108 protein-coding genes (1 of these 108 running past the window's edge) are annotated in these 112,196 nt (G+C 59.6%); 61 read left to right on the top strand and 47 right to left on the bottom strand.

Annotated elements, in window-relative coordinates:
- The 5 genes from rapA to ACQUWM_RS08850 all read left to right on the top strand — a co-directional run.
- Positions 1–14, top strand: the final stretch of a protein-coding gene (gene rapA / locus ACQUWM_RS08870; RefSeq protein WP_428921875.1) for an RNA polymerase-associated protein RapA. 2,848 nt of this gene lie to the left of the window's left edge; 14 of the gene's 2,862 nt are visible here — the last part of the coding sequence; the start codon falls outside the window, past its left edge; it ends in the stop codon at positions 12–14.
- Between the two features lie 102 nt (positions 15–116).
- Positions 117–2,564, top strand: a complete 2,448-nt coding sequence (locus tag ACQUWM_RS08865; RefSeq protein WP_428922104.1) for an acyl-CoA dehydrogenase — start codon at positions 117–119, stop codon at positions 2,562–2,564.
- 17 nt (positions 2,565–2,581) lie between these two features.
- Entirely contained in the window at positions 2,582–2,962 is a 381-nt protein-coding gene (gene crcB / locus ACQUWM_RS08860) for a fluoride efflux transporter CrcB (RefSeq protein ID WP_407002906.1), read from the top strand.
- Positions 2,963–3,201: 239 nt separating this feature from the next.
- Positions 3,202–3,408: a cold-shock protein gene (locus ACQUWM_RS08855; RefSeq protein ID WP_008172950.1), complete on the top strand. Its 207-nt coding sequence runs from the start codon at positions 3,202–3,204 to the stop codon at positions 3,406–3,408.
- Between the two features lie 165 nt (positions 3,409–3,573).
- Entirely contained in the window at positions 3,574–4,269 is a 696-nt protein-coding gene (locus tag ACQUWM_RS08850) for a lysophospholipid acyltransferase family protein (RefSeq protein ID WP_407002905.1), read from the top strand.
- Between the two features lie 21 nt (positions 4,270–4,290).
- Here the strand turns inward: ACQUWM_RS08850 and ACQUWM_RS08845 are convergent, their stop codons facing one another.
- Complete coding sequence (locus ACQUWM_RS08845; protein WP_428921874.1) at positions 4,291–5,094, bottom strand: dienelactone hydrolase family protein; 804 nt, start codon at positions 5,092–5,094, stop codon at positions 4,291–4,293.
- 107 nt (positions 5,095–5,201) lie between these two features.
- On the opposite strand from ACQUWM_RS08845, the gene ald reads away from it, so the two are divergent.
- From ald to ACQUWM_RS08830, 3 genes are all read left to right on the top strand, one after another.
- Positions 5,202–6,320 (top strand): alanine dehydrogenase, encoded by a 1,119-nt coding sequence (gene ald / locus ACQUWM_RS08840; RefSeq protein WP_407002903.1) that lies wholly within the window; start codon positions 5,202–5,204, stop codon positions 6,318–6,320.
- Positions 6,321–6,342: 22 nt separating this feature from the next.
- Positions 6,343–6,915, top strand: a complete 573-nt coding sequence (locus ACQUWM_RS08835; RefSeq protein WP_407002902.1) for a glutathione S-transferase family protein — start codon at positions 6,343–6,345, stop codon at positions 6,913–6,915.
- Between the two features lie 86 nt (positions 6,916–7,001).
- Entirely contained in the window at positions 7,002–7,610 is a 609-nt protein-coding gene (locus ACQUWM_RS08830) for a Yip1 family protein (protein WP_407002901.1), read from the top strand.
- Positions 7,611–7,643: 33 nt separating this feature from the next.
- Here ACQUWM_RS08830 and ACQUWM_RS08825 read toward each other — a convergent pair whose 3' ends face one another.
- Positions 7,644–10,058 (bottom strand): xylulose 5-phosphate 3-epimerase, encoded by a 2,415-nt coding sequence (locus tag ACQUWM_RS08825; RefSeq protein ID WP_428921873.1) that lies wholly within the window; start codon positions 10,056–10,058, stop codon positions 7,644–7,646.
- Positions 10,059–10,246: 188 nt separating this feature from the next.
- Between ACQUWM_RS08825 and ACQUWM_RS08820 the strand changes: the two genes are divergently transcribed.
- The gene (locus tag ACQUWM_RS08820; RefSeq protein ID WP_406989438.1) at positions 10,247–10,537 is read left to right on the top strand and encodes a type VI secretion system PAAR protein; all 291 of its coding nucleotides are present in this window, start codon (positions 10,247–10,249) and stop codon (positions 10,535–10,537) included.
- A 24-nt stretch (positions 10,538–10,561) separates the two neighbouring features.
- Here the strand turns inward: ACQUWM_RS08820 and ACQUWM_RS08815 are convergent, their stop codons facing one another.
- Entirely contained in the window at positions 10,562–11,188 is a 627-nt protein-coding gene (locus tag ACQUWM_RS08815) for an HPP family protein (RefSeq protein WP_428921872.1), read from the bottom strand.
- Between the two features lie 106 nt (positions 11,189–11,294).
- Positions 11,295–11,909, bottom strand: coding sequence for a TetR/AcrR family transcriptional regulator (locus ACQUWM_RS08810; RefSeq protein WP_406989436.1), 615 nt, complete (start codon positions 11,907–11,909; stop codon positions 11,295–11,297).
- 96 nt (positions 11,910–12,005) lie between these two features.
- Here ACQUWM_RS08810 and ACQUWM_RS08805 point away from each other — a divergent pair, with 96 nt between their 5' ends.
- The 4 genes from ACQUWM_RS08805 (at position 12,006) to ilvD (ending at position 17,236) form a co-directional block, all read left to right on the top strand.
- Positions 12,006–12,833, top strand: coding sequence for an SDR family NAD(P)-dependent oxidoreductase (locus ACQUWM_RS08805; protein ID WP_428921871.1), 828 nt, complete (start codon positions 12,006–12,008; stop codon positions 12,831–12,833).
- Positions 12,834–12,862: 29 nt separating this feature from the next.
- Complete coding sequence (locus ACQUWM_RS08800; protein ID WP_407002897.1) at positions 12,863–13,786, top strand: ferritin-like domain-containing protein; 924 nt, start codon at positions 12,863–12,865, stop codon at positions 13,784–13,786.
- A gap of 158 nt (positions 13,787–13,944) precedes the next feature.
- Positions 13,945–15,489, top strand: a complete 1,545-nt coding sequence (locus ACQUWM_RS08795) for a flavin-containing monooxygenase (protein WP_428921870.1) — start codon at positions 13,945–13,947, stop codon at positions 15,487–15,489.
- A 70-nt stretch (positions 15,490–15,559) separates the two neighbouring features.
- A complete protein-coding gene (ilvD, locus tag ACQUWM_RS08790) occupies positions 15,560–17,236 on the top strand; it encodes a dihydroxy-acid dehydratase (RefSeq protein WP_428921869.1) in 1,677 nt (558 codons plus the stop codon).
- On the opposite strand, the gene ACQUWM_RS08785 is transcribed toward ilvD, so the two are convergent.
- On the bottom strand, positions 17,220–19,829 hold the full coding sequence (locus ACQUWM_RS08785; RefSeq protein ID WP_428921868.1) for an EAL domain-containing protein: 2,610 nt from the start codon (positions 19,827–19,829) through the stop codon (positions 17,220–17,222). The genes ilvD and ACQUWM_RS08785 overlap by 17 nt on opposite strands.
- 304 nt (positions 19,830–20,133) lie before the next feature.
- On the opposite strand from ACQUWM_RS08785, the gene pbpG reads away from it, so the two are divergent.
- Together pbpG and ACQUWM_RS08775 are read left to right on the top strand one after the other, a co-directional pair.
- Complete coding sequence (pbpG, locus tag ACQUWM_RS08780) at positions 20,134–21,075, top strand: D-alanyl-D-alanine endopeptidase (protein WP_407002893.1); 942 nt, start codon at positions 20,134–20,136, stop codon at positions 21,073–21,075.
- 24 nt (positions 21,076–21,099) lie between these two features.
- Positions 21,100–21,579: an asparaginase domain-containing protein gene (locus ACQUWM_RS08775; protein WP_407002892.1), complete on the top strand. Its 480-nt coding sequence runs from the start codon at positions 21,100–21,102 to the stop codon at positions 21,577–21,579.
- Positions 21,580–21,586: 7 nt separating this feature from the next.
- On the opposite strand, the gene ACQUWM_RS08770 is transcribed toward ACQUWM_RS08775, so the two are convergent.
- From ACQUWM_RS08770 to ACQUWM_RS08760, 3 genes are read right to left on the bottom strand one after another with little or no spacing between them, the layout of a single operon-like run.
- Complete coding sequence (locus ACQUWM_RS08770; RefSeq protein ID WP_428921867.1) at positions 21,587–22,279, bottom strand: pseudouridine synthase; 693 nt, start codon at positions 22,277–22,279, stop codon at positions 21,587–21,589.
- A gap of 2 nt (positions 22,280–22,281) precedes the next feature.
- Positions 22,282–23,313, bottom strand: coding sequence for a metal-dependent hydrolase (locus tag ACQUWM_RS08765; RefSeq protein ID WP_428921866.1), 1,032 nt, complete (start codon positions 23,311–23,313; stop codon positions 22,282–22,284).
- An 18-nt stretch (positions 23,314–23,331) separates the two neighbouring features.
- Positions 23,332–24,510 (bottom strand): lytic murein transglycosylase, encoded by a 1,179-nt coding sequence (locus ACQUWM_RS08760; protein ID WP_428921865.1) that lies wholly within the window; start codon positions 24,508–24,510, stop codon positions 23,332–23,334.
- A 302-nt stretch (positions 24,511–24,812) separates the two neighbouring features.
- On the opposite strand from ACQUWM_RS08760, the gene ACQUWM_RS08755 reads away from it, so the two are divergent.
- Positions 24,813–25,700 carry a response regulator gene (locus ACQUWM_RS08755; RefSeq protein WP_407002889.1) on the top strand — a complete coding sequence of 296 codons (888 nt, stop codon included), beginning with the start codon at positions 24,813–24,815 and terminating at the stop codon, positions 25,698–25,700.
- Here the strand turns inward: ACQUWM_RS08755 and phoR are convergent, their stop codons facing one another.
- From phoR to ACQUWM_RS08730, 5 genes are all read right to left on the bottom strand, one after another.
- Positions 25,701–27,017, bottom strand: a complete 1,317-nt coding sequence (gene phoR / locus ACQUWM_RS08750) for a phosphate regulon sensor histidine kinase PhoR (protein WP_428921864.1) — start codon at positions 27,015–27,017, stop codon at positions 25,701–25,703.
- A 40-nt stretch (positions 27,018–27,057) separates the two neighbouring features.
- Entirely contained in the window at positions 27,058–27,750 is a 693-nt protein-coding gene (gene phoB / locus ACQUWM_RS08745) for a phosphate regulon transcriptional regulator PhoB (RefSeq protein ID WP_406989423.1), read from the bottom strand.
- 235 nt (positions 27,751–27,985) lie between these two features.
- Positions 27,986–28,873 (bottom strand): 4-hydroxybenzoate octaprenyltransferase, encoded by an 888-nt coding sequence (ubiA, locus tag ACQUWM_RS08740; RefSeq protein WP_428921863.1) that lies wholly within the window; start codon positions 28,871–28,873, stop codon positions 27,986–27,988.
- 83 nt (positions 28,874–28,956) lie between these two features.
- Entirely contained in the window at positions 28,957–29,538 is a 582-nt protein-coding gene (locus ACQUWM_RS08735) for a chorismate--pyruvate lyase family protein (protein ID WP_428921862.1), read from the bottom strand.
- On the bottom strand, positions 29,519–30,076 hold the full coding sequence (locus tag ACQUWM_RS08730; protein WP_407002885.1) for a hypoxanthine-guanine phosphoribosyltransferase: 558 nt from the start codon (positions 30,074–30,076) through the stop codon (positions 29,519–29,521). Before ACQUWM_RS08730 ends, ACQUWM_RS08735 begins: the two co-directional genes overlap by 20 nt.
- 263 nt (positions 30,077–30,339) lie before the next feature.
- On the opposite strand from ACQUWM_RS08730, the gene ACQUWM_RS08725 reads away from it, so the two are divergent.
- The 3 genes from ACQUWM_RS08725 to ACQUWM_RS08715 all read left to right on the top strand — a co-directional run bounded on the left by ACQUWM_RS08725 (position 30,340) and on the right by ACQUWM_RS08715 (position 32,637).
- Positions 30,340–30,507: a rubredoxin gene (locus tag ACQUWM_RS08725; protein WP_008173532.1), complete on the top strand. Its 168-nt coding sequence runs from the start codon at positions 30,340–30,342 to the stop codon at positions 30,505–30,507.
- A gap of 42 nt (positions 30,508–30,549) precedes the next feature.
- A complete protein-coding gene (locus ACQUWM_RS08720) occupies positions 30,550–31,704 on the top strand; it encodes an NAD(P)/FAD-dependent oxidoreductase (RefSeq protein ID WP_428921861.1) in 1,155 nt (384 codons plus the stop codon).
- Positions 31,705–31,773: 69 nt separating this feature from the next.
- Positions 31,774–32,637, top strand: coding sequence for an acyl-CoA thioesterase (locus ACQUWM_RS08715; protein WP_407002883.1), 864 nt, complete (start codon positions 31,774–31,776; stop codon positions 32,635–32,637).
- Positions 32,638–32,668: 31 nt separating this feature from the next.
- Here ACQUWM_RS08715 and ACQUWM_RS08710 read toward each other — a convergent pair whose 3' ends face one another.
- From ACQUWM_RS08710 to ACQUWM_RS08700, 3 genes are all read right to left on the bottom strand, one after another.
- Positions 32,669–35,233 (bottom strand): EAL domain-containing protein, encoded by a 2,565-nt coding sequence (locus tag ACQUWM_RS08710; protein WP_428921860.1) that lies wholly within the window; start codon positions 35,231–35,233, stop codon positions 32,669–32,671.
- A 108-nt stretch (positions 35,234–35,341) separates the two neighbouring features.
- Positions 35,342–35,788, bottom strand: coding sequence for a flavodoxin (locus tag ACQUWM_RS08705; protein ID WP_428921859.1), 447 nt, complete (start codon positions 35,786–35,788; stop codon positions 35,342–35,344).
- A gap of 90 nt (positions 35,789–35,878) precedes the next feature.
- Entirely contained in the window at positions 35,879–36,982 is a 1,104-nt protein-coding gene (locus ACQUWM_RS08700; RefSeq protein WP_428921858.1) for a GGDEF domain-containing protein, read from the bottom strand.
- Between the two features lie 250 nt (positions 36,983–37,232).
- Between ACQUWM_RS08700 and ACQUWM_RS08695 the strand changes: the two genes are divergently transcribed.
- Together ACQUWM_RS08695 and ACQUWM_RS08690 are read left to right on the top strand one after the other, a co-directional pair.
- Complete coding sequence (locus tag ACQUWM_RS08695; RefSeq protein ID WP_428921857.1) at positions 37,233–38,792, top strand: inorganic phosphate transporter; 1,560 nt, start codon at positions 37,233–37,235, stop codon at positions 38,790–38,792.
- 134 nt (positions 38,793–38,926) lie between these two features.
- The gene (locus ACQUWM_RS08690; RefSeq protein WP_012137124.1) at positions 38,927–39,193 is read left to right on the top strand and encodes a hypothetical protein; all 267 of its coding nucleotides are present in this window, start codon (positions 38,927–38,929) and stop codon (positions 39,191–39,193) included.
- Between the two features lie 146 nt (positions 39,194–39,339).
- Here ACQUWM_RS08690 and panP read toward each other — a convergent pair whose 3' ends face one another.
- From panP to ACQUWM_RS08670, 4 genes are all read right to left on the bottom strand, one after another.
- Positions 39,340–41,016: a pyridoxal-dependent aspartate 1-decarboxylase PanP gene (panP, locus tag ACQUWM_RS08685; RefSeq protein ID WP_407002871.1), complete on the bottom strand. Its 1,677-nt coding sequence runs from the start codon at positions 41,014–41,016 to the stop codon at positions 39,340–39,342.
- A 222-nt stretch (positions 41,017–41,238) separates the two neighbouring features.
- Positions 41,239–41,577: a DUF503 domain-containing protein gene (locus ACQUWM_RS08680; protein WP_407002870.1), complete on the bottom strand. Its 339-nt coding sequence runs from the start codon at positions 41,575–41,577 to the stop codon at positions 41,239–41,241.
- Between the two features lie 184 nt (positions 41,578–41,761).
- Positions 41,762–43,465, bottom strand: a complete 1,704-nt coding sequence (locus tag ACQUWM_RS08675; RefSeq protein ID WP_428921856.1) for an isovaleryl-CoA dehydrogenase — start codon at positions 43,463–43,465, stop codon at positions 41,762–41,764.
- A 1-nt stretch (position 43,466) separates the two neighbouring features.
- Entirely contained in the window at positions 43,467–44,099 is a 633-nt protein-coding gene (locus tag ACQUWM_RS08670; protein ID WP_428921855.1) for a TetR/AcrR family transcriptional regulator, read from the bottom strand.
- Between the two features lie 275 nt (positions 44,100–44,374).
- On the opposite strand from ACQUWM_RS08670, the gene ACQUWM_RS08665 reads away from it, so the two are divergent.
- The 5 genes from ACQUWM_RS08665 (at position 44,375) to ACQUWM_RS08645 (ending at position 50,494) form a co-directional block, all read left to right on the top strand.
- Complete coding sequence (locus tag ACQUWM_RS08665; RefSeq protein WP_428921854.1) at positions 44,375–44,596, top strand: hypothetical protein; 222 nt, start codon at positions 44,375–44,377, stop codon at positions 44,594–44,596.
- 146 nt (positions 44,597–44,742) lie between these two features.
- Positions 44,743–45,774: a lipase secretion chaperone gene (locus ACQUWM_RS08660; RefSeq protein WP_407002866.1), complete on the top strand. Its 1,032-nt coding sequence runs from the start codon at positions 44,743–44,745 to the stop codon at positions 45,772–45,774.
- Between the two features lie 166 nt (positions 45,775–45,940).
- Complete coding sequence (gene hemB, locus ACQUWM_RS08655) at positions 45,941–46,960, top strand: porphobilinogen synthase (protein ID WP_428921853.1); 1,020 nt, start codon at positions 45,941–45,943, stop codon at positions 46,958–46,960.
- Positions 46,961–47,028: 68 nt separating this feature from the next.
- The gene (gene ppk1, locus ACQUWM_RS08650; protein ID WP_407002864.1) at positions 47,029–49,179 is read left to right on the top strand and encodes a polyphosphate kinase 1; all 2,151 of its coding nucleotides are present in this window, start codon (positions 47,029–47,031) and stop codon (positions 49,177–49,179) included.
- Between the two features lie 25 nt (positions 49,180–49,204).
- Entirely contained in the window at positions 49,205–50,494 is a 1,290-nt protein-coding gene (locus ACQUWM_RS08645; RefSeq protein WP_428921852.1) for a DUF945 family protein, read from the top strand.
- A 48-nt stretch (positions 50,495–50,542) separates the two neighbouring features.
- On the opposite strand, the gene ACQUWM_RS08640 is transcribed toward ACQUWM_RS08645, so the two are convergent.
- The 3 genes from ACQUWM_RS08640 to ACQUWM_RS08630 form a co-directional block, all read right to left on the bottom strand.
- Complete coding sequence (locus ACQUWM_RS08640) at positions 50,543–50,791, bottom strand: YfhL family 4Fe-4S dicluster ferredoxin (protein WP_407002862.1); 249 nt, start codon at positions 50,789–50,791, stop codon at positions 50,543–50,545.
- 11 nt (positions 50,792–50,802) lie between these two features.
- Complete coding sequence (coaD, locus tag ACQUWM_RS08635) at positions 50,803–51,285, bottom strand: pantetheine-phosphate adenylyltransferase (RefSeq protein WP_428921851.1); 483 nt, start codon at positions 51,283–51,285, stop codon at positions 50,803–50,805.
- Between the two features lie 86 nt (positions 51,286–51,371).
- Entirely contained in the window at positions 51,372–52,817 is a 1,446-nt protein-coding gene (locus tag ACQUWM_RS08630) for a coniferyl aldehyde dehydrogenase (RefSeq protein ID WP_407002860.1), read from the bottom strand.
- Positions 52,818–52,995: 178 nt separating this feature from the next.
- Here ACQUWM_RS08630 and ACQUWM_RS08625 point away from each other — a divergent pair, with 178 nt between their 5' ends.
- From ACQUWM_RS08625 to ACQUWM_RS08600, 6 genes are all read left to right on the top strand, one after another.
- Entirely contained in the window at positions 52,996–53,694 is a 699-nt protein-coding gene (locus ACQUWM_RS08625; protein WP_428921850.1) for a TetR/AcrR family transcriptional regulator, read from the top strand.
- Positions 53,695–53,967: 273 nt separating this feature from the next.
- Complete coding sequence (locus ACQUWM_RS08620) at positions 53,968–54,978, top strand: TRAP transporter substrate-binding protein (RefSeq protein ID WP_407002858.1); 1,011 nt, start codon at positions 53,968–53,970, stop codon at positions 54,976–54,978.
- A 63-nt stretch (positions 54,979–55,041) separates the two neighbouring features.
- Entirely contained in the window at positions 55,042–55,626 is a 585-nt protein-coding gene (locus tag ACQUWM_RS08615) for a TRAP transporter small permease subunit (protein ID WP_428921849.1), read from the top strand.
- Positions 55,626–56,942, top strand: coding sequence for a TRAP transporter large permease (locus tag ACQUWM_RS08610; RefSeq protein WP_406989398.1), 1,317 nt, complete (start codon positions 55,626–55,628; stop codon positions 56,940–56,942). The genes ACQUWM_RS08615 and ACQUWM_RS08610 overlap by 1 nt, the downstream gene beginning before the upstream one ends.
- A gap of 1 nt (position 56,943) precedes the next feature.
- On the top strand, positions 56,944–57,462 hold the full coding sequence (locus ACQUWM_RS08605) for a gluconokinase (protein ID WP_428921848.1): 519 nt from the start codon (positions 56,944–56,946) through the stop codon (positions 57,460–57,462).
- Positions 57,463–57,518: 56 nt separating this feature from the next.
- Positions 57,519–58,517 (top strand): substrate-binding domain-containing protein, encoded by a 999-nt coding sequence (locus ACQUWM_RS08600; RefSeq protein ID WP_407002855.1) that lies wholly within the window; start codon positions 57,519–57,521, stop codon positions 58,515–58,517.
- Between the two features lie 11 nt (positions 58,518–58,528).
- Here ACQUWM_RS08600 and yihA read toward each other — a convergent pair whose 3' ends face one another.
- Entirely contained in the window at positions 58,529–59,182 is a 654-nt protein-coding gene (gene yihA, locus ACQUWM_RS08595; RefSeq protein WP_407002854.1) for a ribosome biogenesis GTP-binding protein YihA/YsxC, read from the bottom strand.
- Between the two features lie 175 nt (positions 59,183–59,357).
- Here yihA and ACQUWM_RS08590 point away from each other — a divergent pair, with 175 nt between their 5' ends.
- From ACQUWM_RS08590 to ACQUWM_RS08580, 3 genes are all read left to right on the top strand, one after another.
- Positions 59,358–59,966: a c-type cytochrome gene (locus ACQUWM_RS08590; protein ID WP_428921847.1), complete on the top strand. Its 609-nt coding sequence runs from the start codon at positions 59,358–59,360 to the stop codon at positions 59,964–59,966.
- 142 nt (positions 59,967–60,108) lie between these two features.
- Positions 60,109–60,747 (top strand): thiol:disulfide interchange protein DsbA/DsbL, encoded by a 639-nt coding sequence (locus ACQUWM_RS08585; RefSeq protein WP_428921846.1) that lies wholly within the window; start codon positions 60,109–60,111, stop codon positions 60,745–60,747.
- A 56-nt stretch (positions 60,748–60,803) separates the two neighbouring features.
- Positions 60,804–61,664: an endonuclease/exonuclease/phosphatase family protein gene (locus tag ACQUWM_RS08580; protein ID WP_407002851.1), complete on the top strand. Its 861-nt coding sequence runs from the start codon at positions 60,804–60,806 to the stop codon at positions 61,662–61,664.
- A 63-nt stretch (positions 61,665–61,727) separates the two neighbouring features.
- Here the strand turns inward: ACQUWM_RS08580 and rpmG are convergent, their stop codons facing one another.
- From rpmG to radC, 3 genes are all read right to left on the bottom strand, one after another.
- Complete coding sequence (rpmG, locus tag ACQUWM_RS08575; protein WP_106764759.1) at positions 61,728–61,883, bottom strand: 50S ribosomal protein L33; 156 nt, start codon at positions 61,881–61,883, stop codon at positions 61,728–61,730.
- A gap of 11 nt (positions 61,884–61,894) precedes the next feature.
- Positions 61,895–62,131 carry a 50S ribosomal protein L28 gene (rpmB, locus tag ACQUWM_RS08570; RefSeq protein ID WP_114335425.1) on the bottom strand — a complete coding sequence of 79 codons (237 nt, stop codon included), beginning with the start codon at positions 62,129–62,131 and terminating at the stop codon, positions 61,895–61,897.
- Between the two features lie 197 nt (positions 62,132–62,328).
- On the bottom strand, positions 62,329–63,003 hold the full coding sequence (gene radC, locus ACQUWM_RS08565; RefSeq protein WP_407002850.1) for a RadC family protein: 675 nt from the start codon (positions 63,001–63,003) through the stop codon (positions 62,329–62,331).
- Positions 63,004–63,168: 165 nt separating this feature from the next.
- Here radC and coaBC point away from each other — a divergent pair, with 165 nt between their 5' ends.
- The 7 genes from coaBC to argA all read left to right on the top strand — a co-directional run bounded on the left by coaBC (position 63,169) and on the right by argA (position 72,329).
- Positions 63,169–64,356, top strand: coding sequence for a bifunctional phosphopantothenoylcysteine decarboxylase/phosphopantothenate--cysteine ligase CoaBC (gene coaBC, locus ACQUWM_RS08560; protein ID WP_407002849.1), 1,188 nt, complete (start codon positions 63,169–63,171; stop codon positions 64,354–64,356).
- A gap of 23 nt (positions 64,357–64,379) precedes the next feature.
- Positions 64,380–64,841 (top strand): dUTP diphosphatase, encoded by a 462-nt coding sequence (gene dut, locus ACQUWM_RS08555; protein ID WP_407002848.1) that lies wholly within the window; start codon positions 64,380–64,382, stop codon positions 64,839–64,841.
- A gap of 96 nt (positions 64,842–64,937) precedes the next feature.
- The gene (locus ACQUWM_RS08550) at positions 64,938–67,565 is read left to right on the top strand and encodes a phosphomannomutase/phosphoglucomutase (RefSeq protein ID WP_428921845.1); all 2,628 of its coding nucleotides are present in this window, start codon (positions 64,938–64,940) and stop codon (positions 67,563–67,565) included.
- A 24-nt stretch (positions 67,566–67,589) separates the two neighbouring features.
- Positions 67,590–68,486, top strand: coding sequence for an acetylglutamate kinase (gene argB, locus ACQUWM_RS08545; protein WP_407002846.1), 897 nt, complete (start codon positions 67,590–67,592; stop codon positions 68,484–68,486).
- A 73-nt stretch (positions 68,487–68,559) separates the two neighbouring features.
- Complete coding sequence (locus ACQUWM_RS08540; RefSeq protein WP_428921844.1) at positions 68,560–69,801, top strand: acetylornithine deacetylase; 1,242 nt, start codon at positions 68,560–68,562, stop codon at positions 69,799–69,801.
- A gap of 26 nt (positions 69,802–69,827) precedes the next feature.
- Positions 69,828–70,997 carry an acetylornithine deacetylase gene (gene argE / locus ACQUWM_RS08535; protein ID WP_428921843.1) on the top strand — a complete coding sequence of 390 codons (1,170 nt, stop codon included), beginning with the start codon at positions 69,828–69,830 and terminating at the stop codon, positions 70,995–70,997.
- Positions 70,998–71,021: 24 nt separating this feature from the next.
- Positions 71,022–72,329, top strand: coding sequence for an amino-acid N-acetyltransferase (argA, locus tag ACQUWM_RS08530; RefSeq protein WP_407002843.1), 1,308 nt, complete (start codon positions 71,022–71,024; stop codon positions 72,327–72,329).
- On the opposite strand, the gene ACQUWM_RS08525 is transcribed toward argA, so the two are convergent.
- Positions 72,303–73,373: an aminopeptidase gene (locus ACQUWM_RS08525; protein ID WP_428921842.1), complete on the bottom strand. Its 1,071-nt coding sequence runs from the start codon at positions 73,371–73,373 to the stop codon at positions 72,303–72,305. The two genes, argA and ACQUWM_RS08525, sit on opposite strands and share 27 nt — an antisense overlap.
- Positions 73,374–73,541: 168 nt before the next feature.
- Here ACQUWM_RS08525 and ACQUWM_RS08520 point away from each other — a divergent pair, with 168 nt between their 5' ends.
- Together ACQUWM_RS08520 and ACQUWM_RS08515 are read left to right on the top strand one after the other, a co-directional pair.
- Positions 73,542–77,303 (top strand): DUF1631 family protein, encoded by a 3,762-nt coding sequence (locus tag ACQUWM_RS08520; protein WP_428921841.1) that lies wholly within the window; start codon positions 73,542–73,544, stop codon positions 77,301–77,303.
- A gap of 19 nt (positions 77,304–77,322) precedes the next feature.
- Positions 77,323–78,189, top strand: coding sequence for a phosphoribulokinase (locus ACQUWM_RS08515; protein ID WP_407002840.1), 867 nt, complete (start codon positions 77,323–77,325; stop codon positions 78,187–78,189).
- Between the two features lie 8 nt (positions 78,190–78,197).
- Here ACQUWM_RS08515 and ACQUWM_RS08510 read toward each other — a convergent pair whose 3' ends face one another.
- From ACQUWM_RS08510 to ACQUWM_RS08500, 3 genes are all read right to left on the bottom strand, one after another.
- A complete protein-coding gene (locus ACQUWM_RS08510; RefSeq protein WP_428921840.1) occupies positions 78,198–79,055 on the bottom strand; it encodes a pirin family protein in 858 nt (285 codons plus the stop codon).
- 134 nt (positions 79,056–79,189) lie between these two features.
- Positions 79,190–79,981: an adenosylmethionine decarboxylase gene (gene speD, locus ACQUWM_RS08505; protein ID WP_407002838.1), complete on the bottom strand. Its 792-nt coding sequence runs from the start codon at positions 79,979–79,981 to the stop codon at positions 79,190–79,192.
- A gap of 204 nt (positions 79,982–80,185) precedes the next feature.
- Positions 80,186–80,608, bottom strand: coding sequence for an OsmC family protein (locus tag ACQUWM_RS08500; protein WP_406989374.1), 423 nt, complete (start codon positions 80,606–80,608; stop codon positions 80,186–80,188).
- Positions 80,609–80,849: 241 nt separating this feature from the next.
- Between ACQUWM_RS08500 and crp the strand changes: the two genes are divergently transcribed.
- Positions 80,850–81,491, top strand: coding sequence for a cAMP-activated global transcriptional regulator CRP (crp, locus tag ACQUWM_RS08495; protein ID WP_007153756.1), 642 nt, complete (start codon positions 80,850–80,852; stop codon positions 81,489–81,491).
- A 17-nt stretch (positions 81,492–81,508) separates the two neighbouring features.
- Here the strand turns inward: crp and ACQUWM_RS08490 are convergent, their stop codons facing one another.
- The 5 genes from ACQUWM_RS08490 to ACQUWM_RS08470 form a co-directional block, all read right to left on the bottom strand.
- Positions 81,509–82,393 (bottom strand): alpha/beta fold hydrolase, encoded by an 885-nt coding sequence (locus ACQUWM_RS08490; protein WP_406989373.1) that lies wholly within the window; start codon positions 82,391–82,393, stop codon positions 81,509–81,511.
- A gap of 115 nt (positions 82,394–82,508) precedes the next feature.
- Entirely contained in the window at positions 82,509–83,591 is a 1,083-nt protein-coding gene (gene modC, locus ACQUWM_RS08485; RefSeq protein WP_428921839.1) for a molybdenum ABC transporter ATP-binding protein, read from the bottom strand.
- Complete coding sequence (gene modB, locus ACQUWM_RS08480) at positions 83,588–84,265, bottom strand: molybdate ABC transporter permease subunit (RefSeq protein ID WP_407002836.1); 678 nt, start codon at positions 84,263–84,265, stop codon at positions 83,588–83,590. Before modB ends, modC begins: the two co-directional genes overlap by 4 nt.
- A 159-nt stretch (positions 84,266–84,424) precedes the next feature.
- Positions 84,425–85,348: a PEP-CTERM sorting domain-containing protein gene (locus tag ACQUWM_RS08475; RefSeq protein ID WP_428921838.1), complete on the bottom strand. Its 924-nt coding sequence runs from the start codon at positions 85,346–85,348 to the stop codon at positions 84,425–84,427.
- A 166-nt stretch (positions 85,349–85,514) separates the two neighbouring features.
- Entirely contained in the window at positions 85,515–86,456 is a 942-nt protein-coding gene (locus tag ACQUWM_RS08470) for a sterol desaturase family protein (protein ID WP_428921837.1), read from the bottom strand.
- Positions 86,457–86,587: 131 nt separating this feature from the next.
- Between ACQUWM_RS08470 and ACQUWM_RS08465 the strand changes: the two genes are divergently transcribed.
- The gene (locus ACQUWM_RS08465; protein ID WP_428921836.1) at positions 86,588–87,586 is read left to right on the top strand and encodes a helix-turn-helix domain-containing protein; all 999 of its coding nucleotides are present in this window, start codon (positions 86,588–86,590) and stop codon (positions 87,584–87,586) included.
- On the opposite strand, the gene ACQUWM_RS08460 is transcribed toward ACQUWM_RS08465, so the two are convergent.
- On the bottom strand, positions 87,576–88,313 hold the full coding sequence (locus tag ACQUWM_RS08460) for a glutathione S-transferase family protein (protein WP_407002832.1): 738 nt from the start codon (positions 88,311–88,313) through the stop codon (positions 87,576–87,578). The genes ACQUWM_RS08465 and ACQUWM_RS08460 overlap by 11 nt on opposite strands.
- Positions 88,314–88,486: 173 nt before the next feature.
- Here ACQUWM_RS08460 and ACQUWM_RS08455 point away from each other — a divergent pair, with 173 nt between their 5' ends.
- On the top strand, positions 88,487–89,461 hold the full coding sequence (locus tag ACQUWM_RS08455) for an META domain-containing protein (RefSeq protein ID WP_407002831.1): 975 nt from the start codon (positions 88,487–88,489) through the stop codon (positions 89,459–89,461).
- Here ACQUWM_RS08455 and ACQUWM_RS08450 read toward each other — a convergent pair.
- Positions 89,440–90,273 carry a substrate-binding periplasmic protein gene (locus ACQUWM_RS08450; RefSeq protein ID WP_428921835.1) on the bottom strand — a complete coding sequence of 278 codons (834 nt, stop codon included), beginning with the start codon at positions 90,271–90,273 and terminating at the stop codon, positions 89,440–89,442. The two genes, ACQUWM_RS08455 and ACQUWM_RS08450, sit on opposite strands and share 22 nt — an antisense overlap.
- Positions 90,274–90,421: 148 nt before the next feature.
- Here ACQUWM_RS08450 and ACQUWM_RS08445 point away from each other — a divergent pair, with 148 nt between their 5' ends.
- The 4 genes from ACQUWM_RS08445 (at position 90,422) to ACQUWM_RS08430 (ending at position 93,697) form a co-directional block, all read left to right on the top strand.
- Complete coding sequence (locus ACQUWM_RS08445; RefSeq protein ID WP_428921834.1) at positions 90,422–91,522, top strand: M14 family zinc carboxypeptidase; 1,101 nt, start codon at positions 90,422–90,424, stop codon at positions 91,520–91,522.
- A gap of 2 nt (positions 91,523–91,524) precedes the next feature.
- Positions 91,525–92,259, top strand: a complete 735-nt coding sequence (locus ACQUWM_RS08440) for an alpha/beta fold hydrolase (protein WP_428921833.1) — start codon at positions 91,525–91,527, stop codon at positions 92,257–92,259.
- Positions 92,260–92,345: 86 nt separating this feature from the next.
- Positions 92,346–92,963: a glutathione S-transferase family protein gene (locus tag ACQUWM_RS08435; RefSeq protein WP_407002827.1), complete on the top strand. Its 618-nt coding sequence runs from the start codon at positions 92,346–92,348 to the stop codon at positions 92,961–92,963.
- 35 nt (positions 92,964–92,998) lie between these two features.
- The gene (locus tag ACQUWM_RS08430; protein WP_428921832.1) at positions 92,999–93,697 is read left to right on the top strand and encodes a DUF4202 domain-containing protein; all 699 of its coding nucleotides are present in this window, start codon (positions 92,999–93,001) and stop codon (positions 93,695–93,697) included.
- Here ACQUWM_RS08430 and trpC read toward each other — a convergent pair.
- From trpC to rpe, 6 genes are all read right to left on the bottom strand, one after another.
- A complete protein-coding gene (trpC, locus tag ACQUWM_RS08425) occupies positions 93,694–94,515 on the bottom strand; it encodes an indole-3-glycerol phosphate synthase TrpC (protein ID WP_428921831.1) in 822 nt (273 codons plus the stop codon). The genes ACQUWM_RS08430 and trpC overlap by 4 nt on opposite strands.
- A 163-nt stretch (positions 94,516–94,678) precedes the next feature.
- Positions 94,679–95,707 (bottom strand): anthranilate phosphoribosyltransferase, encoded by a 1,029-nt coding sequence (trpD, locus tag ACQUWM_RS08420; RefSeq protein ID WP_428921830.1) that lies wholly within the window; start codon positions 95,705–95,707, stop codon positions 94,679–94,681.
- A gap of 14 nt (positions 95,708–95,721) precedes the next feature.
- Positions 95,722–96,303, bottom strand: coding sequence for an aminodeoxychorismate/anthranilate synthase component II (locus ACQUWM_RS08415; RefSeq protein WP_407002823.1), 582 nt, complete (start codon positions 96,301–96,303; stop codon positions 95,722–95,724).
- Between the two features lie 16 nt (positions 96,304–96,319).
- Complete coding sequence (gene trpE / locus ACQUWM_RS08410; RefSeq protein ID WP_407002822.1) at positions 96,320–97,807, bottom strand: anthranilate synthase component I; 1,488 nt, start codon at positions 97,805–97,807, stop codon at positions 96,320–96,322.
- 251 nt (positions 97,808–98,058) lie between these two features.
- A complete protein-coding gene (locus tag ACQUWM_RS08405) occupies positions 98,059–98,748 on the bottom strand; it encodes a phosphoglycolate phosphatase (protein WP_428921829.1) in 690 nt (229 codons plus the stop codon).
- On the bottom strand, positions 98,745–99,431 hold the full coding sequence (rpe, locus tag ACQUWM_RS08400) for a ribulose-phosphate 3-epimerase (RefSeq protein ID WP_428921828.1): 687 nt from the start codon (positions 99,429–99,431) through the stop codon (positions 98,745–98,747). The genes ACQUWM_RS08405 and rpe overlap by 4 nt, the downstream gene beginning before the upstream one ends.
- 118 nt (positions 99,432–99,549) lie before the next feature.
- Here rpe and ACQUWM_RS08395 point away from each other — a divergent pair, with 118 nt between their 5' ends.
- Positions 99,550–100,479, top strand: a complete 930-nt coding sequence (locus ACQUWM_RS08395) for a DUF3530 family protein (protein WP_428921827.1) — start codon at positions 99,550–99,552, stop codon at positions 100,477–100,479.
- Between the two features lie 13 nt (positions 100,480–100,492).
- Here ACQUWM_RS08395 and ACQUWM_RS08390 read toward each other — a convergent pair whose 3' ends face one another.
- From ACQUWM_RS08390 to ACQUWM_RS08380, 3 genes are read right to left on the bottom strand one after another with little or no spacing between them, the layout of a single operon-like run.
- Positions 100,493–101,248: a molecular chaperone DjlA gene (locus ACQUWM_RS08390; protein ID WP_428921826.1), complete on the bottom strand. Its 756-nt coding sequence runs from the start codon at positions 101,246–101,248 to the stop codon at positions 100,493–100,495.
- Positions 101,249–101,251: 3 nt separating this feature from the next.
- Complete coding sequence (gene murU / locus ACQUWM_RS08385) at positions 101,252–101,932, bottom strand: N-acetylmuramate alpha-1-phosphate uridylyltransferase MurU (protein WP_407002817.1); 681 nt, start codon at positions 101,930–101,932, stop codon at positions 101,252–101,254.
- Positions 101,929–102,978, bottom strand: a complete 1,050-nt coding sequence (locus tag ACQUWM_RS08380) for an aminoglycoside phosphotransferase family protein (protein WP_428921825.1) — start codon at positions 102,976–102,978, stop codon at positions 101,929–101,931. Before ACQUWM_RS08380 ends, murU begins: the two co-directional genes overlap by 4 nt.
- 337 nt (positions 102,979–103,315) lie before the next feature.
- Between ACQUWM_RS08380 and ACQUWM_RS08375 the strand changes: the two genes are divergently transcribed.
- The 9 genes from ACQUWM_RS08375 (at position 103,316) to slmA (ending at position 111,826) form a co-directional block, all read left to right on the top strand.
- The gene (locus ACQUWM_RS08375; RefSeq protein WP_407002815.1) at positions 103,316–105,646 is read left to right on the top strand and encodes an LPS-assembly protein LptD; all 2,331 of its coding nucleotides are present in this window, start codon (positions 103,316–103,318) and stop codon (positions 105,644–105,646) included.
- A gap of 54 nt (positions 105,647–105,700) precedes the next feature.
- Complete coding sequence (locus tag ACQUWM_RS08370; RefSeq protein WP_428921824.1) at positions 105,701–107,035, top strand: peptidylprolyl isomerase; 1,335 nt, start codon at positions 105,701–105,703, stop codon at positions 107,033–107,035.
- The gene (gene pdxA, locus ACQUWM_RS08365) at positions 107,032–108,033 is read left to right on the top strand and encodes a 4-hydroxythreonine-4-phosphate dehydrogenase PdxA (RefSeq protein WP_428921823.1); all 1,002 of its coding nucleotides are present in this window, start codon (positions 107,032–107,034) and stop codon (positions 108,031–108,033) included. The genes ACQUWM_RS08370 and pdxA overlap by 4 nt, the downstream gene beginning before the upstream one ends.
- 1 nt (position 108,034) lies before the next feature.
- A complete protein-coding gene (rsmA, locus tag ACQUWM_RS08360) occupies positions 108,035–108,865 on the top strand; it encodes a 16S rRNA (adenine(1518)-N(6)/adenine(1519)-N(6))-dimethyltransferase RsmA (RefSeq protein ID WP_407002812.1) in 831 nt (276 codons plus the stop codon).
- A complete protein-coding gene (locus ACQUWM_RS08355) occupies positions 108,858–109,658 on the top strand; it encodes a symmetrical bis(5'-nucleosyl)-tetraphosphatase (protein WP_428921822.1) in 801 nt (266 codons plus the stop codon). The genes rsmA and ACQUWM_RS08355 overlap by 8 nt, the downstream gene beginning before the upstream one ends.
- Positions 109,659–109,671: 13 nt before the next feature.
- Positions 109,672–110,040, top strand: a complete 369-nt coding sequence (locus tag ACQUWM_RS08350; RefSeq protein WP_407002878.1) for a DUF423 domain-containing protein — start codon at positions 109,672–109,674, stop codon at positions 110,038–110,040.
- A 19-nt stretch (positions 110,041–110,059) separates the two neighbouring features.
- Entirely contained in the window at positions 110,060–110,260 is a 201-nt protein-coding gene (gene thiS, locus ACQUWM_RS08345; protein ID WP_407002810.1) for a sulfur carrier protein ThiS, read from the top strand.
- 70 nt (positions 110,261–110,330) lie between these two features.
- Positions 110,331–111,140 (top strand): thiazole synthase, encoded by an 810-nt coding sequence (locus ACQUWM_RS08340; RefSeq protein ID WP_407002809.1) that lies wholly within the window; start codon positions 110,331–110,333, stop codon positions 111,138–111,140.
- Positions 111,141–111,238: 98 nt separating this feature from the next.
- Positions 111,239–111,826, top strand: a complete 588-nt coding sequence (gene slmA, locus ACQUWM_RS08335; RefSeq protein WP_428921821.1) for a nucleoid occlusion factor SlmA — start codon at positions 111,239–111,241, stop codon at positions 111,824–111,826.
- Positions 111,827–112,196: the final 370 nt, after the last annotated feature.

Here is a 112,196-nt window from a genome sequence, read left to right as displayed (position 1 = left end):
TTGTAACTGCCTGATCATGATGTGATTACTGGCCAGGAATCATCTGATCGGTTACCTTGAACGTAACGAAATGTAGTCTTCGATATTCAATCCATGAATGACAGAGAGACCTTATGATGACTTTCATTCTGTTCGTGATCGCGGTGGCCGGTCTGTTGACCGTGGCGCGCCGGGAGTCCGGCGCCAAGCCGGCCATTGGTGTGATGGTGGTGGTGGGGCTGTTGTCCCTGATATTTGCTTCCGGAACACTCGCGCTGATTCTGTTTATCGGTGCCGGCGTAACCGCTGCAGCCGGACTGCCGGGATTCCGCCAGAGCTGGCTGACACCGCGCATTTTCGCCATGTTCAAGAAGGTGGCGCCCAAGGTTTCCGAGACGGAGAAGGTCGCCCTGGAAGCGGGCACTGTGGGCTGGGATGGTGAACTGTTCACCGGCCAGCCGGATTGGCACAACCTGCTGATCAATCGCAACACCGGCCTGAGCGATGAAGAACAGGCATTTGTGGATAACCAGTGCAACCAGGCCATCTCCATGTGTAACGCCTGGGACCTGGCGGTCGAGCGTGCCGATCTGCCGAAAGAACTGTGGGACTTCCTGAAGAGAGAGAAATTCTTCGGCATGATTATCCCGAAGGAATACGGCGGCCTGCATTTCTCGGCCAAGGCTCAAACCGCGGTGCTGCAGAAGCTGGCGGCCAACGAGATGCTGATGGTGTCCGTAGGCGTGCCGAATTCCCTCGGCCCGGGCGAGTTGCTGGTCAAGTATGGTACCGAAGAGCAGAAGAACCACTACCTGCCGCGCCTGGCGGACGGGCGTGAGATCCCCTGTTTCGGTCTGACCGGTCCCCGCGCCGGTTCGGACGCCACCTCCCTGCCGGACACCGGCATTGTCTGCAAGCAGGAGGTTGACGGTAAGGAAGTACTGGGCATCCGGCTCAACTTCGAGAAACGCTGGATTACCCTGGCACCGATCGCCACCGTGGTCGGCTTGGCGTTCCGCATGTTCGACCCGGACGGATTGCTGGGCGATACGGAAGACTACGGCATCACTTGTGCGTTGATTCCCAGAGACACCAAGGGGATGGAAATCGGTCGCCGTCATTGCCCGATTGGTCATCCGTTCCTGAATGGCCCGATCAAGGGCAAAGATGTCTTCATTCCGCTGGATTACATTATCGGTGGTCAGGAAATGGCCGGTCAGGGCTGGCGTATGCTGGTTGAATGCCTGTCCGTGGGTCGCTGTATCACCCTGCCATCCGGGGCGGCCGGTGCTGCGGCTTATGCTGTGGGCACTGCCGGTGGCTTCACCCGGATTCGTCGTCAGTTCAATACTCCGGTCGCGGATATGGAAGGGGTGCAGGAGCCCCTGGCGCGGATTGCCGCCAAGACCTACATTTCCCAGGCAGCGGTAAACCACACCGCCAACATGATCGACAAGGGCGAGAAGCCGGCCGTGCCGTCGGCGATCCTCAAATACCACCTGACCGAGTTCCAGCGCAGTGTGCTGACCGATGCCATGGATGTTCACGGCGGCAAGACGGTCACTCTCGGACCCCGTAACTACCTCGGTATCGGCTTCAGTGGTGCCGCGGTGTCCATCACCGTGGAAGGCGCCAACATCATGACTCGCAGCCTGATGATCTTTGGTCAGGGCGCTATCCGCTGCCATCCCTACGTGCTCAAGGAACTGGCCGCCAAGGACAATGACGACATCGACGCCTTCGATGATGCCTTCTTCGGCCACGCTGGTCTGATCTTTGGCAACGCTGCCCGTGCCTTCACCCAGGCCCTGGGAATAGGCCGTGCGGACGTACCGTTCGACAGCGCCAGCCGCAAGTACGCCCAGGCCGTTGCCCGCTTCAGTGCCGCCTTTGGCCTGTGCGGTGATGCCGCCATGACCACCCTGGGTAGCGAACTGAAAATGCGTGAACTGATCTCCGCGCGGCTGGGTGACATGCTGTCCAACCTGTATCTGGCGTCCATGGTGCTGAAGAACTGGCACGAAACCCAGCCGGTGGAAGGTGAGAAGGAAGTGATGGAGTACAGCCTGGCTCTGTTGCTCCACCGCACGGAAAACGCACTGGATGAATTCCTCCAGAATCTGCCCAACCGTCCGGTGGCGATGGCTCTGCGCGCTGTGACCATGCCTCTCGGTCGCCGCTGGGACGCGCCCCATGATGACCTGGCACGCAGCCTGGCCCGTGCGATCTCCACCGACACCCCGATCCGCAGCAAGCTGATTGCCAGTGCCTGGACCACCGACGGCGAAGGCAAGGTGGAAAATCCGGTGGCCCGCTACAACGGTCTTCTGCAGGATTACGACAAGGCCGAGCAGCTCTATCGCAAGGTTACCAAGGCCTACGCCAAGGGCGAATTGCCAATGACCGCGCTGCATCCTGAAGAGCGCTTCGAAGCGGCCCTGGAAGCCGGTGTATACACCAAGGAAGAGGCAGACTTCATGCGGCAGTACGAGACGGTGGTGCTGGAAATGCTCACCGTGGACGACTTCCCGTTTGATGAGTTTGCCCGTAACAAGGACACGGTGATTGATCATAATCCTGCATAACCGGGCAGTGATCTGATATGTGGCTGTCCTTTGTTGCCGTGAGTGTTGGCGCCGTGATCGGCGCCAACCTTCGTTGGGCGCTGGGTTTGTGGCTGAACGCCAGTTACCACGTCATCCCGCTGGGCACGCTGGCTGCGAACCTTACAGGCGGGTGGCTGGTGGGGCTGTTAATCGGCTTTTTCATGCATGGCAGTTCCCTGGCCCCGGAATGGCGACTGTTTGCCATCACTGGTCTGTGCGGTGCGTTAACCACCTTTTCCACTTTCTCGCTGGAGATGTTCGCCGCCATCCAGGAGGGCAAGTGGAGTATGGCCATTGCCGGTGTATTGGCTCATGTGGTCGGCTCCATCCTCATGACAGCGCTGGGAATTTATACGTTTGGCCTGCTTCGCGGGTGATGGGTATCTATACCTACAGAAATTATTAAAAATACTCTTGGCAATCCCCTGAATCAGGAGTAGAGTATTTTGCGTAGGAAAGATTCAGCAAAGCATTTCATGAATAAGACGTACCTCCGCAGTTAGTAGTGACCGTCCTGTTTTTGATTCCGCGAGTTCTGTATTTCCGTCAAACGCTGACCCTGCACCACGAAGGTGTCTGGCAGCAGATAATATGATTGATTTCAGGAAGTTTAAGTATGTCTACTACTACCGGTACTGTTAAGTTCTTCAACGAAGCAAAAGGCTTTGGCTTTATCACTCGTGAAGGCGGCCCGGACGTTTTTGTTCACTACAGCGCTATTCAGGGCAGCGGTTTCAAAACTCTGGCAGAAGGCCAGCAGGTTGAGTTCACCGTTACCCAGGGCCAGAAAGGTCCTCAGGCGGAGAACGTTGTTGCTCTGTAATCCCTCCCGGATTAAGCAATAACCGCCAAAAAAGGCAGCTTCGGCTGCCTTTTTTTATGCCTTTGGCCCCTCCTGAAATTTGTGATTCCAGGTTCCCTGTGTAATCTTTACGCCCCTGTTGCCCGTTATTGACTGGCGTTGTTGAGATGTTCAGGAACCCCTTCTATGCTGCAATTCGTCAAAGCAATCTGGATTCTGTTCTGGGCTGCCCTGCTGACCCTTCTGCTGTTCTTCCCGATCGTCATTGCTGCCTTGGTGGGCAAGCGTGGTGATGCCGCCTTCCATGGTACCCAGGTCTTTGCGTGGACCATCCTCAAGGTAACCGGTATCCGCCTGGTGGTGACCGGCAGGGAGAACATCGTGCCGGGGCAACGCTACGTGATTCTCAGCAACCACGCGTCCTACTTTGATCCGCCGGCACTGGTCTTGGCGTTGGGACTGCAATATCGCTGGGTCATCAAGAAGGAATTGAGAAAGGTGCCTCTGTTCGGGCTGGCGCTGGAAACCTCGAGAAACCTGTTTATCGACCGCTCAAAAGGCAGCGCTGCCCTGGAGAGTATCAAGCGCGGTGTTGCCCAGTTGCCGGATGGCACCGGAATACTGCTGTTCCCGGAAGGCACGCGTTCCCTGGATGGCCACTTGCTGCCGTTCAAGAAAGGCGGTTTTGTGATTGCCAGGGACGGGAAGTTGCCGATACTTCCGGTGACCATCCGGGGCTCTCACGATCGCCTGCCCAAGGGTACTGCGGCTTTCAGTCCTGGTATTATTGAAATCGTTATCCATCCGCCGGTTACTACCAGTGACAAGTCGGTAGACGAGTTGATGGCGGAAGTGAAGGGCACCATTGCTGGTGCCCTGTAACGCGATTCTTCTCGTGTCCGCTTATTCCGCAAAAATCTCGTTGTAGAAACGCAGTGTGCCGTCCCAGGAACGGTCAGCTGCGGCTTTGTCATAGCCGACAGGCATGCCGAATTCCTTGCCAATCCTGTCGGCCTCCGGGTTGGTGAAAGAGTGCAGAACGCCCGGGAATGACACCAGGGTCAGGTCCACTTCCGCATCCTGCATTTCCGTGACCAGACCGGCAACCTGATCAGACGGCACCATCTGGTCGGCTCCGCCGGTATAGACCTGCACGCGGGCGCTGACCTTGCCGGCCTCGGCCTTGATGGGGCTGCCTAGAGCGCCGTGATAGCTCACCACGCCATCCAGATCGACACCCAGCCTCGCCATGTTCAGTACCACGGCGCCACCGAAACAGTACCCCTGGGCGGCAATGCGGTCGCCATCGACGCTGTCGTGCTCCTGCAGCAATTCCATTGCTGCCACGAAGCGGGATTTGATGTTGTCGATGTCACTGGTGGCTTCCTGCATGAACTGTTTGGCGTCGTCAGGATGGTCGGCGACCTTGCCAGAACCGTACATGTCCAGCGCGAAGGCAGTGTAGCCGGCTTTGGCCAGCTTTTCCGCCTGGTCGCGGGCAAATTCGTTGTGCCCCCACCATTCATGGACGACGAGTACCCCCGGGCGTTTGCCATCGACGTCATCGTCCCAGGCGAGATAGCCGGTGAAGGTGTCCCCGTTAACGGAATATTCGACGGTTTCGGTCTGCATGTCGGCGATTACCTGTGTGCTGGCCAGTGACATTGCGATCGTGACGGCGGATAGGGTGGTTGTGATCATCTTCATGGTCGTTCCTGCTCCTTGCTGGCTTGATGTTTCTTCCGGTATCTCACCTTTTTACTACACTTTGCTTCTGGAAACACCGTCAGTCACGGACCTGAGAGGTACTGGTAATGAAGATAGGCGTCCCCAGGGAAGTAAAGAATCACGAATACCGCGTGGGTATGACTCCGGCGGCCGTGCGGGAATTGGCCTCCCATAATCATGAGGTGTTTGTGGAAACCGGAGCGGGTGCCGCCATCGGGTTTTCTGACCAGCTCTACCGTGACGCAGGCGCTCAGATCCTCGACGATGGTCCTGCGGTGTTTGCCAGTGCCGGTCTGATTGTCAAAGTCAAAGAGCCTCAGGCTGACGAACGCACCTTGCTGACGGCGAATCATACCCTGTTCACCTACCTTCACCTGGCGCCCGACCAGTCGCAGACAGACGATCTGGTGCGCTCCGGGGCCACCTGCATCGCCTACGAGACCGTAACCGACAGCCATGGGCGGCTGCCATTGCTGGCGCCGATGTCGGAAGTCGCGGGGAGGATGTCGATTCAGGCCGGGGCTCACTGCCTGGAGAAATACATGGGTGGGCGAGGGGTGCTACTTGGCGGTGTGCCCGGAGTGGCCCCGGCCCGGGTCACGGTTATTGGCGGAGGTACGGTGGGTCAGAATGCGGTGGCCATGGCGGTTGGGCTGGGTGCGCAGGTGACTGTGCTGGACAGAAATATGGACGTACTGCGGGAACTGGATCACTTGTATGGGAACCGGATCAGCACCCTGTTTTCCACCGCCGAGACCCTGGAGCAGGCGGTTATCGAATCAGATCTTGTCATTGGCGGGGTGCTGATTCCCGGCGCGTCGGCGCCGAAACTGGTGACCCGTGACATGGTGTCCCGCATGCCGGAAGGCAGCGTGATTGTCGATGTGGCCATTGATCAGGGCGGCTGCACCGAGACCTCCAGGCCGACCACACACGATGCGCCCACCTACCAGGTTGATGGCGTGGTACATTACTGCGTGGCCAACATGCCCGGCGCCGTGGCCCGCACCTCAACGCTGGCGTTGAACAATGTCACGCTGCCTTTTATTGTGGCACTGGCCAACAAGGGCCCGGAGCAGGCGATGAGGGAGGACGTTCACCTGCTGCACGGCCTGAATGTCTATCAGGGACGGATAACCTACAGAGAGGTAGCCGAGGCAACCGGGCATGCCTTCACGGACCCCGCTTCGCTGTTCGGGACTTAACCCGCTGACGACTGGAGAGCACATGAAACTGATTGGTTCCACGACATCACCTTACGTTCGCCGTATTCGTATATTGCTGGATGAAGAGCCCCATGACTTCGTCAACCTCGACATTTATGGTGAAGGGCGTGACGAACTTCGCCGCAACAATCCGGCGTTGAAGATTCCGATGCTGGTGGACGGTGACCAGGAGATTTACGATTCCCGCATTATTGCCCGTTATCTGAGTGCCAAGCAGGGCCGGGATCCGCTGACCTGGAACCAGCAGAACCAGCTCACCTTGGTCGACGCTGCCAACGATTCAGCGGTCACGCTGCTGCTCTCGGAGCGCTCTGGCCTGGACACTCAGGCGGATGTGATGTTCTTCAACCTGCAGCGAGAGCGCATCATGACCACGCTGAGAACGCTGGCGGCGATGGTTGATGATGGTCAGTTCGAAGAGTGGAATTACCCGGCAATGTGTCTGTATTGCCTTGTGGACTGGCTGGATTTCCGCGACCTGGTGAGTTTCGAGGGGGTCGAGAGTCTGTTGTCTTTCCGGGATCGCCAGAAGGAGCGGCCCTGGGTCGCTGAAACCGATCCCCGTAATAGCTGAATTAACTGGAGTTTTTTGCCGTTCTGATCTAGCTTTTAAGGTGAAGCGTAATAGATAGCAGTCGATAACAATAATGGAGGGCGGCAATGCTCCTGTCACACGCGTTTGGTCTTTTTACCCACCCCGATGACGAGTGGAATTCCATCCGGAAAGAACACGCGCCACCCCGCCGTCTGTACGTCGCCTATGTGCTGGTTCTGGCGGCGATTGCGCCCATATGCGCCTACATATCAACAGCCTATTTTGGCTGGACCGTGGGTGACGATCGTCTGATCAAACTGACGGAAATCAGCGCCCTGCAGCTCAGTGTCCTGACGTACCTCGCCATGCTGGTAGGTGTGTTTGCACTGGGTTACGCCGTTAACTGGATGGCCAGGACCTACGGGGCCGTGGAAGAGCATGTGCCCTCAAATGGTATAGCCCTGGTATCCTATTCGTGCACCCCGCTGTTCCTGGCCGGTTTTGCCCTGTTGTATCCGGTGCCCTGGTTTAACGCCATCGTATTTCTCGTGGCTGCCTGTTACGGCGCCTGGTTGATGTATGACGGGCTACCCATCGTGATGGGAATCGAGAAAGAGCGTGCTGTCATGTACGGCGGTGCGCTGCTGACGGTGGCACTGGTTATCCTGGTGTCTACCCGTGTCGGATCGGTTCTGATCTGGAATATGGGGTTTGGTCCTGTTTTCACCAGTTGAGGGCTGACCCTTCGCCAGAACCTGGCGCCTTGCCTACGTCCGGTTACCGGTAATCACAGAGGGATTTCCCTGGCCCTCCACGGCAGCGAGTTCGGTGCTGGAAAGCCACTCACCCGGAGGGCGTTCCATGACATTGGCGCACGCTGTCAGGGCGTGGGCCCAGGAACAACGATTGGCAAACAGCATGCCGGCCTCGTTCAGAGTGCCACCTCGGTTGATGTAACCCAGCACCCGGGATTGCCGTGGTTCGGGAAACAGTCGATGCAGGTGCCCGCGGAACACCTCCGGGCGCATGTGGGTCAATGCTACCCGACGGTGAAGCCGGGCGGGAAACAGTCGCTCCCGTTCAAACTCGGAAAGGCAGACCGTTGCTTCGCAAGTGTCCCGTGGCTGGCGGAAACGGGCCGGCTCCTGTAGATAGATCAGCCGAAAGGGTGTGCCAGTCTCCCTCAGCCGGTCGCAGGCGCGCATCAATTCTGATAGCTGGTAGGCGCCGTTGGCAATCAGCAGCAATGGGTCTCCACTGGAAGTGTCCTCGTCCACCACTAACGCGCCGTTGTGGGCCAGTGCCTGTGCTTCTTTCTCGTTAAACAGGCACGGTCGCTCCCGCTTCGGCACTACCATGCAGGTCAGGGTCCCCCGGCCCTGATAAATACCGGGCAAAGCCGCCAGTGCGCTGTTGTAGTCGGCGGGAAAAACCACCCGCGACACGTCGTTCATTTCTGCCAGCAGAGCTTCACAGAAAGTTGTGTCCTGATGGGACTGCTCGTTCTTGCCGTTCTCCCAGGTATGGGATGTGGCAATGATCGGAAAGCCCAGCCAGCGGGCGGGACGGCCCACTTCCTTCTGGTGACGGGCAAAGATCAGTTCCTGGCGAATGGCGCCCAGCATTTTCACGCAGAAGGCTTCATAGCTGGCCACCAGATTCAGCCCCGCCTTGTTGGCGAGACAGGCAGATACCACCGCCTCTTCATTGAGCGCGGTGATTATCCTGCCCTGCACCGATTCCTGATCGCACTCGGGATCATTCACCCGGTGTTTCAGTTGAGCCAGAACGCCGTTGAGCCGATTGCTGGCGAGTTCATCCGGATTGCCTACCCGTGCCCGCAGGTCGGGGTTGGCGGTCACCAGCGCGGTAAAGAAATCGTCGACGGCCTGCATCGGAGAGCAATGGCCGCTGACCCGGGGGATCTCCGGAATGACCGGTTCCGACGGATTGCGCATCGCCAGGGCGTGATCCCGTTCCAGCGGGCGTTGCTGATCGTGATGCTGATTAAGCTGGCGCACACTCCCGGCCAGCTCATCCGGCGCCACCCAAAGCTGGTCGGCGTGGGTCTGGAAAAGTTTCCTGGCCCTGGCATCCACTCGCGGACTGCCGGGCAATGGCAAATTGTGAGCCGCGTTGCGACCGGCGCCGTAGAAGCCGAAGCCCTTGGTGGTCTCGGCAATGCCGTAGGGAACCTGGACCGGATAGGGTTGTTCGCCGCGGGCGGCCTGCCTGCCGTTTTCCGCCAGTGTTTTTTCCATCTCGTATAGCACACAGACAAAGGCTGCGGGGTCGCGGCCGTCAAAACGCACAGGTGCGAAGCCCCGGCCTGACAGGTGCTCTTCAAATCGCTCCAGGCCCGCCTGTGTGCCCAGTTCCGTTCGTTGTTCGATCCTCCGACCGTTGGCAATCATGATGGGCATCACCATGCCGCAGTCTTCAGCCCGCCACCATCGGGGTATCCAGTCGCTGCCCCGTTGCTCCTCGGCGGCACCGTCGGACAGGAAGGCCACCAGGGATTCACCGGGTAGTGGCATGTGAGCATATTGAAGTTCGGCAAATCCCAGGTAGCCGCCCTCGATGATGCCACCGGCTGTATGAGGGTTCACGTGGCTGCCCAGTGGCGCTTCCATGCCGCCATCCGGTCGTTGGCAGTAGCTGTAAAAATCCGATGCCAGTCTCGACAGCCCCTCGGGGCCGAGGTACCGGGCCTGCTGTTCCGGATGCAGGTTACCGGTCAGTACGTTAAGGGCATCGATAGCAGCAACGCAATGCCCCTGGCCCATGAGCCAGCTGCGGGTTTGCCCGGTCAGGTTGTTCAGTGCCAGATAGGCGGCGTAGGCGGGTACCATGTTCAGGGCGCCGCCGGTGTGGCCCTCGGGATGGCTTTTGAAATCTTCTGCCATCAATGGCTGACCACTGATGTCCACCCGCCTGGTGTAGGTCATGTGAGCGACCAGCCATAAGCCCGCGCTGGTAAGGCGATCCAGTGCGCACAACTTGCGGAACACTGCGGCGGTGTCCGGCTGTCGTCCCTCGGTCACCAGTTCTTCAGCCATGGCTCTGGCCCTGGCGCAGGTGGCGGGGGAATGCTGTATGACACCGTAACCCTGGTTCCAGAGATCATAATCCGGGCAACCGGAGGTCGGAGCGGCGGACTCCGAATGGCTGGATGGTGACATGGTGGGCCTCCAATGGCATAAACGTATGACAGAATTGTAGACGAGCCACCCTGGCCCGCCTTTGATGCAGGTCATTTGGCATGCTATCCGGCAGGGGGTGAGACCGGGTCGTTTGGCATGTAAGCGTATTGCCTTTAAGATAGGGCTTCTGGAAATCAGATTGTCACGGAAGAGAAGGAATTCAGGGAATGAGTAAAGCGATTGTATTGCTGGGCGATATCGGAACGGACCATCAGGGCTTTCCGCCCACTCCTGTCATTGCAGGCTCCCCCGACGTGCTGGTTGATGGCAAACCGGTCGCACGGTTGGGCGACCCCCTCGCCATGCACTCCAAACCCAAACACCCGCCTCACCCGCGCGCGATTGCGGCCGGCTCCGGTACGGTGCTGATCAACGGTATTCCTGCAGCCATTACCGGCAGCGCGGTTTCCTGTGGCGGCGTTACCATCGGCAGCGGTAGTGTCATTATCGGAAGCTGAATTGCCGAAGGTATCCGGCGGCTCTCAGGTCCTCGATGCGGCTCCCGCGTCCGGGATGCTTTTCCGTACTGACCACAGCGGATAGGGAATGCCGGACAGCCGGTTCATCACGAAGGCATGTACCAGCAACAGACTGACACCTGCCATGAGAACCGGCAGTTGTGCCGGATCGGGCATGAGCCCGAGGGATACAATCAGCGCCGTCGCGCCCGCTGGCGGATGGGCAATGCGGAACAGCACCATCAGGCAGCCGGTCAGTCCCAGTGAAAGTGCCGCAGCGCCAACCCGGGCCAGGTCCACCCCACTGAGGAAGGCTGAAGGCTGGTTCTGCAGGCCAAACACATACAGGCTCAGCAGCCCCATAGCGGCTCCGACAAAGTGACCGCACAGAGTATTGCGGGGCGAGGCCGGTTCTGCCAGTGGTACGTGGAAAAGAATAAAGGCAGTGGCGCCCAGTGACGGAAAGATAAAAGCCTCCTGGGTGACCAGTGCAACGAACGACACCAGGGCGATGCTGAGCCCGCCATTGATCAGGCTGAAGCCTGCCATCACCGACTTTCGGCTGTAACGCTCAGCGAGCCGCTCCAGATGCAGGGCGGTCAGCAACCCGGACACCAGTTGCCAGCGCAGTCGTTCGTTTCTCTGTCCCATGACCTGTTGCCCATCCTTTTAGGCACCAAAAGGGTGCACGATGGTAGGGCCTGATATAGGTCAAGGCAAATCGTAATTTTCGATATCGGTTACCGATTTGGCACCATTATGGTGCAACCAGTGCCATCTCACGCTCGGTGTAATGGCCAACCATATCCGCCAGCCCCTCGGCAAGCTCGTCAAAGGTGATGGGCGGTGCGGGATCACACAGGTGCCGCACCACGGAATAGATACCGCCATTGATCATGATGTAGCTCATGGTCGGTATGTTGCGGATCTTCAGGGTTTCCGGGTGATGCATCAGGTACTGGGTGACCAGTTCCGACAGGGTTTTCTGCAGTGGTTCCACGTGTTGTTCGAAATCCAGTGCCATGGCGTAGCGGGCGCATTTCAGATAGCGCTCATTGTCGGCCTGGAGAAAATCCCTGAAGTGTCCGAGCAGGTCCAGTACCGCTTCCTTTATCGGTTTCCGAACAATGGTCGGGATCAGTGGTTGGATCATGGCGATGGTGTCAGCCACGAAACGCTCGCTCATGACCTGGAAGATCTCTTCCTTGTTCTCGAAGTATTCGTACAGGGAACCCACGCCAACCCCTGCAATATCAGCAATTTGCCGGGTAGTTGTGGCGGCCGGACCACGGTCTGCCATGGCAATGAATCCGGCTTCGACAATGGCGTCCACGGTGGCTTTGGCGCGTTGTTGAACAGGTTTTCTGGCCATAATTTTTCCGAATTGAATCCGAACAAGCGTTCGCTTTATCGTGGGTGAATCATTCACTGATAATTTAAGTGTAGGTATTCCATGTTCGGAAGTCGTTTGCCCAATAAACCCAGCCGCGGCGCCGCTGCGGTCGTAACCGGGGCCGGTAGTGGTATTGGCCGTGCCTTCGCGCTGGAAATTGCCCGCCGGGGCGGCTCTGTTCTGTGCTCGGACATCAACCTGGCAACCGCGAAGGAAACCGTGGCGCTGGTGGAAGAGCAGGGCGGCCAGGCCTGGGCGTTCAAATGCGACGTCAGCAAGCTCAACCAGGTCGAAGCACTGGCTGAGGAGGCCGAGCGGGTTCTGCCCGGGCCGGTCAGTCTCGTCATCAACAATGCCGGTGTCGGTGTTGGCGGTAAATCCGTGGGCGAGGCGACCATGACGGACTGGAAATGGACGCTGGGGATCAACCTGTGGGGCGTCATTCACGGCTGCCATGTGTTTACCCCGAAGCTGAAACAGCTGGGTTACGGAGGCATTATCAATGTTGCCTCCACCGCGAGCTTTTCCGCAGCCCCGCTGATGGGCGCCTACAACGTCACCAAGGCCGGTGCGCTGGCGCTGACTGAGACCATGGCGGCGGAGCTGGCCGGCTCCGGTATCTCGGTAACGGCGCTGTGTCCCACTCTGGTAAAAACCAACATCAAGGCCAACGGCCGCATTATCGGTGAATCTTCGAAACTGTTTGATCGCCTGATGGACCGATTCGGCATGCCGCCGGAGCGGGTGGTGAACGATGCCTTGAACGCTCTGGACCGGGGCGATCTCTATGTTATGCCGCAGTTCGATGCCCGCATGATCTGGCGGGCCAAGCGTCTGATTCCGCGCACCTACGCTCTGGGTACCGGGCTGATCAACCGTTTTGGCGTTAGCCGGCTGCACTGAATGACTCCATCCGGGAGGGGAGCGAGGTTATGGCGAATATCGATCTCGACAAGATGCTTGTCAGAATCAAGGACAGCCAGTGGGCGCTGGCGGACATCGACTGGGAGGCGCCGGGCGCAGACAAGATCAGCCCGGAGCAGTGGCCCAAGCTGAAGGCGTTCATGGCGGATCTGATGTGGATCGAGCACGTGGGCGCCCGGGGGTTTGCGGCGATGGCCAAGAAAGCCCCCACCGACACGCTGCGTGAAATCTACACCTACTTCCACGCTGAGGAGCAACGCCACGCCAACGCCGAGATGGCGCTGATGCGCCGCTGGGGCATGCTGGACGGGGATGAGCTGCCGGAGCCGAATATCAATCTGCGGCTGACCATTGAATGGCTGGACCGCTACAGCGATGACATGCCGCTGGAGGTGTTGGGTTCGGTGATTCCGATGCTGGAGATCGCCCTGGACGGCGCCTTGTTGAAGTTCCTGCTGGAGGAGGTGGACGATCCCCTGTGCCACGAGGTGTTCGAGAAGATCAACGCCGATGAGGCGCGCCATCTGGGGGTGGATTTCCACGTCATGGAGATGCTGGGTCAGGGCCGGATGCACCAGCTGGCGGTGAAGGCGATTGGTACGGTGGCCAATCCCAAGCTGATTCTTGGTGTGCTGGCCTATGCGCCGCTGCTGAACAAGATGCGGGACAATATTGTGGCCATGGGGCTGAAGGAAGAGCGCCTGTATGACGCGATGAACAAGTATGAGCGGATTGGCGGGCGTACGGCGGAAGGGCGCCGTAATCCGTGGTTCCAGATTATCAGTCAGCACGGGAAGATGGTGGTGAATCGGTCGCATCCTTATCACGTGCCGGTGGATGCGTTGGTGAAGTTGACCAGTTATATCCCCAGTCGGGTGGTGGGGCCGGTGCCTACCTGGGTCAAGGGTCTGACCTGGCGCACAACCGCCTGACTTATTGCCTTTGGGGGAGGGCAAGGAGCGGGGGGCTCTTTTCTTTCGGGAAAAGAACTCGCTGCGCTCAGACACCTTTGTCCCTGCAGAAAAGAGCCCCCCGCTCCTCGCCTGCCGGCATTGGGAGTTAACCGCTGTTAGGAACTGAGAGAGTTTTTATGACGACTGTTGTTGAGAAATCCAAGACCGCTCTACGTAAGAAGAAAGCGAGCCGCAAGGTGGTCGCCGAACCGGTTAAACAGGACGTGCATGTTCACGAGGTGCTGATTGTCGGCGCGGGTTTTGGTGGTCTTGGTACGGCGTTGCGGTTGCAGCAGGACGGTATCCGGGATGTGGTGATTCTGGAACGGGCCGGTGAGATTGGCGGTACCTGGCGGGACAATACTTATCCGGGGGCGGCCTGTGATATTCCGTCGAATCTGTATTCATTTTCGTTTGCGCCGAATCCGGACTGGTCGCGGAGTTTTTCCGGCAGTGGGGAGATTCTGAAGTATGTTCATTATCTGGCGGATTCGTTCAATCTGCGGCGGATGGTGAGATTCAACCAGGATGTCACCGGGCTGGAGTACAGCGAGAAAGAAGGTGTCTGGACGGCGTCGACGGCGGCGGGGGATACTTTCCGGGCGCGTTCGGTGGTGATGGCGCAGGGGCCGTTGTCGAATCCGGGGCTGCCAAAGATTGAAGGTATTGATTCGTTCAAGGGCCACACGGTGCACAGTGCCCGTTGGGATCATGATTACGATTTCACCGGTAAGCGGGTGGCGGTGATTGGCACCGGGGCCAGTGCGGTGCAGATTATTCCGGAGTTGGTGAAGCAGGCGTCGAAGCTCAAGGTGTTCCAGCGCACGCCGGGCTGGGTGTTGCCGAAACCGGATTTTGCCACGCCGGGCTGGAACCGGGCGCTGTTCCGCAAGGTGCCAGCCAGTCAGAAGGCGGTGCGCAAGGCGCTGTATCTGGGCCATGAGTCGGTGGCGTTGGGTATTGTGTGGAATTCGCCGCTGACGCGGGTGGTGGAGAAGGTGGCCGAGGCGCACCTGAACAGTCAGGTGAAGGATCCCTGGATGCGTCGTCAGCTGAAGCCGGATTTCCGCATTGGCTGCAAGCGGGTGTTGATGTCCAGTGACTATTACCCGGCGCTGCAGCAGGACAACTGCGAGCTGATTACCTGGCCGATCGCGAAGATCAGTGAGAACGGTATTCGCACCGCCGAGGGCATTGAGCATCAGTTCGATTGCATTGTGTTCGCCACCGGTTTTGATGTGTGTAATGCCGGTACGCCGTTCCCGGTCAGGGGCGTCGGCAGTCGTGAACTGGGCAAGGAATGGCGACGCGGGGCCCAAGCCTACAAGAGTATCAATGTGTCCGGTTACCCCAACCTGCACATGACCTTTGGCCCCAACTCCGGCCCCGGTCACAATTCGGCGCTGGTGTATATGGAATCCCAGATCGAGTACATCCTGAAAGCGGTGCGGGTGCTGCGCTCCCTGGAGATCAAGGCGCTGGATGTGAAGGCCCATATCCAGGCCCGCCATAACCGGGAGATCCAGAAGCGTCTGGCGAAGACCAACTGGAATTCCGGCTGCAAGAGCTGGTATCTCACCGAGGATGGCTTCAATGCCACCATGTACCCGGGGTTTGCCACCCAGTATGCGCGGCAGATGGCGTCGCTGGATCTGAAGGACTATGCCCTGATCCGCGCCTGATGGCGTTGTTGTGAGCCGGTTTTTCTGACAATCTGAAGCGAACCTGTACCCGCTCAGTAAGGAGACACCGATGACCGAGGACAAACGCCGTCGACATTCCGCCCCGGTGGTGGATGGCATCGGCAAGTCCGCCAGCCGCGCCATGCTGCGGGCGGTGGGCTTTAACGATGAAGATTTCCGCAAACCCCAGGTGGGCATTGCGTCGACCTGGAGCAATCTGACCCCCTGCAATATGCACATCAACCGCCTGGCGGAAGAGTCGGCGGCCGGTGCTGACGATGCCGGTGGCAAGGCCCTGATCTTCAACACCATCACCGTGTCCGACGGTATCGCCAATGGCACCGAGGGCATGAAGTACTCGCTGGTATCGCGGGAAGTCATCGCCGATTCCATCGAAACCACCGCCGGTTGTGAGGGCTTTGATGGTCTGGTGGCGATTGGTGGCTGTGACAAGAACATGCCGGGTTGCATCATGGGCCTGGCGCGGCTGAACCGCCCGTCGGTCTTTGTTTATGGCGGCACCATCATGCCCGGGGAGAACCACACCGACATTATCTCGGTGTTCGAGGCGGTGGGCGCCCACGACCGTGGCGATCTGGACCTGATCGAGGTGAAGCAGATCGAGGAAACCGCGATTCCCGGCCCTGGCTCCTGTGGTGGCATGTACACCGCCAACACCATGGCGTCGGCCATCGAAGCCATGGGCATGAGCCTGCCGGGCAGTTCGGCGCAGAACGCGGTGTCCGACTCCAAGGCGGAGGACTGCCGGGCCGCCGGGGCGGCGGTGCTGAATCTGCTGGAAAAGGACATCAAACCCTCGGACGTCATGACCCGGGAGGCGTTCGAGAACGCCATCACCGTGGTGATCGCCCTGGGTGGCTCCACCAATGCGGTCCTGCACCTGCTGGCCATGGCCAGCACCGTGGGAGTTGAGCTGTCGCTGGACGATTTCGTCGAGATTGGCAAAAAGGTGCCGGTACTGGCGGACCTGCGCCCCAGCGGGCATTACATGATGTCCGAGCTGGTGGCCATCGGCGGTATCCAGCCGCTGATGAAAATGCTGCTGGATCGCGGGCTGCTGCACGGTGACTGCCTGACGGTGACCGGCCAGACCCTGGCGGACAACCTGGCGGACGTGGCGCCGTATCCGGAAGGGCAGGACATCATTCATGCCTTCGACAATCCCATCAAGGCCGACAGCCACCTGCGGATTCTGTTCGGCAACCTGGCGCCCACCGGTGCGGTAGCCAAGATTACCGGCAAGGAAGGCACCCACTTTACCGGTCGGGCGCGAGTGTTCCATTCCGAGGAAGAGGCCCAGGAGCGGATCCTGGATGGCACGGTGGTGGCCGGTGATGTGCTGGTGATTCGTTACGAAGGCCCGAAAGGTGGCCCCGGAATGCGCGAGATGCTCAGTCCCACCTCGGCGATCATGGGCAAGGGCCTGGGCAGCGATGTGGCGTTGATTACCGATGGCCGGTTCTCAGGTGGCAGCCACGGCTTTGTGGTCGGTCATATTACCCCGGAAGCGGCCGAGGGCGGTCCTATTGCCCTGGTGGAAGATGGTGACACCATTACCATCGATGCGGTCACCAATCGCATTGAGCTGGATATATCGGAGGCGGAGCTCGAGAAACGGCGCAAGGCCTGGAAAGCACCGCAACCCCGCTTTACCCGGGGCGTGCTGGCGAAGTATGCCCGCACTGTCAGTTCCGCATCACTCGGCGCGGTTACCGATTTGCCGTAACCCGCTCCGGCCGGGCCCAGTAATATCCCTGGCCATGGAGGCCGGGGAATTGCTGGAGCCAGACGGCAACGGCTTCGTCTTCCACGCCTTCCACGACCACGTCCAGATCCAGCGCTTCACCCAGCTCCAACGCTGCGCGGAAGATGCGCTGGCGGGCCGGGTGGTCGAGGATATCCTCAAGAAAGCTACGGTCGATCTTGAGCTCGTCCAGGTCGAAACTCGCCAGGGTGCCCAGGGATGAGTGGCCGGTGCCGAAGTCATCCAGGGCAATACGGAAGCCCTGTTGGCTCAGGATGTGAATCATCGCCCGTGCCGCTTTGGGGTCCGCCATCATCGCGGTTTCGGTGATTTCCAGAATGAGATCCCGGGGGCGCATGTTATGGCGTGTGATGATCTCCAGTACTTCCTGGTCAAACCTCGGGTGGGCCAGATCCTTGGCGGATATGTTCACCGCTACCGAGATATTCCTCCCGAATTTCGAGGTCAGGTGTTCGTAGTCATCGCAGGCCTGGTTAATCACCCACAGCGTGACCGGATGAATCACGCCCACCTGTTCGGCGAGGGGGATCCAGTGGTCCGGCGGAACCCTGCCAAATTCGGGATGCTGCCAGCGGATCAGCGCTTCCACCGAACTGACCCGGGCATCACGAATGCCCACCTTGGGCTGGTATTCCAGCCACATGCTGTCGTTGGTCAGGGCTTCCTCGACGTCCAGCATCAGGATTTGCTGCCGGTACTGCCACTCGGCAATGGACGGATCATATTCGCACAGGGTCTGATCGGCCTTGAGGGAAGCAAAGCCAGCCGATGAAAGAATGCCCGGTGCATCGGGGCCGTGTTCGGGCGCGTGGGCAATACCCACCGATGGGCTCCAGGAGAAGGCAAAGCGCCCCTCGCGGAAATGGGTGTCGAGCCAGGTCTCCAACTCTGCCATGAAGTACTGTTCATCGCCGCTGTCACCATGCCGGTGGAAAGCAAAGGCGTGATTGAGGGTGTCGATGCTGGCGAGGGCGTGGCCGTTGATTCTTATCAATCGGACGTCGAAGGTACGCTCAAGGAAACGGCTCATGCGTCGCAGGTAGGTTTTCAGCAGTTCCTCGGCGGTGCGATAACCCAGAGTCTGCTCAATTTCGTTAAACCGGTGTAGGCGGACCAGGCAGAGGGTATAAGGAATCTTTTTGCTGTTGAGCGTTTCCAGGGATTCTTCCAGGATTGCCCGGTTGGGTTTACCGGTGACCCGGTGGGTTTTCAGCAGCCGGTCGTAATCCTTTTCGATTCTTGCCCTCAGTTGCCCCTCCTGTCTCGCCCGCACATCGGCGCTTAGCCGTTTTTTACGCTCCTCCAGCAGTAGCCGACCCACACCGCTGGTCAGGATCAGTGACGCGAGGGCGGCACCGAGGAAAAAGGCAGAATCTGTGAAGCTGTTAACCGGGAGCCATCCGATCGTGCGCAGCGACGACACAATCGCGCCACTGAAAATGGCCAGGATCGACAGGCCGTAATAGCGGGCGTAGACATGTCGGCGAAGCTGTTGCACCACCACCGCAAGGATGAATACGCCTGTAGCCGTTGCCAGTACCAGCAGGGAACCCTGCCCGGGGAACGTCAGGCCCAGCGGGGTGACAACGGCCAGGGCGAGGGCGATCAGACTGATGGCATTGAGAATGCCGGCAATCGCGCGGGGGATGGACAGGAAGTGAGGCGTGAACTGGCACAGTGCGATCAGGCACAAGGGCAGCGACACGCTGAGCAAGGCATTTAACTGTGGCCATTCAGGCCACAGGAACCAGAGCCCGAATCCGTCCATAACCAGTTGGCTGTGCATGACCCCCACCATCAGCACACTCAGCCATGCCAGGCCCGGGCGTCGCAGCATGATGACAATACTGATGTTGAATAGCAGGGCGAAAGCGAGCAATCCGCCGATGAAGGCCTTCCATGCCAGGGTGAAGGCGGTGTCACCGAGAATGGTCTCCGGCTCGTGAATGGAGAGCGGCAGCAGGGTCGGGCCGGAGTTTTCAACCTCAAACAGGAATGTGGTTGTGCCCGGTTCGAGGGTGACGGGCCAGATCCATTGTGGCAGGTCAAAGAGGCGGTTGTGGAACGGGTGGACATCGCCCATGTGTGGTAGCCGTTCAACTCGTCCGGCCGGGGTGATCATCGCCGGCGTAATGTGATCAAGGGAGGGGGCGGCAACCACCAGTAGCTTGCGCCTGGGTTGCGAATCCGGATTGTCCAGAGTGAAACGGAAGGTGGCCGGCTGGTTCAGGTAGCCAATGCCGGTGTGGTTCTCTGACGTGGCGGTCCAGGACGGGGCAGACGAAGCCGGCGCGGTCAGTATGTCTTCCAGCGGGTGTAGTGTGAATGCCATTCCCACGTGGTCGGCGTGATCTTCTGTGCCCAGTTCCGCCAGCTCGTATCCTGGCGTGATATCACGCTCTGAAGCGAGGAATGATACAGCGAGCAGTCCGTAAGACAGGCCGAAAACAAGGAGGCTAAGGGGTAACCAGCGCCGGATCAGACCCGGGATTTTTCGCCAGGTATTGGCAAGGAGGATGCCCGGGTGAGTTTGCTGGTTTGCCGATGAGTCCATTCAGGGAAATGGTCCTGTGGTCTGTCCGATATGCCAGAGTTGGCCGTTACACAGTGATTACAAATATAAATATTGTGTAACATTATGAATTCCAAGTAATTTTACGGCATTTTATAGTGTTTTGCATTTGCCGTTTAAAACGGATGAGTGAAAAGTGTGATCGCGGGCACGATATTCGCGGACCGTGCATTTCTGAAAGAGTGTTAATGCCCGATTCCTTCAGGGGGCAGTCCATCGCCGGGATTCGCTGGTATAGTAGGCGGCACCTTTGCCACCGTTAACGAGATGTCCCCGAGGTAGATTGATGCTCCGAATTGTCCTGTCCGGCATGATGCTTCTGATGTGCGGTATCGCAGTATCCCAGGCCCACGCCCATAACCGTGATGGGGAGCCCGTTCAACTGGCGTCCGTCAATGCTGCCGTGGCACACGCGGGCGATAACGGGCTGCTGTTCGACAAGCACGCGAACAGGGTTGTGCCCATCGCATCGGTCACCAAACTGATGACCGCACTGGTCGTGCTGGACTCGGGGGAACCTCTTAATGAGTGGCTGGAATTCCGGGAACGCCATGTGCCTGCAGCGGCCAACGCCTACACCCGAATTCGCGTGGGCTCGGAAATGCGCCGTTCGGACATGCTGCGGATTGCCCTGATGTCATCGGAAAACTTCGCCGCCTACACCCTGGCGCGTCATCATCCCGGCGGATACGACGGTTTTGTCCGGGCGATGAATGAGAAGGCCCGGGAGCTGGGCATGACCCGCACACAGTTTGTGGACCCAACGGGGTTGTCCCTGGAAAACACCTCCACCGCCTCGGATCTGGTCAGGCTGGCGAATGCGGCGGCCAGGCACCCGCAGATCGGGGACTATTCCACCACACGCTACTTCACTGGTCATTTCCGCCAGCCCCGTTACAGCCTGTCGTTTGGTAACACCAACGTTCTGGTTCACCGGGATAGCTGGGGCGTGTCGCTTAGCAAAACCGGTTATCTGTCAGAGGCTGGACGCTGTCTGGTCATGGTGTCCAATATGAATGGTGAGCAGGTGGTGACCGTGCTGCTTGATTCGCTGGGGACTCGTTCGCCCATGGGGGATGCCGGTCGTATCCGCCGCTGGCTGGACACTGGCGCGGTCGGCAAGGTGGCCGCGGCGGCGAAGGCCTATGAACGGGAAAAGAACGCTGCCTACGCCGCAGCGGCGAATAACACGGCGGTCGGTGAGCATTCGACAGCCGACGTCAACTGATAAAGGCAGGCGGGAAACAAACCGATGATCGAGATAATGACGACCGGTGGCACCATCGACAAAGTTTATTTCGATGCCAACAGCGAGTTCGAAGTCGGCGACTCCCTGTTGCCGGAGCTGCTGAGTGAATCCAATATTCACGACGGGTATAAGATCACCGGCTTGATGCGAAAGGACAGTCTGGAAATCAACGATGAGGACCGAGAGCAGATCCGGCAGGCGGTGGCGTCGTCGGAGTCCGGTCAGATCCTGATAACCCACGGCACCGACACCATGGCGGAAACCGCGCAGGCGCTGGAGACGGTCGGTGACAAAACCATCGTTCTGCTCGGGGCGATGCAGCCGGCGAGAATGCGGCGCAGCGATGCTGTGTTCAACCTTGGCTTTGCCTGGGCGGCGGTCCAGCTGTTGCCCGCGGGTGTCTACATTGCCATGAACGGCGAGGTATTTGAGGCCGGGGCGGTTCGCAAGAACCTGAAAGCCCAGCGCTTCGAACGAATCTGAGGGTTTGTCAGGGGATGGCGTTGATTTCCGCTTCGGTCAGTTCCCTGAACTCGCCCGGCGCAAGACGGCTGTCCAGCTCAATGGCGCCTATGCGTAGCCGGTGCAACGCCGAGACGCGGTTGCCGGTGGCGGCCAGCATCCGTTTGACCTGATGGTAACGACCCTCCGCGATGGTGAGTTCAATCTCTTGCTCACTGAGCCAAAGCACGTCGGCCGGCTTGGTGGGTTTGGGATCGTTCCTCAGTTCGATGCCGTCCCGCAGCTGTTGAAGAGCGACTTCAGTAATCGGATCGCAGAGAGTGACGCGGTAGGTCTTGGGGCATTTTACCCGGGGGGAAGTCACGCGGTGCGACCACTGACCGTCCGATGTCAGTAATAACAACCCGGTGGTGTCGGCATCCAGGCGACCGGCGATGTGAAGGTCAGGCCGAAGCCCCGAAGGCAGCAGGTCCAGAGCCGTGGGGTGGTCGCTGTCGGTGGTTGCGCTCACTACGCCTTGCGGCTTGTTGAGCATCAGGTAGCGGTCTCCGGGCAAGGCCAGCGGATGATCATCCAGAGATACCCTGGCATCGGTGCTGATGTGGGTGGCTACCTGACGACACGCCCGACCGTCCACAATCACGCGCCCCTGCCCGATGGCCCGCTTGGCTTCCTTGCGGGACAACGGAGTTGTGGTGGCAATGAACTGGTCCAGTCGCATGATTACGAGCAGCCTTCCCCCGGCGGTGGCAATTCCAGGCTCGCCAGGCACAGGACCGGTGCCGCGCCGGTCAGCCTGGCCCAGAGCGCGCCCAGCAACTCGCGGCGCAGGGCTGGGCGGTCCTGGCGATAACTGGGGGCAGGTTCCAGAGCATCGCCATTATACCTTGCCAGCACAAAGGTAAACGGATGCGCGCCGGGCACACCCAGCCGCACATCGGTGGCCAGCAGCAAGTCATCAACCTGTTCATAATGAAGGAACCCATCGGTGAACCACGCCAGGCGCTGACCCTCCTTCAGAGTGCTTGCCTGCTCCGCCAGGGCCGGATCCCGGGGGAACGACTCCAGCGTCAGTGGCGTGTCCCCATCGAGGAAGCCGGTCACCATCTCTACCCGGCGATCGTCACTGACGACGGTGACACGCCACAGAATGGTGTTGAACGGCATTGGCTGGACCATGCGCGGTGCATCCGCGAGTCCCGCATCGGCGAGCGCAGGTTCAACCCGGTTGGATATGACCTGTTGCGCGACCAGGGTCCACACCAGGTAAAGCGTGGAAACGCCCAGGCCGGCCATCAGGCTTCCGGTTTTTTCCGGTCTCACCAGGAAGCAGGCAATGGCCGCCAGCAGTGGCACGGTATACAGCGGGTCAATAATAAAAATGCTGTTCAGGGCGATGGGCGGCCCCAGTGGCCAGAACAGCTGGGTGCCATAGGTAGTAAAGGCATCCAGTAGGGGGTGGGTCAGCAGTATCAGCCCGGTGAGCGCCAGCCAGCGCTGGTAGCTGATTACCGGTTTCCAGCGCCACAGTGCCCAGGCCAGCGGCAGAGACAGAAGCGCCAGTATGAACAGTGAGTGGGTGAATCCGCGGTGCTGGGTGAAATTGGCCACCGCGGTCCCGTAATCTATGACCACGTCCAGATCCGGAAGGGTGCCAAGGACCGCCCCGGCCAGGAGTGCGGAGCGTCCGAGTGTCTTGCCTGCCACGGCGCCGGCGATGGTGGCGCCCAGGGCTGCTTGTGTTATCGAATCCATGGGCTCAGCTATGCTTCATCAGAGATCAAGGTCGAGCCTGGAAAAGACCGTTTCTCCCGGGTAACCATCAGCGACCATGTCATGCCTTGCCTGGAAACTACGGATGGCCGAGCGTGTGGCCGGGCCCATGATGCCGTCAGGTTCGCCACTGTCGAAACCGTTGTCGTTGAGGGCCTGTTGCAGGGCCAGGATATCGTCCCGGGACAGGTTTGGCTGATCCTCCGGTGGCGGGTTCCGCAGTGCGCCGGCACCGGCAATCCGGTCCGCCAGGTGGCCGACCGCAATGGCGTAGAATTCCGAGCGGTTCCAGCCCATGATCACGTTGAAGTTCCGGTACGCCAGAAAGGCCGGGCCCCGGTGGCCGGATGGCACCACCAGCGCGGCTTTGATCGGTTCGTTCGACAGCGGGTCGCCAAACGCGTCGGTCACTCCCAGTTTGTTCCATTCGTCCAGAGTGAGGCGGCGCCCATCGGCCAGTTCATAATCGAAGTCTTCCGGCAGCAGTACCTCCCGACCCCAGCGGTAGTCGCTGTCCCAGCCCAGGTCTGCGAGGAATTTGCCAGCGGACATCATCGCGTCTGGCAGACTGTTCCAGAGGTCGCGCTTGCCATCGCCATCGGCGTCCACGGCGTGTTTCAGGAACACGGTGGGCATGAACTGGACGTGGCCCATGGCGCCGGCCCAGGAGCCTTCCATTTGCTCAGCGGGAATGGCGCCTTCGTCAATAATCTGTAATGCGGCCGTTAACTGTTCGGTGAAGAAGCTGCTGCGCCTGGGATCGCAGGCCAGGGTCGCCAGGGAGCTGGGCACGGACATTTTGCCGAAGTAGGTGCCAAAGTTGGTCTCCAGACCCCAGAAAGCCAGCAGATACGGCGCGGGCACCCCGGTTTCCCGGGTGACATTGGCCAGCAGTTCCCGGTGTTCCAGTAACAGCGAGCGCCCGTTGCTGATCCGGTCGTCGTTGACCCGTCGGTTCAGGTAATCGGCAAAGGTAGTGGTGAACTCCGGTTGCCGGCGATCCAGTTCGATGACGCGATCCAGGTGCTCCACCTGTGACAGCACATCGCTGGCCGTGGCCTCCGCCACTCCCGCTTCGATGGCATGGGTCTTCAGTCCGGCGACGCATTCCTGAAAGCTGTCACTGGAGCTGGTATCTGAAGATGCCGGTAGTGAAAAAACGGCAAGAATGCCAGTCACTGAGAGGTAACGGAGAATCCTTTTGCCTGGGGTAGTCCCTGATTGTCTCTTAAGCACGCAAAACCTCGGTGTGATAAACGAATGATGAGGTGTCCAACTCGCATCGGCTGCCCCATGTTAGCCTTTTTTCTACGAACGGAAATACCGGTTTGGGCCTCTCTGGGTGACAATTCTTTAACCCGGCGGTTCCACTGTTGATATGAATTGTGGTGTTTTTGTAGCCATGGGGTCCCTGGCCGCCGGCTTTGTTCTATAGTTTGTTGCGTATATTTATCCAGTTGGCGGTGAGAAGGTCGAAAAACATGGCAACGCTGAAAGCGCTGGTGGTTGATGACGCCAGCTTTGTCCGGGATCTGGTGAAGCGAACGGTGCGCCAGCGTTTTCCTGTCATTGAAACCACCGATGCCCAGAACGGTCGACGGGCCCAGTCGCTGATGTCCCGCACGGTGTTTGATCTGATCCTTTGTGACTGGGAAATGCCGGAAATGTCCGGCCTGGAGCTGCTGCAGTGGATGCGGCAGCAACCCCAGTATGAAAAGGTTCCCTTTATCATGATCACCAGTCGTGGTGACAAGGACCACGTGGTTGAGGCCGTCAGGGAGGGAGTGTCCGAGTACCTCGGCAAGCCCTTCAGTCCGGATGGCCTCAGCAAGAAGATCATCAAGGTGATGGGACCAACACTGAAAAACGCGATGGATCGTGGCGGCAAATCCATGGGTGGCCCGGCGGATGCTTTCAAGGAATCCGCCGACCTGTTGACCCAGAAGCGGAAGCCCGAGCCTGCGCCTGCTGTGGGTGAGAACCGCCCGACGGCATCGCCGCTGCTGAAGTCGGGTGCGGGGACCAGTGAAAAATCACCCGTGGCCCGGGGAGCAATGAGCGTGGCGTCGATCCGGTTCGCTGACAGTACCCTCAAATCCGTGGTCAAGGACATCACCCTGACGGAGGTCCGGGTGATCGCCCGGCGTGATCAGGATTTTCCCGGTATTCTCGATCAGGCGGTCGTGGACATCGAGATTGCCGAAGGGCAGATGGCCAGGCTGAACGGCTATATTCACCAGTTACAGGCGGTCGACAAGCGGCAGGACACCGACTTTGTCAGTGTCACCATCCGTTTTGTCGATGAAGACCCGAAGAAAATGGAAGACCTGTCCCGCTTTATTGCCCGCTTTCGTGCCGGCAGTCGCTGATCAGGAGATCTTTTCCGGCGCCCGCTCGACCAGTCTCTCCCTCGGAAAGTGGCAGATGAACTCGCTGCCATCACCAATCCGGCTGCGGATTTCCAGGTTGCCATCGTGGTTCAGCAGAACATGTTTGACGATGGCCAGGCCCAGGCCGGTGCCGCCGGTTTCCTTGTGGCGGCTGGGGTCGGCGCGATAAAAGCGCTCGGTCAGACGTGGTATGTGCACCGGATCGATGCCGATGCCGGTATCCCGGACCGACAAATGGGCGCCTTCGCGGTTTGCGCTCCAGTTAATGGTGATATGGCCTTTTGCCGGTGTGTACTTCACCGCATTGAACACCAGATTGGAGAACGCGCTGCGTAACTGGCTTTCATCCCCTTTCAGCAGTCGGTGATCGGTGATGTTGACGCTGAATTCATGCTGTTTGTCTCCACTGAGGGCACTGGCGTCGTGACAGATCTGTCTGAGCAGGGCTTCGACGTCGGTCACGGTGTCGTTGACGGTTTGCTCCCCGGTCTCAATCTTTGACAGCAGGATCAGGTCGGTAATCAGCGCCTCCATCCGCGAGGACTGTTGTGCCATGGTGTTGATAGCGCGCCGCCATTTGGGGGGAAGACTATCGGCATTGTCCACCAGGGTTTCGAGATAGCCGCTGATCACCGTCAGGGGCGTGCGCATCTCGTGGGACACGTTGCCCACGAAGTCGCGGCGCATTTGTTCCAACTGGTAGAGCCGGGTGACGTCCTTGGCGACGATCAGGCGATCATCGTCCCCAAACAGACTGATCTGGATCTGCAGGCGGATGTGCGGTTTGGCCGGTGAATGGATCTCCAGAGAATCCCGATAGTCCCGGGCATCAAAGTAAGCCTTGAATGCCGGTGTGCGTATCAGGTTATGGATGTACTGGCCCCGGTCCGTGTTGCGGCGAAACCCCAGCAGGTATTCCGCGGAGCCGTTCCACCATTCCATCGCGCCACTGGCGTCGGTCATGATGACGCCATCACGCATGGCATTGGTGGATTCCTGTACCCGGTTGATCTGCGCCCTCAGTCGGTCCTGGAGGCGGAGGTGGTTCTGGTGCAGTTTGTGGAGACCATCAAAGATATCGCCCCACAACCCCACGCTTTGAGGCGCCTCGCTGGTGGCACTGGGATGGCCGAGCCAGTGGTAAAGGCGTTTGGCCTGGATCAGCGTCCACCAGAGGTAGGCAATCAGACCGATGGTCAGGCCGTAGATCGGGTAGCCGAAAAAAGCGCCAGCGGCGGTGCAGATGACCAGGAAGCCGATAATCAGTCGTAAATATCGTGACCAGTTGTGTTGCATGCAACAGCCTTACGATTGGTATGGCGCGGGTGCCGGCCAATTATGCCGCTCGGGTCGAAAAACGGTAGCCAGCACCACGGACGGTTTGGATCAAGTGGTCATACTGGTCGCCCAGGGCCTTGCGTAAGCGGCGAATGTGAACGTCGACCGTGCGTTCTTCCACATAGACGTTGCCTCCCCAGACCTGATCCAGTAACTGTGAGCGAGTATATACCCGTTCCTGGTGGGTCATGAAGAATTGCAGCAATCGGTATTCCGTGGGCCCCATGTTGAGGGCGCCGTCTTCGGTGGAGACACGGTGGCCGATGGGGTCGAGGGTCAGGCCTTCGACTTCGATCGGGGTGTCGACGCCGGGGGGCGTGGCGCGGCGCAGTACGGCCTTGAGGCGCGCGACCAGTTCCCTTGGTGAAAAAGGTTTGGTGATGTAGTCGTCGGCGCCGACTTCCAGGCCCTGGATTTTGTTATCTTCCTCGACTTTAGCGGTCAGCATGATGATGGGTATATCGGCGGTGGCTTCTTCTCTCTTGAGGCGTCGGGCCAGTTCCACGCCGCTGGTGCCGGGGAGCATCCAGTCGAGCAGGACGAGGTCGGGTTGTTTGTCGACGATCAGGGCATGCGCTTCGAGGGCGTCCGATGCCTCCAGATAGTCGTAGTCAGCCATTTCGAGGGCCACGGCGATCATTTCGCGGATCGGGGCTTCGTCATCGACGATCAGGACAGTTTTTCCAGTCATGAGCATTAACCTGTATCAGACTTAGTATTGTTGCTGCTTCATTACAACGCCCCAGTGTTACAAGTATATGACACAAACTGCTTTTGAACCGGAGTTAGCATGGCTACGAGACACCTCATCCCAGACACGCCGTAAACCCATCCCTGGGGGCTCGGCATTGCCATCCCTGGCAATGCACGGTCTGGGAAGAGGTGTCTCGTAGCCATGCGCAAGCGGCGGAGTTACTTCCGCGAGGTTATTTTATTAGAAGGTCGATGACCAGCCCGGTAAACACCGCAAACCCAGCCCAGTTGTTGTTCAGGAAGGCCTTGAAACATCCCTCCCGCTCGCGGAATCGGGCCAGGTATTGTTGATAGCCGAACAGGCAGGCCATGGCCAGTACGCCGAGGTAATAGATAACGCCCAGTTCCACCTGTTGCCCCACCATCACCAGAATGATCACCACCAGGGCCTGGAGGAAGCCGATGATGGCGCGGTCGGCGTCGCCGAAGAGGATGGCGGTGGATTTGATGCCGATTTTCAGGTCGTCGTCACGGTCGACCATGGCGTAGAGGGTGTCGTAGGCCACGGTCCAGAGGACGTTGGCGGTGAACAACAGCCAGGTCAGTTGGGTGAGTTCGTTGGCCTGTGCTGCCCAGGCCATGGGGATGGCCCAGGAGAAGGCGGCGCCCAGGAACAGTTGGGGCAGGTGGGTGTAGCGCTTCATGAAGGGGTAGATGAAGGCCAGTATGACGCCGCCGAAGGAGAGGTACAGCGTCAGCGGGTTGGTGAACAGCACGACCATGAGGAAAGCCAGCAGGCAGATTCCGAGGAACAGGGCGACGGCTTCCCAGGCGTCGATGCGGCCGGAGGTCAGGGGGCGGTCTTTGGTGCGTTTGACGTGGCGGTCGACCTTGCGGTCGGCGAAGTCGTTGATGGCGCAGCCGGCGGCGCGCATCAGGAACACGCCCAGGGTAAAGATGATGAGGTTGCCGATGTCGGGCGCGCCCTCGGCGGCCAGCCACAGCGCCCAATAGGTGGGCCAGAGCAGGAGCAGGCTGCCGATGGGGCGGTCCAGGCGCAGCAGTCTGGCGTAATCCGCCAGGCGGCTCTGGATGTGGTCGGGCATGGCATTCAGCAGCATAGGGTGTGGTCCGGGTTGGTGTGTCTGGCTTGGATTCAGGCGTGAATTATAGCCAGTGGGTAGCGGGTGGTTAAAGGCCGGGTTTAGTGGCAGAACCGTGGCAGGAAGTACTCACCCACCAGCAGGGCTTTGTCGCCGCTGTAGAAACGGGAGCGTCGTGCAACCGGGGGCTGTGCCGGATGGTTGGTGTGGCAGATGCCGGTTTCGAACGGGCCCCGCTGCCAGTGGGGGTTGCTGAACAGCCAGGCGCCAAGGGGTTTGCGGCCCAGGTGGCGAAGACGTCGTCCCGCACCCTGCAGGGTGGGCAGGGGAATGATGGTGCGGGCCAGTACCCAGGGCTCGCCGTCGCCGCACAGGTGGACTTCACGAATCCAGGCAAGCTGGCGTTCCGGGATGTTCAGGGTGCCGGCTTCTTCCCGTGTTGGCAGGGCAAAGCCCTCATGGGTGACGTCCACGTGGAATGAGCGGGTGCAGCGTAACTGCAGTTCCCGCGTCAGTGATCCTTCCACCTGGAGCCAGTAACGCACCGGACCGTGTACCGTGGGGTTGCGGAGGCCGGCAGCGGCCAGGGATCGGTACCAGTCGGTGGGGGGGATGGCCAGGGCGTCTGCCCGGGCCGGTCCGGTGTGGTCGCCTGCCAGGAGGTTAAAGCCCTTTAACGGCATAAATTCCGGGAGCGTTGCGCCAGTAGCCTTTGTAGTCCATGCCAAAGCCGAACAGGAATCGGTCTTCCACTTCCAGGCCGGTGAAATCGGCTTTCAGGTCGGGGCGGGCCTTGCGGTCGTGCTGCTTGTCCACCAGTACGGCGGTCAGTACTTCCTTCGCACCATGGGCCAGGCAGTAATCGGCGATGGCGCACAGGGTGGTGCCCTCATCAAGGATATCGTCAACGATCAGGATGGTGCGGTCCTGCATGTCCGCTTCCGGGCGTAATTTCCATTCCAGGATACCGCCGGTGGTTTCCTGCCGGTAGCGGGTGGCATGGAGGTATTCCGCCTGGATCGGAAATTTCAGCAGCGGCAGCAGCTGTCCGGTCAGTATAAGCCCGCCGTTCATCACGCAGAGCAGCAGCGGGTTACTGTCTTCCAGACGGTTGGTGATGTCGCCTGCAAGAGAGCGAATGGCAACCTGTACCTGCTGTTCACTGACCAGGCAATCGGCTTCGTCCATTACCTGTTTCATTTCGGCGACGGTATCGGTCATAGCGGTCGGATCCTGTCGTAAAACGGGCGATTATACCGGAGGAGTCGGGCCAAAGGGAGGGGCAACCGGGTTGCAGTGCCATGGGTATTTGTTGCTATTGGCAGAAAAACCGCTAGGTCACTGTCCTGAGTGGCATTGGTCAATTGTGGAGGGGTGGGTATGATGGTGGCCCGATATGAGTAATGGGCAGTTGCTACAAAACTTGCGCGCATGATTGTCTGACAATTATCATTGCGCCCTGACAAAAATTGCGGAGAGAGATTATGAAAAAGTGGCAGTGTGTGGTGTGTGGCCTGATCTATGACGAAGCCGAGGGCTGGCCGGAAGACGGTATCGAGCCGGGCACCAAGTGGGAAGATGTGCCGGAAGACTGGGTATGCCCGGATTGCGGTGTTGGTAAGGAAGATTTTGAAATGATCGAGATTGGTTAACGCCAGCACTCATTACAGGTTCAATAGAGACGGAGAACAGGAATGACTACAGAAGCCCCTATCGTTATCGTGGGTACCGGTCTGTCGGGTTACTCACTGGCCAGGGAAATCCGCAAGCAGGACAAGGAAATCCCCATTGTCATGGTAACGGCCGACGACGGCTTCAGTTATTCCAAGCCGATGCTGTCTACCGGATTCACCAAGGGTAAGGAAGCCGACGAGCTGGCCCAGGCAACGTCCGAGGCGATGATTGAACAGCTCAATCTTGACCTGCGAACCTACACCACGGTCACCGGTATCGATACCGAAGCCCATGAACTGGTGATCGGCGATGAGCGTATCCGGTACAGCAAACTGGTGCTGGCCTGGGGCGCGGATGTGATCCGCCTGTCCATTGACGGTGACGGCCAGGATCGTGTGTATTCCATCAACGACCTGATGGATTACCGTGCTTTCCGCAAAGCGCTGGCGGGTAAGAAGCGCGTCGCTATCATGGGCGCGGGCCTGATTGGCAGTGAATTTGCCAACGATCTGCGTAACGGCGACTACGAAGTGGATGTCATTGCGCCTTCCGATACGCTTATGCCGGGGTTGCTGCCACAGCCGGCCGCTGAAGCGGTGAGGGAGGAGCTGGCCAGTCACGGTGTACGTTTCCACTTGGAAACCGTTGTTGACCGCATCGACCGTGACGGCGATGGCGTGAAACTGACCCTGGCCAATGGCGAGACCCTGATGGCGGATCTGGTGATTTCGGCGGTTGGCCTGCGCCCGCGGACCGATCTGGCACAGGCTGCCGGCATCGAAATCAACCGCGGGATCATGGTGAACCGTGCGCTGGAGACGTCAGCTCCGGATGTCTACGCCCTGGGAGACTGCGCGGAAGTAGACGGCCATGTATTGCTCTACGTTCTGCCGCTGATGGCTTGTGCCCGGGCGCTGGCAAAGACCTTGACCAGTGAGCGAACCGAAGTGGCCTACGGCACTATGCCCGTGCTGATCAAGACACCGTGTTGCCCCACGTCCGTCTGCCCGCCGCCATCGAATGCGGAGGGTGAATGGGAGGTTGAGCAGGACGGCACCAGCGTGAAGGCCCTGTTCAAGTCAGCGGATGGAACCGTACTGGGCTTCGCCGTCACCGGTAGTTACGCGGTGGAGAAGCAGGCACTGTCCAAGGAAGTGCCGCCGATTCACGGTTAAGCCTGTTGCGAATTTGGCTCGCTTGGGGTAGAAATCCATTCGTGAGCTAACGAATCAACAGGAGTAGGCATGCTTGAAGTAACCAGAAAGCTGGTGGATCTTCTGGATCTTTCACCAATCGGGGATGACCATTTTCAGGGCGACAGTGAAGACCTTGGTTTCCCCAACGTATTTGGTGGCCAGGTGCTGGGTCAGGGGTTGATGGCAGCCAGTCGCACGGTCGAGGGCCGGCTCCCCCATTCTCTTCATGCCTACTTCCTGCGTCCCGGTAACCACAGCATGCCGATCGACTATGAGGTTCAGCGGGTACGGGACGGCGGCAGCTTTTCGGTACGACGGGTGATTGCCCGTCAGGATGGTAAGGAAATCCTGACCGGTTCGGTATCGTTCCAGGTCGCGGAGGAAGGCTTCGAGCATCAGTTGGATATGCCCGAAGCGCCGGATCCGGAATCCCTGAAGTCGGAGCAGGAATACGGGGAAATGCTGGCGCCCCACGTTCCTGAGCGGCTAAGGGATAGCCTGACCCGTGATCGGCCGATTGAAATCCGCCCGGTGGATCCGGTTAACCCGTTCAAGCCGGAAACACGCCCGCCCCATAAGCAAAGCTGGTTCAAAACCCAGGGCCACCTGCCGGATGATCCGGTACTGCACCGTTGCTTGCTGACCTATGCCTCGGATTTCTCGTTCCTGGGGACCTCTCTGAACCCCCACGGCGTGACGTTCATGAGTAAGAATATGCAGGTGGCAAGCCTGGACCACGCCATCTGGTTCCACCGGGATTTCCGCATGGATGAGTGGCTGTTGTATGACAAGGACAGCCCGAGCGCTTCCGCTGGCCGTGGCTTCAACCGTGGTAACTTCTTCAATCAGCGGGGCGGGCTGGTGGCTTCCACCACTCAGGAAGCCCTGATCCGCAGGCGCTCCCGCCGCTAGCATTTCCGGTACCCGGATACTCCGGGCACCGTCAGCCAAGTTTGCGGCTGATGGCGGACATGGTGTGGCTCGACAGCCACACCAGCATTTCATCAATGGGCAGGGGCGGTGTCAGCCAGTAGCCCTGAATCATGTCACAGCCCATAGTCTTCAGCAGGTCTGCGGTTTCCTCATCCTCCACGCCCTCGGCCACCACTGTGTAGCCCAGGGAATGACACATGTCGATGGTGGTCTGCACGATAACCCGGTCTCCCGGCTGGGTGGTGATATCGGTGATCAGGGAGCGGTCGATCTTGATCTCGCTGGCCGGCAGTTGCTTGATGTAGGAAAGCGACGAATACCCTGAGCCAAAATCGTCAATGGACACCGGGATGCCCGCCGAGTGTAGGGAATTCAGGGCCTTCAGGGAATTGGCGGGGTCCTGCATCATGGATGTTTCGGTTACTTCCAGGGTGATGGCGCCCCGATGGCGATGGTGGTTGTTCATCAGCCGCTGTACGAAGTCCGGGAAGTCCGGCTCCCTCAGGTTGTTGGGGGAAATGTTGACCGAAACACTCAGTGGCCAGCCCCGATCCAGAAGCCGGGCACGCAGCTCCAGCGACTGCTCCAGTACCCACCGGGTGAGGGGTCTGATCAGGCCGGTTTGCTCCGCGATGGCAACGATTTCGTCCGCGGGAATGGGCGATTTGCGTCGTGGCCAGCGAATCAGTGCTTCCAGTCCCACGACAGTATGAGACGCCAGGGACAGCTTGGGCTGCAGGTGCAGGGCCAGTTCTTCGTTCTGCAGGGCCTGTCTGAGTTCCGATACCAGTGTCAGCCGGTCTGCGCTGTAGGAATCCCTTGTCGGCTGATAGTAAGCGAGCCCGCGATCGCGGGCCTCGTCCGAGTCCTGGGCAATGTGGGCCCGACGAATCAGGGAATTGGTGTCCTGGGCATGATCGGGGAAGATCGCCGTGCCGATCTGCGGATCCAGCGGAAGCTGCATGCCAAGGTAATCGATCGGCTCCCGCAGTTCCTCAAGGCCGATAACAATGGCGCGGGGAGCGGCGCTGATCTGGTCGGCATCCACCACAAAGCCGAAGGTGGCGGGCTCCAGGGAGGCCAGATAAACCGAGCGCTGGTCTGTTTCCTCGATCGCCAGTATTCCCGGAATCTCTCGTACAACACTGTGATACCGGGTCGCGGCCAGTTCAATGAGGCGATCGGTATTGCGGTGGCCCAGGGTCTTGGTGATGGACTGGAGGTTGTTCAGGTGGATCACCGCAATGGCGTATCTCCGATCCGGTACCCGGGCAATGAGGTCGTTAATCATCATTTCAAAGCAGGTGCGATTGGGCAATCCGGTCAGCGGGTTGTGGAGTGCCTGATCCATCATCCGCAGTTCCGCTGAGCGTCGTGCGGCCATGGCTCTCAGTTCCGCCTCCCGGGCGTGGAGCCTGTCTTCACGTTCGTTGTATAGGCGTTTCGCCAGGGCGATGGTCAGCAGAATGGCTTCCAAGGCCGAGCCTACCTGCATGCCGTAGGTGGTCAGCCAGTTCGTTGGCAATAATCCGTATTTGTTGGATGCGGTCAGCATGGTGCCAATGATCAGCAGTCCCCAGGCAATGGTGTAAAAACCCGCCTGCGGGTTGCGCCTTATCCACTGCAGTGGGCCAATGATGATCAGCACCAGGAACGCTGACAGAGCCAGGGCCACCGAGGACTTGATGGATGTGTTGAACTCCAGCACGAAGGTGCCAAGGATCGCCAGCAGGCTGACCCCGCTGAGAAACTGGAGCAGCAGGTCGGTTCTTGGGGCGGCTTCCCACAGGCGAAGGAACGAGCGCGCAAACAGTAGTGCAAACAGCACCGCGAACGGCACCACCATCAGCATAACCTGATTCTGCAGCCACGGGTTGTCTGGCCAGAAGACCTGGAACGTCACCCCCCGCAGGGTGGCCATCAGGAACAGGTAGCTGAATGTCGACAGCACGTAGTACAGGTAAGTGGCTTCGCGCAGTGCCAGGAAGATAAACAGGTTAAAGAATATGGTGGTGATCAGGATGCCGTAATAGAGGCTGTGTAGCCGGTCCTCAGTGGTCAGGGCATCGAACAGGGCGTTCTGTTGCCAGAGCCGGATCGGTACCTGGTGCGCACCACTGGTTTTCACCGAGAGCAGGATTTCGTACTCGACGTTGGGCTCGACGGTGTAGGGAATCAGGAAGCTGGGGTGATAGAGCGGTCTTTCCGAGAACGGCAGGTGGTCTCCGGTGACCACGGTCTGGACTATCTCTCCGTCCGCCAGCAGATAAAACCTGACATAGTCCAGTTGCGGATAGCTGATTTCCAGCACCTGATTGCCAGGGCTGCTCTCCAGCGGCATCCGATACCAGTAATTGTCAGTCACGTACCCGAAATTCGGCGTCTCTTCCGCCAGCGGCTGCCAGTCCGGCCGGTCCAGCAGTCCAGGCACGGCATCTATGTTTGCTGGCGGGGCCTTCAGGAAGGCAATCGACGGTTGTGGCAGTCGGGACGATGCCGACGGTTCCGCGTGAGCGCCGGGGGCCATGAGGATAAAGCCGCCGATCAGGGCGAAAATCAGAGCAATATGGCGCACAAAATACCAAGCTTGTTATGTTTGTTTCCTGCAGTATGGCCTCAGCCCGGTTACCGCTCAAGACCGCATGCGGGATATTTCCGGTCAGCTGTAGTTCAGGCCACAGGATTACAGGGTAGTGATCCAGTTCCGAGTCCAGGGCAGGGCTTCCATTTCCGGGTCCGTGGTTTCCAGTGCATCGATTCTCAAGGTCTCACCGACTTTGCGGGCGGCGGTTTCATACAGGGCTTCCTCCAGCAAATCGCCAGCGCCACAGAAAGTGTCGCCGTAGGAGCTGTCGCCCAGCACGATGACGCCGAACGGGCGGCCCGGCTGTTGTGGCAACTGTTCCCGCAGGGACAGGTAAAAAGGCAGAAGGTTGGGGGGGACTTCACCCTGGCCGGTGGTGGAGGTGCACACCAGCAGGGCATCGTCGTTGCTGGTAATGTCATCGAGAGCCGGATTCTCCAGCACGGTCACCGAGTGGCCCTCGGATTCCAGCCCCTTTCTGATGGCCCTTGCCGTCAACAGGGCACCGCCGTACACGCTGCCCACGAGAATTCGTATTGCTGCCATGGTTGAACCTGTTTCTGTCTGCAGCGGCCCTGAATGGCCGCCGGTCACGTTGGCGGATGATCATAGCGACTGGCCGGCGTAGTCTCAAGGTCAGGTGGCAGGACGGTTGTCGCCTTCGTCCTGACGGGGTCGTACCCGGGGGGCAATCTGATTGCGGCCAGCTTCTTTTGCGCTGTAAAGGTGAATATCCGCCTGTTTCAGCAGCTCATCAACCGAGCCGGCCTTGGCGATGGAACAGACCCCGGCACTGATGGAGACGGGCAGTCGTTGCCCGTGGAATGTAAAGTGGGAGTTTTCCACCTCAGAGCGAAGACGTTCGGCCAGTGCAAGGGCCTGCAGCAGGGAGGTGTCCGGTAGTAACAACAGGAATTCCTCGCCGCCCCAGCGGGCAGCAACGTCAGACTGGCGGATAATCCGGCGGGTAAGATCGGAGAAGGTTTTCAGTGTCTCGTCCCCGGCGTGGTGGCCATATTGGTCGTTAATGCCCTTGAACAGGTCCAGATCGATCAGCGCAATCGAGAAATGATGCCCCGATCGTTGGTAGCGGGAAAACTCGGCGGCCAACCGATGCTGCATCTCCCGACGGTTGGCGAGACTGGTCAGTTCATCGGTGCGGGCGGCGTGTTCATGGACCCGGGCCAGCGTCAACAGCTCATTTCTCACTTTCAGTCGGCTGGATTCAAGCACGAAACAGAAGATGGACTCGAAGGTCAGGGTGGCAAAGAAGCGGATCTTGAAGTCCGTGGAGTATTCGGCGCTGACCATGGGTAGCTCCGGGAACCGAAAGACCAGAATGGCAACCAGATAGCAGAATAACAGAATGGCCGTACCTGTTTTCAGATTGGTCAGGTAGAACAGCAGGGGTGGAAAGACATAGAACCATAACGGACCGGTATTGTTTTCTCCGCCGGAGGCAATGAGGTAGGCAAACAGCACGCCGACGGTGGCAATCAACCCGGTCTTTTGTATCGTCCGGTTGCCTGTATGGGCGAACCACAGCATGTTTGCCGCAAGGGGAACGGCAAAAGCCCACAAGACCATGGCGTGATCGTAGTGGCTGGCGAACCAGGCTTTGGCGCCGATGCCTGTAAGGAACAGGATGGCCATGAGAGAAAGCCAGGTCAGAATCCGGGATATCCGGATATCCTCGGTTTCTCCGACGCCCTGGTGGCTGGAAGCGGTCGAGTCTTTCATTCAGGCCTAGATTGCTGTTTTTGTATTTTGATGCTTTTTAGCAACGATTATGAGTGAACCTGACGGGAATTGGCACCATTTCCCCCGATATTTCACAATGCCTGGCATTGTCGCCTTTTGTTTCAATTTCATGGCAAAAAATTTATAGTTGCGACGCAGTGTAGACTACCCCCAGGGACGGCGTAATCTGACTGGCCGGGATGGCGCGACACGTTGCAACTCATTCAGCATCCACGAGACCTGATTTGTTATGGCCCCGAAAAGCGGATTTCTTGATACCCTTCTCACCAGTCCTACCACCGAACGATATCGCATCGGCTTCAGTTTATTTTTCCTGCTTGGCATCTGGTTGGTCGTTGGTCAGCTGAGCAGTGGCATGCCCAACAATATGCTGTTGATGGCAGCCGCCGTTATCGGTGGCTACATGGCCATCAATATTGGCGCCAACGATGTCGCCAACAACGTGGGCCCGGCGGTTGGTTCGGGTGCGCTCTCCCTGGGTGGAGCAGTATTGATTGCCGCCATATTCGAAGCCGGCGGCGCCATCATCGCCGGTGGTGACGTGGTGTCCACCATCAAGGGCGGGATTATCGCTGCTGACCGCCTGGGAGACGTCAACGCTTTCGTTTGGTTGATGACCGCTGCCCTGCTGGCGGGGGCTCTGTGGCTGAATCTGGCAACCTGGATGGGTGCGCCGGTATCCACCACCCACTCGATTGTAGGCGGCGTGCTGGGCGCGGGGATTGCCGCCGGCGGCTGGGGTATCGCTGACTGGTCGGTGATGGCGAAGATTGTTGCCAGTTGGGTGATTTCTCCGGTCATGGGCGGTGTGCTGGCGGCGCTGTTCCTGTTTGCCATCAAAAAGACCGTGCTCTATCGCGAGAACCTGATTCCGGCGGCGCGGACGTTCGTGCCGTGGCTGGTGGCCATTATGGCCTGGGCGTTTGGCACCTACCTGATGGTCAAGGGCGTCAAAAAAATCATCCAGGTGGATTTCCTGGGCGCCTCACTGGTTGGCCTGGCGGTGGCTGCAATGGTCTTCGTGATTATGCGGATCGCGGTTGGCCGTCGCGCGGCCACCATGGAAAACAGCGCCGCTGGCGTGAACACCCTGTTTACCTGGCCGCTGATTTTCGCAGCCGCTCTGCTGAGCTTCGCCCACGGCGCTAACGACGTGGCCAACGCGATTGGCCCCCTGGCCGCCATCAATGATGCCCTGTCCGCGGGTGCTGTGGTCACCGCCGCCGCCATTCCGTTGTGGGTCATGCTGGTGGGTGCGTTGGGGCTTTCAGTGGGCCTGATGCTGTTTGGCCCGCGCCTGATCAAGACCGTCGGCAGTGAAATTACCGAGCTCGACAAGACCCGGGCTTTCTGTATTGCCCTGTCCGCCGCCCTGACCGTTATCATTGCCTCCCAGCTGGGCCTGCCGGTCAGCTCCACCCACATCGCGATTGGTGGCGTGTTCGGTGTGGGCTTCCTGCGGGAATACCTCAAGTCCAACTACGCGACCCAGCTTCACAAGATCATGGAACACCATGACGAAGCCGAGCGGGAGAGCCTGCGCCCGTTCCTGGAAGACTTCCGCAATGCCTCGGTCGAGGAGATGGAGAATCTGCTCAAAGAGGCCAAGAAGAAAAAGCAGGTGCCGCTGTCCAAGGGTGAGCGCAAGCGCCTGAAGAAAATCTACCGCGAGGAAATGGTCAAGCGCTCCCACCTGACCCGCATCGTGGCGGCGTGGATCATCACCGTGCCGGCCTCCGCGCTGATGGCCGCCATGTTGTTCTTCACTCTGCGCGGCCTGCTGATGTAATGCCTGCCTCTGCCCGCTTCGCTGGTGAAGCGGGCAGAATCTTTACGGGCTGGTTGCAGTCCGCCGAATTGGCCATACTGTTTATTGTAGGTTGAGGGCTGTCCCCTGAACGTCAAACTATCCGGGAGTAAATGATGAGTTCGTCTGCCGAAAGCCGTCAGGCCCGCATGATCGATGAGCTGCGAGTGTTCATCAAGAAGGTACTGAGCGATCCGACCATTGCGGTCAAGTCCGTGGAAATCGCCCGCAAACACCGAAATGAGCCGAAGGCCAATGAGGTGATTGCCAGGGAAATCAGCGCCAACACTACGATCCGCATCCCTGAGAACTGGAGTGAGGCGGATCACATGTTCCTGGATATCCTGCACGAAGTGCTGGATGACGAAGAGGCGCTGTATTGATCTTGCCTTGGGGGGAGTGAGCGGTGCGGGGGCGGCTTCAAAAACACGCTGTGAATACGTCCCTGTACGCTCCGCTCCGCCATCCATGGCTCCGCAGGGTTTTTGAAGCCGCCCCCGCACCGCTCACAGCAAGTCTGGGTGCAATATCAGGCCTGCCGCGCATCCGGTTGATGCTGTTTCAGTACCGCATTGGCCATCTGATGCAGAATTGATATCTCGTCCTCAATACCTTCCTCTGCAGACAACTCCCGCTGCTCCGCCAGAATATCTTCCAGGATCTCCCGTGTGGTTAACGGGTTGGCCAGTACCACCCGGAATACGATACAGGGGAAATGGTAGTAACGGGCCGGCTCCAGCCGGGTCCGGGAGACAAACGCCTTGCCCCGTTCCCGCTGGGTTTTCTGGACGAACTTGGTGATGCGGTTCAGGCAGGCGTTCAGTTTTTCCGCCTGCAGTTCATCCGCCAGCGCCAGTGCCTGCTGCACTTCCTTCGGGCAGTAGCGATAGGTCAGGATGTTCAGTTCCGGTTTGGTGATCAGCTCGAAATCCGGCTGGGCGTTGATCAGGTCGGCAAAGGTCTGTGCCTTGTCGATGCCCTGGTCGATCAGGATCTCGTAGCCCTCCCGCGCGAGGATTTTCAGGCCGGAGTGGATCAGCATGGACATGCCCGGGCGTGACCCTTCCAGCGTGGTACTGCCCAGGTCCCGTGAGCCTTTACGGATGATGTACTGGGCGTGATGTTCCACGGCGCTGGCCAGGCTCGGGTCGCGGAATACCACCAGGCCTACGCCCATGGGGACGTAGAGCTGTTTGTGGGCATCGAAGGTGACGGAGTCGGCCTGTTCAATGCCGCGCAGCAGGGAACGGTAGGTGCGCGAGAACAGTGTTGGGCCGCCCCAGGCTGCGTCCACGTGGAAATGGGCGCCGAATTCCCGGGCGATGTCGGCCATGGCGTCCAACGGGTCGACGTTGCCGGTTTCGGTGGTGCCGGCAATGCCGCAGATTGCCATGATCTTGATTTTCTGTTTCTGCAGTTCCAGGCATTTGTCCCGCAGGGCGTCGGTCTGGATGCGGTTGTCGTCGTCGGTGTCCACCGGGATCAGGAAGTCCCGGCCCAGGCCGAGCACGTCGGCGGCTTTGCGCAGCGAGTAATGGCCACGACGGGACACCAGTATGGCCGCGCCTTCATAGCCGTAGTAGCGCAGGGCGCGGAACAGGCCCTCCTGATGGATGCCGCGGAAACTGCCTTCGGCCGGGAACGCGCGGTTGCGGGCGACCCAGAGGGCCGTCAGGTTGGCGACGGTGCCGCCGGAACACATGGCGCCGAGGGCAAAGCGGGGATCGTGCATCCACTTGCGGTAGAAGGCGCCGTCCTGCTCGTAGACCAGGCGATGAATCATACCCAGCACCTGCCGCTCCATGGGGGTAAACGCCTTGGAGGTTTCGGTCTTCACCAGGTTCTGGTTCAGGGCAATCATGATCTTTGACAGCGGCAGCATGAAGTAGGGCAGTGCCGAGGTCATGTGGCCGATAAAGCTGGGGGAGGCGGTATGAACGGAGTTTGCCACCAGCTTGTCCAGCAGGAACTGGGCCTGTTCGGAGACAAACACGGGTTTTTCCGGGATGGCGTAGTCCGAGAAGTTTTTCTCGACTTCGGACAGGTCCCGTTCCACGGCCACAATGTGTTCCTGCAGGAAGCCTGCGAGATTGCGGGAAATGTTCTGGTCGATCCGGCTCAGGGTGGATTCCGGTGCCTCGGGCACTGTGAATACACGGTACATTGCCTCAACCGAGGCCTGGGCGGATTTTTTCTTTCCGGTCATACGCGCGCCACACACTGTCAATCGGTGGTCATCCGCCGGCCGGTTCCGGATGCCTGGCGGATACAGTCGGACTGTTGACTCCGACACTGGAAATTCGTCTTGCCCGATATCGCCCGGGCACTCTGGCTTCCCTTCTGGCCTCTGAGTCTCTGCCTGACTCTGAGAGGGAGCGTAGTATACGGCCTGGTGAAATCTTGTGCCACACAGGCCTGAATGGGTGTTTCAGAGAATTTCCCGGTGTACGTCCAGTATGGCAGCATCTATCCGTTCCTGGATGGCTTTTTCCACCTGGTCGAGGCGCTGGGTAATCTGCTGGGTTGAGCTGCCCAGGGCGGCGATGGTCCAGGTGGCGCAGTCCAGGGCGTCCTGGTCGGCGGTTTCGGCGACGGCCAGGTCGGGTTCGCGGCCCCAGACGGCTTTCAGGGCGGTGAATGCCTTGCGCTTGGCCTTGAGGTCTTCGCAGCCATAGAGCTGGAAGTGCAGGGTGAGTACGCCCACGTGAGGGGTGATCACCGGTGTCGGGCCAGATTGGTTAAGCAGTTTTCTAAGTGCTTCAGACATAAACTTTGGGTGCAGGAACCACCGGGGGTACGCTTTCCAAAACACGCTGTGAATACATCCCTGTAAGCTCCGCTCCGCCATCCATGGCTCCGCAGGGTTTTGGAAAGCATACCCCCGGCGGTTCTCAAGCCTCTCGGGTGGCGTCGGGTTCAGTCAGGCTTTGGATGTCCTGAACATTAGAGCTTTAGCCTACTACAGGTGTTGCCCGTTTGATAATGGCCGCTGCGTCGGTGCCGGATGGTAAGTTGCCGTAGTTGAGACCGCCGCCGGATTGCAGGCGGGAGGCGCAGAAGGCGTCGGCTACCGCCGGGTCGGAGCCGCGCAGTAGCAGGCTGGCCTGCATGGCCAGGGCCAGGCGGTCGACCAGGTTGCGGGCGCGGTACTGGATGTCGCTGGTGTCTTTGAAGTCGTTTTGCAGTTGAGCAACGAAGCGATCAAAGCGGGCGTCGGTGCCTTTCGCTTCGGCGACTTCGCGGAAGAACGCGTCGAGGGTTTCCGGTTCTTTTTGCAGGGCGCGCAGGGTGTCGAGGCACTGGACGTTGCCGCTGCCTTCCCAGATGGCGTTGACCGGTGACTCCCGCAGCAGGCGGGGCATGATGCAGTCTTCCATGACGCCGCTGCCGCCGATGCATTCCATGGCTTCGTAGGCGTGATTCGGGGTGCGTTTGCAGATCCAGTATTTGCCGACCGGTGTAGCCAGTCGTGCCAGCAGGCGTTCGTGCTCCAGGTGCTGGTTGTCCAGGGCACGGGCGATGCGCAGGGTGTAAGCCATGGCCGCTTCGCTCTCCAGTGCCAGGTCTGCCAGCACGTTCTGCATCAGCGGTTGTTCGCTGAGGCGCTGGCCGAAGGCGCTGCGGTGGCGGCAGTGGTGGGTGGCCTGGGCCACGGCCTGGCGCATGCCGGCGGAGCTGCCGATCATGCAGTCGAAGCGGGTCATGGCCACCATTTCGATGATGGTGGGTACGCCGCGGCCTTCTTCGCCGACCATCCAGGCCAGGGCGCCGCGCAGTTCCGCTTCGCTGGAGGCGTTGGCGACGTTGCCCATCTTGTTCTTGAGGCGCTGGATCTGCCAGGGGTTCTTGCTGCCATCCGGGCGCCAGCGTGGCATCAGGAAGCAGGACAGTCCATTGGTTGTCTGGGCGAGTACCAGGAAGGCGTCGCACATGGGGGCGGAGACAAACCATTTGTGGCCGACCAGTTCGTAGGCCTGTCCCGGGCCTTCGGTGCCCACCGGGTAGGCCCGTGTGCTGTTGGCGCGGACGTCGCTGCCGCCCTGTTTTTCGGTCATCGCCATGCCGATGGTCACCGATTGTTTCTGGTCATCGGGCAGGTTGCGGGGGTCGTACTGGTTGGCGAGGATCCGGTCTTCCCAGAGGGCGGCCAGTTCCGGCTGCTTGCGGATGGAGGGGATGGCCGCAAAGGTCATGGTGATGGGGCAGCAGTGTGCCGCTTCCACCTGGGAGTGCATATAGTATTTGGCTGCCCGCGCAACATGGGCGCCCTGGCCGGGATGGGTCCAGGGGCTGCTGTGCAGGCCGTGCTCCATGGCAATGGACATCAACTGGTGATAAGCCGGGTGGAAGTCAACCTGATCAATGCGGTGGCCAAAGCGGTCATGGGTGTTGAATACCGGTTTGTTTTCGTTGGCGCGGAAGCCCAGTTCAATGATTTCCCGACTGCCGGCCAGTGCGCCAAAGGCCTGGAGATCGTCAGCGGCTGCGCTGCCACCTTCGCGTTCCACCGCTTCCCTGAGCGCTGTGTCCTGGTCGAACAGGTTGTAGTCTTCCAGGGCAGGGGGCTGATTGACCACGTCATGGGTCACGGCCAGATAGCGATCTTCCGGCTCGGTTGAGCCGGTGATAGGTGGTGCAGGCTGACGAGCGTTCATGTTACCTCCTGGTACCGGTCAGCCCCTGCATGCAAAAACGTAGGATGGCGTTGACCAGTGGGTCGTTGTTGTCGTTTCTTGGTTCGGCCGGGTTATCCGCCTTGGTCGGGGACAAGGGCCCTACCAGGCTTTCGGCGATAGCGCCTACCAGGCATGTACTGCTCTGGCGTGCGTCCTGCTCGGGAATGCATCCTTCTTCAATGCCTTCTCTGATGGCCTTTTCGAACAGCTCGGCGTAGGCCTGCCGGTAGGCCAGTCTCTCTTCTTCAACTTTCGGGTCGACCGGTTCGGCAATCAGTGACCAGGCCATGACCGGTCCTCGCAAGGCGCGTTCGGCAAACTGACGCAGCGCCGCTTCAAGTCGCACGGTGGCATCCCCGTGGGTGGACAGTGCTTCCGCGACCTTGTCGACTTCCCTTTGGGTTGCCAGCCGGAAAATTTCCGCAAACAGATCTTCTTTCGACTCGAAATGGCGGTAGATTGTTCCTGTTGCCACCTCTGCCAGTGCGGCAATGGTTGTGACTCTGGCGCTGCGAAAGCCGCTTTCCGCCACGCATTGGTAGGCGCAACTGACAATGCGCTGGCGAGCTTCCGCCTTACGTTTGCGCATCTTCTCCGTTTCCCGGTAGGCCATGCTGGCTCCTCTTAAGTAGTGAATCATTATTCATTTCTTGTGTCAACCAAGTAAGAGTCGGTTGTATCTTTGTTTTATTCTTTAAAATCAATCACCTGAAATTGCTTACAAAAAGTTACAAAAAAGTCGTTGCCTGTAAATGGCGTTGTCCGAAAAAGCAGATTATAAAGACGCCAAGGCATACCGCCAGGGCGGATGTTGCCGAGGCGGAGCGGCCCACCCAAGTCGGGTCAGGTGCGCTCGACGTTTTGTTTTCGTTGGTGGGGATTGAGGCCATGAGTGAATTCGACGAAAGCAACCTGGAGCAATCCGGAGGCTGGAACCGTGACAGTGAAGACAACCATTCCGTCGCTGGTCGGGCCCGGGTGCGTGCACAGTTACAGGCGGATATTGAGGCATTTCTGAACCAGGGCGGGCAAATCCAGGAAGTGGACACATTGTTCCGCTCCGATCCTTCCCGCAAGGTGGATATCGGCTTCAATAACCGATCCCTCTGATGCAACAGGCCTGCAGTCACCGGCTGTGGGCCTGTTTTTGAACGCTGTCTCAGCGTGTCTTCAGTCATTGGTCTATTCTGGGCCCTATCGTTATCAGCCGTGTGGGTAAATGGCTGATCCATAATTCCAACAAGAACCGTTACATTATGAGAGTCCTTTCGTGGCTGGCAACGGCTTTGCTGGTGATCATAGCAGCCATGGTCGTCATTGTGCTGCTACTTCCCGACGGAGGAATCGATTCCGGGCAGAGCCGGTCGGAAAGCCAACAACCGGATTCCGCGCCTGTGGATTTGGCACCGGCTCCGGACAACAACGGCCAACCGTCCCGTTGGGTGGGGCAGCGGAGCACCGTGGTGTTACCCGATACCTTGCCGGCATCGCTGAGCGGAACATCGTCCCCCGCAGGATGGGCCCAGGTTGACAGCAACGGTAACCTGATTCCGACATCGGCATTGCGTCAGCTGTTTGAGTACTACCTTTCGGCTCTGGGGGAAGAGCCCCTGCGGCAACTGGTGGCACGAATTGAACGCGAGTTGTCCGTACTGGATGAGCCGGCTCACTCCGAGGCCCTGAATATCCTGGGGAGCTACATGGATTACAAGCTGGCGTTGGGAGACCTGGAGTCATCCTATGGTCAGGACGCAGCGGACAGTCTGTTGGACGCCAGGCGCCGCATGCGGGAGATCCATGCCCTGCGGAGGACGTGGCTGGATGCCGGCACCGCCGAGGCGTTCTTTGCCCATGAAGAGGCCGTGGACCGCTTCCAGCTGGAACAGCGCCGCATTAATGGCGACGAGTCACTGACGGATGAGCAGCGGTCACGGGCCGTCGCGGCGGCTGAACAGGACTTGCCCGCCCCTTTGCGTCGTGCCCGCGAGGAAACCCGGCGTTTCGCGGAGTATGAGCAGGCGCGGCAGGAGCTCGCCGGGGATCCCGATGCCCTGAAGGCCTGGCGTGAGGACGCGTTTGGCGCCGAAATCTCGCAACGGCTGGCGGAAGTGGAGGCGCGTCAGAGGGACTGGGACCAGCGCTGGCAGGCCTATAGCCAGGAGCGTCACAAGCTGGATAGTGCCGGGCTGGCCGGCCCTGAGCGGGAAGCTGCTATTGAGGATCTGCGCAGCCGGTACTTCAGCGGGCCGGAGCGAAAACGGGCGCAGGCACTGGATTCCCAACGGTAACCCCACTGTCACACCACGTTGTTAGGTTTGCCCGGCAAGCGGTAAATGGGGCCCGACCGGAGCCTGCCCCCTGGCCGCGAGGGCGTGTATGATGAGGAAACCGAATCGACCGGATAGCCCGGTCGGTTTCAGGTTTGTGTCCTACTCGCCACCCAGGAGGTGCTTCGTGCGTTCACCAAGTCGTGTATTCCCTGCTACTCGCCTGCGTCGTAATCGAGCTGATGATTTTTCCCGCCGTTTGGTGCGGGAACATCAGCTCAGTGTTGATAACCTGATCTATCCAGTGTTCATTCTGGAGGGCGAAGGTCAGAGGGAGCCGGTGCCTTCTATGCCTGGGGTTGAACGCCTGAGTATTGATCTTCTGGTGGAGCAGGCTGCCGAGCTGGTTAAACTCGGCATTCCCGCCGTGGCGCTGTTCCCGGTAGTACCCACTGAACTCAAGAACACCTCAGGTTCCGGTGCATGGAATTCAGACGGGCTTGCCCAGCGGGCGGTCCGGGCGTTGAAGAAGGCGCACCCGGAACTGGGGGTTATCACCGATGTGGCGCTGGACCCGTTCACCACCCATGGGCAGGACGGTATTGTTGATAATGACGGTTATGTGCTCAACGACGTGACCATCGAAGCACTGGTCAATCAGGCGCTGTCCCACGCCGATGCGGGGGCGGATATTGTGGCGCCATCGGACATGATGGATGGTCGCGTGGGTGCAATCCGGGACGCCCTGGAGTCTGCAGGATATGTGAAAACCCGCATTCTGGCCTATTCTGCCAAGTACGCCTCTGCCTATTACGGTCCATTCCGGGATGCAGTCGGTTCGGCGGCCAATCTTGGCAAGGGCGACAAGGCCACCTATCAGATGGATCCGGCCAACAGCGATGAGGCACTGCAGGAAGTCTCTATGGATCTGTCGGAAGGCGCGGATATGGTGATGATCAAGCCGGGCATGCCTTACCTGGATATTGTTCATCGCGTCAAACACGAACTGCAGGTGCCGACGTTTGTGTATCAGGTCAGCGGCGAGTACGCCATGCATATGGCGGCTGCTGAAAATGGCTGGCTGGACGGCGATGCGGTGATGATGGAGAGCCTGACGGCCATGCGTCGTGCCGGGGCCGATGCCATACTGACGTATTTTGCGGTCAGGGCTGCGCGCCTCTTACGGCATTCCGGCACACAAGGCTAACGGAATAATGTCAGGTTCCGGCAAACCAGGCGCTTTGCCGGAACCCCTAAAACTGGAATGAGTGAGTCATGAGTAGTGAATCTGTAAGAGAGCGGAATGTGGTGGAGAGCGAGGTGGAAGAGCAGAGCGTTCCCGCCCCCGTTGAAGTGCCGAGTGTCGGTCAGGAGGTTGACCTGGGCGCCAGCGAGAACTTCTTTAACCGGGAGCTCAGCCAGTTACAGTTCAATTACCGGGTGCTGAAACAGGCCCTGGACACCACTCATCCCCTGATCAACCGCCTGATTTATTGCTGCATTTTCAGCAGCAACATGGACGAATTCTTTGAAATCCGGGTTGCCGGCCTTCGCCAGCAGATGAAATACGGCCGGGAAACCATCGGTTCCGATGGCATGATGCCCGAGCAGGCCCTGTCTGAAATCAGCCGCGTGGCCCATGAGTATATTCGTGAACAGTACGACATTCTCAACAACGTGCTGATTCCGGAGATGGAGCAGGAGAATATCCATTTTGTCCGGCGCCGGGAGTGGACACCGGCCCAGGCGGAATGGGTGCGCCGCTATTTTGAGGAGGAGATCCTGCCGGTGGTCAGCCCGATCGGCCTTGACCCCTCCCATCCTTTTCCGCGACTGGTCAACAAGAGCCTGAACTTCATTGTGGAACTGGACGGCAAAGACGCCTTTGGTCGCGAGACCGGCATGGCGATCGTGCCAGCGCCACGATCCCTGCCCCGGCTAGTGCGCCTGCCGGATGAGGTGTGCAATGGCGGCGAGAACCTGGTGTTCCTGTCTTCAATGATTCACGCCCACGCCGATGAGCTGTTCCCCGGTATGGAGGTCAAGGGCTGCTATCAGTTCCGTCTGACCCGCAACGCCGACCTGGAGCTGGAGGACGATCTGGAAGACCTCGCCTCGGCATTGCGTGGTGAGCTGCTCAGTCGCCGCTTTGGTGACGGCGTGCGCCTGGAGGTGGCCGACAACTGCCCGGAGGAACTGGTTCACTTTCTGTTGCAGGAATTCAAGCTCACCGAACGTGACCTCTATCAGGTTCATGGTCCGGTCAACCTGACTCGCCTGATGGCGGTAGGGGGGCTCGTGGATCGGCAGGATCTGACCTACTCCGGATTTTCGCCGTCCATTCCACGACAGATTCGCAGCAAGGAATCCATGTTCGACGCCATTCGCAAGCGTCCGATCCTGTTGTTGCACCCCTATCATAATTTCAGCCCGGTGATTGACCTGTTGCGGCAGGCGGCCAAGGACCCCCAGGTGTTGGCGATTCGTCAGACCCTGTACCGCACCGGGGCTGACTCCGAAATCGTGGAAGCGCTGGCGGATGCCGCCCGGCGTGGAAAAGAGGTCACCGCGGTGATTGAGTTGCGGGCCCGCTTCAGCGAGGCGGAAAACCTGGAACTGGCCAGTCGCCTGCAGGAAGCCGGGGTGATTGTGGTCTATGGGGTCGTTGGCTATAAAACCCACGCCAAGATGATCCTGATCGTGAGGCGGGAAGAGGGCCGGTTACGGCGCTATGTGCATCTGGGGACGGGCAACTATCACGCCGGTAATGCCCGGTTGTACACCGATTACAGCTTCATGACCTGCGATGAATCCATCGGTGATGATGTTAACAAGCTGTTCCAGCAGCTTACCGGCATGGGCAAGGCGCTGAAAATCAAGAAGCTGTTCCATGCACCGTTTACGCTGCACAGTCAGTTGCTGAGCCTGATCGACCGGGAGGCTGGCCATGGCCAGAAAGGGCGGATCATTCTGAAATTCAACGCCCTGACCGAACCCCAGTTGATCAAGGCGCTGTACCGGGCGTCTCAGGCCGGTGTGAAGATTGACCTGATCCTGCGTGGTATCTGCTGCCTGCGACCGGAGGTGCCCGGGCTGTCCGAGAATATCCGGGTACGGTCCATTATTGGCCGTTTCCTGGAGCATACCCGGGTTTATTACTTCGGCAATAATGGGCGTCCGGATGTCTATTGTTCCAGTGCTGATGGCATGGAGCGCAACCTGTTGAGCCGCGTGGAGACTGCGTTTCCCATTGAAGATCCCAGTCTGGTTGCCCGGGTGCGGGAGGATCTGGATACCTATTTGGCGGATAACTGTCAGGCCTGGGTCTTGCAGCCGGATGGCAGTTACCTACAGAATCAACCGGCGGAAGGGGAAGACCGACTGGCATCCCAGCTGGTGTTGCTGGAGCGTCTGACCGGACAATAATCAGCAGTTTGTTACGGAGAAAACATTGAAAAAGACATGGATGATTGTAGGTGGGGTGGTTCTGGTCGTTGGCGCAGTGGCTCCCTGGGGTGTGGGCTGGTTGACCGAGAAACAGTGGCAGGACGTGACCACGGAGGTTAACGCAGCGCAGCCGTTCTTCCGGCTTGAAACCCGGGATTATGAACGCGGATATCTCAGCGGTCGCTTTGAGGGCACGCTGACATTCGAGGATCCCGCCAGCAACGACGTTCACCGGATTGAGTACAAGGCGAAGGTTTCTCACGGGGTGACCGGAAGCCTGCTGGATTTCTCCCCGCTTTCCGACCTGCCGGAGGAGGCCGCCGAGCTTTTCCCGGATGAAAAGCCGCGTCTGACCCTGGAGACCCGCCTGTGGGGGACGGCCATCGCTGAACTGACGGTCCCCGCCATCTCGGTCACCAACGACGATACCGGGGAATCAATGAAGGTATCCGGAGGTTTTGGTCGGGCGGAGATCAGTGGCGACGGTTCCGGGGCTGATATCTTGATGGTGTGGCCGGGAATGGTGCTGGATACCCGGGACCTGCGGGTCACCCTGGGGGAATTCCGGCTTGAACAGACCCTGGAGTACCTGCGTGGCGAGGTATGGACAGGCGAAGGGGTGGCGACCCTGGCGTCCGTTGAGTTGGCTTCTGATGGCCAGGCGCCTCTGCGCATGGACGACTTCAGGATGGCCAGCAAGACCTGGCCTGTCGACAACGACCGCAGTGTGAATTCCGAAACCGTGGTAACCCTGGACTCAGTCACGTCGGAGGGTGACAGTTTCGGGCCTCAGCGGGTGGAGTTTGTGATGGATGGCCTGGATGTGGACAGCTGGAGTGAGCTGACCGGCGCCCTGACGGATCTTCAGGTGGCAGCCCTGGATAACCAGACCGGGTCGCCTGCTGCATTCGAGCAACAAATGGCCAGCATGAGTCGTATCAGTGGCGCTCTGCTGGATCTGGCAGCCGAGGGCTTCAGCTTCGGCTTTCCGAGCATCAGCCTGGTGACTCCGGAGGGCGAGGTTAACGGGGAGCTGATGGTCAGGCACCCGACTCTGTCGGATCAGGAGCGCTCACAGATGCTGATGGTGATGCAGCGGCTGACAGGGCAAATGCAGCTGAGCCTGCCGGTGGCGCTGGCGGAGAATCATCCTGAATTGATGATGCAGCTGGCCCCGCTGATCAAGGAGGGCATGATGACGCGCAATGGCGACCGGCTTGCGATGTCTGCAGAGCTGAAAGACCTGGCCCTGAATGTGAACGGTACGGCGATACCCTTGCCGCCGTTGTTCTGAGATGGAATCACGGTGCGCCGCCCCGGCGCACCGTGATGAGCCCCGGGCTCAGCCTGCGCTCAGACGCTGGTACTTTTCCATCAACTGACTTTCTGATTCCTGCCGTTCCGGATCCAGCGGAATACAATCCACCGGGCAGACCTGTTGGCACTGGGGCTCATCATAGTGGCCAACGCATTCGGTGCACTTGTCCGGGTCAATCACGTAGATCTCGTCACCTGGAGCGATGGCGTCGTTCGGGCATTCAGGCTCACAAACGTCGCAGTTGATGCACGCGTCGGTAATCATCAGGGCCATCGGGCGTTACCTCAGGATTGACTGAACTTCCGTTGCATCGCGGCCTCGACGGCTGGATCAACAAATTCCGAGACATCTCCGCCGAGCGATGCAATCTCGCGGATCAGGGTGGACGAAATGTAGGACAGGTGGTTCGCGGGGGTCAGGAACACGCTTTCCACTTCCGGGGCCAGCCGACGGTTCATGTCTGCCAGCTGGAATTCGTACTCGAAGTCAGACACCGCGCGCAGTCCCCTGAGGATCACGGTGGCGTTCTGTTCCCGGACAAAATCCGCCAGCAGGTTACTGAAACCGGTGACGCTCACATTCGGAATATGGGCGGTGGCTTTCCTGACCAGTTCGCAGCGCTCTTCGAGGTTCAGTAGTGGCTGCTTCTTCGGATTGTAGGCGACCGCAACGACGATCTCGTCGAACATGCGACCAGCCCGTTCAATCAGATCGGTGTGGCCATTGGTGATGGGGTCAAAGGTGCCCGGGTAAATAACTTTAGGCATGCGCTGCTCCTCGATTCAGAAGCCCATAGGATACCCGGGCACTCATTGTCTTGTCAGCCTTTGGGCTTGCCAGGCTGGTCGCCGGATCAGCGAATGAACAGCTTGTAGACCATTTTGTGGGCGGTGGTGCCGTGAGGCGCGTAGACGTATTTGCCGCTGTTGAATTTCTGCTTGCTGAAAATGGCCCGGTGATGGGACAGCGTCAGGAAGCCTTCCTTGCCGTGATAGTGCCCCATGCCGGAATCGCCAATACCGCCGAAAGGCAGGTCATCCTGAGCCACGTGCATGAGGGCGTCATTGATGCACATGCCCCCGGAGAGGGTGTTGTCCACCACCTGCTGTTGCATGGAACGGTCGTAGCCGAAGAAGTACAGCGCCAGCGGGCGCGGACGATCGTTGATGTAGTGGATCGCTTCCTCAAGGCCGCCGTAACTGACGATGGGCAGGATCGGCCCGAAGATCTCGTCCTGCATGACCTTCATCTCCGGAGTGGTCTTCAGCACCAGTGTCAGGGGCATCTTGCGGGTGCCGTCCTTGAGGTTTTCCCGTGCGGGGTTCAGCTCAATAATCTCCGCGCCTTTCTCCCGCGCGTCGTCCAGGTAATCCTGCAGCCGCTGGTATTGCCGTTCATTGATGATGGCGGTGTAGTCGTCGTTGTCCCGCAGGCTTGGGTACATGTCGGCAAAACGGGCGCGGAACTCATCCACAAACGCCTGGACGCGGTCCGCCGGGCAGAGTACATAGTCCGGCGCCACGCAGGTCTGACCGGCGTTGAATGCCTTGCCGAACGCGATCCGCTGAGCGGCGTCTTCCAGGGGAACATCGGAGGAGACAATGGCGGGGGATTTGCCGCCCAGTTCCAGGGTAACCGGGGTCAGGTTCTCTGATGCCGCGCGCATCACCAGTTTGCCGACCGAGGTGGAGCCGGTGAACAGCAGGTGATCAAAAGGACGACTGGAAAAATCCGCGGCAACGTCCGCTTCACCGGTGATCACAGATACCAGGTCCTCGGGGAACGTAGATTCAATGATTTCCTTGAACAGGGCCGATGTGTGCGGAGTGAACTCCGACATCTTGATCATGGTACGGTTACCTGCTGCCAGCGAGGCAACGAGGGGGCCAACGGCCAGATACAACGGGTAGTTCCAGGGCACAATAACGCCGACGACACCCTTGGGCTGGTAATGCACCTTGTTGCTGGCGGGCTGGAACAGTACGGATACGTGGCGTTTGGACGGTTTCATCCAGCCGCCGAGGTTCTTCAGGGTGTAGTTGATGCCCTGGATGGACGGCATGATTTCGGCAATCAGCGATTCGTCTCTGGAGCGGCAGCTGAAATCCCGGTCGATCGCGTCGGTCAGCTTGTCCTGATTGCTCAACAGCGCCCGCTTCAGCCGTTTCAGGTTTTCCTGGCGTTCGGTCGGTGATGGCATCGGGTTGTTTCTGAATGCTTTCTTCTGGTTCTCAAAGACGCGATGCGTATGCTGGATCTGCTTTTTGCTTTCGGTAAGCTGGACGACGCTGGCTCCCATGGTCTTCTCCCCTCGGGCTGCCGATGCATACCGGATGCCCTGTTGTTGTATGGTGGCGAAAAAGTGCTCAATTTGCGCTTGAGGGTATTATTAGAGTATATACTCTAGGGAGTCAAGGAAAGCCGAATGGCGGATCAGGCCATCCGCCGGTCACACAACAATAAAGCTAACTGAACCTATGAAAACCAGAGACAAGATCCTGCTCTCCAGTCTGGAGCTGTTCAACGAGAGGGGTGAACGAAACGTCACCACCAATCACATAGCCGCGCACCTGGCCATCTCCCCGGGCAACCTCTATTACCACTTCCGCAACAAGTCGGACATCATTTACGAGATCTTCCTGGAATACGAAAAGCTGGTGGATTATTACCTGGATATTCCCGAAGACCGACCGCTGACCCTGGACGACATGATGTTCTACCTTGAATCGGTGTTTGACGGGCTTTGGAGCTACCGGTTCTTCCATCGTGACCTGGAGCATCTGCTGGATGGTGATCAGCGACTGCGGCGGGACTACCGTGAATTCACCAATCGTTGCCTGGATGCCATCAGCCGGATTTTCGAGAAGATGGCGGACGCCGGCATTATTGAGCCGCAGTCGGAGGAGTTGCGGTCAGCCATGTCACTCAACGTCTGGCTGGTGATTACCAACTGGATGGCGTTCCTGAAAACCGCCCACGCCAGTGAAGAGTCTGCCAATCTCTCCCTGACCGAGCTCAAACAGGGCATTTACCAGGTGCTGACGCTGGAGGTTCCCTATCTCACGCCCGCCTACCGGGACCGGGTAATGGCGCTGCGGGAGCGTTATCGTCCGCAGTTGCCGGAAGCCCGTGATGGTGAGTCATCGGTTGGCAGTGTGGGCTACCGCACGGCTTGATCATTTTTTAGTCGATTTGCGGAACTTTCGGGTAACGCCTGTGTCTTACTACTGACGCTGGGGATCCGGACATCCCTGGCGTTACCCTGAGTGAGTTCTCAGGTTTTAGCACGTCGCAAACCCTGACGTTTCACCGGCCTGTCTGATGGCAGGCCGGTTTTTTCTGTCGCAATCCTTTGTCTCCGCCCCCTTGCCAGCGCTTTTCAAATCCAATACCATCGCTGATGTTACCGGTAACATATGCCGGCACAATAACAATCAGGAGATCCCAGTATGTTCCCCACAAGACTCGCGGCTGGTGTTCTGACAGCCACGCTTGCATTCAATGCCTTTGCCGCCGATTTCACCTTAAAGTTCCAGTCTTCGGACCCCTCCGGCGTCAAAAACTTCAAGATTCAGCAGGACTGGGCCGACCGCGTGGAAGCAATGACCGGTGGCCGCGTCGAAATTGATCTGCTGCCGGTGGGCAGCGTTGTCAGTCACACGGAAACCCTCGGCGCCATGAAGATGGGCGTATTGGACGGTCATATTTCCGTCACAGGCTATTTCTCCGGTAAGGATCCCGCGTTCGGTTTGATTGGCAACACTGTGGGCGCCTGGTCCAGTCCTGACCAGTTGATCGATTACATCAACCATGGCGGCGGCTATGAGCTGATGAACGAACTCTACAAGCCATACGGAGTGAAGTTTGTTGGCGGCGGTGGCACGGGCGTTGAGTCGTTCGTGTCGAAAAAGCCCCTCGATGGCGTGGAGGATCTCAAGGGACTGAAAATGCGTGCGCCGGAAGGGCTGGTGCAATCCGTCTTTGCCGCCGCCGGAGCGTCTCCGGTTAACCTGCCCGGATCCGAAGTCTATACCGCCTTGAGCAAGGGCGTGATTGACGCAGCGGATTACACGGTATTCTCCACCAACCACGAGGCTGGCCTGAACGAGATTGCGCCGCACCCGGTCAATCCCGGTTTCCACTCGCTGCCGCTGCTTGAAATCGCCATGGGGCTCAAGGAATGGGAAAAGCTGCCGGAGGATATCCAGACCATCATGACGGTATCCGCCAGAGACTTTGCCCAGGACATCAGCACCCAGCTGGCGATGGCCGATCGTGAAGCCATCAATGAGGCCCGCGCCAATCCGGACATTACCATCCATGACTGGTCCGCGGAGGAGCGTCGCAAGTTCCGCACCATCGCCCGTGACCAATGGAAGGCCTATGCCGAACAGTCCCCCAATGCCGGGAAAGTGTACCAGTCGGTCACTGAATACCTGGAATCCCAGGGCCTCCTCTAAGTAGCAGGTTCCCTCGATATCAGCCTCCGGGCGCCCTGGCGGGCCCGGAGCGAGGAGTTCGTTATGTCTGTTGAAAACGACGCGTGCGGTCAGGGGCCGGATCCCGATCGTGATTTTGTCCTGCCTGAAAAGGATGAGGACGTTGGGTTCACCTGGCTGGACAGGGCTATCGTCTGGCTGGGCAAGAAGTTGAGTCTGGTATTTGCGGCGATCGTGCTGGTGTCTTTCTACGAGATTATCCGCCGTTATGTGTTTGATGCCCCGACGCTCTGGGTGCACGAAACGGTGACCTTTGCCGGCGCCACACTCTTTGTTATTGGTGGCCTCTATGCTCTGGCCACTGATCGGCATGTGCGTATCGTGCTGATCTATGACGCGGTTTCGCACCGTGCCCAGCGCTGGCTGCGGGTGGTTCATCATCTGTTGGGGCTGGTTTTTTGCGGGCTGTTGCTATCCGCTAGCTGGTCAATGGCCACAGAGGCCGTGCTGGCGCCATGGGGCGACTGGCGTCTCGAAACTTCCGGCTCGGCCTGGAACCCGCCATTCCCTGCGCTCCTGAAAGTGATCATCCTGGTCGCTGTTGCCGTCATGACCTTGCAGTTCCTGTTGCACCTGGTGCGTGACCTGCGCGGCAAGGGAGGTGCGTGATGTTTGAACTGGCTTCCCTCGGTATCGGTTATGGCAGCCTGTTGATGCTGGTCATGCTGATAGTCCTGTTGCTTACGGGTATGCAACTGGCATTCGCCACCGGTTTGGTTGCCCTGGTGTTTGCCTTGGGCTGGTTTGGTCCGGACGCCTTGCCCATCGTCAGCAGCCGGCTATACAGCTTTATCGGCAACTATGTATTCCTGGCGGTGCCCATGTTTGTGTTGATGGCGTCACTGCTGGATCATTCCGGCATCGCCCGCGACCTGTTCGACGCCATGGCCCGCCTGGGTCGCAAACTGCGGGGCGGTGTCGCGATACAGACCCTGGTGGTGGCGGTGATCCTGGCCTCCATGTCGGGCGTTATTGGTGGTGAGACGGTGCTACTGGGCATTCTGGCGCTGCCGCAGATGCTGCGCCTGGGTTACGACCGCAAGCTGGCCATTGGCACCACCTGTGCCGGTGGGGCGCTCGGCACCATGCTGCCGCCCAGTATTGTGCTGATCATCTACGGGCTGACGGCCAACGTTTCCATTGGTGATCTGTTCAAGGGGGCGTTCGCGCCTGCGCTGCTACTGGCGCTGTTGTACATGGGATACGTTCTGATTCGGGTCTGGCTGAAGCCGGAGATGGCGCCGCTGCCTTCCGATCAGGACGCGCCCGAGACCCCGGCGCCGAATTTCTTCAAGGCGTTGCTGTTTCCGATTCTCTCGGTCGTGGTGGTGCTGGGCAGTATCTATGGCGGTGTGGCCTCGGTCACAGAGGCGTCGGCCCTGGGTGTCATGGGGATTGCCATCAGCACCTGGATTCGCGGTGAGCTGTCCCTTGCCATGGTGCGCAAGGCCACCATCAGCACACTGCGGGTGTGCGGCATGATCATCTGGATCGGGATTGGTGCAACCGCGCTGGTCGGCGTCTACAACCTGATGGGTGGTATCGATTTCGTCCGCGACATGGTCTTCGCCGTCAGCGGCGGACATGGCCTGGGCACCATCCTGTTCATGATGTTGATTCTGCTCATTCTTGGCATGTTTCTGGACTGGGTCGGCGTTGCGTTGCTGACCATGCCGATCTTTGTGCCCATCGTGACGGAGCTGGGGTACAGTCCGATCTGGTTCGGGGTGGTGTTCTGTATGAACATGCAGGTGTCCTTCCTGTCGCCTCCGTTTGGCCCGGCGGCTTTCTATCTCAAGACGGTGACGCCGAAGGACATTTCCCTGGGTGAGATATTCCGTGCACTGCTGCCGTTCATCGCGCTTCAGGTCGTGGCCCTCGGCCTGCTGATTGCGTTCCCCCAGCTGGCGCTATGGTGGCAGTGATATGAATGCACCAAAAATCATTGTCATGGGGGTGTCCGGATGCGGCAAGAGTCTCACCGGCGCCATGCTTGCCAGCGAACTGGGGGTTCCGTTTTACGATGCGGACGATTACCACAGCCGCGCCAATGTTGAAAAAATGGCCGCCGGCATCCCGTTGACCGACGAGGATCGCCGGGGCTGGCTGGATGACCTCGCGGCGCTGATCAGGCAGGAAGGGGGCGGCCTGGTGTTGGCCTGTTCGGCGCTGAAGCGCGGTTACCGTGAGCGTTTGCGAGGCGGAAATCCGTCGGCCCGTTTCGTCTACCTCAGAGGTGACTTCGAAACCATCTGGGCGCGGCATTCCCGGCGAACGGATCATTACTTCAATGGGCGCGCCATGCTGGAGAGTCAGTTTCGGTTACTGGAAGAGCCGGCTGCTGACGAGGATGCCATTGCCGTGGATGTTTCTGGCACGCCAGGGCGGGTTATCAGCGAGTGCCTCACCAGGCTTGGTCTGCGGGGCGGGGGGTGCCGGAACTGATTCCGGAGTCTGATCACAGGTATGATAGGCAGCTTTCACTGTTGTTGGAGTGGTAGATGGTAAAGAACAGGCGCCCCACATTGCAGGATATCGCCGACCGGGTCGGAGCCACCAAGATGACCGTCAGCCGGTGCCTGCGGGGCGGAGACAATGTCTCCGAACCCATGCGGGAGCGTATCTTTGCCGAGGCCGAAGCGCTGGGCTATATCCCCAATCGCGCTCCGGACCTGCTATCCAAGTCCACCAGCCATGCGATCGGTGTGCTGTTGCCGTCACTGACCAACCAGGTCTTTGCGGATGTCATCAAGGGGGTGGAATCGGTCACCGAGCCGGCAGGGTATCACCTGATGCTCGCCCACTACGGATACAGCCCCGAGATCGAGGAGCGCAGCCTGTCCTTGTTGCTGTCCTACAACGTGGATGGCGTGATTCTCTCGGAGAGCCAGCATACCCCTCGCACGCTGAGGATGCTGGAAACCGCAGGGGTGCCAACGGTCGAGATCATGGATACCCATTCGGAACCGTTTCATCAGGCGGTCGGCTTCGATAACGTCATTGCCGCCTATGACATGGTGCGGGAAATGATCCGGCTGGGCTGCAAGCGGGTGGTCTATCTGGCGGTCCGGCTGGATGCCCGGACTCTCCAGCGCCAGGAGGGATACAATCGGGCGATGGAGGAAGAGGGGCTGATGCCGGTAACGCTGCGCAGTGAGCAGCGGTCATCATACAGTGTCGGGGCTACGCTGATGGCGCGGATACTGGCGGAGAATCCGCACACCGACGGCATCTTCTGCACCAACGACGACGTTGCCATTGGTGCGTTCTTCGAATGCCAGCGGCGTGGCATTGCCGTGCCGGGCCAGATCGCTATTGCCGGGTTCCATGGTCATGATGTTGGCCGCGTCATGGAGCCGCCTCTGGCAAGTGTGATCACTCCCCGGGAGGCGGTCGGGCAGAGGGCGGCCGAAGAGCTGGTTGCCCGCCTCGGTGGCGCGGCAATCAGCGACCGGCGTATCGATCTGGGGTACCGGATCGAGCGGGGAGGGACCCTCTGACAGCGAGTCGTTCAGCTCTCGATTTCATCCGCGAGGTCGTCACTGGCTGCTTCCAGCCAGGCCGTCAGGGCGTCGCGGCACTCATCCACTCCGCGCTTTGATGTTGCCGAAAACATAATCAGGTGCTCCACGCACTGGAATGTCTTCAGCCGGCGGGCGATGTCCAGCATTGCCGTCTTGGCCTGGCCGAACTTCAGCTTGTCCGCCTTGGTGGCAAGAATCATCAGTGGAAGGTTGTTATGTTCACACCATTCCACCATCATCTGGTCGAAATCGGTCAGCGGATGACGAATGTCCATGACCAGGATCAGGCCCCGCAGGCAGCGTCGATCATTAAGATAGTGCCCGAGGTGTTTTTGCCAGTCGTCCTTCATGTCCCGGGAGACCTTGGCATAACCATAACCTGGCAGATCCACCAGGCGGCAGTTTTCGCGATTCAGCGTGAAAAAGTTGATCAGGCGGGTGCGGCCGGGTGTCTTGCTGGTGCGCGCCAGCTTGCCATTGGCGGTGATGGAGTTAATGGCGCTGGATTTGCCGGCGTTGGAGCGTCCCGCGAACGCGACCTCCGCACCGGAGTCCAGTGGGCACTCTTCCAGCCGCGAGGCGCTGATCAGGAATCGGGCGCTGTTGAATGAGATCGATTTTTGAGTCAGATCAGATGACACGGTGGTTGGGTTTCCTATTGGATTTCAGTTATCAGGGATTAATGTATAATGCTACACCAATTCCGGGCAGCACGCTGAGCGTTGCTGCTGAACAGCCCCGGTTTTGTGCCTGTCTGGGCCAGTGCCTGCCGGCTGCATAACGAAGAATACTTTGGATGAGAGAAGCGGAGCGAGCATGAAAAAACTGATCGCAGGAGTTGTTCTCGGTGTTGGCCTCACAGCGATGGCACACGGGGCTGGAGATCCTGAAGCAGGCAAGGAAAACGCAGCCGTCTGTGCCGGTTGTCACGGGGAAGGTGGCGCCAAGCCGGTGATGGCTGTGTACCCGAAGCTGTCCGGGTTGGGTGAAAAATACCTGTACCAGCAGCTGTCGGCCATCAAGAGTGGCGATCGTCAGATCGCAGAAATGACCGGGCTGCTGGACAATATGTCCGACGAGGATCTGCAGGATCTGGCCGCCTACTTCAACGCCCAGGACATGGTGGTTAATCAGGCCGATCCGGAGCTCATTGACCAGGGGCAGGCGTTGTATCGCGGTGGTAACCTGGCGTCTGGCGTTCCGGCCTGTTCCGGTTGCCACAACCCCCAGGGCAAGGGCAACGAGCCTGCGGGCTTTCCGCGCCTGGGCGGCCAGACGGCGGCTTACGTTGAAAAGCAGCTGAAAGCCTACCGGGATGGGGAGCGTAACGGTACTTCAAATGCGTCCATCATGATGGACGTTGCCGCCAAGCTGACCGATTCCGAGATCGAGGCCGTGGCCAACTATATTTCCGGCCTGAACTGATCTGCCTTCCCGGCACAAAAAACCCCGCCTGGTGCGGGGTTTTTTGTGCCTTTCCTGTCTTTAATTCCCTGGCGGTGGAACTTTTCGCGCACGCTGGGTCATAATCAGTTCCTGAATGAATCTACAGAACCGGAGACAGTCGATGTTGAGAAGTCTGAGTACTGCAGTCACCTTTCTTGCGGCCTTTGCCATTGCGGGCCAGGTTAGCGCGGTCGAGTGGCAGGAGGGCACCCACTATCGGGAGCTGAGTTCTCCGGTCCGTACTGACAGTAGCGAGAGCATCGAAGTGGCGGAAGTGTTCTGGTACGGCTGTCCCCATTGCTACGCCTTCAAGCCGTTGGTAGAAAGGTGGGCGGAAAATCGTCCGGATGACGTCGACTATGTTCAGCTTCCGGCTGCCCTGGGCAAATCCTGGGTGCCCCATGCCAAGGCTTTTTACGCTCTGGAAGCGATGGGTGAGCTGGATAAAGTGCATGATGCCCTGTTCGACGCGCTGGCAGGGGAGCGGCGCCCTCTGAACTCTGGTGAGGCTTTGGCGGAATTTGTTAGCCGATACGACGTGGACGGTGAGCAGTTCCTCAAGAATTACAACAGCTTCGGGGTGAATGCGAGAATGCAGAAAGCCCAGTCGAAAATCCGTGGTGCACGCATCACCGGCACACCGACTATGCTTGTAAATGGCAAGTATACGGTCAGCGCGTCCATGGCCGGTGGTCATGAGGCGGTTCTTGAGGTTGTGAACTACCTGATCGCAAAAGAGCGCGACGGCTCCGCAGACTAAGCAGAACCTATCTCGGGGCTTTGGGAGAATGTGCCACAGTCGGGTGAGCTCGTAGCATGTACAGACATTTTCGCAGGCAGCTGGGCGGGCTGCTTCGGTCAAGCGGGGAGCCCCGGGGCAGTTGTTCCGGCAGTGAGCACGTGCCGGAGTTTGAACCACACCGGCACATCCGGCTGCTGACCTTCAATATCCAGGTGGGGATCAACACCTCCTCTTACCGGCACTATCTCACTCGCAGCTGGCAGCATTTCCTGCCTCATCGCAACCGTATCGAAAACCTGGACCGCATTGCCAGCCTGCTGCGTAATTACGACGTGATTGCGCTACAGGAATGCGATGGAGGCAGTCTGAGGAGTGCCTACATCAATCAGGTCCAGTACCTGGCGGAAGCGGCAGGAATCCCCTATTGGTATCAGCAGCTGAACCGGAATCTGGGGCAGATAGCCCAGCATAGTAACGGCCTGCTCAGCCGGTACCGGCCGCTGGATGTGACGGAGCACAAGTTGCCTGGCCTGATTCCCGGTCGCGGCGCCATTATTGCCCGCTACGGCTCTGAAGACGATCCGCTGGTACTGGTAATGATGCACCTGTCGCTGAGCCGGGCGGGTCAGCAGCGGCAGTTAGGGTACATTCGGGAGTTGATCGGTGATTATCAGCATGTGGTCTTGATGGGGGATATGAATAATCATGCGGAGGAGTTGCTGACCCAGACGCCGCTTAAAGAAACTGACCTGATTCCATTGCCGGATACCGCCCACAGTTTCCCGAGCTGGCGACCGGAAAAGGCTCTGGATCATATTCTGGTGAGCCCCAGCCTGGAAATCCGTCGTTCCGAGGTGGTCAGCTATCCGATGTCGGATCACCTGCCAATTGCCATGGATGTGGCGTTGCCGAAAGGCTATCTGGAAACCTTCTGAGGCAATCTTCAGGCAATAAAAAACCCGGCGCGTGGCCGGGTTTTTTGTCGGTCACCAGATCAATTACTTGATCTTGGCTTCCTTGTACTCAACGTGCTTGCGGACAACCGGATCGTACTTCTTGATCGCGATCTTTTCCGGAGTGTTACGCTTGTTCTTGTTGGTCGTATAGAAATGACCAGTACCTGCTGATGAAACCAGCTTGATTTTCTCGCGCATGATGCGGCTCCTTAAAATTTCTCGCCGCGGGCACGAAGATCGGCCAGCACAGCGTCAATGCCTTTTTTGTCGATGATGCGCATGCCCTTGGTGGAAACGCGCAGCTTCACGAAACGCTTCTCTGATTCAACCCAGAAGCGGTGGTTCTGCAGATTCGGCAGAAAACGACGACGAGTGTGGTTCATCGCGTGGGATACGTTGTTACCGGTGACCGGACGCTTACCGGTAACCTGACAAACTCTGGACATACTTGCCTCCGACCTGAGCAATGGTCTTAATATACGAATTCGTTTAATCGCGCTTCTGGTTGTCGCTGCTTGCGCCACGAATAGCAAGCTGCTCGCCAGACGCCGCCAGAAAGGGACGCTTTTATACCAGAACTGGCCCCCCAACGCAAAAAATTGTTGGGAATTTGGCCAGTTTTTTGTATCTGGCCCGGGCTGGCTTACATCAGTCCCCGTTCAGCCAGGGATATTACCTCACCGTGGCCCACAACCATATGGTCAAGAACCCTGATATCCACCAGGCCAAGGGCCTCTTTGAGGCGTCCGGTCAGGGCAATGTCTGCCTGACTGGGCTCGGCAACACCGGATGGATGATTGTGAGCAAAAATGACTGCCGCAGCATTATACTCCAAAGCCTGCCGGACTACCTCCCTGGGATAAACCGCGGCACCGTCAATGGTGCCGCGAAACAGTTCCCGGTATTGGATTACTCGGTGCCGGTTGTCCAGAAACAGGCCGGCAAACACCTCATGGGGATAGGTGCCCAGGCGACTGCACAGGAACCGCCGGGTGTCCGCAGGAGAGCGCAGGGGGTCTCCCTGCCTTAGAGGTTCATCCATCACTCTTTGCGCCATTTCCATGGCCGCCTGCACCTGGGCGTATTTGGCCGTGCCCAGCCCCCTGACCTCGCAAAACTGGCGCCGGGAGGCTGTCATCAGGCCGCGGAGACCGCCAAAGGTGTCAATGAGGTGCCGCGCCAATTCCATGACCGGCATGCCGGCGGTGCCGGTGCGAAGAAATATGGCCAGTAGTTCGGCATCGGAGAGGCTGTCGGGCCCATGGGCCAGCAGTCGTTCCCGCGGGCGTTCGTCCGCCGGCCAGGGGTGAGTTGTCATGATTGCGTCCTTGCTGTTTATAAATGATGGCTTGAAACCCGTGGCGGCGCTCCCTGCGCAGGCCACTGAAATCCGACCGGAAGTCTAGCACGGGATGCAGGCTGCCGGGAGGCGTCTGCCGTGCTATCTTATAGGCCTTTTATTTTTGCCGGATACGGAGCAAGTATGGCCGCGAAACGAATTCTGCTGGGGATCACCGGTGGTATTGCCGCCTACAAGAGTGCAGAGCTGGTGCGGTTGTTGAAAAAGGAAGGGCATCAGGTGCGTGTGGTGATGACCCGGGGCGCAGAGGCTTTTGTCACGCCGATGACCTTCCAGGCGCTCAGCGGCGAGCCAGTGCGTACGTCTCTGCTGGACCCGGAGGCGGAGCAGGGGATGGGGCACATTGAGCTGGCCAAATGGGCGGATCAGGTGGTCATTGCCCCGGCGACCGCCGACTTTATCGCCCGCCTGGCCCAGGGTATGGCGGATGACCTGCTGACCACGCTGTGCTGCGCCACCGAAGCGCCAATCGTCGTGGCGCCTGCGATGAATCAGGCTATGTGGAATAATCACCGGACCCAACGGAACATTGGCTTGCTGGAATCGGATCCGCAAGTCACCCTCTGGGGGCCGGACCAGGGATCTCAGGCCTGCGGGGATACCGGGCCCGGTCGTATGCTGGAGCCCCTGGATTTATTTGAGCGCATTACCGCGGTCTGCAGCGGGCCACTGTCGGGTAAACGGGTCGTTATTACCGCAGGTCCGACCCGAGAGCCCATCGATCCGATCCGCTACATCAGTAACCACAGTTCCGGGAAAATGGGCTATGCCCTCGCCGCCGCAGCCAGGGACGCCGGTGCTCAGGTGGTGCTGGTCAGTGGTCCGGTATCCATCGCCGCACCCGCAGGTGTGGAAGTGCGCCCGGTGATCACGGCGGATGATATGCTGGCCGCCTCCGCACAGGCGGTGGACGAAGGCTGTGATGTGTTTATCGCCACCGCCGCGGTGGCGGATTACCGGCCGGATACCTGCGCCAGTGACAAGATCAAGAAAACCCGCGAGGACATGTCTCTGGCGCTGGTGCGCAATCCCGATACCCTGGCTACCATTGCGGCCCGTGCCGATGCCCCGTTCACCGTTGGCTTTGCGGCGGAAACCAGTGATGTTGAGCGTTATGCCAGGGACAAAATGCAGCGCAAGAAACTGGACATGATCGTGGCCAACGATGTGTCAGTGCCCGGGCTCGGGTTTAACAGCGACAGCAACGCCGTGACCGTATTCTGGCCTGCCGGTCAGCAGGCCATCGGGCCGGAAAGCAAAACCGGTATCGCCCGCCAGCTGGTAGGGCTGATTGCCGACCAGATCCATTGACAGAACTTCTCACAGGACACTCCATGACGCGACAAACTTTCCAGGTCCGGATTCTGGACCCTCGCATCGGCGATACCATTGCATTCCCGGAATACGCCACCTCGGGATCGGCCGGTCTTGACCTGAGGGCTTGCCTGGACGAGCCGTTGACACTGAAGCCGGGAGACACCCAATTGATCCGGACCGGGTTGTCCATTCATATAGCGGACCCGTCCCTGGCGGCAATGATCCTGCCCCGCAGTGGTCTGGGGCATAAGCACGGCATTGTGCTGGGTAACCTGGTGGGGCTGATTGACTCCGACTACCAGGGAGAGCTGATGGTGTCCTGCTGGAACCGGGGGCAGGACGAGTTTACCGTTGATGTGGGAGAACGCCTGGCCCAGCTGGTGCTGGTGCCGGTCGTGCAGGCGGATTTTGAAGTGGTGGAATCGTTCGATGCCAGTGCTCGTGGCGCCGGTGGCTTTGGTTCGACCGGTACCCGCTGAGCCGATAACAGTCTGTAAACGCGGAGACATTGCCGGAGGTCTATACTTGGGTAACTCATTGCCCCGGGCGAAAAAACTATAGGTACAGGATGGACTATGAAGCTGGGTAAGAAGAAACAGCCGGACGAGACCGTTGCGGAGGCACAGGACGGCAAGCCGGAGCGGAAGCGTGGGGGATCCAGGGGGCACCGGCTGAAGCGCCTGAGTGCCGTGGCCGGTACCCAGGCAGCGGTTGTGGCGCTGGCCGGGATGCTGGCGGTTGCCCTGGTTTACCTGCTGGTGTTTGAACCGACTGAATCCCGTCGCGCCGACCTGCAGGCAAATCTTGAAGTTGATGCCGCGACCAATCGCCTGAATCAGCACCTGGCCACTTTGCAGTCGGCGGTTGATGGCATTGTGGCGCAGCGTCATGTCCGTGAGGCCCTGGCGACCGGCTCCGGCCTGGAATCCGTGGCTGCGGAACTTGGTAATGTTCTGCCCGGCGTTCAGGCCGTGCACCTGTTCCCCTATGGTGACATTCCCCGCAGTGCCGGAGGCGATGAAACCCTCGGGTTTGCCGGCCTGGACCTGGCACGACAGGCCGAATCCGGACGTTCTTTGCACCCCAACGCCTTCCCGCGGAATGGTCAGTGGTATTTCCAGATGGCGGCCTCTGTCCGCAATCCGGCCAGCCGCGCCATGGCGGGCAGCATGCTGGTGGTCTTTGACGCCTCCAGCCTGCAGCCGTTGTTGGCGGTGAACAACCGTGAGTTGGGCGGTCAACTGGCGTTGGTGCAGAGTGTCAATGGTTCCGCCCGGGTCGTGGCCAGTAACGGCACCGGCAATGGCGATGCAGAGGAGCGGGCGCTGTCCGCTCCGGACTGGTCTCTCCGTTATCAGCCGGCATCGACGCCCACGCCGGTGTTGAATACGGTTCTCGCCATCATTCTGATTCTGGCGCCGACTTTGGTGGCCGCGATTGTGGTTTGGGTCTTACTGGGCGGCGCCCAGCGCAGCATTCGCCAGGATGTGTCCGTACTGACCCAGTGGGCCCACAAGGTGTTTGGTGGCGAGCGGGTGAAGTTGCCGGCGTTAAAATGGGATCTGGTGGCGTCCACCGGTGAGGTCCTTCACCGCCTGTCCCAGGTCGTGGACAGGCGCGTTCTCAAGGCCGCCGAGTCTGCGCGCCCGAAGGCTCCGGCAGGTAAAGCGGCCGCTGCAGAGGAGCCGCTGTTCCAGGAAAAGGACATGCTGGATATCGACATGCTGGATGGCGATGAGGACGTCCTGGGCTTTGGCGGCGGAGCGATGGATGAAAGTGAGGCAGACTCAGAAAACGCTCCGTCGGTTGAGGAAGTGGCGTTGCCACAGGTGGATGTGCCGGCGGGCATCTTCCGGGCTTACGATATCCGCGGCATTGTAGGCGAGACACTGTCTCCGGAGATCGTGAATGTCATTGGCCGGGCCATCGGCAGCGAGGCGGCCGAGCGCGGCATCGACACTCTCTGTATCGGCTATGATGGCCGGCATTCCAGCCCGGATCTGGCGGATGCTCTCGCCCGGGGTATTATGGCCACCGGCTGCGACGTGATACACGTTGGCGCCGTGCCAACGCCGGTTCTGTACTTCGCCACCCATCACCTGAAGACCGGGTCGGGCGTCATGGTGACCGGTAGCCACAACCCGGCTAACTACAACGGCCTGAAGATCATGCTTGGCGGTGAAACCCTGTCCGGCGATGGTATCCAGAAGCTGCTTCAGCGTATCCAGACCGGAGACCTGAACAGCGGCCAGGGTGCGCAATCATCGGAGGACGTGCGTCGGGCTTACCTGGATCGCATCGTTGGGGATATCGCTGTGGCGGCGCCCCTGAAGGTGGTGCTGGACGCGGGCAACGGCATAGCCGGTGAACTGGCGCCGATGCTGGTGGAAGAGCTGGGCTGCGAGGTGATCCCCCTCTATTGCGACGTGGATGGTGACTTCCCCAACCACCACCCGGATCCGGGGAAGCCCGACAACCTGGTGGATCTGATTGCGCGGGTGAAGGCGGAGAGTGCGGATATTGGCCTGGCCTTCGATGGCGACGGGGATCGCCTTGGCGTGGTCACCAACAGCGGCAAGATTATCTGGCCGGATCGCCTGCTGATGCTGTTTGCCAGGGATGTGGTTTCCCGTAATCCCGGCGCCGATGTGTTGTACGATGTAAAGTGCAGTCGGCGCTTGGCCGGGGTGATCTCGGATGCGGGCGGTCGCCCCATCATGTGGAAAACCGGCCACTCCCTGATGAAGGCCAAGATGAAGGAAACCGGAGCGCTGCTCGCCGGAGAAATGAGCGGGCACATATTCTTTGGCGAACGTTGGTACGGCTTTGATGATGGGCTCTATTCGGCTGCGCGCCTGCTGGAGATCCTGGGCGTTGAGGATCGCCACAGTGATGAGGTGTTCGAGGACTTCCCGGAAGATATCAGCACCCCGGAACTGAATGTCGAGGTTACCGAAGACAGCAAATTCCAGTTGGTGGAGCGTCTGTCCAGCGAGGGTAGTTTCGGTGATGGGAGCATCAGTACCATTGACGGTATCCGGGTGGATTACGCCGATGGCTGGGGTCTGTGCCGTGCCTCCAACACGACACCGGTTCTGGTGCTTCGATTTGAGGCGGAAACCGACGAGGCGCTGGAACGCATCAAAGGCGTGTTCCGTGACCAGCTACAGAAAGTGGCCCCCGACCTCGTCGCAGACTTTTAATTGACAGATTATTAAGGCAAAAGCATGGCTCTGGATCGTGAAACAGCAATGCAGGTGGCATCCGTTCTGAGTAAGGGCTTGCCCTATATTCAGCGGTTTACCGGTAAGACCGTGGTGATCAAGTACGGCGGCAACGCCATGGAGAACGAGGATCTGAAGAGCAGCTTCGCCCGGGATGTGGTGCTGATGAAGCTGGTGGGTATCAATCCGATCGTGGTTCACGGTGGTGGGCCGCAGATTGGCGGTTTGTTGGAGCGCCTGAACATCCAGTCCCGCTTCGTCAACGGCATGCGGGTGACCGACAGTGAAACCATGGACGTTGTCGAGATGGTTCTGGGCGGCCAGGTCAACAAGGAAATCGTCTCGCTGATCAACGCCCATGGAGGTACCGCCGTGGGTCTGACCGGCAAGGATGCCAACCTGATCCGGGCGCGGAAACTGGAAGTGGTCAATCGCTCCGCCGAGCTGGAACGCCCGGAAATTATTGATATCGGCCACGTCGGAGAAGTTGACAGCGTTAATGTCGAGGTTATCGAAATGCTGACCCGCAGTAACGTGATACCGGTGATCGCGCCGATCGGCGTGGGGCCTGATGGCGCATCCTACAACATCAACGCCGATCTGGTGGCCGGCAAGGTGGCAGAGGCCATGAAGGCCGAGAAGCTGATCCTGCTGACCAATGTGTCTGGTCTCAAAAGCAAGGAAGACAAGGTCCTTACCGGGCTCACTGCCCAGCAGGTCAACGATCTGATCGAGGATGGCACCATCCATGGCGGCATGCTGCCGAAAATCCGTTGCGCCCTGAATGCGGTGGAGAATGGCGTGCGTACGTCACACATTATTGATGGTCGGGTTGCCCACGCAACCCTGCTTGAGATATTCACGGACGAAGGTGTGGGAACGCTGATCTCCCGCAATTGAAACAGCCCGCCGGGCTGACATTTGGTGGTGCCGTCCGGTCGGTGGATATCCGGCCGGACAAGAGGATGGATGAATGAAACGCCTGCTGACCTTTGTTGTTGTCGTGGTTCTGCTGGGCTGGTTGCTGTTCAAGGCGGCTGTCTGGTGGCTGGCAGACCAGCGTCTGGCTGAAGCCCGGGATGCGGTTGAGAGTGCCGGGGTTATTAAACGGGGCGCGATCAGCTCCGGAATTGAGGGGCGCCTGTTGCTGACGGGTGCCAGTTATCAGGATTTCCGTCTGGCGCAGCCAGTCGATATTGGCCGCGCGGCGTTTGACGCAGGCTCGCCGTTGCATCTCCTGACCGCGCTGGTGGACCCGGGTAACCTGCCGCCGTCCTGGTCCCTGCGGGTGGACAACCTTCGCCTGGTCCTGGAAGCAACCATGTTCCGCAACTGGGTCACCGCTTCCGGCGAGACCAACCCCGCATTGTTTGCCCCGGTCTGTGGGCCCGATCACCGCCAGCAACTGGGCAGCGGGGACCTGGTGCGCATGGGAGTGAACAGCATCTCTGGCGAGGCCCTGATCCGGCAGCACCCAGGTCACCTGTACCTGGAGCTGACAACGGCGAGTACCGGCAGCCTGGAAATCCAGTGGCCGGGGGCTCGAGTGAATATCCTCAACCCCGACCGAATGGTGCGGGCCGGGAGCGAACCGATAACAGTGACTGTTCGTGACGGTGGTCTGATGCGCCGGGTTGCCGCTTATTGCGCCCGCGAATCTTCAGTGGCGACGGATGAATGGACCAGTATAGTCATGGATGCCTTTCGCCAGGGGCTGAGTGCCCGGGGCTTTGAGGCCAGTGGCCAATTGCTGGCGTTGTACCGGCAATGGCTGACCGAAGGCGGCGAGCTGACCCTGACCCTGGATCCAGCTCAGCCTGTCTTCGGTGTTCCGGTGCGGGGCGCGAACCAGGACGGTGCCGGAACGCTGGCGGTCAACTACAATGGGCAGTCAGTGCCCGATGTCTATCTGCGGGCGGTCGAGCCGCCAGAGCCGGCTGTCTCGGAGCAGGCGCTGCAACCGGTGATACCGGAAGGCGAAGGTGATTTGGTGGCGGGCTGGTACCCTGCCGATCTGACAGAAGCGGAACGTTGGGTTGGGCGAAACGTGAGAATTACCCTGTCCAATGACAATGTCGTGGAGGGGCGGCTGGCCAGTGTTGGCGAGCAGACTCTGGAGGTTGCCCGGATTGTCGGCGGCGGCGAGATTGCCTATCCGATGATGATTCGGGCCATTGATAAGTTTGAGGTCTGGCGGCGTGGCCAGACCCAGTGACCCGAAATCGGGCCAGGAATTCTTTTATGTCTGAGTCCACGAACAAAGCCGATGTGGTTCCGGGTATCCGCGAGATGCTGACCCGGCTGATTGCCCTGCCATCCATCAGCAGCGCAACACCGGACTGGGACCAAAGCAACGAAGCCGTTGTACAGACGCTGGCGGAATGGCTGGAGCCGCTGGGGTTCAAAGTGGAATTGATGGAAGTGCCCGGCATGCCGGGCAAGTTCAATATGATTGCCACGCTTGGCAGTGGTCCGGGTGGGCTGGTGCTGTCCGGGCACACAGACACTGTGCCCTTTGATGATAAGCGCTGGCAGAGCGATCCGTTCACCCTGACGGAACGGGATGATCGCTGGTACGGATTGGGCACCTGCGATATGAAAGGTTTTTTCCCGCTCGCCATAGAGGCCGCCCGAGCGTTTGCCGGTCAGGAGCTGAAACAGCCATTGATCATCCTTGCCACGGCTGACGAGGAAAGCTCGATGAATGGCGCCCGCGCGCTGGCGGAAGCGGGACGACCGCAGGCACGGTATGCGGTGATCGGCGAGCCCACCGGGCTGAAGCCGGTGCGAATGCACAAGGGCATTATGATGGAGCGGCTGGTGTTTGAGGGGCAGTCAGGCCATTCGTCTGATCCTGCCCTTGGCCGCAATGCCCTGGAAGGTATGCACGAAGCGCTGGGCGAGCTGTTGGGCCTGCGCTCTGCCTGGCAGGAGCAATACCGGAACCCGAATTTCAGGGTAGAAGTGCCGACCATGAACCTGGGGTGTATTCACGGCGGTGACAATCCCAACCGGATCTGTGCCAGTTGTGAGCTGCATTTCGATTTGCGGCCGTTACCGGGGATGGATATGGCATCCTTGCGCCAGGCCATCCTCGGCAAGTTGCAGCCGGTGGCCGAGCGCCGTGAACTGTCCATGGTGTTTGAGCCGTTGTTCGACGGCGTGCCACCGTTTGAAACCCCGGCGGATGCGCAGCTGGTCAGTGCCTGTGAGAAGCTGACCGGTCATACCGCCCATGCCGTGGCGTTTGCCACCGAGGCGCCGTGGCTGCAGAAACTTGGATTGGAAACACTGGTCATGGGGCCGGGGTCGATTGATCAGGCGCACCAGCCGGATGAGTTCCTGGAACTGTCTCAGCTCGACCCGACCGTGACGATCCTCAAGGGGTTGATCAAACAGTTTTGCCTGTAGGGTACAGGCCATCAGGAGAGACGATTGAAATCTAACGACTGGCTGCATGGATTCCGCCATTCCTCCCCCTACATCAACGCGCACCGGGGGCGCACGGTGGTGCTGACCATCGGTGGGGATGCGATTGCCCATGATAATTTCATCAATATTATCCACGATATCGCACTGCTGAGCAGTCTTGGTGTGCGCCTGGTGGTGGTGTTCGGGGCAAGGCCGCAGATTCAGGAAAGACTGGATGAAGCCGGTTTGGAATCGTCATTCCATCGTGGCTTGCGGGTCACCCGGGAGCAACAACTGCCCCTGGTGCTGCAAGCGATTGGCGGGTTGCGGGCATATCTGGAAAGTCAGCTGTCCATGGGCCTGGTGAATTCCCCCATGCACAATGCCCGTATCCGGGTCAGTGGTGGCAATTTCGTGGCGGCGCGCCCGGTTGGCGTTCTCGACGGCATCGATTTTGGGTACACCGGTCGTGTTCGCCGGGTGGATGTGGCCGGGATAGAAAAGCTGCTGGAACTGGGCCACATCGTTTTGTTGCCACCCCAGGGGTTTTCCCCCACCGGGGACGCCTTCAACCTGTCTTACGAAGATGTCGGCAGCCAGGTGGCGGCGGCGCTGCAGGCAGAAAAGCTCATCATGTTTATTGACGATCAGGGGCTGCTTGAGCCCGACGGGGCATTGATTCGGGAGCTGTCCGCAAAGCAGGCCACTCAACGATTGGCCGAAGGGGCTGTAACCGGCCACGATGCCGCTTTGTTGAAAGCGGCCTGCGATGCCTGTGTGAAAGGGGTGCGACGCTCCCACATTATCAGCTACGTGGAGGATGGCGCGTTGCTGGAGGAGCTGTTTACCCGGGATGGTTCCGGCACGCTGGTCAGCGGTGACAACTATGAGCAGATCCGCCAGGCGCGGGTTGAGGACATTGGTGGCATCCTGGAGCTGATTCAACCGCTGGAAGAGCAGGGGATTCTGGTGCGGCGCTCGCGGGAAATGCTGGAAACCGAGATCGACCGGTTTGTGGTTGCCGAACGTGACGGCACGATCGTCGGCTGTGCCGCGCTCCATTGTTACCCGGACGAGGGCGCGGGTGAGCTGTCGTGTTTTGCCGTGGACCCGAAATACCGCCGTGCCGGTCGCGGTGACGATATCTTTGCAATGGTGGAGAAACTGGCCCGTAGCCAGGGCATCCAGCGGTTGTTTGTGCTGACCACCCAGACCGAGCACTGGTTCCGCGAACGTGGATTCCAGCCCTCGACAGTACAGGCGTTGCCGGGCCCCAAGCTGGCCTCCTACAACACCCAGCGCAACTCAAAGGTGTTCGTCAAACCGTTGTGACAAGGCCGACAGGGTCAGTGTCCGTTGTTCCTGGTCCAGTTCAGACAGAGCTCTTACCCGGTCAAAGAAATCGTCAAACTGGTAGTCCTGCTCTTTCAGTAGTTGTCGGAAACCGGGCACGTACTGATTGTATTGCCGGAACAGGGCAATATTGGCGTTGTTCAGTGTTTCGATAGCGCTGCCGAACGGGCCGGGCTGATCCCACTGGCTGGCCATCTCGTTGTAGCGATTGATCAGCTCTGCGAATACCTGCTTTTTTCTGGTTCTCATGGTCTCAACGGACAGTTCCCCCTCACGCCCGTACAGCGCCTCCAGCTCACTGGAGGCGTGTTCCACCAGGGCCAGGGTCTGATTCCTTTGCGACAGCCGTTGCAGCGCTGCGGCAAACTGGTTACCTTCGCCACGCTCTTCCAGCCACAGTCTCAGGCCCTCCAGTTCCACGGCTGTGGCAAAGCTCTCGTTGAACGCCGTGTCTTCGTCAATATAGACCACCTGGTGGGCCAGTTCGTGGAACATCAGGGCCACCATGCGATCATCTGACAAATGGGTGAACCCGCTGTGCAGCGGGTCATCGAACCAGCCCAGGGTCGAGTAGGCTGTTACTGCGCCGATAAAGGTATCAAAGCCCTGCCTGTCGAACTGGCGTTGCTCCTCCTGCGCATCCCCAAGGCTGAAATAGCCCCGGTAAGCCTGACACCCGACGACGGGGTAACACCACTGATGGGGGGTGAGTGAGAACTCCGGGACCGCCACCAGGTTGACCACCACCCAGGGGCGTTCCAGCTCGGAATACTCGGTGAATGCGTCGTCGGCGGGCAATGCCAGCCGGTTCTCTGCGAAGTGGCGAGCGTTCCGGGCGATGGTCAGTTTACGTTTCAGTTCGTCGTCGGTACCGGGATCCGTCAGCAGGCTGTCGACCGGTTGCGAAGCCAGCATCAGCGAGACATGGCCGCCAACTGCCTGGCTGTAGTAGCCAATGGTCGAACACCCTGGAAGCACCGCTACCAGTAGCAAAAGAAGATAGATCTGATTAAGCTGTATCATGGTTCACAATGTGAAGGTGAGGCTGTCTCGCAACGGGATATCCCACTATATTACAGACATGTTCCCCGTATAGTAGCAGGTGACACGGGTCACCGTTTCAGGGACGCTGACCAGGGTGAGGCAACGGTCTCCGACCCACCCTGGCCTTGGCCGAATATCAGGTAGTTCATGGATCCCAGAGAACGTCGCACAAGCCCCCGACAGCCCATCAAACTCGCGGCCCAGCTGGATCTTGGGGCGGGTGAGGTGTGGCCGTGCCAGATTGCGGATTTTTGTGCCGAAGGCTTGTTCATTCGATACTCGGGCGACACCTCCCGCAAACTTGAGCGAGCGATAGCCCGGGGCGTGCCCGAGGAGATTATCGTGCGTTTCCGCTCGGCGGATGGCAATCGTCGTCATGAACTGTACGTCAGTATCGTTCGTCGTATCGAAAGGGCCATGGGCGTGCATTTTGTCCGTGCCAATCCGGACGCCGTGAGCGCAATGCTCAAACAGTGTGGTGGCGACCGCTTCCAGGAACGGGCTGCATTGCGAGCGCCCAGTGACCGGGTGCAGTTTGTCCTGCACCAGTCTGCCCGCGCCGTTGTCCAGTTTATTGAACCGCTGATGGATGCCTGTCTGGCGCAGATGATTGTGGCGCTGAAGCAGGCGGCCCGGAAGGCAAGTAGTGACCAGCAGGCAAACGAGTATATGGACGCCTCGGGCCAGCTTGAAGCGCGGCAGCGGGTGATCTGGCACCAGATGGCACAGAGCCTGGAATCGCCTCTCAAGCCGGCGAGAAAAGGGTTTCCGGGCTCGGAGCTGTCGGTGGTGGACAAGGGCGAGTTTGAAGACTGGCTGACCATACGGGTGATGGTTACCAAGGCGGACACCCAGTACCGGGGGGATCTGCTCCAGCTCAAATTGCGGCTGGACAAGCTGGGCATTGCCAACTCCACTGGCCACCACAACCCGCTGGGACCGTCGCTGGTCTGTGAGTCGTTTCATGCCGGGCTGAGTCATTTGAAAGCCAGTCGTGAAGTGGAAAAGGTCTGCCTGAAAGTGTTCGAGCAGCAGGTGCTTCAGCAGCTTGCTCCGCTTTACCAGGAGCTGAACAACATCCTGATTCGCCACGGCGTGCTGCCGGATCTGGACCTGAGCAAATACCTCTCTGAACGGAGCTCCGTGGGTAATGAACCCGGCCGCAAAGCGGCCAGCGGTTCACCGGCACCCGTCCAAACGGGGCAGGGCCAGCAGGCAGCGTCAGCCACGGCGACGGCATCTGCTCCGGCCCGGAGCGCGAGTGCTGGCAAACGGGCGCCGATGGAGTTCCGTGGGTACGCCGATGCCGCCCAGACCGCCTTCGCCACTGTCCGTAACCTGATCGGCACGCTGGCCGCCAGTCGGCTGGCCCGGGGCGATACGGAACCCATGGCTTTTGCGCCCAATGCCCGGCCACTGTCCACGGGGGAACTGCACCGGGAACTGCAGCAGCTGCAGGTGGAGTCGACCGTGTTGAGTGCTGAGGCGGCTACACTCCGGGAACGGGTGGTGGAAAGGGTCAAAGACAGTGGCAAGCACGCCCTCAATGAGGAGCAGCAGGACACCCTGGATGTGGTGGACCGCTTTTTCCGCAGTGTGGTGGAAAGCCCGAAGCTCAGTGATTATGCCCAAAGCCACATGCGCCAGTTGGAAGTGCCGGTGCTGAAAGTGGTCATGCGGGACCCTGCCTTTTTTGATGATAAGGACAGCCCGGTTCGCGGAGTGATGAACCGCCTGGCCCAGCTGGGGGTCAAAGGGGGTCGCATTAACCCGGTGGTGCAGCGCCGGATTGATGAACTGATTCATCGCATCGCCACCGATTTTGAACAGGATACCGGAGTCTTCGAATCCACGGTGCAGGAACTGGACGCCCTGATTGATCGCCAGAACCTGGTGTATCGTCGCAATGTGGAGCGGGTGACCGCTGCAGCCGAGGGTGCTCAGAAGGTATCGGACTCCAAGGCAGCGGTGAACGAAGTGCTCAACCAGAAGCTGGCGGATCGCAAAGTTCCCAGAGCGCTGTTGAGTCTGCTGGAGGGTGGTTGGCGAGATTTGTTGTCGTTGACCTGGATTCGTCAGGGACCGGATAGTCAGTTATGGCAGGATTACCTGACGGTGATCGATTCACTGCTGGCATTCGCGGATGATCCCGGGGCGGGCATTAACCTGCCTGACCTGCTGCGGGTTATTCAGGATGGTCTGTCGTCCATTTCCAGCAACCATATGCCATCCTCTCAGATCCGGGATGAGCTCAAGCAGTTCCTGGTGCGCAGTGCCGACCATCCGCCGGAAATGGTGTTGATGCCGCCGGTCCAGACCGGGGAAGACAAGCAGAAGGTTTTGTCCGAGCGAGAGCAGAAAAGCCTGCAACGCTGGGTGCATCGGGCCCGGCAATTGCGCACCGGTGACTGGCTGAGGGATCAGGAGAATCCCGACGAGCCCCAGTACATTCGTCTGGTATGGGTTGCCCGGGGGTTTAGCCGTTTCGTATTTGTGAACCATCAGGGCATGAGGGTCGTGGAGCTGGACCTGGACGGTCTGGCACGCCAGATGCGCAAGGGCGTTGTGGTTCCCGACAGCCAGTATGAACGACCGTTGGTGGATGAGAGCCTCGACCGCATGGTTCGCAAAGTGTATGACCAGCTGTCCTGGGCTTCGACCCACGACGAATTGACCGGGTTGCTGGGGCGGCGGGAGTTCGAACGCATGCTGGACCAGCAGCTGGCCCGCCATGAAGACGAGCGCGCCCTGGTGCGGCTGGACCTGCGCCAGTTCCGGTTGCTGAATGACACCGCCGGCTATCAGGCGGGTGATGACGCCCTCCGCATGATTGCGGATATCCTCCGCGCCCGGGTGGGGGATGGCATGCCGTTGGCGCGCCTGTCCGGGAATGAGTTCGCCTGGCTGCTGCCGGCGGAAACCGCGCTGGCGACCACCCGGACGATCGTGGCTGATATCGAGGCCACGGAATTTGCCTTTGACGGCCGTGAATACCGGTTGTCAGCCAGCGCCGGACTGGTGCCTGAACTGCCCGCGCTGACCGCCGCCGAGCGCTGGCTGCGGGCATCCGAGCACGCCCTGCAAGCGTCGAAACAACAGGGCCATGGCAAGGTCGTTGAGTACGCCCTGGATGCAACCGATCAGTCGCGGCAGGAGCAGATTGCCGCGAAGGTGGCAAGCCTGGGAAACCTGGATGAAGAACGCATGCTGTTGCGTTGCCAGAAGATGATCCCGCTGCACGCGAATACCCGGATGTTGGCGCAGTACGAAGTGTTGATCAGCATGTACGACGACGGCGGTGACCTGATCACCGGCAGTGATTTTGTCCGTATGGCGGAGCGTTATGATCGTATGCAGGCCGTGGATCGCTGGGTGGTGGGCCGTATGCTGGACTGGTTGCGGGACAGCGCACCGGATCCGGATCATCTGGGAGGTGTATGTATTAACCTGTCCGGCTATTCGCTGAACGATCAGTCATTGCTGGAATTCATCTATGACAAGCTGAGCCAGAAGGATGCCCCGATCGAGCGGCTGTGGTTCGAGTTGACGGAAACAGCCGCGGTCAATGACCTGGACCGCCTGGCGGAGTTCATGCTGGAGATGAAGGAGCTGGGGTGTCGCTTCTGCCTGGGCAATTTCGGCAGCGGGCCGGTTTCGTTCCAACTGATGCGCAGCCTTCCGGTTGACCTGATCAAACTGGACAGTACGTTCACCAAGCAGGTGGTTACCAGTGAAACCGACCGGGCAATGGTGCAGTCCATGGTGGATATGGCGCATTATATGAAACGGGAAGTGATTGCTTCCCGGGTTGAATCCCGTGAAGTTCTCGATATGCTGAGGCTTCTGGGCGTGGATTATGCCCAGGGTTTTGTGATTGAAAGGCCCCGGCTGCTGGACAGCCTCCATTAACGCCTGAGCACGCTCCGTCATGTCGAAACGTCACCCTGTCATTGCCGTTACCGGGTCATCCGGCGCCGGCACCACAACCACTGGCCAGATATTCAGCCGTATCTTTGCCAGGGAAGGGCTGCGGGCCGCCACGGTCAGTGGCGACAGTTTTCACCGCTACACCCGGGAACAGATGGCCCGGCTGGCCGCCAAGGGCCAGTTCGGCGAGCGCAACCATTTTGCCCTGGCAGCCAATCACATCGACAAACTTGAAGCGCTGCTCTATGACTACGGCCATACCGGTAATGGCCAGTTCCGCCAGTATGTCCACGATGAAGACCGGGCACTGGTGGCGGCGGGGCACAAGCCCGGCACCTTTACCCCATGGGGGCCGTTGCCGGCGGATACCGACCTGCTGTTCTATGAGGGGTTACATGGGGGGGTGGTCAGCGACACGTACAACATTGCCCAATACGTCGACCTCCTGATTGGCGTGGTGCCCATTGTGAACCTGGAATGGATACAGAAGATCCACCGCGATACCAACAGGCGCGGATACTCCCAGGAGGCGGTGGTGGAGACCATCATCAACCGCATGGACGACTACGTCCACGACATCGTGCCGCAGTTTGCCCAGACCCACATCAACTTCCAGAGGGTGCCCCTGGTGGACACCTCCAACCCGTTTGTGGTCCGCGACGTGCCAACTGAGGATGAGAGTATGGTGGTCATCCGCTTCCGGGACGCATCGGAAGTGGACTTCCCCTACCTGCTGCAGATGATCTCCGGCAGCAGCGTGTCGCGGCATGACACCCTGGTTATCCCGGGCACCAAGCTCGGACTGGCCATGGACCTCATCCTGAGGCCCATGGTGCTGAGGCTGATGGCGCAAAAGCCCTTCGCGTAGCGTCCTGCTCAGGCCGTCAGGTGCCCGTCCCGGTAGTCCCGCAGGGTCTGTTCGATTTCCTCCCGGGTGTTCATCACAAAGGGGCCGTACTGGACCACCGGCTCGTTGATCGGCTTGCCGGCAATCAGTAGCAGGCGGGCCCCGCGGGCGCCGGACTCAACCCGCACCTGGTTGCCGTCGTCGAGGATGGTGGCCGCAGCGGCTCTCAGGGGCTCATGTTCGGCCTTGTGCTGAAGCTTCGCGTCACCGTCATACAGGTACAGCATGGCATTCAGCTGCTCGCTGACCGGCAGGGTGATGGCCGTGTCCGCCTCCAGATGGATGTCAATGTACAGGGGGCGGGTGCTGCCGCCGGTAACCGCGCCGGAGACGGTGGTGCCGTCCACCTCGATCTCCCCGGCGATCAGTTTGATCCTGGCGCCGTCCAGCTGGATATCGGGAATTTCCTCCGGCTGAATGTCCCGGTAGCCTGCGGGTTTCATCTTCTCGGCGGCCGGCAGGTTCAGCCACAGCTGGAACCCGCGCATCTGACCGGCTTCCTGTTGTGGCATCTCGGAATGCACAATGCCGCGACCGGCAGTCATCCACTGTACGCCACCGTTCTTGAGGTCGCCCCGGTTACCGATATGATCCTCGTGGAGCATGTGCCCCTCGATCATGTAGGTCACCGTCTCGAACCCGCGGTGGGGATGGGACGGAAAGCCGGCGATGTAGTCCTGGGGCTGATCGGAGCCGAACTCGTCCAGCATCAGGAACGGATCCAGGCGAATGTTCTGGTGCTGGCCAATGGAGCGCCTGATGCGCACGCCGGCGCCGTCGGAAGTCTCCAGTGCGGGAATGATCTGTTTGATGGCTCGTAAAGTCATGGTGTCCTCCTGGCACGTTAATTAAGACTATTAAACGCCGGAGGTCGCGGGGAATAAACCGGAGATTTTCGGGGTGGGGCATCAAAAAAACTGAATGACCGGCGGAGACAGGTCCCGCCGGTCATTGCCAGGTGTTACTCCACGTTGCGGGAGTAGAAGATCTCCAGCATCTCGCGGCGCAGGCGATCCTCGATGGACTTTGCTTCTGCCGGGTCCAGATCACTGGCGTTGACGCCAAACACGTAGTTGTCGAGGTTGAACTCCTTCAGCATCATCTTGGTGTGGAACAGGTTCTCCTGGTACACGTTGACGTCGATCATCTGATAGGCGTTCTGGGTGTCCTCGGTCAGGTAGTTCTGGATCGAATTGATATCGTGATCAATGTAGTGCTTGGTACCGTCCACGTCGCGGGTGAAGCCGCGCACGCGGTAGTCCACGGTGACCACATCGGAATCGAAGCTGTGGATCAGGTAGTTCAGCACCTTCAACGGTGAGATCAGCCCGCAGGTGGACACATCGATATCGGCGCGGAACGTGCTCACGCCGTCGTGCGGGTGGCTTTCCGGGTAGGTGTGAACCGTCACGTGGCTTTTGTCCAGGTGCGCGACGATGGTGTCGGGCATCGGGCCGGGAGATTCCTCGTTATCGGGCTCGCCGGAGGAGAGTTCGTGCTCGGCGATCAGCATGGTCACCGAGGCACCATGGGGCTCGTAGTCCTGGCGGGCAATGTTGAGAATGTTGGCGCCGATGATCTTGACCACATCGCTGAGGATCTGGGTCAGCCGTTCGGCATTGTACATCTCGTCGATGTAGTCGATGTAGGCTTCACGCTGTTCTTCGGTCTGCGCATAACAGATATCGTAGATATTGAAGCTCAGGGATTTGGTCAGGTTATTGAAACCGTGCAGCTGGAGTTTCGATTCCATGCTCAGCCCCTCCGGAGAATGGAGATGAATGACTACAGAACGCCTGCTCGGGCGTTCTGATGAGGCCGCCACCGACTACTGACCGGGTTGATCACCTTTTGCACAGACCGGCGGTGAAGGGTGCGTATTATGCACACCGCGAATGGGGTTGGATAGTCTTTGCAACCACATTTTATTATCCGTAAATCCCGCGTCTGCAGGCGCCTATTCCGCCTCCCGGATTTCGTGGCTGTGGGTGATCTCCACGCCCGCCTTTTCCAACATGATCGAGGCGGAGCAATACTTCTCCGCCGACAGGCTGACGGCGCGTTTGACCTGGTTTTCTTTCAGGTTGTGACCGGTGACCACAAAATGCAGATGAATCCGGGTAAAAACCGCAGGGATGGCGTCGGCCCGTTCCGCTTCCAACTCGGCGTGACAGGCAGTGACGTCCTGGCGGCTTTTTTTAAGAATGCTCATGACATCAAAGGATGAGCAACCGCCAAGCCCCATCAACAGCATTTCCATCGGGCGCGGTCCGAGATTTTCGCCGCCGTGGTCGGGCGGGCCGTCCATCTGAACGGTGTGACCGGTGCCACTGGTGGTCTTGAAGCTGGCATTTCCCGCCCAGTCTACAGTTGCTTTCATGTCAGTAAACTCCGCAATACATCAGGGATCTGGCACGGATGCTAGCACATAGAGCGATGCCCGGCAGCAACACCCTTCCCAGACCGGTTACACAGATACACATGGTTTCAGGTTGCCGAAACCGGGCCTTCTTGTTATAAGTTGCGCTGATTTTCATGAAATATGAATAAACCCGCATGGAAAGCCGGGTACATAACAAACATCGGGACCCGCCAGTTTTTGAGGAGGCACGACTCGCACTATGGCCACTATCGTCAAGCCGGTTGAGCAGAAAACCAAGCATCTGGATTACTTCCTGTCGCAGTGTCACCGCCGGCGTTACCCCGCCAAAAGCACGATTATCTATGCGGGTGACAAGAGCGATTCGCTGTTTTACATCGTCAAAGGGTCCGTCACCGTTATCATCGAGGATGACGACGGGCGCGAGATGATCATGGCTTACCTTAACGCCGGGGACTTCTTCGGCGAGATGGGGCTGTTCGATAACATGGATTCCCGCAGCGCCTGGGTGAAGGCGAAAACCGAATGCGAGGTGGCTGAAATCAGCTACACCAAGTTCCGGGAAATTGCCCAGCAGGATCCGCGGGTGCTGTATTTCATTGGCGAGCAGATGGCCTCCCGCCTGCGTCAGACCACCCGCAAGGTGGGGGATCTGGCCTTCCTGGATGTGACTGGTCGAGTCGCCCGCACCCTGCTGGACCTGTGCAAGGAGCCCGATGCCATGACCCACCCGGACGGTATGCAGATCAAGATTACCCGCCAGGAAATCGGTCGCATCGTGGGCTGTTCCCGGGAGATGGTTGGCCGCGTCCTGAAAACCCTGGAAGACCAGGGGCTGGTGCGGGTCAAGGGCAAGACCATGGTGGTGTACGGCACCCGCTGACCACCGCCCCGTATTTCTCAGGTGCGGGCCGCCTTCCTGGCAAATCCGTCAATCCAGCCGGCAATGGCGTCGGGCTGGGTCAGCAGTACCCAGTGGGGCGCATCAATTTCCTGTCGGCTCAGTTTTCCTGCCCATTTCTCCAACCCTTCAAACAGCTGTTCCCCCACGTAGTTGTCCTGACCGGGCACAATCAGCTGTACCGGGCATTGTGCCTGCCGGGGTTCCGGCCGTAACAGTTTGGGCATGAAGTTGGCCCGGTACAGTTTCACGCCGTAGCGGCCGTCATTGCGCTGAGAACGGCTGTATTGCGCGTCGGACACCTGCTCCCTGTTCTTCAGGTAGCTTGGCCACAGCTTGTCGAGACCGGCACGCCAGGCGGTCTCCGGCAGTAAGGGCAGCTGAAACATGGCCACGTACCAGGAGCTGACGAGCTGCTTGAGTACCTTGCGGGTACCGCCCTCGCTCACACGGGTAACGTTGTTGCGTAACCAGAAGCCAACGTGATCCAGGCACGGCCCGGAAATGGTGGTGTATGAGCGGATTCTTGCAGTCAGGGGGCCGGTGGTCACCGATTCCCAGCTTTGTATCGACCCCCAGTCGTGGGCTGCCAGGTGGAAGGCCTGGCCGGGAATGACTGCGTCCACGACCGCCGCCAGATCCGCAGCGAGATGGGCCATACGGTAGGCACGGGTTCTGGCGGGCTTGTCGGAACGGCCTGCGCCGCGAACGTCGTAACGGATGACGAAATAGCGGTCTTTCAGCTGCTCGGTCACCCTGTCCCAAACTGTATGGTTATCCGGGTAACCGTGGACCAGCACCAGCGGCGGAGCATCGGGGTTACCGTCGGTGGTTACGTACAGGTTGACGCCGTTGTTGTTCACCCACTGGTGTTGTGTCGCCATTACTCGCTCCCGTTGGCCGGTTGGCACCGTCATGAAGTGACAGGTTAACGGTCAGGCAGCGTGCTGGCCCGTGCCAAGCGGGCCAGACTGTTGATCAGGACGCCTCTGGCGTCCTTCAGTCCACAATGGCGACGGTTTTTATCTGCAACCAGACGGCCATACCCGGTGTGAGCTGCAACTGGTGGGCCGCGCGGCTGGTCAATCTGGCGAGGAAGGACGTGTCGCCGGATTGCAGCCGCACCAGGCTGGTCCCCGGACTCTGGTCCGTGGCGATCTCCAGAACCCTTGCGGACAGCAGGTTCTGGATACTCTGATCGTGGTTGGCGGCGAGGGCGATGCTGACATCCCGCGCGAGGATCTGTAGCCGCACGGGGAGTCCGGTAGCCAGTTTCGGCTCGTCCCGTACCCACAGGCTGCCACCCGGGAAATCGGCGCGGCACAGGTGCCAGTGCTTATCCTGCTCGCCAATGACTGCGTTGACGATGACACCGGCATCCTCCTCCAGCGCAAAGGGCTGGTCCGTGCGCGCCAGGGTTTCCTGCAACGGGCCTTCCGCCACCACCTGGCCGCCGTCCATCATCACCACGTGATCGGCCAGCCTGGCCACCTCGGACGCCGAGTGGGAAACATAGAGCACCGGGATGTCCAGGGTGCGATGCAGGTTCTCCAGGTAAGGCAGGATTTCCTGCTTGCTATGACGATCCAGCGCGGACAGGGGTTCGTCCATCAGCAGCAGGCGGGGGCTGGTCAGCAGTGCCCGGGCAATGGCAACCCGTTGACGCTCACCGCCGGACAGTTTCTCCGGCATACGGTCCAGCAGGTGGGAAAGTCCCAGCCAGTCCACCGCCTGCCCGAACTGAACCCGCCTCTGGCTGGCTGGAATCCGGCGGTAGCCATAGGTGAGGTTGCGGCGGACGGTCAGGTGGGGAAACAGGCTGGTTTCCTGGAACACATAAGCAAGCGGGCGGCGATGAACCGGCATTTCATGGTGACCGTCCTGCCAGCAGTCACCGTTCACCGAGAGGTACCCGTCCGCTTTCTGCAATCCGGCGATGCACCGGAGCAGGGTGGTCTTGCCGCACCCGGAGTGGCCAAACAGCGCGGTGATTCCCTGGCCGGGAAGTTGCAGGTTCACGTCAAGGCGAAACGTTTCAAAGTCACACTGGAGCCGCGCGAGAATGCTGTTGCCGTGGGTCATTTGACGACCCCGCCGGCCTGTCGGCCATTAATGGTGTAGAGCCCGACCAGAACCAGGAAGGAGAACAGCAGCATGCCTCCTGCCAGCCAGTGCGCCTGACCGTATTGCAGGGCTTCAACATGGTCATAGATCGCGACGGACAGAACCCGGGTTTCTCCGGGAATGTTGCCGCCGATCATTAGTACCACGCCGAACTCACCAATGGTGTGGGCGAAGGTCAGCACGGCGGCCGTCAGAAAGCCCGGCCGGGCCAGTGGCACGACAATGGTGAAGAAGCGGTCCCGGGGTGAGGCCCGCAGGGTGGCAGCCGCTTCCAGCATTCGTTCGTTGAGACTGGCAAAGGCGTTATGCAGAGGCTGCACGGTGAACGGTAATGAATAGATGACGGAGGCCAGTACCAGGCCCTCAAAGGTAAATGGCAGGGTACCTATGCCCAGTCGTTCAGTCAGTTGGCCAATCAGGCCGTCGGGACTCAGTATCACCAGCAGGTAGAAGCCCAGTACCGTGGGTGGCAGTACCAGCGGCAACGCGACGATGGCGAACACCGGTTGGCGTAGCCAGTGCTGGCTGCGGGCGAGCCACCAGGCGATGGGTGTGCCAATTACCATCAATAGCACAGTGGTGATGCCGGCCAGTTTCAGGGTGAGCCATACCGCTTGCCATTCCGGGCCCATAGTTGCTCCGTTGGATTCACCGGTTTACGGGGAATGATGTCAGGATCTGACGGTTATCCTAACGGTCTTTGCCGATGATTTCCCGGGCTTTTTCGAGGGCGGGGGGATTCTGCGGATAGTGTGGTGCCGGCCCGCCAGGGTGGCGGACCGGACATGGGGTTAGCGGAGTTTCCTGCGGCGAGAGACGTAAACGCCGGTCAGGCCTAATCCCAGCAGGGCCAGGGTGCCGGGCTCGGGTACCTGGCCGGTGGGCAGGTCCACGGTATCCAGTGTCTCACCCATCACGTAGGAATAGCTCAGGTTGACCAGCTCCCCGGAAAACAACGAGCCAATATCGAACCCCAGGCCAATAGCGTAGTCCCCATCGCCATCGTTGACGCCGGCAAGGTAGGCGTCCGGGTCGGTGGACCAGGGCGCGGAGATTCCGGAGTTATGGGTGATGTCGGATTGGGTGTAAAGGCCGAGGGTCAGTCCGGTCATGCCGCCCTGGGAATTCACGAAGTCTTCCTCTGCAACACCGGTCGTGCCGCGGGTGTTGGTGGTGTCATAGGAGCCGTGGGTGTTGACGTCCGGGTCTGGATCGATGGCACGGACGAACTTCACATCGCTCAGGTCCTGGAGCGCGGTGATCGTGGTCAGTACATCAATGCGCTCTTCGTCGTCATTGAACGAGTAGTTGTGGCTGATGGTAAACAGGTCACTGTATTGACCAAGCCAGGACACATGGTTGTCGGCGCTGCCGCCTGACAGGTCCGTCGGGCCGGATATGGCGCCGATATCACCGGAGGTGTAGGCGTTATTGTTGCCAACGAGACCGGTCTGGGCTGACTGGACGCCAAACCATTCCCAGGGGGTGCCGGGTGTCAGATAATCCTCTGGCCCCCAGTCGCGGGTGCCGCTGGGGTCGTGGATGATACCGGGATCGGCGCTGCCTCCGGCGCCGAGGGTGCCATTGTCACTGACCGCAGTACGAACGTAGTCGCCTTCCATCACGATCGGGGCGGCGACCGCCGAACCGGTAAACAGGAGTCCGGTGGCAGCCAGTGTGAGAGGAATAACGTGGGATTTGGTACTTAAGCGCATGTGTAACTTCTCCGTGTCATATTGAGTGCATTTCATGCGCGGACCTAAGGAGCAAGTACCGGTCCTTTGTTGGTTTAAGTCTTTAAAACCAATAATTTAGAGTTTATTGGCCTGGCGATTCCTCCGACAGGTGTAAAATGGTCTGACAGTCGGTTATCGGTTGTTGTTATTCCGACGAATCCCGCCGATGGCCCGGCCGTTCCCACTCCGGCGGGCGCCATAGGTGCTGGAGGCGGGATCTCAATGCACCCGGGCGAGTCATGTCCCGGAACATATCCCGGTACTCATGGGTCCACAGCACAATCAGGTTGTTGGAGTACACCGGGCGGGTGATGCCGTACTCCGGGGGATTCCGGGCATCTTCTTTGGTAAAGGTGCCAAACAGGCGGTCCCAGATAATGAGAGTGCCGCCGTAGTTGCGGTCGATGTAGTCCGGATTGCGACCATGGTGCACGCGGTGGTGACTGGGTGTGTTGAAAACCCGTTCCACCCAGGACGGCAGTTGCCCGACCAGGGTGGTATGGATAAAGAACTGATACACCAGGGACAGGGCATAGGCAACGCCGATCCAGACCGGGTTAAAGCCGATAAACGCCAGGGGCAGGTAGAACATCCACCCGCCGTTGAAGATATTGGTGGCGTTCTGGCGCATGGCGGTGGAAAAGTTCATTCGCTCCGAAGAGTGATGAACCACGTGTGCGGCCCAGAACCAGCGTATGCGATGGCTTGCCCGGTGCATCCAGTAGAAACAGAAATCGACGCCCAGGAAGGTCAGGAACCCGGTTGCCCAGTTCAGGTCCAGATCCAGCAGTCGATAGTGGTAGAAGAGCGCGTAGACCGGAAAGGCAATGATGCCGGCAAATAATGCTTCGGTGATTTGATATCCCGCACCTAGGGCGAAATTGCGGATGGCCTCCCGGGTGTCCATCAGTTTCGGGTTGTGTCGAAGCTTCAGGTATTCCCAGATGGCGATGGCGATAAACACCGGTGTTGCAATCATGAATATGAGTTGCCGTTCGTCCAGCGCCAGCCAGGGCGCTATAGTGTTCCACAGGGGCAACAGGCCGCTGTTTTCCAGAACGCTCAGCATCATGTCGGTAATGGCCATAAATAAGGTCCGGTTTTCCGTAATTGTGTGTTATCTATTTTTGCCCGCCGCCGGCTTTCATAATTGACGATATGCGCCACTGAATTGATAATTCATGCCAATGTTGAGGCAGTGGTCAGGAGTTGTTTGCCATGGCGAGAGTGGTAAGGGTAACCGGGGCCTGGACCAGTCTGTTGGCGGACTGGCTGGACCAGCAACACCTTGATGCGGGCGTCCTGCGCCCGGAACTGGCGCGCTGGTCCGCACAGGATAATGTACCGGTGGCGGTCTGGCGTGACCTGCTGGCGCGGGGGCTGGCCCTGTGTCCGGAGCGTGCCGCGCCGGAACTGGACGTGGGCAGCTGTGTGCGACCGGGGCACGTCGGAGTGCTGGGGTACCTGGTGCTGGCATCGGACACGCTGGGTGAAGCCATGCTGGCCTACCAGCGTTACGAGACCCTGTTCTATGGCACCACGCTGGCGGAAATCGAGATTGATGGTGACCAGGCGGAAATGCGCTGGCCGCCGTCGGACAATGAACTGGGCCAGCAGGCGGACGGCGTATCTATTGCGGCCCTGGTGACCTTTCTGCGGCGACAACTCGACAATCCGCCGCCACCTGCTTCGGTCTCGTTCATGGAATCCGTCGGCGCGGATGCCGAGCGCGCCTATGAAGCGTTCTTCGGGTGCCCCGTCAGTTGGAATGACAGTCACGTGCGGGTCCGGTTCCCGCTGGAATATCTCAATATTTCCATGCCAAGGCGGGATCCCACGCTACGGGAACTGCTGGACCGGCAGGCCCAGGCCCTGCTTCGGGCATTGCCTGGCAGCTCGGACACGGAACGACAACTGCAGCAGGTGCTTTTAAAGCTGCTGGCCGATGGCGAGCCAACCCTCGAACGTGCTGCCAAAGCCATGTACATGTCACCCCGCACGCTCCAGCGTCGTCTCGCCAGTCATCGGCTCAGCTGGCAGCAATGGCTGGATCGCAGCCGTGAGCAGTTGGCGCGGCAGTATCTCGCGGATGCGTCCCTGACGTTGACGGACATTGCCCTGTTGCTGGGGTTTTCGGAGCAAAGCGCCTTTACCCGGGCCTATCGGCGCTGGACAGGTGTCTCTCCCGGGCGTGATCGCAGGCGGGTCAGCGGTTAACCTGGTATACCTTCTCCAGTACCTGCAGCTGGGGTTGCCATTGCCTCAGCCAGTCCTGAATCTCGCGGGGGATGCGATTCTCCCGCGGCCAGGGCACTGGGTACTGTTCCGGCTGGAACATGGGGGCGAACAGGCTTGCCGCAGTGAGGTCGGCGCGGGAGAAGGTATCGCCCGCCAGGAAGGTTTGTTGGCGGTAAGTGTCCGTCAATTCCGTTAACACTGCTTCCATGGTCTGGCGTGAAGTCATGGCGGTTTTCTCGTTGATCTTCATCCACTTGCGCATGATCTCGTCGACCCGGCTGAAGGCCAGTTTCAGCAGGATCCGGTTGTAGAACGGAGTTTGTGACGCCAGCAATGGCACAACCACCTTGGGACGCTGCAGGAAATGGTGGTAGGAATAACATCGCACCGCTGGCCCCGCTTCCTCATCCAGGCGTTTTTCCCAGGCCAGTGCTGCTTCTCTTGCCTCGGGGTCAGTCGGTGTCAATGATCGCTCGGGGAAGGTGTCATCCAGGTAGTCCAGGATCGCTGACGAACCCTGGACAATGTGGCCATCATGATCCAGGACCGGGACCGATGAGTTCACCCCGGTGAGTTTGCGGATGGTATGGACGTGCTGGCCCGGCAGCAGGCTGTGGGTCTGGTATTGCAGCCCTTTGAAATCCAGCGCCCAGCGTACTTTTTCGCAGTAATGGGAAATGGCGAACTGGTAGAGCCTGATGGCCATTGCTAATGTCTCCTGATGTGGGTGATCCAAGAATAAAGTGGTTGCCCCGGGATAAGAAGTCCATTCGGAATCCAATCACGCTAATGCTAAATATTTCCATAGCGTAATGAGGGTTGTGGGCGAATTCACTTTAGAATTCACGGTTGTTGAAAACTGATATCAGGGACGGAGCTATGACATTGCAAAACATCGGACTGATCAGCCTGTTGGGCGCCGCATCGTTAATGGCGGTCGGTTGTGCGTCTACCAGCGATTCCGGGGGTGACAGTGATATCCCGGCGGATCGTATGGTCTGCGGTCAGGCCACCATTGATCTGGACTACCGGGAGGATTCCGGGCAGCTGGTGCTGACACATGAGGATACCCGCTACACCCTGGAGTCTGCCAAAAGCGCCTCCGGGGCACGTTTTACCGATGGAGACGACAACGAAACGGTGTTCTGGAGCAAGGGTGACTCAGCGACCCTGACACTGAACGGAAACGAATTGCCCGAGTGTCTGGCTGCCGGTTCGCTTTCTTCGCCCTTCGTTGCCCGGGGGAATGAGCCGTTCTGGCACGCCACACTGGTAGGCAGGGAATTGACGCTGAGCCGTATGGGTGAGGCGACGGAAACCCTGTATTCCAGAGTGGTGGAGCAGGGAAAGAATGGCCAGACCATCCGCGCCGAGCGTGACGGGCTCAGCGTAACCCTGGATGTTGCGCCACAACTGTGCATGGATTCCATGTCCGGCATGCCGCATCCGAACCAGGTCCGGCTCTCCGTCAATGGCGATACCTGGGCCGGTTGCGGGGGCGATCCGGAACGACTGTTACGTGGCGCTGAATGGGTGGTGGAAGACATTGGCGGGCGCGGAATCATTGACAGCTCCCGGGTGACCATCCGCTTCCTCGGTGACAACCGGGTCGTCGGCCAATCCTCCTGCAATCGTTACTTCGGGCCGTGGAATCTTACCGGTGAGGGCCTTGAAATGGGCCAGATGGCCGGCACGCTGATGGCCTGTGCGCCGGCCTTGATGCAACAGGAAGGCCGTTTCCTGGAGATGCTCTCCGAGGTTCAGCGCTTCCAGATTGGCCAGAACGGCGAGTTGATACTGACCACGGCAGATGGTGACACCCTGCGGGCTTTTCAGTCTTCCGGCAAACCGTAAGTTGCCATTATCTCCCCGATCCGCCCGCTTTCCCGGAGCCTGACTGTTCCTTCGGACAGCAGGGCGGCGAGTTGCCCGGAGCGCTCATTTTCCGGTGAAAACGCCACATAGGTGTCGGTTTTCTGGAGCAGGCCGGCATCGCGGGGAGGGGGCGTCATGATCTGGTCTTTCATTGCCCAGGTCATGACGTACACATCCTCCGGATAGACATCGGCGCGATGTTGCTCCAGCAGGTAGATGGCCCTGTTCAGGGGGGATGGCCCTGAAATTACCCAGACTCTGGCGGGTTCGTCAGCGTGGGTCTGGATATAGTCATCCAGCTCCGTGGAATAGGAGTAGCCATTGATGGCCAGCAGAGTCTGATCTGTCAGCGACTCCAGCCCCTGATAAAGCCACTGGCTGTCTGCTCGTGTGTACATGGCGATGTGTGAGCGTCCCTGGGGCTCATCCGGGAAGACAAGGTCCGGAGCGTCGGTGGAGAAAGCGCCGACGACAGCATCCAGCTGTCCTTCTCGGGTCATCTGCAGCGCCCTTGCCCAACTGATGTTCAGGTATTCCACCTCATACCCGGACGCTTCAAACACCTCCCGGGTAATATCGATCATATACCCTTCCCGTTGATCGCCTGCCGCGCAGTTGTGTGGGCACCAGGGATCCGCGCCAATGGTGATGACCGGGCGTTGGGGATCGGAACTGGCAATGGCCGTACTGTCGGTGTCCTGATTCAGCGTATCGGCAGCCTTGGGGGCTTCGGAAGGAGAGCAGGCGCTTAACAGCATGGCCAGCGTCAGCAAGTAAACAGCCTTGGACATGATAGCAGTCCGTAAACACCGCAGACGGCGGCTCTGTTTCTATCATAGTCTGTTCCGGTTTCTTTGTAATGGGAAGCGAGCCGGCACTGTCAAATAATTGCAGCATATCGCTGTCATGTTGGAAGGTCGCCAGAAACCGGAGCCCTACATGACCGAGCTGAAAGATCTGACCCCACATGCCGCGATTCCACAGGAGCAAGCCACCCGGGACGCCCGCCAGCGCCGCCTGTTGAGAACCTTTCTGCCGGAGCTGGTCTCCCTTGAACGGGTACTGGCGGAAGCGCCTGAGCAGGTGACTGCGCGGGTGATCGAACGGACCCGGGTTGGGGCAATGAAGCTGCCGATCTACCGGGTGGACCTGGGGAGTGAGGCCGCAGATGCGCCAGTCATGGTCCTGGTGGGCGGGGTTCATGGCCTGGAGCGGATCGGTAGCCAGGTGGTCATGGCCTGGCTGCGTAATCTGCTGGCCAGGCTGACCTGGGACGATCATCTCAAGGGATTGCTGGAACGGGTGCACATCACCCTCCTGCCGATTCTGAATCCCGGAGGCATGTACCTGAACCAGCGCAGCAATCCCAATGGCGTTGACCTGATGCGAAATGCCCCGATCACGGCCCAGGACCGCAGCGCCTTTCTGCTGGGTGGGCAGAGGCTCTCACCGCGTCTGCCCTGGTACATCGGCGACCCCGAGCAGGGAATGGAACTGGAAAACCGGGCCCTGGAATCGGTAATCAACGGCCTGTTGCCGGGCCGTCCTTTCAGTGTCGCGCTGGACTGCCATTCGGGGTTTGGCTGGCAGGACCAGATCTGGTTCCCCTATGCCTATCGCCGCCGGCCCATGCGCAAGATTGCCTCGGTGCTGGCCCTGAAGCTGATCTGGGAGCAGGCCTGGCCGGACCACAACTACAAGTTCGAACCCCAGTCGCGCCACTACCTGACCCATGGGGATCTGTGGGATTATTTCTATAAGAAGGTGAACCGCGACAGCACCGGGACATTCTTGCCGCTGACCCTGGAGATGGGCTCATGGCGATGGATACGCAAGCGCCCCCGACAACTCCTGCGCCTGGATGGCCTGTTCAATCCGCTGGTGCCCCATCGTCACCAGCGGGTGCTACGCAGTCATCTGGCATTCATGGACTTCCTGCTCAGTGCCACGGCCAGCCACGGGAACTGGTTGCCGGATAGCACAGACGAGTCCATGCTGAGGGAGGCAGCCATCATGCACTGGTACAAGGATAGCGAGTAAACATGGACTGGATACTTCTGCGTGGACTTACGCGGGAACAGGCTCATTGGGGAAGCTTCCCCGAACGGCTTCAGCTGGCCTTTCCCGAACATCGTTTTCACGCGGTGGACTTACCCGGTACCGGGGTGCATTACCGTGAGCCCAGCCCCGGCTCCATCGCCGCCATCCGCGAGAAAGTGCAGCAGCAGGTCAGCCATATTCCAAAACCGTACAGCATCCTGGCGCTTTCCATGGGCGGCATGGTCGCCCTGGACTGGGCACAGCACGTCTCCGAAGGGGAGATCCAGAATCTGGTGCTGATCAACTCCAGTTCTGGTTTCAGCCCGCCCTGGCATCGGATGCGACCGGTTTCCTGGGCAAAGATCGTGCGGCTGCTGACCAGAAAGGAACTGTTTGACCGCGAGGCCGATATTCTGAGGCTGACCTGCAACACGGAGCCGGAACTGCAAACCATCAAGCACTGGTATCGCATCCAGCGTCAGCGCCCCGTGTCCCGGCACAATACCTGGCAGCAGCTGCGGGCGGCAGCTTCATTCCGGCCGCTGAACCGGAGACCGGTGCCAGACGCGCTGTTGCTGGCGAGCAAACGGGATCGCATCGTGTCCTGGAAATGCAGCGAAGCGCTGGAGCATCGCTGGCAGTGGACCCTGAAACTGCACCCGGAGGCAGGGCACGATTTGCCTCTGGATGATCCGGAGTGGGTCGTAGCGCAAATACGGCAGTGGTTGATCGCCTGATACCAGTTGCTTGACGCAACCGTTCTTTCACGTCAGTCTTTTGGATGGTTGTGACGCGTTCAAACTCACTGACGGAGCCAAGAATAATGAAAATCTTCGAGACGAAAACCGCACCCAATCCCCGCCGAGTCCGCATGTTTCTGGCGGAAAAGGGGCTGCTGGACAAAGCTGAGTTCGTGGAGATCGATATCCAGAAAGGGGAGAACCTGACCCCCGAGTACGTCGCCATGAACCCGATGAAAAAAGTGCCGGTGATGAAGCTCGACGACGGAACCTGCGTGGCGGAGACCATGGCCATTTGCCGTTACTTCGAGGAGAGCTATCCGGAGACGCCGACCCTGCTTGGTGATACTGCTCTTGAGAAGACCATGATCGAACAATGGCTGCGCTGGATTGAGCTGTATTTTTTCGTGCCCACCGGTATGTGCTTCCAGCACACCAGCGGTTATTTCAAGGATCGCATGAATCCCATCAAGGAATGGGGGGAAGAGTGTGGAGTTGGCGTTGAAAAGTTCATGCACTTCCTCAACAAGCACCTGGAAGGCAAAGAGTACATCTGTTGCGACCGCTTTACCGCTGCTGACATTAACGCTTTTACCACCGTTGCGTTTGCCAAGGTGGTGCAAATTCGCATCAAGCCGGAGCAGACTCATCTGCAAGCCTGGTTTGACCGCATCAAGGCCCGCCCTTCAGCCCAGGTCTGACGGGTGGTTAACGAGCAATCCATGGTACCCAATCAATGAGCCAATCCGAACAACTCGACTGCGCCTTGCGCGCCATCGACGACGCTAACCGCGAAGATCCCAACCGGGAGCAGGTGGGAAACGACCTCCTCCCGCGGGAATACGCCTACAGTCAGCACATGACCCGCTGGCTGTTCGAGCTTGAGCCGGCGCCGACGGAGCGTATGCAGATCGCCTGCCGGGCCCAGCACATCGAGCGCTGGACTATGCCCCGCAAGGATTACCCCGAAGGGCGAAAGGGTTATTACGAGTGGCGTCAGGCCTGTGGGCGTATGCATGGCCGGCGGGCGTCGGAGATCATGGCGGCTTGCGGTTACCCGCAGGAGGAGTGTGACCGGGTCGAGACGATTCTCACCAAACGGGAATTGCGCAAGGACGCGGATACGCAGTTGCTGGAAGACGTCGCCTGCATGGTGTTTCTGGAGCGTTATTTCGCTGACTTCTATGAAGAAAAGGCGGAGTACGATCGGGAAAAATGGCTGCGGATTGTCCGCCGCACCTGGGGCAAGATGTCGCCACGGGGGCATGAGGCCGCTCTGAAGCTGGCCAGCGACCTGCCTGAGCATCTGCTGGCATTGTTGCAGGAGGCACTGGCGGAACCGGAGGTTGAGGGGGTGCAAAGGCCAGGGGGTGGGTCGGACAAAAGTGTACTGGGGCACGACCTACCCGCTGGCCTGTCTAAACTTCCGAGTTAGCCTTCCTGGAAAAACAGCTCTCGCAATTTTTGACCGGGCTCTTCCGCTCGCATAAACGATTCACCCACCAGAAAACCATAGATTCCCCGGTCGGTCATGACCTCAACATCGGCACGGGTCATGATGCCGCTTTCGGTGATGGTGAGTCGATCTGCGGATATCCGCTCATGCAGGTCGAAAGTCGTGTCCAGGGACACTTCGAAGGTGTGCAGGTTCCGATTGTTGATGCCCACCAGCGGTGTCTTCAGGGTCAGCGCGTCGTTCATTTCCTCGCCATCATGGACTTCCACCAGCACGTCCAGTCCGATTTCGTGGGCGATGCCCTCCAGCTCCTGCATCTGGTCTTTGGTCAGGCAGGCGGCGATCAGCAGGATGCAGTCGGCGCCCATGGCTCGGCTTTCGTAGACCTGATACGGCGCCACCATGAAGTCCTTGCGGATCACCGGCAGGTTGCAGGCCTTGCGGGCGGCAACGAGATAATCCTCGTGGCCCTGGAAGAAATCCCGGTCTGTCAGTACAGACAAACACGCAGCGCCGCCCCGTTCATAGCTCTCGGCAATCGCTGCCGGTTCAAACGGATCACGGAGGATGCCTTTGCTGGGCGAGGCTTTTTTGATTTCGGCGATAACCGCGGGTGTGGCTTGTTCAATGCGGGTACGCAACGCGTTGGCGAAGCCTCGCGCTGGCGGTTGGTCACCGGCCATGGCTTTCAGGTCGGAAACCGAAACCTTCGGCTTCCGCTCGTCAATCTCTTCCCACTTTCGATCGACGATCTTTCGAAGGATGGTGGGAGTCTTGTCCAGGTGTCTGTCACTCATTGCGGGCCTGCTAAAAGTTTGCGAGAACCGGTGGGGCGGAGCTTCCCAAAACTGTCTGCAGCCATGGATGGCTGCAGCCAAGCCCTACAGGGATGTATTCACGGGCGTGTTTTGGGAAGCTCCGCCCCACCGGTTCGTCCTGCTCCAATGTTTACCTAACCGATCAAAAGCACTGAGAAAAGTCAGCCAGCTCGGACATCTTGCCCGCCGCCAGCCCGGACCCCATGGCGTCCAGGGCCATCTCGACACCGGCTGTCGGCGTGTCGGCCAGGCCGGCCACGTAAATGGCCGCGCCGGCGTTCAGGGCGATCAGGTCACGGGCCTTTTCGGCCATTTCGTCGTGCCCGCGCCCGAAAGCGGCTCGGATCAGTTTCAGGGACTCCTCGGAAGAATCCACGGTCAGACCGACCAGGGACTGGCTCTTGATGCCGAGGTCTTCCGGGGTGAGGTCGTACTCAGTGATCTCGCCGTTCTTCAGTTCCGCCACATGGGTGGGGCTGGCCAGGCTGATTTCGTCCAGGCCGTCTTTGGAGCACACCACCATGATATGTTCGGCACCCAGACGATGAAGTACTTCGGCCATGGGGCGACAGAGTTCACGGGTGAACACGCCCACCAGCTGCCGCTTCACGCCCGCCGGATTGGTCATCGGGCCAAGAATATTGAAGATGGTACGGCAACCCAGTTCCTTGCGGGGGCCGATGGCATGCTTCATGGCGCCGTGGTGGGCCGGTGCAAACATGAACCCGACGCCGATCTGTTCGACGCAGCGGGCCACCTCCTCCGGTTTCATGTCCAGGTTGATGCCGGCTTTCTCGATCAGATCGGCGCTGCCGCTTTTCGAAGACACGCCCCGGTTGCCGTGCTTGGCGACAAAGCCGCCGGCAGCGGCCACCACGAAAGACGCGGCCGACGACACGTTGAACAGGTTGGCGCCATCGCCGCCAGTGCCGACAATGTCCACCAGCGGCTCCGCCTTGACCGTGACCCCGGTTGCCAGCTCCCGCATGACTTCCGTGGCGCCGGTAATTTCGTCAATGGTTTCGCTCTTCAGGCGCAGCCCCATGAGAAAGGCGCCAATCTGCGCATCGGTGGCTTCTCCTTTCATGACGATACGCATGACGTCCTTCATTTCCTCCCGGGACAAATCCAGGTTGGAGGCAATGCGGTTCAATGCTTCTTTCATGTCCATGGATAGCTGGCCTCTCAGGTTGTTCTCAGAAAATTACGCAGTAGCTCGTGACCCTGTTCCGTCATAATAGACTCTGGGTGGAACTGCACCCCTTCGATGGGCAGGGTTTTATGGCGAACGCCCATGATTTCCTCAACGGAACCGTCGTCGTTGCGGGTCCACGCGGTGACTTCCAGGCAGTCGGGCAAGGTGGTCTGATCGATCACCAGGCTGTGGTAGCGAGTGGCCTGGAGCGGATTGCTCAGGCCCCGGAAGACGCCGGTATCCTTGTGATAGACCGGAGACACCTTGCCGTGCATTACCCGCCCGGCCCGGATTACCTCGCCACCATACACCTGGCCGATGGCCTGGTGGCCCAGGCAAACGCCGAGGATCGGCAGCTTGCCGGCAAAGTGGCGAATAGCGGCCATGGAAATGCCGGCCTCATTCGGTGTGCAGGGGCCCGGGGAGATCACCAGGCGCTCCGGTTTCAGGGCCTCGATTTCCTCTACCGTAATCTCATCGTTGCGGTACACATGAACATCCGCACCCAACTCGGCCAGGTATTGCACCACGTTGTAGGTGAAGGAATCGTAGTTATCGATCATCAGCAACATAATCTGTTCCTCCGCCTCAGTGGTCGAAATCGTTGTAGGTCATGGCGACGGCGCGGAAGATCGCGCGGCCCTTGTTCATGGTTTCCTTCCACTCAAGGCGGGGCACCGAATCGGCCACCACGCCGGCCCCGGCCTGGATATGCAGGGTGTTATCCTTGATCACCGCGGTGCGGATGGCGATGGCGGTGTCCATGTTGCCGTTGAATGACAGGTAACCCACGGCGCCGCCGTAGACGCCCCGTTTTACCGGTTCCAGCTCGTCGATGATTTCCATGGCGCGGATCTTGGGGGCGCCACTGAGGGTGCCGGCGGGCAGCGTGGCGCGCAGGACATCCAGGCAGCTGGTGTTTTCTTTCAGGCGACCGGTGACGTTGGAGACGATGTGCATCACGTGGGAGTAACGTTCCACGATCATCTTGTCGGTCAGTTTCACGGTACCGGTCTCGGACACCCGGCCGGCGTCGTTGCGGCCCAGGTCGATCAGCATCAGGTGCTCGGCGATCTCCTTGGGGTCGGCCAGCAGTTCGGCTTCCATCGCCCGGTCCTCGGCCTCGGTGGCGCCGCGTTTGCGGGTGCCGGCAATGGGGCGGACCGTCACTTCTTCGTCTTCGACCCGTGCCAGGATCTCCGGTGAGGAGCCGACGATGTGGAAGTCGCCCAGGTCGAGGAAATACATGTAGGGGGAGGGGTTGAGCACCCGCAGTGAGCGGTACAGGTTCAGCGGTGGTGCCTCGAAGGGAATTGACATGCGCTGGGAGATGACCGTTTGCATGACATCGCCATCGAGCACGTATTCCTTGATCTTGCCCACCGCGGCTTCGAATTTTTCCTGGTTGAAGCCGGAGATGAAATCGCCTTCATCCACGGTCTTGCCGCGCAGGCTGTCCGGCGTTCGGGGGGCATCCGCGGTTTGCCGGTGCAGTCGTGACTCCAGCTCATCGATGCGCAGTTGGGCCTGTTCGTACGCTCCCTTCACTGCGGGATCGGCGTGGACAATCAGGTGCAGTTTTCCGCGCAGGTTGTCGAATACCACGATTTCATCGGACACCATCAGCAGAATGTCGGGAGTGCCGATCTTGTCCGGAGGGCAGCTCTGGCGCAGGCGTTTCTCGATGTAGCGCACGGTGTCGTAGCCGAAGTAACCGACCAGGCCGCCGTTGAAGCGGGGCAGTTCTGGCAGATCCGGTGCATTGAATCTCGCCTGGTACTGCTCGACAAAGGCCAGGGGATCGTCCGCTTCGGTCTCCTCGATCACCTGGTTGTCACGGCTGATGGTGACCTGATGGTCGTGAACCTTGAGGACTTCGCGGCAGGGCAGGCCGATGATGGAATACCGGCCCCATTTCTCACCGCCCTGAACGGATTCAAACAGGTAGGAATAGGGACCGCTGGCCAGCTTGAGATAGGTGCTCAGTGGGGTGTCCAGGTCGGCCAGGACTTCGCGGTATACCGGGATGCGATTAAAGCCGGCTTCGGCGAGCTCGGCGAATTGCTCGGGTGTCATGTAACGGTTTCCTGAAATCTGATCTGCTTGTTAGCTGGCGCTGTTCCCGGTTTGTCCGTTGACAGTCCAGCCGATGGTTGCGGCCATCGTTGGGGCACAGCCCAACCGACCGCTGGCCTGATTCAGCCAGTGCGCCATCGCCACCATCGTGTTGCGCGGGTTGTCAGGATGCCTCGCGCTGCAGTCAGATTCAGTCCCTGCACGGCAGGAATCTCCCGAAATGAAGTAATCAACGTATTATCCTTGTGAGATTACAAAAGCTCAGCCAGTGAATCAACCACTGTGTCCGCACCCAGTGAGTCCACGGGTGGGCCATAATTGTAGCCATAGCGTACCGCCACGCATGGAATGCCTGCTGCGAGAGCGGCGTTAATGTCCGCTGCCGAGTCACCCACTATGACCGTGGTGCCGCGGGTTCCGTTGAGGGTCTCCATGGCGTGGAGTAGTGGGGCCGGGTCCGGTTTTTTGACCGCCAGGGTGTCGCCGCCGATGGTCAGGTCGAACCAGTGTTCCAGTCCCATCTGTTCCAGCAGTGGCGCTACGAACTGTTCCGGTTTGTTGGTGACCACCGCCATCCGGCAACCCTGTTCGGCCAGATGCGCCAGGCAGTCTTCCACCCCAGCATAGACCACCGAGTGCTGGCCGTTAAGTCGGGTATAGGCCTGGGAGAAGATGGCGAGGGCATCGTTGAACAGGGCGTCGTTTTTGGTGTCGACCGGCTCCCAGTCAACGGCATCCGCCAGTGCCCGGCGCACCAGGATTGCTGCGCCGTTGCCGACCCACTGCCGTACCTTGTCGATGCCGGCGGCTGGCCGGCTGAGGTGTTCCAGCATCTGGTCAACGGCGGCGGCCAGATCCGGCGCGCTGTCTACCAGGGTGCCGTCAAGATCGAACAGGGCGACGCCCGGCCAGCGGGCATTGAACAGACCATTCAGGCTCATTGGTTTATGCTCTTTCTGGCCAGCTCCAGCTCGGCGCGCATCTGATCGATGGTCGTCTTGTAATCGTCCGTGTTGAAGATGGCGGAACCGGCGACGAAGGTGTCGGCTCCGGCTTCGGCGATCTCGCGGATATTGTTTACTTTCACGCCGCCGTCGATCTCCAGACGGATGTTGTGGTCGCTGGCATCAATGCGCTTGCGGGCCTCCCGCAGTTTGTCGAGGGTGCCGGGGATAAAGCTCTGGCCACCGAAGCCCGGGTTCACCGACATCAGCAGGATCATGTCGAGCTTGTCCATCACGTGATCCAGGTAGTGCAGCGGGGTGGCCGGGTTGAACACCAGGCCGGCCTTGCAGCCACCGTCCCGGATCAGCTGCAGGGAGCGGTCAATGTGGGCAGAGGCTTCCGGGTGGAAGGTGATGTAGCTGGCCCCGGCGTCAATGAACATGCGGATGAGGTCGTCCACCGGCGATACCATCAGGTGTACATCGATGGGGGCGGTGACACCGTGCTTGCGCAGGGCTTCACAGACCATCGGGCCAATGGTCAGGTTGGGCACGTAGTGATTGTCCATGACATCGAAGTGCACGATGTCCGCTCCGGCTGCGAGAACGGTATCGACTTCTTCCCCCAGGCGTGCAAAATCCGCGGACAGGATCGATGGGGCAATCTGGTAAGGGTTCATGACGGCTCTCTCGATTGGATTGATGTTGGCATGGTCAGCGGTCCTGCCGCTTGAATCCGATAGGGTGCTAGTCTACCAGTTCAGCAATGGTTTTTCGCAGCGTAAAGAGTGAGTGCTTGTGAGCAATTGGTACAACGAATGGGTATTGCCCTTGGTGGGGCTGGTGCTGCCTCTGACGATGACTGGTCCTGTCCTGGCGCAGGATGCCGACAACCAGGCCGAACAGAAGGCCGAGCGGGTGACGGTTTCCACCGGTATGGGGTCGGAGTCGGTCGCTGTGCAGCGACCGGACGATGTCGTCCGACTGGATCTGGAAGGTGACAAAACCGGGCTGGCGTTGTTCGAGCCGGAGCTTCGGACGCCGGTTAAGGGGGCGGTGCTGATGCTGGCGGATGAAGGCCAACCCGCCGGGACCAACCTGTTGACGGCCATTGGCGAGCCATTTAAATCGTCCGGCTGGGCAGTGATGACGGTGGGGCTGGAAACGCCGCCGTATGCGGTACAGCAGTTCTGGCGTCATGGCGGTGATCGCTCGGACAGGGCTGCCGGCAGCGTGACGGGGGATGAAAACGCAGAATCAGTAATGATTAACGTCATGGAAGACGGTGATCTGGGAGACCTTGAAACCCGATACAATGACCGGGTCCAGAGCCTGCTCGACGCCGCATCCGCTGATCTCCGGCAGCGGGGCTATGACCGGGTGGTGCTGGTCGCGCTGGGGCAGGGTGTGGTTCACATGGCCCGCTTTGCCAGCGGTAATGATGGCGAAAGCGAGATGGTCTGGATTGCGCCGTGGTTCTATCCCGGTAACGACCAGGCCTTGAACGAGATGCTGGCAGGGAGGGGTGGGCTGTCAGTGCTCCACCTCCACAGCGCGCGGCAGGATTCGAATGCCGCCACGATGCTGCCGTCCGAGCGAGCGGTCCGCCTCAGGGATGCCGGTATTGGCCGTTATCAGACCCAGGCCGTCGCCATGAGGACGCCCCCCGGGGTCCGGAATGCCGGGGCTCTGGCCAACCGCATACAGGCCTGGTTAAACGCCGACTGAGTGGATTGCTGTACTACTGGACGTGATGGCTCCTGATGAGCTCCCACGCCTGCTGGTAACGCAGCAACCGGTCTTTTGCCAGGGCCTGCTCGGTGGCATTCAGGGTTTGTTGGGCGAGCTTGTCCGGGTGGCATTCCGACACTTTCTTGCGGTAGGCGCGCTTGATGCCCTCCAGGGGTTCGCGGCGGGTTACCCCCAGTAACCGGCAGGCTTGTTCGTAGCTATTGGGGGGAGGCTGGCTTTCCGGCTGGGTGATCCAGACCTTGCAGGCGTAGCTCTCGAGGATGTCATCACTGACTTTGACCGGTAGCCCGAGCTGGTCGATGGCGTCCTCGCAACGATAGCGTCGTGGCTTCCGGGGTTTGCCCTGAAGCTGGGCGGCATGGCACAGGCAGATGGCAATCCTGAGCGCCGGTGATGGCCACAGATAGTGCACCATTCGCAGTCTCATCGCCCGGAGGGCTGGTAGCTCACTGGCATCCTTGCCCTTCTGGAACCAGTTGATGGCCTTGCGCCGTTGACGCCGGGATAATTTCAGCGCTTTCATCAGGGATTCGGCGAAACCGATATCGGCTTCGGTAACCCGGCCTTCGGACCTGGCAATGTAGCCCAGAAAGAAGAACAGGCTGCGCCGGCACCAGCCCGGCAGGCTGGTACGCGTGATCAGCTCGCTGGCCTGGTGGCCGCAGGAGGACAGCTCTTTCAGGAGTTCGGAAAACTCTGCATCGAGACGGGCCGGGAGCATGTTGTCACGATCATTCGCTGCCATGGCTTACCCCTGGCCTACGTGAAGCAGGTTGTCCAGTTGGCGCAAACGGTCGGGCGTGCCGATGTCCATCCAGTCGCCGTCGTGGTACACACCCCGGGCCCGGCCCTTTGCCATCGCCGCCCGCAGGATCGGGGCCAGCTTCCGCGACCCGGCAGGCAACCCGTCGAACAGGCGCCGGTGGAGCAGGCTGATCCCGGAAAAAGTCAGCTTGCCGTCGCCCTCGGTGCTGACGCGACCATCGTCGCCCAGGTGAAAATCGCCGTCCGGGTTGTGGTCGGGGTTAGTGGTGAGCACCAGCAGGGCATCGGCGTCTTCCGGCGGTGTCAGGCTGCTCAGGTCAAAGTCGCACCAGATATCCCCGTTGATCACCAGAAACCAGTCATCACCGCCGGCCGCCAGCATGGGCAGGGCTTGGACGATGCCGCCAGCGGTTTCCAGGGGCGAGGCCTCGCGTGAGTATTCAATGCGCACACCAAACCGGTCGCCGTCTCCCAGGGCATGCTCGATCTGCTCGCCGAGCCAGGCATGGTTGATCACCACATGGGAAAAGCCTGCACGCCGAAGGTTATCCAGGTGATGAACGATCAGAGGCTTCCCGCCGGCTTCCAGCAAGGGTTTGGGGGTGGTGAGCGTCAACGGGCGCATGCGTTCACCTTTACCGGCTGCCAGGATCATCGCCTTCACTGTGGTGCCTTTTGTGCGGTGGCCGTGGGTGCCGGGCCAATCACCTGTTCGATCCTTGGCATCACGGTGTCCGACAGCCATTCATGGAAATGCCTCAGGGCACCCTGCCTGGCGCTGGCTTCAATGATGTAATGGACGGTGCGGGGAATGTCGTCCAGGTAACCATCCTTGCCGTCGCGCAGGGACAGGCGCGCGAAAATGCCCGCGGCTTTCAGGTGCCGCTGCATGCCCATCAGTTCAAACCACTGGCGGAAGGTGTCCGGGTCCGCCTTGTGTAGACCGGCGTCCGCGCTCAATTGCCGGTACTGCTCCACCCAGCGGACAATATCCGCCTCCGGCCAGCGGATATAGCAATCCTTGAGCAGGGAAACCAGATCATAGGTCACCGGGCCGCGTACGGCATCCTGGAAATCGATGACCCCGGGGCAATCGGTATCGGAGCGAACCAGCAGGTTGCGGGAGTGATAATCCCGGTGCACCGTGACCTCCGGTTGCGCCAGGGCGGATTCCCGCAGAAAGGCAAAGGCGGTGTCCAGCATGGCCTGTTCGACATTGGAGAGCTTGAGCCCGAGCTTCCGGGTCAGCAGCCAGTCGGGAAACAGCGCCATCTCGCGGTCAAGCAGGGCGGTGTCATAGGGCGGAAGGGGGTAATCCGGCGTTTCGGTGAGCTGCTGGATGCGCTGGAGCTCCGTCAGCGCGCCCTGGTAAAGGTGGTCTGCCGTGTCGGGGGTCAGTTCGCCCAACATGAGCCGGTCGCCGAAATCCTCCAGCAGCAGGAAGCCCTGCTCCAGGTCGTCTTTCACCACATCGGGAACCGATACGCCCTGAGCGTGCCAGTGGCGCGCAATGGCCACGAACGGGCGGCAGTCTTCATGATCCGGCGGTGCGTCCATGACAATATAGGGGCGCTGGCCGGTGGCCGTGTTGCCGAATACCCGGAAATAACGGCGGAAACTGGCGTCTCCGGACACCGCGGTCGGGGCGGCCTGCTCCAGGCCGGGAATCTGTCGGACCCACTGGGTCAGCATTTTCAGGCGGGTATCCATGAAGCTGGCAACTGTCCTGGCAAGGTGAATGTTACGTGTGGCCAGGGAGTTATTCAGACGCTCCCTGATAGAGCTGAAAGTTAGCAGATCAGTATAGAGAGGGTAAAACGGTTTTGCAGCAAAGTCGGGTTTCCGTTAACAAGGCGGGGAGCCCCGTGTAAACTAGGCGCCCTGAAATCCCTGAACCTTCAAGCCATTTGTGAAGCCCTTGGCCTTCAAACCATTTGAAAGGAACCCGACCACCGTGCCAGTACCAGCCAGGAATCTGCGAACACCGGCCCAGCGGTCGAGGCACCCCAAGGGAAGGCAGCTTGCGTGCGGAGCGGGTCTCGCATTCATGGCGCTAGCCTGGTCGGGTCCAGTGCTGGGGGACGATGCACCGTCCGCCGCTGAAATCGACTGGCGCCCAAGGTCCGGGTTGCCGGAATCGGTGCGCAATACCCTGCCCGCCTTTTGTGAAGGTGGTTACCTGCCCTCGGAAGCCTCGATGACGGCGCCTGGCACTGGCAGTACGTTCGGAACCGCGCCGGATTCGGAACAGCCCCTTCATGCCAGCGGCCTCTCCGCCCGCTATGAGCTGGATTCCGAATTATACCTTCAGGGCGATGTGCGGATGCGCCAGGGGCGTTTTTCGGTGACTGGGTCCGAAGCCCGTTATGATCAGGTGAACGGTAATGTGTCCGTGGCCGGCCCCCTGGTCAGTCGTGGGGAGGCGTTCCTGCTGACTGGTGAACAGGCGGACTACGATGTAAACACCGGACATTTTGATATCAATACCGCCACGTTTCTGCTTCACGGCGCGGAGATGCGCGGGTCGGCGGGAACCCTGTCGCGCATCGCCGAGGATCAGGTGCTGATCAGTGAGGGCTCGCTGACTACTTGCGCGCCCAACCAGAACGACTGGTCCATCGTTGCCTCTGATATCCACCTGGATCAGGGGGAAGGTTTTGGTACCGCCAAACACGTGCGTTTGCGGATCAAGGACGTGCCGGTCTTCTACTGGCCCTACGCCAGCTTTCCCATTGATGATCGCCGCAAGACCGGTTTCCTGTACCCCTCGTTCGGTACATCCAATGCCGGCAGCGGCGCCTATCTATCGGTTCCCTATTACCTGAACCTGGCGCCCCACTACGACGCCACCCTGACGCCGCAGTATATTCATGGCCGGGGCCTGTTTAACGAAGTGGAAGGCCGTTACCTGAGCCCCTGGGGCGAATCGGTCCTGCAGCTCGGATACATCAATAATGACCTTGAGTACCAGAACGAATTTCCCGATGAGGATGGCGAGCGCTGGGCACTGGATTTTACCACCCGTGCCGGGCTCGGCGGCGGCTGGAATGCTTATGGCGATTACTCGGTGGTCAGTGACGAGGATTACCTGAGCGACCTGAACCAGAACCTGGAAATCAACCAGACCACGCACCTCCAGCGCCGTGGCGGCGCCCGCTATCGGGATGACTCGCAGTATTTCGAGGTCTACGCCAACGGCTACCAGACGGTCACCGATCGCATTGCCGAACGCAACAAACCTTATGCCCAGTTGCCGGAAGTGATCTACGGCATGACTACGGACCTTGGGCCGGTGGAAACCAACCTGGAAAGCCAGTACACCTATTTTTACCGGGACAACGCTGAGCTGACTGGTCTGGATCGGGCCAACGGTCAGCGGCTGCGGGCGATACCGGAAGTGGCTCTGCCGTTGCGGACACTCTGGGGTTTTACCCGTCCGTCGGTCAGCCTGGATTACACCCGCTATGAACTGGAAGACTATGAACTGAACCGTGCCGGCTTTGATCGCACCGTGCCGGTCTTCGAGTGGGACTCGGGGCTGTATTTTGATCGCCAGTCCAGCCTGTTCGATATCCCCTATAACCAGACGCTGGAGCCCCGCCTGTATTACGCATGGGCCGACGCCGATGCCGACCAGGACGAGATTCCCGATTTCGATAGCGCGCTCCGCTCGTTCAGCTTTGACCAGCTGTTCCGGCGTAACCGTTTCACCGGCGGCGACCGGGTTGGCGACGCGAATCAGTTGACGGTGGCCCTGACCAGTCGTTTCAATGACCTGGTCACCGGCGCCGAGCGGGCCCGCTTCAGTATCGGGCAGGTGCACTATTACGATGACCGGGAAGTGACATTGCTGGGGCGCGGCGCGGACGACCGCAGCGACTCACCGCTGGCAGGGGAAGTGCTTCTTCGCCCGCTGGAGACGCTGGATATCCGCAGTTCCGGTCTGTGGGATCCGGACACCCAGCAGACCGAGGAAGGGCGCAGCCAGCTTATCTTCCATTCGGAGGATTACCGTTACCTGGCGACACTTGGCCATACCTACAGCAGAAACGAACTGGAACAGTCGGATATCGGGGCAGTTTTTCCTGTCACAGACCGTGTTAGTCTGATTGGCCGCTGGGTTTACGACTCCCAGCTGGATCGCACCGTCGGTTCACTGGCGGGCATTGAATATAATAATTGTTGCTGGAGCGTTCAGGTGGTCCACCAGAACTACCTGACCGACGATGAGGAGCTGGAAAGCCGCATGCTGTTCCAGATCCAGCTCAAGGGGCTGGGTGGCAGTGGCGGTTCTTCCGACCGGATCTCCGAAGCCATCTACGGATTTGATGAGCGGGAACGCCGCCGCTTTGGCGGCACGGCCACAAGGTACGATTGAATCAGCGTGTAGCGGGCGTTCCGCAGAAAGACTGTTCATTTATCAGAGGTGATTATGAAGGCGAACCTTCGCCATTGCGCAAAAACATTGTTGGTCCTCCTGGCGGTGATGGTGACCTCGGTCGCACAGGCTGAACGTCAGCCGCTGGATCGGGTTGTGGCCATTGTGGACGATAGTGTGATCCTGCAGAGCGAGCTGGATAACCGCATTGATACCATCGCGGGGAGACTGCAGGCCCAGGGAACCGGATTGCCACCAAGGGACATCCTTGAGGAGCGGGTACTGGATCAGTTGATCACCGAGTCGATCCAGCTGCAGATGGCGGAACGTGGTGGTATGCGGATCAGTGACAACGAACTGAACGAAACCATGACCGGCATTGCCCGGCGCAACAACATGACCATGGCCCAGTTCGAGCAGCAACTGGCGGCGGAAGGCGTCAGCTACCGCGAGGCCCGTGAGCAGATCCGCAACGAGATGCTGGCCAGCCGCGTGCAGCAACGCCAGGTCGGCAACCGCGTGCGCGTGACCGATCGCGAGGTGCAGAACTATCTGCAGGCACTCTCCTCCCGTGAACCGAGCAATGAGGAGTATCAACTGGCCTACATCTACGTTGAAGTGGATAACCCGAACGACGAGTCGGCCGTTGCTGCCGCCCGGGAAAAGGCCGAACGGCTGCGTTCAGAGATTGTCGGTGGTCGTGATTTCCGGGAAGTTGCGGTGGCCGAATCCGACGCCGCCAATGCCCTGGAGGGGGGTGACATGGGCTGGCGCAGGAGAAGTCAGCTGCCATCGCTGTTGGAATCCGTGGTACCGGATCTGGAGACCGGGGTGCCGTCCAGGGTACTGGGCAATAACAACGGCTTTCATCTGGTGATGGTACGCGATCGGCGCGGTGGCGAAGGCGACCAGGTCATCGAGCAATCCCGGGTGCGTCATATCCTGATCAGAACCAGCGAGACGGTCTCGGAAGCCCAGGCGGAAAGCGCTATTCGTGACCTGTACCGGCAGATCCGTGACGGCGCCGATTTTGCGGTACTGGCCAGAGAGCATTCGGACGACCCGGTGTCCGGTTCCGATGGCGGCAACCTGGGCTGGGTCAGCCCTGGTCAGATGGTACCCGAGTTTGAGCAAGCCATGATGGATGCGAATGTCGGTGAACTGAAGGGGCCATTCCGGTCCCAGTTTGGCTGGCATATCCTGGAGGTGCAGGAGCGCCGCCAGAAGGACATCAGCGGCGAAGTCCGCGAGTCGGAAGCCCGTCAGGCGATTTACCGTCGCAAGTTCGACACCGAGCTGCAGAACTGGCTGCGGGAGATTCGTGACGAGGCATTCGTTGAATTCAAGGATGAATACGCTGACGAAAATGAGGCATCCGAGGAGTCATGAGCGACCCGGTCATCCTTGCCCTGACTGCCGGTGAACCGGCGGGTATCGGCCCTGAACTGTGCCTGCAGCTGGCGGCGGAAACCCGCCAGCCGGGCATTGTCGTGGTGGCCAGCAGCGCGCTGTTAGAGGCAAGGGCGCAACAACTGGGCCTGGATGTGATTCTGGAGCCGTGGCGGCCTGGTCAAGCAGCCACACGGGAGTCGGGGCGCCTCTCGGTGTACCATGTTGAGGGTTTGGCCAGTACAGACACCGGCACACTGAACACTGGCAATAGCCAGTACGTGCTCGACACTTTGAGGGTCGCGGCCCAGGGCTGCCTGGACGGGCTCTTCGATGGTATGGTCACTGCACCGGTCCATAAGGGTGTGATCAATGACGCCGGTATCGCTTTCAGCGGCCATACCGAGTTCCTGCAGGAACTCTGTGGCGTTGAGCGGGTGGTGATGATGCTGGCCACCGAAGAGCTCAGGGTGGCGCTGGTCACCACCCATCTGCCCCTGAAAGACGTCGCCGCGGCGGTTACGCCGGAACGCCTGACCCAGGTGACCCGGATCCTCAATGACGACCTGCGCACCTTCTTTGGTATCGAACATCCGCGCATCCTGGTTGCCGGCCTCAACCCCCACGCGGGGGAGGGCGGTCACCTGGGGCGGGAAGAACTGGAGGTGATCGAGCCGACGCTGGACAACCTCCGTACCGAGGGCATCACCCTGACCGGCCCGTTGCCGGCGGATACCCTGTTCACCCCTCATTGGCTGGACAATGCCGATGCGGTCCTGGCCATGTACCACGACCAGGGGTTGCCGGTACTGAAATTCCAGGGCTTTGGCCGTGCGGTTAACATTACCCTGGGGCTGCCGATCGTCCGCACCTCGGTTGACCATGGCACCGCCCTGGATCTGGCTGGTACCGGCAAAGCGGACGCAGGCAGCCTGCAGACCGCCATCAAGGTCGGTGAACAGATGGCGATTTACCGAAAGTTGGCAAAAGAGAGCTAGCGTGAGCAACAAACCCGGCCATCAGGCCAGAAAACGGTTCGGTCAGAATTTCCTCCACGATCCTGGCGTGATCGAGCGCATCATCCGCGCCATCCATCCCAAGGCCGATGATGCCATCGTGGAAATCGGCCCCGGTCTGGGTGCTATTACCGAGGAAATCCTGGCGGTGAACCCGGCACTGCAGGTGGTGGAGCTTGACCGTGATCTGATCCCGGTTCTGCGGACCAAATTTTTCAATTACCCGGATTTCCGGATTCACGAAGCGGATGCCCTGAAGTTCGATTTCAGCCAACTGGTCAGTGACAGGCCGCTGCGGATTATCGGCAATCTGCCGTACAACATCTCAACGCCGCTGATTTTTCACCTGCTCAGTTACTCCGGTGTTGTCCAGGACATGCACTTCATGCTGCAGAAAGAAGTGGTGCAGCGAATGGCCGCCGTGCCGGGTGATAACAACTACGGTCGTCTGGGCATCATGACCCAGTATTTCTGCAAGGTGCAGCCGTTGTTTGAAGTCGGCGCGGGAGCATTCCGACCCGCACCGAAGGTGGATTCCGCCATTGTACGCATGGTGCCGCACACCACGTTGCCGCATCCGGCCAAAGACCTCGGCACGTTGCAGGCTGTGGTCCGGACCGCGTTCAATGCCCGCCGCAAGACCTTGCGCAAGGCCTTGGCGGGACTGGTCACAGTGGAGCAACTGCAGAGCCTGGGCATCAATGACGGACTGCGGCCGGAGAACCTGGGGCTGGCGGACTACGTGGCGATTGCAGATAGGTTGGTGGACAGTAAAGCCGACAGCCAGGCGCAGAACGGGGAGAGTGATGACTGACTACGCCATCGGCGATATCCAGGGCTGTTACGATCGTCTGCGGGATGTGCTGGACAAGGTCGATTTTTCGCCGTCCCGGGACCGGCTCTGGGTGGCCGGAGACCTGATCAATCGGGGGCCGGCGTCACTGGAAACCTTGCGGTTCATCGAGAGCCTTGGCGATGCTGCGGTGGTGGCTCTGGGTAACCACGACCTGCACCTGCTGGCCGTGGCCCTGGGTGGCCACCAGCCCCGCAAGAAAGACACCCTGGATGGTATTCTGGACGCTCCGGATCAGGCCCGGCTGGTGAACTGGTTGCGGCAGCAGAAGCTCTGTATCCACGATTCTGCCCGCAATCTCGTCATGGCTCACGCTGGCCTGCCGCACATCTGGACGCCGGAACAGGCCGCAGTGCATGCGCGGGAAGTGGAAGCGGTGATTGCCGGTGACGGCGCGCAGGAGTACTTCACCCATATGTACGGCAACCAGCCCGAACGCTGGGACGACAGCCTGACCGGCATGGACCGGTGGCGGGTGATTACCAATTATTTTACGCGCATGCGCTTTATTGCGGCGGACGGCACCCTGGAACTGGCCACCAAGGAGTCGGCGGACAGCGCTCCGGACGGGTTTGCCCCCTGGTTCGAGTTCCCCCGCCAGGACAGCGTCAAAGTGGTCTTTGGCCACTGGGCGGCCCTTGAAGGCAGAACCGGCAAGGAACAGTTTATCGGCCTGGACACCGGGTGTGTCTGGGGTGGAGCCCTGACCATCATGAACCTCGATAGCGGGGAAAAAATTCACTGTGACTGCTAGCAAAACCGACATCATGCGGCTGCCACTGGTACTCGGTGCCTTGCTGGCGCTGCTGGCGGTCATGGCCGGCGCCTTTGGCGCCCACGGCCTGAGGACAATAGTCAGTGCCCGGGGCCTTGAAGTTTTCCAGACTGCCGTCACTTATCAGGTATACCATTCATTAACCTTGATACTCGTGGCCGTGTTAACCGGGATCGGAATTCACCGCCGCCTGTTGGCGGTTGCCTCGGGATTTTTTCTGGCGGGTATCCTGCTGTTCAGCGGCAGTCTCTATGTACTGGTGCTGACGGATATCCGCTGGGTCGGGCCGATCACGCCCATCGGTGGTGTCTGTTTCATGGTGGGCTGGATTTTGTTGTTGATCGCCGGATTGCGGCGCTAGAGACTTTACAGAGGTAAGCATGCAGGTTCAGGTAAACGGCGATGGTATTGAACTCCCGCCCCAGGCAACCATTGCGGATCTGATTGAACACATGGCCCTGACGGGCAAACGGCTGGCGGTGGAAGTCAACGAAGACATCGTGCCCCGCAGCCAGCATCCGGAATTCCACCTGAACGACGGTGACCGGATCGAAGTCGTCCATGCCATCGGTGGCGGTTGAGTAATGCCGCATTGACGCGGCCCATCCTGCCGATGACATCCCCGATAATCCCTACAGCCCCAGGAAGGTTATGAGCGAAAAACCAACAATACAGCTCCCAGAAGACAAACCCCTTGAACTTGCAGGCCGGGTCTATCACTCACGCCTGCTGGTCGGGACCGGTAAATATCGTGACCTGATGGAAACCGGCCATGCCATCGAAGCCAGCGGTGCGGAAATCGTCACCGTGGCGGTACGCCGGACCAATCTGGGGCAGAATCCCGACGAGCCCAACCTGCTCGACGTGATTTCCCCGGACAACTACACCATCCTGCCGAACACCGCCGGCTGCTACACCGCGAAGGATGCGGTGCGCACCTGCAAACTGGCCCGCGAACTGCTGGACGGCCACGATCTGGTGAAGCTGGAAGTGCTGGGCGAGGAGAAAACCCTGTACCCGAACATGACCGAAACCCTGGTGGCTGCCGAAGAGCTGATCAAGGATGGTTTCAAGGTCATGGTCTATTGCTCCGACGATCCGCTGCTGGCCAAGCGCCTGGAAGACATGGGCTGTATTGCCATCATGCCGCTGGGCGCACCGATTGGTTCCGGTCTGGGTATCCAGAACCGGTACAACATCCGCCTGATTGTCGAAAACGCCAATGTCCCGGTGCTGGTGGATGCCGGTGTCGGCACTGCCTCGGACGCTACGCTTGCTATGGAGCTGGGTTGCGACGGGGTGTTGATGAACACCGCCATCGCCCAGGCCCAGGACCCGATCAAGATGGCCCACGCCATGCGCCTCGGTGTTGAAGCAGGCCGCGAAGCCTATCTGGCGGGTCGCATGCCCAAGAAACTCTACGCCAGCGCGTCCTCGCCCATCGATGGCACGTTCTTCTGATTTAGTGAACAATCCGGTACAAAACTGAATAACCCAGAGGGCCGGCGCCAATGACCGGCCCCGAAAATAACCCAGTTACAGAGCGCTGAAGTCCTGTCATGACCGATCAAAAACCCAGTCGTCGGGAGGCGATCCTGCATGCGTTGGTGGAGCTGCTGGAAACCGATCCCGGAGCCCGCATTACCACCGCCGGCCTGGCCAAATCCGTAGGCGTCACCGAGGCGGCGCTGTACCGCCATTTCCCCAGTAAGCGCAAGATGTTCGAGGCGTTGATCGACTTCGCCGACGAAGCGGTGTTCAGCCGTTGCCAGGTGATCCTGCAGGAGCAGGAGGACGCACGCGCCCGCCTGCAACAGCTGGCCAACCTGGTGCTGGTATTCGCCGAGCGCAATCCCGGCCTGTGCTGCGTGCTGACCGGCGATGCCCTGATGGGCGAAAACGAGACCCTGCGCAAGCGCGCGTCCCAGTTCTTCGACCGCCTGGAAACCCAGGTACGCCAGATTCTCAAGGAAGGCGAAATCCGCCAGGGCCTGCGCCCCCGCACCAGCGCCAACCGCGGCGCGGACTTTGTGCTGGTCTTCGTCGAAGGCCGGATTCAGCGGTTTGTCCGCTCGTCGTTTTCGCGGTTGCCCTCGACCGATTTCGAGGAGAGTTGGGGACTGGTTTCTGAAGGTGTCTGGGGCTGACCTGGCTTTGGGTGTATGTCCTGCCGGTAGCCTGATTGTTATGGGGTAGGTCGCAGGCGGGCGTGGCCTCCACAGAACCGCTACAAGCACATCCATGTGCGCTTCGTTCCGGCCATCCATGGCCTCCAAGATTCTGTGGAGGCCACGCCCGCCTCCGACCACATCACTTCTGTGATATGCCGTTTCTCAAACCAAAGCAGAGTGTGCCAGTTGTTGTCGACTGAAACATAGCCTGCGCCTTTCTGTCGATATATCTGCGCAGCTGGATGGTTGGCGGTGTGAGGGCCCTTCCCGGAATTTCGAAGGCCATGGATGGCCTGAGAGAAGCGCACATGGATGTGCTCGTAGCGGTTCCGGGAAGGGCCCTCAC

Origin of the sequence: Marinobacter sp. DUT-3, assembly GCF_050379435.1 — a bacterium.
In the GTDB taxonomy this organism is placed as follows: domain Bacteria; phylum Pseudomonadota; class Gammaproteobacteria; order Pseudomonadales; family Oleiphilaceae; genus Marinobacter.
This window is presented reverse-complemented; position numbering and strand designations above follow the sequence as displayed.

What these genes read in the sequence shown, in the direction of transcription:
- ACQUWM_RS08865 (WP_428922104.1), top strand. Translation starts at nt 117, where the DNA reads ATGACTTTCATTCTGTTCGTGATCGCGGTGGCCGGTCTGTTGACCGTG.
- crcB (WP_407002906.1), top strand. Translation starts at nt 2,582, where the DNA reads ATGTGGCTGTCCTTTGTTGCCGTGAGTGTTGGCGCCGTGATCGGCGCC.
- ACQUWM_RS08855 (WP_008172950.1), top strand. Translation starts at nt 3,202, where the DNA reads ATGTCTACTACTACCGGTACTGTTAAGTTCTTCAACGAAGCAAAAGGC.
- ACQUWM_RS08850 (WP_407002905.1), top strand. Translation starts at nt 3,574, where the DNA reads ATGCTGCAATTCGTCAAAGCAATCTGGATTCTGTTCTGGGCTGCCCTG.
- ACQUWM_RS08845 (WP_428921874.1), bottom strand. Translation starts at nt 5,094, where the DNA reads ATGAAGATGATCACAACCACCCTATCCGCCGTCACGATCGCAATGTCA.
- ald (WP_407002903.1), top strand. Translation starts at nt 5,202, where the DNA reads ATGAAGATAGGCGTCCCCAGGGAAGTAAAGAATCACGAATACCGCGTG.
- ACQUWM_RS08835 (WP_407002902.1), top strand. Translation starts at nt 6,343, where the DNA reads ATGAAACTGATTGGTTCCACGACATCACCTTACGTTCGCCGTATTCGT.
- ACQUWM_RS08830 (WP_407002901.1), top strand. Translation starts at nt 7,002, where the DNA reads ATGCTCCTGTCACACGCGTTTGGTCTTTTTACCCACCCCGATGACGAG.
- ACQUWM_RS08825 (WP_428921873.1), bottom strand. Translation starts at nt 10,058, where the DNA reads ATGTCACCATCCAGCCATTCGGAGTCCGCCGCTCCGACCTCCGGTTGC.
- ACQUWM_RS08820 (WP_406989438.1), top strand. Translation starts at nt 10,247, where the DNA reads ATGAGTAAAGCGATTGTATTGCTGGGCGATATCGGAACGGACCATCAG.
- ACQUWM_RS08815 (WP_428921872.1), bottom strand. Translation starts at nt 11,188, where the DNA reads ATGGGACAGAGAAACGAACGACTGCGCTGGCAACTGGTGTCCGGGTTG.
- ACQUWM_RS08810 (WP_406989436.1), bottom strand. Translation starts at nt 11,909, where the DNA reads ATGGCCAGAAAACCTGTTCAACAACGCGCCAAAGCCACCGTGGACGCC.
- ACQUWM_RS08800 (WP_407002897.1), top strand. Translation starts at nt 12,863, where the DNA reads ATGGCGAATATCGATCTCGACAAGATGCTTGTCAGAATCAAGGACAGC.
- ACQUWM_RS08795 (WP_428921870.1), top strand. Translation starts at nt 13,945, where the DNA reads ATGACGACTGTTGTTGAGAAATCCAAGACCGCTCTACGTAAGAAGAAA.
- ilvD (WP_428921869.1), top strand. Translation starts at nt 15,560, where the DNA reads ATGACCGAGGACAAACGCCGTCGACATTCCGCCCCGGTGGTGGATGGC.
- ACQUWM_RS08785 (WP_428921868.1), bottom strand. Translation starts at nt 19,829, where the DNA reads ATGGACTCATCGGCAAACCAGCAAACTCACCCGGGCATCCTCCTTGCC.
- pbpG (WP_407002893.1), top strand. Translation starts at nt 20,134, where the DNA reads ATGCTCCGAATTGTCCTGTCCGGCATGATGCTTCTGATGTGCGGTATC.
- ACQUWM_RS08775 (WP_407002892.1), top strand. Translation starts at nt 21,100, where the DNA reads ATGATCGAGATAATGACGACCGGTGGCACCATCGACAAAGTTTATTTC.
- ACQUWM_RS08770 (WP_428921867.1), bottom strand. Translation starts at nt 22,279, where the DNA reads ATGCGACTGGACCAGTTCATTGCCACCACAACTCCGTTGTCCCGCAAG.
- ACQUWM_RS08765 (WP_428921866.1), bottom strand. Translation starts at nt 23,313, where the DNA reads ATGGATTCGATAACACAAGCAGCCCTGGGCGCCACCATCGCCGGCGCC.
- ACQUWM_RS08755 (WP_407002889.1), top strand. Translation starts at nt 24,813, where the DNA reads ATGGCAACGCTGAAAGCGCTGGTGGTTGATGACGCCAGCTTTGTCCGG.
- phoR (WP_428921864.1), bottom strand. Translation starts at nt 27,017, where the DNA reads ATGCAACACAACTGGTCACGATATTTACGACTGATTATCGGCTTCCTG.
- phoB (WP_406989423.1), bottom strand. Translation starts at nt 27,750, where the DNA reads ATGACTGGAAAAACTGTCCTGATCGTCGATGACGAAGCCCCGATCCGC.
- ubiA (WP_428921863.1), bottom strand. Translation starts at nt 28,873, where the DNA reads ATGCTGCTGAATGCCATGCCCGACCACATCCAGAGCCGCCTGGCGGAT.
- ACQUWM_RS08735 (WP_428921862.1), bottom strand. Translation starts at nt 29,538, where the DNA reads ATGCCGTTAAAGGGCTTTAACCTCCTGGCAGGCGACCACACCGGACCG.
- ACQUWM_RS08730 (WP_407002885.1), bottom strand. Translation starts at nt 30,076, where the DNA reads ATGACCGATACCGTCGCCGAAATGAAACAGGTAATGGACGAAGCCGAT.
- ACQUWM_RS08725 (WP_008173532.1), top strand. Translation starts at nt 30,340, where the DNA reads ATGAAAAAGTGGCAGTGTGTGGTGTGTGGCCTGATCTATGACGAAGCC.
- ACQUWM_RS08720 (WP_428921861.1), top strand. Translation starts at nt 30,550, where the DNA reads ATGACTACAGAAGCCCCTATCGTTATCGTGGGTACCGGTCTGTCGGGT.
- ACQUWM_RS08715 (WP_407002883.1), top strand. Translation starts at nt 31,774, where the DNA reads ATGCTTGAAGTAACCAGAAAGCTGGTGGATCTTCTGGATCTTTCACCA.
- ACQUWM_RS08705 (WP_428921859.1), bottom strand. Translation starts at nt 35,788, where the DNA reads ATGGCAGCAATACGAATTCTCGTGGGCAGCGTGTACGGCGGTGCCCTG.
- ACQUWM_RS08700 (WP_428921858.1), bottom strand. Translation starts at nt 36,982, where the DNA reads ATGAAAGACTCGACCGCTTCCAGCCACCAGGGCGTCGGAGAAACCGAG.
- ACQUWM_RS08695 (WP_428921857.1), top strand. Translation starts at nt 37,233, where the DNA reads ATGGCCCCGAAAAGCGGATTTCTTGATACCCTTCTCACCAGTCCTACC.
- ACQUWM_RS08690 (WP_012137124.1), top strand. Translation starts at nt 38,927, where the DNA reads ATGAGTTCGTCTGCCGAAAGCCGTCAGGCCCGCATGATCGATGAGCTG.
- panP (WP_407002871.1), bottom strand. Translation starts at nt 41,016, where the DNA reads ATGACCGGAAAGAAAAAATCCGCCCAGGCCTCGGTTGAGGCAATGTAC.
- ACQUWM_RS08680 (WP_407002870.1), bottom strand. Translation starts at nt 41,577, where the DNA reads ATGTCTGAAGCACTTAGAAAACTGCTTAACCAATCTGGCCCGACACCG.
- ACQUWM_RS08675 (WP_428921856.1), bottom strand. Translation starts at nt 43,465, where the DNA reads ATGAACGCTCGTCAGCCTGCACCACCTATCACCGGCTCAACCGAGCCG.
- ACQUWM_RS08670 (WP_428921855.1), bottom strand. Translation starts at nt 44,099, where the DNA reads ATGGCCTACCGGGAAACGGAGAAGATGCGCAAACGTAAGGCGGAAGCT.
- ACQUWM_RS08665 (WP_428921854.1), top strand. Translation starts at nt 44,375, where the DNA reads ATGAGTGAATTCGACGAAAGCAACCTGGAGCAATCCGGAGGCTGGAAC.
- ACQUWM_RS08660 (WP_407002866.1), top strand. Translation starts at nt 44,743, where the DNA reads ATGAGAGTCCTTTCGTGGCTGGCAACGGCTTTGCTGGTGATCATAGCA.
- ppk1 (WP_407002864.1), top strand. Translation starts at nt 47,029, where the DNA reads ATGAGTAGTGAATCTGTAAGAGAGCGGAATGTGGTGGAGAGCGAGGTG.
- ACQUWM_RS08640 (WP_407002862.1), bottom strand. Translation starts at nt 50,791, where the DNA reads ATGGCCCTGATGATTACCGACGCGTGCATCAACTGCGACGTTTGTGAG.
- coaD (WP_428921851.1), bottom strand. Translation starts at nt 51,285, where the DNA reads ATGCCTAAAGTTATTTACCCGGGCACCTTTGACCCCATCACCAATGGC.
- ACQUWM_RS08630 (WP_407002860.1), bottom strand. Translation starts at nt 52,817, where the DNA reads ATGGGAGCCAGCGTCGTCCAGCTTACCGAAAGCAAAAAGCAGATCCAG.
- ACQUWM_RS08625 (WP_428921850.1), top strand. Translation starts at nt 52,996, where the DNA reads ATGAAAACCAGAGACAAGATCCTGCTCTCCAGTCTGGAGCTGTTCAAC.
- ACQUWM_RS08620 (WP_407002858.1), top strand. Translation starts at nt 53,968, where the DNA reads ATGTTCCCCACAAGACTCGCGGCTGGTGTTCTGACAGCCACGCTTGCA.
- ACQUWM_RS08615 (WP_428921849.1), top strand. Translation starts at nt 55,042, where the DNA reads ATGTCTGTTGAAAACGACGCGTGCGGTCAGGGGCCGGATCCCGATCGT.
- ACQUWM_RS08610 (WP_406989398.1), top strand. Translation starts at nt 55,626, where the DNA reads ATGTTTGAACTGGCTTCCCTCGGTATCGGTTATGGCAGCCTGTTGATG.
- ACQUWM_RS08605 (WP_428921848.1), top strand. Translation starts at nt 56,944, where the DNA reads ATGAATGCACCAAAAATCATTGTCATGGGGGTGTCCGGATGCGGCAAG.
- ACQUWM_RS08600 (WP_407002855.1), top strand. Translation starts at nt 57,519, where the DNA reads ATGGTAAAGAACAGGCGCCCCACATTGCAGGATATCGCCGACCGGGTC.
- ACQUWM_RS08590 (WP_428921847.1), top strand. Translation starts at nt 59,358, where the DNA reads ATGAAAAAACTGATCGCAGGAGTTGTTCTCGGTGTTGGCCTCACAGCG.
- ACQUWM_RS08585 (WP_428921846.1), top strand. Translation starts at nt 60,109, where the DNA reads ATGTTGAGAAGTCTGAGTACTGCAGTCACCTTTCTTGCGGCCTTTGCC.
- ACQUWM_RS08580 (WP_407002851.1), top strand. Translation starts at nt 60,804, where the DNA reads ATGTACAGACATTTTCGCAGGCAGCTGGGCGGGCTGCTTCGGTCAAGC.
- rpmG (WP_106764759.1), bottom strand. Translation starts at nt 61,883, where the DNA reads ATGCGCGAGAAAATCAAGCTGGTTTCATCAGCAGGTACTGGTCATTTC.
- rpmB (WP_114335425.1), bottom strand. Translation starts at nt 62,131, where the DNA reads ATGTCCAGAGTTTGTCAGGTTACCGGTAAGCGTCCGGTCACCGGTAAC.
- radC (WP_407002850.1), bottom strand. Translation starts at nt 63,003, where the DNA reads ATGACAACTCACCCCTGGCCGGCGGACGAACGCCCGCGGGAACGACTG.
- coaBC (WP_407002849.1), top strand. Translation starts at nt 63,169, where the DNA reads ATGGCCGCGAAACGAATTCTGCTGGGGATCACCGGTGGTATTGCCGCC.
- dut (WP_407002848.1), top strand. Translation starts at nt 64,380, where the DNA reads ATGACGCGACAAACTTTCCAGGTCCGGATTCTGGACCCTCGCATCGGC.
- ACQUWM_RS08550 (WP_428921845.1), top strand. Translation starts at nt 64,938, where the DNA reads ATGAAGCTGGGTAAGAAGAAACAGCCGGACGAGACCGTTGCGGAGGCA.
- argB (WP_407002846.1), top strand. Translation starts at nt 67,590, where the DNA reads ATGGCTCTGGATCGTGAAACAGCAATGCAGGTGGCATCCGTTCTGAGT.
- ACQUWM_RS08540 (WP_428921844.1), top strand. Translation starts at nt 68,560, where the DNA reads ATGAAACGCCTGCTGACCTTTGTTGTTGTCGTGGTTCTGCTGGGCTGG.
- argE (WP_428921843.1), top strand. Translation starts at nt 69,828, where the DNA reads ATGTCTGAGTCCACGAACAAAGCCGATGTGGTTCCGGGTATCCGCGAG.
- ACQUWM_RS08525 (WP_428921842.1), bottom strand. Translation starts at nt 73,373, where the DNA reads ATGATACAGCTTAATCAGATCTATCTTCTTTTGCTACTGGTAGCGGTG.
- ACQUWM_RS08520 (WP_428921841.1), top strand. Translation starts at nt 73,542, where the DNA reads ATGGATCCCAGAGAACGTCGCACAAGCCCCCGACAGCCCATCAAACTC.
- ACQUWM_RS08515 (WP_407002840.1), top strand. Translation starts at nt 77,323, where the DNA reads ATGTCGAAACGTCACCCTGTCATTGCCGTTACCGGGTCATCCGGCGCC.
- ACQUWM_RS08510 (WP_428921840.1), bottom strand. Translation starts at nt 79,055, where the DNA reads ATGACTTTACGAGCCATCAAACAGATCATTCCCGCACTGGAGACTTCC.
- speD (WP_407002838.1), bottom strand. Translation starts at nt 79,981, where the DNA reads ATGGAATCGAAACTCCAGCTGCACGGTTTCAATAACCTGACCAAATCC.
- ACQUWM_RS08500 (WP_406989374.1), bottom strand. Translation starts at nt 80,608, where the DNA reads ATGAAAGCAACTGTAGACTGGGCGGGAAATGCCAGCTTCAAGACCACC.
- crp (WP_007153756.1), top strand. Translation starts at nt 80,850, where the DNA reads ATGGCCACTATCGTCAAGCCGGTTGAGCAGAAAACCAAGCATCTGGAT.
- ACQUWM_RS08490 (WP_406989373.1), bottom strand. Translation starts at nt 82,393, where the DNA reads ATGGCGACACAACACCAGTGGGTGAACAACAACGGCGTCAACCTGTAC.
- modC (WP_428921839.1), bottom strand. Translation starts at nt 83,591, where the DNA reads ATGACCCACGGCAACAGCATTCTCGCGCGGCTCCAGTGTGACTTTGAA.
- modB (WP_407002836.1), bottom strand. Translation starts at nt 84,265, where the DNA reads ATGGGCCCGGAATGGCAAGCGGTATGGCTCACCCTGAAACTGGCCGGC.
- ACQUWM_RS08475 (WP_428921838.1), bottom strand. Translation starts at nt 85,348, where the DNA reads ATGCGCTTAAGTACCAAATCCCACGTTATTCCTCTCACACTGGCTGCC.
- ACQUWM_RS08470 (WP_428921837.1), bottom strand. Translation starts at nt 86,456, where the DNA reads ATGGCCATTACCGACATGATGCTGAGCGTTCTGGAAAACAGCGGCCTG.
- ACQUWM_RS08465 (WP_428921836.1), top strand. Translation starts at nt 86,588, where the DNA reads ATGGCGAGAGTGGTAAGGGTAACCGGGGCCTGGACCAGTCTGTTGGCG.
- ACQUWM_RS08460 (WP_407002832.1), bottom strand. Translation starts at nt 88,313, where the DNA reads ATGGCCATCAGGCTCTACCAGTTCGCCATTTCCCATTACTGCGAAAAA.
- ACQUWM_RS08455 (WP_407002831.1), top strand. Translation starts at nt 88,487, where the DNA reads ATGACATTGCAAAACATCGGACTGATCAGCCTGTTGGGCGCCGCATCG.
- ACQUWM_RS08450 (WP_428921835.1), bottom strand. Translation starts at nt 90,273, where the DNA reads ATGTCCAAGGCTGTTTACTTGCTGACGCTGGCCATGCTGTTAAGCGCC.
- ACQUWM_RS08445 (WP_428921834.1), top strand. Translation starts at nt 90,422, where the DNA reads ATGACCGAGCTGAAAGATCTGACCCCACATGCCGCGATTCCACAGGAG.
- ACQUWM_RS08440 (WP_428921833.1), top strand. Translation starts at nt 91,525, where the DNA reads ATGGACTGGATACTTCTGCGTGGACTTACGCGGGAACAGGCTCATTGG.
- ACQUWM_RS08435 (WP_407002827.1), top strand. Translation starts at nt 92,346, where the DNA reads ATGAAAATCTTCGAGACGAAAACCGCACCCAATCCCCGCCGAGTCCGC.
- ACQUWM_RS08430 (WP_428921832.1), top strand. Translation starts at nt 92,999, where the DNA reads ATGAGCCAATCCGAACAACTCGACTGCGCCTTGCGCGCCATCGACGAC.
- trpC (WP_428921831.1), bottom strand. Translation starts at nt 94,515, where the DNA reads ATGAGTGACAGACACCTGGACAAGACTCCCACCATCCTTCGAAAGATC.
- trpD (WP_428921830.1), bottom strand. Translation starts at nt 95,707, where the DNA reads ATGGACATGAAAGAAGCATTGAACCGCATTGCCTCCAACCTGGATTTG.
- ACQUWM_RS08415 (WP_407002823.1), bottom strand. Translation starts at nt 96,303, where the DNA reads ATGTTGCTGATGATCGATAACTACGATTCCTTCACCTACAACGTGGTG.
- trpE (WP_407002822.1), bottom strand. Translation starts at nt 97,807, where the DNA reads ATGACACCCGAGCAATTCGCCGAGCTCGCCGAAGCCGGCTTTAATCGC.
- ACQUWM_RS08405 (WP_428921829.1), bottom strand. Translation starts at nt 98,748, where the DNA reads ATGAGCCTGAATGGTCTGTTCAATGCCCGCTGGCCGGGCGTCGCCCTG.
- rpe (WP_428921828.1), bottom strand. Translation starts at nt 99,431, where the DNA reads ATGAACCCTTACCAGATTGCCCCATCGATCCTGTCCGCGGATTTTGCA.
- ACQUWM_RS08390 (WP_428921826.1), bottom strand. Translation starts at nt 101,248, where the DNA reads ATGGCAGCGAATGATCGTGACAACATGCTCCCGGCCCGTCTCGATGCA.
- ACQUWM_RS08380 (WP_428921825.1), bottom strand. Translation starts at nt 102,978, where the DNA reads ATGGATACCCGCCTGAAAATGCTGACCCAGTGGGTCCGACAGATTCCC.
- ACQUWM_RS08375 (WP_407002815.1), top strand. Translation starts at nt 103,316, where the DNA reads ATGGCGCTAGCCTGGTCGGGTCCAGTGCTGGGGGACGATGCACCGTCC.
- ACQUWM_RS08370 (WP_428921824.1), top strand. Translation starts at nt 105,701, where the DNA reads ATGAAGGCGAACCTTCGCCATTGCGCAAAAACATTGTTGGTCCTCCTG.
- pdxA (WP_428921823.1), top strand. Translation starts at nt 107,032, where the DNA reads ATGAGCGACCCGGTCATCCTTGCCCTGACTGCCGGTGAACCGGCGGGT.
- ACQUWM_RS08355 (WP_428921822.1), top strand. Translation starts at nt 108,858, where the DNA reads ATGACTGACTACGCCATCGGCGATATCCAGGGCTGTTACGATCGTCTG.
- ACQUWM_RS08350 (WP_407002878.1), top strand. Translation starts at nt 109,672, where the DNA reads ATGCGGCTGCCACTGGTACTCGGTGCCTTGCTGGCGCTGCTGGCGGTC.
- thiS (WP_407002810.1), top strand. Translation starts at nt 110,060, where the DNA reads ATGCAGGTTCAGGTAAACGGCGATGGTATTGAACTCCCGCCCCAGGCA.
- ACQUWM_RS08340 (WP_407002809.1), top strand. Translation starts at nt 110,331, where the DNA reads ATGAGCGAAAAACCAACAATACAGCTCCCAGAAGACAAACCCCTTGAA.
- slmA (WP_428921821.1), top strand. Translation starts at nt 111,239, where the DNA reads ATGACCGATCAAAAACCCAGTCGTCGGGAGGCGATCCTGCATGCGTTG.